This window comes from Streptococcus parasanguinis, assembly GCF_040908565.1.
Lineage (GTDB): Bacteria > Bacillota > Bacilli > Lactobacillales > Streptococcaceae > Streptococcus > Streptococcus parasanguinis_AC.
On record NZ_JBDGEA010000008.1, the window covers coordinates 1 to 90,963 of the forward strand.

General features: G+C 41.4%; 97 protein-coding genes, 10 tRNA genes, 1 rRNA gene and 1 other annotated feature. Of the genes, 94 read left to right on the forward strand and 14 right to left on the reverse strand.

The window, feature by feature from the left end; all coding sequences use genetic code 11:
- The 11 genes from rrf to AB5Y61_RS05130 all read left to right on the forward strand — a co-directional run.
- Positions 1-88: ribosomal RNA gene (gene rrf / locus AB5Y61_RS10615) — 5S ribosomal RNA — on the forward strand; the annotation flags it as partial.
- Positions 89-122: 34 nt separating this feature from the next.
- A tRNA-Val gene (locus tag AB5Y61_RS05085) sits at positions 123-195 on the forward strand.
- A gap of 2 nt (positions 196-197) precedes the next feature.
- Positions 198-270, forward strand: a tRNA-Asp gene (locus tag AB5Y61_RS05090).
- Between the two features lie 24 nt (positions 271-294).
- Positions 295-367: transfer RNA gene (locus AB5Y61_RS05095), tRNA-Lys, on the forward strand.
- A gap of 6 nt (positions 368-373) precedes the next feature.
- Positions 374-455, forward strand: a tRNA-Leu gene (locus tag AB5Y61_RS05100).
- Between the two features lie 17 nt (positions 456-472).
- A tRNA-Thr gene (locus AB5Y61_RS05105) sits at positions 473-545 on the forward strand.
- Positions 546-568: 23 nt separating this feature from the next.
- Positions 569-640: transfer RNA gene (locus AB5Y61_RS05110), tRNA-Gly, on the forward strand.
- Between the two features lie 7 nt (positions 641-647).
- Positions 648-733 (forward strand) — tRNA-Leu (locus AB5Y61_RS05115).
- 19 nt (positions 734-752) lie between these two features.
- Positions 753-826: transfer RNA gene (locus AB5Y61_RS05120), tRNA-Arg, on the forward strand.
- Positions 827-862: 36 nt separating this feature from the next.
- Positions 863-936: transfer RNA gene (locus tag AB5Y61_RS05125), tRNA-Arg, on the forward strand.
- A gap of 19 nt (positions 937-955) precedes the next feature.
- Positions 956-1,029, forward strand: a tRNA-Pro gene (locus AB5Y61_RS05130).
- A 98-nt stretch (positions 1,030-1,127) separates the two neighbouring features.
- On the opposite strand, the gene ntdP is transcribed toward AB5Y61_RS05130, so the two are convergent.
- The gene (ntdP, locus tag AB5Y61_RS05135) at positions 1,128-1,661 is read right to left on the reverse strand and encodes a nucleoside tri-diphosphate phosphatase (RefSeq protein WP_013903172.1); all 534 of its coding nucleotides are present in this window, start codon (positions 1,659-1,661) and stop codon (positions 1,128-1,130) included.
- A gap of 95 nt (positions 1,662-1,756) precedes the next feature.
- The gene (recX, locus tag AB5Y61_RS05140) at positions 1,757-2,539 is read right to left on the reverse strand and encodes a recombination regulator RecX (protein ID WP_368403389.1); all 783 of its coding nucleotides are present in this window, start codon (positions 2,537-2,539) and stop codon (positions 1,757-1,759) included.
- Positions 2,540-2,576: 37 nt separating this feature from the next.
- Between recX and rlmD the strand changes: the two genes are divergently transcribed.
- From rlmD to AB5Y61_RS05205, 13 genes are all read left to right on the forward strand, one after another.
- Positions 2,577-3,929 carry a 23S rRNA (uracil(1939)-C(5))-methyltransferase RlmD gene (gene rlmD, locus AB5Y61_RS05145; protein ID WP_368403390.1) on the forward strand — a complete coding sequence of 451 codons (1,353 nt, stop codon included), beginning with the start codon at positions 2,577-2,579 and terminating at the stop codon, positions 3,927-3,929.
- Between the two features lie 10 nt (positions 3,930-3,939).
- On the forward strand, positions 3,940-4,383 hold the full coding sequence (locus AB5Y61_RS05150; RefSeq protein WP_368403391.1) for a cytidine deaminase: 444 nt from the start codon (positions 3,940-3,942) through the stop codon (positions 4,381-4,383).
- Between the two features lie 13 nt (positions 4,384-4,396).
- Complete coding sequence (locus AB5Y61_RS05155) at positions 4,397-4,630, forward strand: DUF1858 domain-containing protein (protein ID WP_003005810.1); 234 nt, start codon at positions 4,397-4,399, stop codon at positions 4,628-4,630.
- On the forward strand, positions 4,630-5,979 hold the full coding sequence (locus AB5Y61_RS05160; RefSeq protein WP_368403392.1) for a DUF438 domain-containing protein: 1,350 nt from the start codon (positions 4,630-4,632) through the stop codon (positions 5,977-5,979). The genes AB5Y61_RS05155 and AB5Y61_RS05160 overlap by 1 nt, the downstream gene beginning before the upstream one ends.
- Positions 5,980-5,981: 2 nt before the next feature.
- Positions 5,982-6,236, forward strand: coding sequence for a DUF1912 family protein (locus tag AB5Y61_RS05165; RefSeq protein WP_368403393.1), 255 nt, complete (start codon positions 5,982-5,984; stop codon positions 6,234-6,236).
- 180 nt (positions 6,237-6,416) lie between these two features.
- A complete protein-coding gene (locus AB5Y61_RS05170; RefSeq protein WP_368403394.1) occupies positions 6,417-6,764 on the forward strand; it encodes a helix-hairpin-helix domain-containing protein in 348 nt (115 codons plus the stop codon).
- A 257-nt stretch (positions 6,765-7,021) separates the two neighbouring features.
- Entirely contained in the window at positions 7,022-7,606 is a 585-nt protein-coding gene (locus tag AB5Y61_RS05175) for a GNAT family N-acetyltransferase (protein ID WP_368403395.1), read from the forward strand.
- On the forward strand, positions 7,594-8,883 hold the full coding sequence (locus AB5Y61_RS05180; RefSeq protein ID WP_368403396.1) for a hypothetical protein: 1,290 nt from the start codon (positions 7,594-7,596) through the stop codon (positions 8,881-8,883). Before AB5Y61_RS05175 ends, AB5Y61_RS05180 begins: the two co-directional genes overlap by 13 nt.
- Positions 8,884-8,896: 13 nt before the next feature.
- Positions 8,897-11,548: a valine--tRNA ligase gene (locus tag AB5Y61_RS05185; RefSeq protein ID WP_368403397.1), complete on the forward strand. Its 2,652-nt coding sequence runs from the start codon at positions 8,897-8,899 to the stop codon at positions 11,546-11,548.
- Positions 11,549-11,638: 90 nt separating this feature from the next.
- Positions 11,639-13,432 carry a hypothetical protein gene (locus AB5Y61_RS05190; RefSeq protein ID WP_368403398.1) on the forward strand — a complete coding sequence of 598 codons (1,794 nt, stop codon included), beginning with the start codon at positions 11,639-11,641 and terminating at the stop codon, positions 13,430-13,432.
- 2 nt (positions 13,433-13,434) lie between these two features.
- Complete coding sequence (locus AB5Y61_RS05195; protein WP_368403399.1) at positions 13,435-14,499, forward strand: hypothetical protein; 1,065 nt, start codon at positions 13,435-13,437, stop codon at positions 14,497-14,499.
- A 201-nt stretch (positions 14,500-14,700) separates the two neighbouring features.
- Positions 14,701-15,921: a DNA cytosine methyltransferase gene (locus AB5Y61_RS05200; RefSeq protein WP_368403400.1), complete on the forward strand. Its 1,221-nt coding sequence runs from the start codon at positions 14,701-14,703 to the stop codon at positions 15,919-15,921.
- Between the two features lie 77 nt (positions 15,922-15,998).
- Positions 15,999-17,573 carry a hypothetical protein gene (locus AB5Y61_RS05205; RefSeq protein WP_368403401.1) on the forward strand — a complete coding sequence of 525 codons (1,575 nt, stop codon included), beginning with the start codon at positions 15,999-16,001 and terminating at the stop codon, positions 17,571-17,573.
- Between the two features lie 69 nt (positions 17,574-17,642).
- Here AB5Y61_RS05205 and AB5Y61_RS05210 read toward each other — a convergent pair whose 3' ends face one another.
- Positions 17,643-18,257, reverse strand: a complete 615-nt coding sequence (locus tag AB5Y61_RS05210) for a TVP38/TMEM64 family protein (RefSeq protein WP_368403402.1) — start codon at positions 18,255-18,257, stop codon at positions 17,643-17,645.
- Positions 18,258-18,439: 182 nt separating this feature from the next.
- Between AB5Y61_RS05210 and AB5Y61_RS05215 the strand changes: the two genes are divergently transcribed.
- From AB5Y61_RS05215 to AB5Y61_RS05260, 10 genes are all read left to right on the forward strand, one after another.
- Positions 18,440-18,967, forward strand: a complete 528-nt coding sequence (locus AB5Y61_RS05215; RefSeq protein ID WP_045759146.1) for a YqeG family HAD IIIA-type phosphatase — start codon at positions 18,440-18,442, stop codon at positions 18,965-18,967.
- A 2-nt stretch (positions 18,968-18,969) separates the two neighbouring features.
- Positions 18,970-20,076 carry a ribosome biogenesis GTPase YqeH gene (gene yqeH / locus AB5Y61_RS05220; RefSeq protein ID WP_003005850.1) on the forward strand — a complete coding sequence of 369 codons (1,107 nt, stop codon included), beginning with the start codon at positions 18,970-18,972 and terminating at the stop codon, positions 20,074-20,076.
- Between the two features lie 223 nt (positions 20,077-20,299).
- Positions 20,300-20,611, forward strand: coding sequence for a ribosome assembly RNA-binding protein YhbY (gene yhbY / locus AB5Y61_RS05225; RefSeq protein ID WP_006595720.1), 312 nt, complete (start codon positions 20,300-20,302; stop codon positions 20,609-20,611).
- 21 nt (positions 20,612-20,632) lie between these two features.
- Positions 20,633-21,265: a nicotinate-nucleotide adenylyltransferase gene (locus AB5Y61_RS05230; protein WP_368403403.1), complete on the forward strand. Its 633-nt coding sequence runs from the start codon at positions 20,633-20,635 to the stop codon at positions 21,263-21,265.
- Positions 21,262-21,858, forward strand: coding sequence for a bis(5'-nucleosyl)-tetraphosphatase (symmetrical) YqeK (gene yqeK, locus AB5Y61_RS05235; protein WP_368403404.1), 597 nt, complete (start codon positions 21,262-21,264; stop codon positions 21,856-21,858). Before AB5Y61_RS05230 ends, yqeK begins: the two co-directional genes overlap by 4 nt.
- Positions 21,859-22,359, forward strand: a complete 501-nt coding sequence (locus AB5Y61_RS05240; RefSeq protein ID WP_368403405.1) for a cysteine hydrolase family protein — start codon at positions 21,859-21,861, stop codon at positions 22,357-22,359.
- Positions 22,360-22,373: 14 nt separating this feature from the next.
- The gene (rsfS, locus tag AB5Y61_RS05245) at positions 22,374-22,727 is read left to right on the forward strand and encodes a ribosome silencing factor (RefSeq protein WP_368403406.1); all 354 of its coding nucleotides are present in this window, start codon (positions 22,374-22,376) and stop codon (positions 22,725-22,727) included.
- Between the two features lie 284 nt (positions 22,728-23,011).
- Positions 23,012-23,752 carry a class I SAM-dependent DNA methyltransferase gene (locus AB5Y61_RS05250; protein WP_277754530.1) on the forward strand — a complete coding sequence of 247 codons (741 nt, stop codon included), beginning with the start codon at positions 23,012-23,014 and terminating at the stop codon, positions 23,750-23,752.
- 6 nt (positions 23,753-23,758) lie between these two features.
- Positions 23,759-24,856, forward strand: a complete 1,098-nt coding sequence (locus tag AB5Y61_RS05255; protein WP_368403407.1) for a nucleotidyltransferase — start codon at positions 23,759-23,761, stop codon at positions 24,854-24,856.
- 119 nt (positions 24,857-24,975) lie between these two features.
- Positions 24,976-25,692, forward strand: coding sequence for a YebC/PmpR family DNA-binding transcriptional regulator (locus AB5Y61_RS05260; RefSeq protein WP_368403408.1), 717 nt, complete (start codon positions 24,976-24,978; stop codon positions 25,690-25,692).
- A gap of 52 nt (positions 25,693-25,744) precedes the next feature.
- Here the strand turns inward: AB5Y61_RS05260 and AB5Y61_RS05265 are convergent, their stop codons facing one another.
- Genes AB5Y61_RS05265 through AB5Y61_RS05280 form a run of 4 tightly spaced genes read right to left on the reverse strand, consistent with a single transcriptional unit; the run spans position 25,745 to position 28,512 of the window.
- The gene (locus AB5Y61_RS05265) at positions 25,745-26,071 is read right to left on the reverse strand and encodes a DUF5960 family protein (RefSeq protein ID WP_049472977.1); all 327 of its coding nucleotides are present in this window, start codon (positions 26,069-26,071) and stop codon (positions 25,745-25,747) included.
- On the reverse strand, positions 26,052-26,423 hold the full coding sequence (locus tag AB5Y61_RS05270) for a hypothetical protein (protein WP_368403409.1): 372 nt from the start codon (positions 26,421-26,423) through the stop codon (positions 26,052-26,054). The genes AB5Y61_RS05265 and AB5Y61_RS05270 overlap by 20 nt, the downstream gene beginning before the upstream one ends.
- Positions 26,420-27,832 carry a Y-family DNA polymerase gene (locus AB5Y61_RS05275; protein ID WP_368403410.1) on the reverse strand — a complete coding sequence of 471 codons (1,413 nt, stop codon included), beginning with the start codon at positions 27,830-27,832 and terminating at the stop codon, positions 26,420-26,422. Before AB5Y61_RS05275 ends, AB5Y61_RS05270 begins: the two co-directional genes overlap by 4 nt.
- A 2-nt stretch (positions 27,833-27,834) precedes the next feature.
- Positions 27,835-28,512 carry a helix-turn-helix domain-containing protein gene (locus AB5Y61_RS05280; protein ID WP_021152744.1) on the reverse strand — a complete coding sequence of 226 codons (678 nt, stop codon included), beginning with the start codon at positions 28,510-28,512 and terminating at the stop codon, positions 27,835-27,837.
- A 159-nt stretch (positions 28,513-28,671) separates the two neighbouring features.
- Between AB5Y61_RS05280 and asnA the strand changes: the two genes are divergently transcribed.
- From asnA to trpB, 14 genes are all read left to right on the forward strand, one after another.
- A complete protein-coding gene (gene asnA, locus AB5Y61_RS05285) occupies positions 28,672-29,664 on the forward strand; it encodes an aspartate--ammonia ligase (RefSeq protein WP_003014342.1) in 993 nt (330 codons plus the stop codon).
- Between the two features lie 248 nt (positions 29,665-29,912).
- A complete protein-coding gene (gene rsmD / locus AB5Y61_RS05290) occupies positions 29,913-30,452 on the forward strand; it encodes a 16S rRNA (guanine(966)-N(2))-methyltransferase RsmD (protein ID WP_302692889.1) in 540 nt (179 codons plus the stop codon).
- A complete protein-coding gene (coaD, locus tag AB5Y61_RS05295; protein WP_368403411.1) occupies positions 30,442-30,930 on the forward strand; it encodes a pantetheine-phosphate adenylyltransferase in 489 nt (162 codons plus the stop codon). The genes rsmD and coaD overlap by 11 nt, the downstream gene beginning before the upstream one ends.
- Positions 30,914-31,996 carry a SepM family pheromone-processing serine protease gene (locus AB5Y61_RS05300; protein WP_368403412.1) on the forward strand — a complete coding sequence of 361 codons (1,083 nt, stop codon included), beginning with the start codon at positions 30,914-30,916 and terminating at the stop codon, positions 31,994-31,996. Before coaD ends, AB5Y61_RS05300 begins: the two co-directional genes overlap by 17 nt.
- Positions 31,997-32,164: 168 nt before the next feature.
- Positions 32,165-32,875, forward strand: coding sequence for a thiol-disulfide oxidoreductase-associated membrane protein CcdA2 (gene ccdA2 / locus AB5Y61_RS05305; RefSeq protein ID WP_315377421.1), 711 nt, complete (start codon positions 32,165-32,167; stop codon positions 32,873-32,875).
- Positions 32,876-32,901: 26 nt separating this feature from the next.
- A complete protein-coding gene (locus AB5Y61_RS05310; protein WP_006596806.1) occupies positions 32,902-33,222 on the forward strand; it encodes a hypothetical protein in 321 nt (106 codons plus the stop codon).
- Positions 33,223-33,290: 68 nt separating this feature from the next.
- Entirely contained in the window at positions 33,291-33,851 is a 561-nt protein-coding gene (locus AB5Y61_RS05315; RefSeq protein ID WP_368403413.1) for a redoxin family protein, read from the forward strand.
- 11 nt (positions 33,852-33,862) lie between these two features.
- Positions 33,863-34,984: a peptide-methionine (R)-S-oxide reductase MsrB gene (gene msrB, locus AB5Y61_RS05320; protein WP_368403414.1), complete on the forward strand. Its 1,122-nt coding sequence runs from the start codon at positions 33,863-33,865 to the stop codon at positions 34,982-34,984.
- 58 nt (positions 34,985-35,042) lie between these two features.
- Positions 35,043-35,777 (forward strand): response regulator transcription factor, encoded by a 735-nt coding sequence (locus tag AB5Y61_RS05325; protein ID WP_368403415.1) that lies wholly within the window; start codon positions 35,043-35,045, stop codon positions 35,775-35,777.
- On the forward strand, positions 35,774-37,486 hold the full coding sequence (locus tag AB5Y61_RS05330) for a sensor histidine kinase (RefSeq protein WP_368403416.1): 1,713 nt from the start codon (positions 35,774-35,776) through the stop codon (positions 37,484-37,486). Before AB5Y61_RS05325 ends, AB5Y61_RS05330 begins: the two co-directional genes overlap by 4 nt.
- A 135-nt stretch (positions 37,487-37,621) precedes the next feature.
- Positions 37,622-38,197 carry a YutD family protein gene (locus tag AB5Y61_RS05335; protein ID WP_368403417.1) on the forward strand — a complete coding sequence of 192 codons (576 nt, stop codon included), beginning with the start codon at positions 37,622-37,624 and terminating at the stop codon, positions 38,195-38,197.
- Positions 38,198-38,203: 6 nt separating this feature from the next.
- The gene (gene rlmN / locus AB5Y61_RS05340) at positions 38,204-39,292 is read left to right on the forward strand and encodes a 23S rRNA (adenine(2503)-C(2))-methyltransferase RlmN (protein ID WP_003005918.1); all 1,089 of its coding nucleotides are present in this window, start codon (positions 38,204-38,206) and stop codon (positions 39,290-39,292) included.
- The gene (locus tag AB5Y61_RS05345) at positions 39,279-39,806 is read left to right on the forward strand and encodes a VanZ family protein (RefSeq protein WP_368403418.1); all 528 of its coding nucleotides are present in this window, start codon (positions 39,279-39,281) and stop codon (positions 39,804-39,806) included. The genes rlmN and AB5Y61_RS05345 overlap by 14 nt, the downstream gene beginning before the upstream one ends.
- Before the next feature lie 67 nt (positions 39,807-39,873).
- Positions 39,874-40,109 (forward strand) — a binding site (T-box leader).
- Positions 40,110-40,230: 121 nt separating this feature from the next.
- Positions 40,231-41,418 carry a tryptophan synthase subunit beta gene (trpB, locus tag AB5Y61_RS05350; RefSeq protein WP_368403419.1) on the forward strand — a complete coding sequence of 396 codons (1,188 nt, stop codon included), beginning with the start codon at positions 40,231-40,233 and terminating at the stop codon, positions 41,416-41,418.
- Positions 41,419-41,423: 5 nt separating this feature from the next.
- Here trpB and AB5Y61_RS05355 read toward each other — a convergent pair whose 3' ends face one another.
- On the reverse strand, positions 41,424-42,083 hold the full coding sequence (locus AB5Y61_RS05355; RefSeq protein ID WP_368403420.1) for an A24 family peptidase: 660 nt from the start codon (positions 42,081-42,083) through the stop codon (positions 41,424-41,426).
- Positions 42,084-42,170: 87 nt separating this feature from the next.
- Between AB5Y61_RS05355 and AB5Y61_RS05360 the strand changes: the two genes are divergently transcribed.
- On the forward strand, positions 42,171-42,389 hold the full coding sequence (locus tag AB5Y61_RS05360) for a YqgQ family protein (RefSeq protein ID WP_003017930.1): 219 nt from the start codon (positions 42,171-42,173) through the stop codon (positions 42,387-42,389).
- Positions 42,389-42,772 (forward strand): rhodanese-like domain-containing protein, encoded by a 384-nt coding sequence (locus AB5Y61_RS05365; protein ID WP_023917445.1) that lies wholly within the window; start codon positions 42,389-42,391, stop codon positions 42,770-42,772. The genes AB5Y61_RS05360 and AB5Y61_RS05365 overlap by 1 nt, the downstream gene beginning before the upstream one ends.
- Before the next feature lie 182 nt (positions 42,773-42,954).
- On the opposite strand, the gene AB5Y61_RS05370 is transcribed toward AB5Y61_RS05365, so the two are convergent.
- A complete protein-coding gene (locus tag AB5Y61_RS05370) occupies positions 42,955-43,680 on the reverse strand; it encodes a 16S rRNA pseudouridine(516) synthase (protein ID WP_368403421.1) in 726 nt (241 codons plus the stop codon).
- A 178-nt stretch (positions 43,681-43,858) separates the two neighbouring features.
- On the opposite strand from AB5Y61_RS05370, the gene typA reads away from it, so the two are divergent.
- The 14 genes from typA (at position 43,859) to AB5Y61_RS05440 (ending at position 59,262) form a co-directional block, all read left to right on the forward strand.
- Entirely contained in the window at positions 43,859-45,706 is a 1,848-nt protein-coding gene (gene typA / locus AB5Y61_RS05375) for a translational GTPase TypA (RefSeq protein ID WP_368403422.1), read from the forward strand.
- A gap of 23 nt (positions 45,707-45,729) precedes the next feature.
- Positions 45,730-45,978, forward strand: a complete 249-nt coding sequence (locus AB5Y61_RS05380) for a DUF3165 family protein (RefSeq protein ID WP_024055332.1) — start codon at positions 45,730-45,732, stop codon at positions 45,976-45,978.
- Positions 45,979-46,068: 90 nt separating this feature from the next.
- The gene (murD, locus tag AB5Y61_RS05385; RefSeq protein ID WP_368403423.1) at positions 46,069-47,418 is read left to right on the forward strand and encodes a UDP-N-acetylmuramoyl-L-alanine--D-glutamate ligase; all 1,350 of its coding nucleotides are present in this window, start codon (positions 46,069-46,071) and stop codon (positions 47,416-47,418) included.
- Between the two features lies 1 nt (position 47,419).
- Positions 47,420-48,502 carry a UDP-N-acetylglucosamine--N-acetylmuramyl-(pentapeptide) pyrophosphoryl-undecaprenol N-acetylglucosamine transferase gene (locus AB5Y61_RS05390; protein ID WP_368403424.1) on the forward strand — a complete coding sequence of 361 codons (1,083 nt, stop codon included), beginning with the start codon at positions 47,420-47,422 and terminating at the stop codon, positions 48,500-48,502.
- Complete coding sequence (locus tag AB5Y61_RS05395) at positions 48,486-49,706, forward strand: cell division protein FtsQ/DivIB (RefSeq protein ID WP_368403425.1); 1,221 nt, start codon at positions 48,486-48,488, stop codon at positions 49,704-49,706. Before AB5Y61_RS05390 ends, AB5Y61_RS05395 begins: the two co-directional genes overlap by 17 nt.
- Positions 49,707-49,839: 133 nt before the next feature.
- A complete protein-coding gene (ftsA, locus tag AB5Y61_RS05400; protein ID WP_368403426.1) occupies positions 49,840-51,228 on the forward strand; it encodes a cell division protein FtsA in 1,389 nt (462 codons plus the stop codon).
- Positions 51,229-51,243: 15 nt separating this feature from the next.
- Complete coding sequence (ftsZ, locus tag AB5Y61_RS05405) at positions 51,244-52,509, forward strand: cell division protein FtsZ (protein WP_049474213.1); 1,266 nt, start codon at positions 51,244-51,246, stop codon at positions 52,507-52,509.
- 2 nt (positions 52,510-52,511) lie between these two features.
- Positions 52,512-53,180: a YggS family pyridoxal phosphate-dependent enzyme gene (locus AB5Y61_RS05410; RefSeq protein ID WP_368403427.1), complete on the forward strand. Its 669-nt coding sequence runs from the start codon at positions 52,512-52,514 to the stop codon at positions 53,178-53,180.
- A gap of 9 nt (positions 53,181-53,189) precedes the next feature.
- Entirely contained in the window at positions 53,190-53,819 is a 630-nt protein-coding gene (locus tag AB5Y61_RS05415) for a cell division protein SepF (protein WP_195487003.1), read from the forward strand.
- Between the two features lies 1 nt (position 53,820).
- A complete protein-coding gene (locus AB5Y61_RS05420; protein WP_024055397.1) occupies positions 53,821-54,084 on the forward strand; it encodes a YggT family protein in 264 nt (87 codons plus the stop codon).
- A 6-nt stretch (positions 54,085-54,090) separates the two neighbouring features.
- Entirely contained in the window at positions 54,091-54,882 is a 792-nt protein-coding gene (locus AB5Y61_RS05425) for an RNA-binding protein (protein WP_368403428.1), read from the forward strand.
- A 9-nt stretch (positions 54,883-54,891) separates the two neighbouring features.
- A complete protein-coding gene (locus AB5Y61_RS05430; protein WP_368403429.1) occupies positions 54,892-55,719 on the forward strand; it encodes a DivIVA domain-containing protein in 828 nt (275 codons plus the stop codon).
- A gap of 255 nt (positions 55,720-55,974) precedes the next feature.
- A complete protein-coding gene (gene ileS, locus AB5Y61_RS05435; protein ID WP_368403430.1) occupies positions 55,975-58,767 on the forward strand; it encodes an isoleucine--tRNA ligase in 2,793 nt (930 codons plus the stop codon).
- Positions 58,768-58,827: 60 nt separating this feature from the next.
- Positions 58,828-59,262, forward strand: coding sequence for a GNAT family N-acetyltransferase (locus AB5Y61_RS05440; RefSeq protein WP_368403431.1), 435 nt, complete (start codon positions 58,828-58,830; stop codon positions 59,260-59,262).
- Between the two features lie 81 nt (positions 59,263-59,343).
- Here the strand turns inward: AB5Y61_RS05440 and AB5Y61_RS05445 are convergent, their stop codons facing one another.
- The 3 genes from AB5Y61_RS05445 to AB5Y61_RS05455 all read right to left on the reverse strand — a co-directional run bounded on the left by AB5Y61_RS05445 (position 59,344) and on the right by AB5Y61_RS05455 (position 62,686).
- Complete coding sequence (locus tag AB5Y61_RS05445) at positions 59,344-59,646, reverse strand: DUF1827 family protein (RefSeq protein ID WP_021152773.1); 303 nt, start codon at positions 59,644-59,646, stop codon at positions 59,344-59,346.
- 67 nt (positions 59,647-59,713) lie between these two features.
- Positions 59,714-60,163, reverse strand: coding sequence for an NUDIX hydrolase (locus tag AB5Y61_RS05450; protein ID WP_368403432.1), 450 nt, complete (start codon positions 60,161-60,163; stop codon positions 59,714-59,716).
- Positions 60,164-60,427: 264 nt separating this feature from the next.
- A complete protein-coding gene (locus AB5Y61_RS05455; RefSeq protein WP_368403433.1) occupies positions 60,428-62,686 on the reverse strand; it encodes an ATP-dependent Clp protease ATP-binding subunit in 2,259 nt (752 codons plus the stop codon).
- A gap of 249 nt (positions 62,687-62,935) precedes the next feature.
- Here AB5Y61_RS05455 and AB5Y61_RS05460 point away from each other — a divergent pair, with 249 nt between their 5' ends.
- The 29 genes from AB5Y61_RS05460 to metG all read left to right on the forward strand — a co-directional run bounded on the left by AB5Y61_RS05460 (position 62,936) and on the right by metG (position 88,381).
- Positions 62,936-63,166 (forward strand): DUF1797 family protein, encoded by a 231-nt coding sequence (locus AB5Y61_RS05460; protein ID WP_003005989.1) that lies wholly within the window; start codon positions 62,936-62,938, stop codon positions 63,164-63,166.
- A 165-nt stretch (positions 63,167-63,331) separates the two neighbouring features.
- A complete protein-coding gene (locus AB5Y61_RS05465) occupies positions 63,332-64,186 on the forward strand; it encodes a bifunctional methylenetetrahydrofolate dehydrogenase/methenyltetrahydrofolate cyclohydrolase (RefSeq protein ID WP_368403434.1) in 855 nt (284 codons plus the stop codon).
- A 13-nt stretch (positions 64,187-64,199) separates the two neighbouring features.
- Positions 64,200-64,973, forward strand: coding sequence for an HAD-IIB family hydrolase (locus AB5Y61_RS05470; RefSeq protein ID WP_368403435.1), 774 nt, complete (start codon positions 64,200-64,202; stop codon positions 64,971-64,973).
- Positions 64,974-65,025: 52 nt separating this feature from the next.
- Positions 65,026-65,904 (forward strand): NAD(P)H-hydrate dehydratase, encoded by an 879-nt coding sequence (locus tag AB5Y61_RS05475; protein WP_368403436.1) that lies wholly within the window; start codon positions 65,026-65,028, stop codon positions 65,902-65,904.
- Positions 65,905-65,934: 30 nt separating this feature from the next.
- A complete protein-coding gene (locus AB5Y61_RS05480; RefSeq protein ID WP_368403437.1) occupies positions 65,935-66,927 on the forward strand; it encodes a LacI family DNA-binding transcriptional regulator in 993 nt (330 codons plus the stop codon).
- A 130-nt stretch (positions 66,928-67,057) separates the two neighbouring features.
- On the forward strand, positions 67,058-68,371 hold the full coding sequence (locus AB5Y61_RS05485) for an ABC transporter substrate-binding protein (protein ID WP_118095804.1): 1,314 nt from the start codon (positions 67,058-67,060) through the stop codon (positions 68,369-68,371).
- A gap of 84 nt (positions 68,372-68,455) precedes the next feature.
- On the forward strand, positions 68,456-69,358 hold the full coding sequence (locus tag AB5Y61_RS05490) for a carbohydrate ABC transporter permease (protein ID WP_368403438.1): 903 nt from the start codon (positions 68,456-68,458) through the stop codon (positions 69,356-69,358).
- 1 nt (position 69,359) lies between these two features.
- A complete protein-coding gene (locus tag AB5Y61_RS05495; protein WP_023917473.1) occupies positions 69,360-70,205 on the forward strand; it encodes a carbohydrate ABC transporter permease in 846 nt (281 codons plus the stop codon).
- Positions 70,206-70,214: 9 nt separating this feature from the next.
- Positions 70,215-71,669 (forward strand): glycoside hydrolase family 32 protein, encoded by a 1,455-nt coding sequence (locus AB5Y61_RS05500; RefSeq protein WP_368403439.1) that lies wholly within the window; start codon positions 70,215-70,217, stop codon positions 71,667-71,669.
- Between the two features lie 108 nt (positions 71,670-71,777).
- Entirely contained in the window at positions 71,778-71,942 is a 165-nt protein-coding gene (locus AB5Y61_RS05505) for a hypothetical protein (RefSeq protein WP_368403440.1), read from the forward strand.
- 152 nt (positions 71,943-72,094) lie between these two features.
- Positions 72,095-73,435 carry an exodeoxyribonuclease VII large subunit gene (gene xseA, locus AB5Y61_RS05510; protein ID WP_368403441.1) on the forward strand — a complete coding sequence of 447 codons (1,341 nt, stop codon included), beginning with the start codon at positions 72,095-72,097 and terminating at the stop codon, positions 73,433-73,435.
- Positions 73,413-73,625: an exodeoxyribonuclease VII small subunit gene (locus tag AB5Y61_RS05515; RefSeq protein WP_003006013.1), complete on the forward strand. Its 213-nt coding sequence runs from the start codon at positions 73,413-73,415 to the stop codon at positions 73,623-73,625. Before xseA ends, AB5Y61_RS05515 begins: the two co-directional genes overlap by 23 nt.
- Positions 73,622-74,497: a polyprenyl synthetase family protein gene (locus tag AB5Y61_RS05520; RefSeq protein WP_368403442.1), complete on the forward strand. Its 876-nt coding sequence runs from the start codon at positions 73,622-73,624 to the stop codon at positions 74,495-74,497. The genes AB5Y61_RS05515 and AB5Y61_RS05520 overlap by 4 nt, the downstream gene beginning before the upstream one ends.
- Positions 74,490-75,308 carry a TlyA family RNA methyltransferase gene (locus AB5Y61_RS05525; RefSeq protein WP_368403443.1) on the forward strand — a complete coding sequence of 273 codons (819 nt, stop codon included), beginning with the start codon at positions 74,490-74,492 and terminating at the stop codon, positions 75,306-75,308. Before AB5Y61_RS05520 ends, AB5Y61_RS05525 begins: the two co-directional genes overlap by 8 nt.
- Positions 75,298-75,732, forward strand: coding sequence for an arginine repressor (locus tag AB5Y61_RS05530; protein ID WP_023917481.1), 435 nt, complete (start codon positions 75,298-75,300; stop codon positions 75,730-75,732). Before AB5Y61_RS05525 ends, AB5Y61_RS05530 begins: the two co-directional genes overlap by 11 nt.
- 6 nt (positions 75,733-75,738) lie before the next feature.
- Complete coding sequence (recN, locus tag AB5Y61_RS05535) at positions 75,739-77,397, forward strand: DNA repair protein RecN (protein WP_368403444.1); 1,659 nt, start codon at positions 75,739-75,741, stop codon at positions 77,395-77,397.
- 20 nt (positions 77,398-77,417) lie between these two features.
- Positions 77,418-78,146, forward strand: a complete 729-nt coding sequence (locus AB5Y61_RS05540) for a metallophosphoesterase (protein ID WP_368403445.1) — start codon at positions 77,418-77,420, stop codon at positions 78,144-78,146.
- 88 nt (positions 78,147-78,234) lie between these two features.
- Positions 78,235-79,068 carry a DegV family protein gene (locus AB5Y61_RS05545; RefSeq protein WP_368403446.1) on the forward strand — a complete coding sequence of 278 codons (834 nt, stop codon included), beginning with the start codon at positions 78,235-78,237 and terminating at the stop codon, positions 79,066-79,068.
- A 110-nt stretch (positions 79,069-79,178) separates the two neighbouring features.
- Positions 79,179-79,454 carry an HU family DNA-binding protein gene (locus AB5Y61_RS05550; RefSeq protein ID WP_003006038.1) on the forward strand — a complete coding sequence of 92 codons (276 nt, stop codon included), beginning with the start codon at positions 79,179-79,181 and terminating at the stop codon, positions 79,452-79,454.
- A 120-nt stretch (positions 79,455-79,574) separates the two neighbouring features.
- Positions 79,575-79,730, forward strand: coding sequence for a hypothetical protein (locus AB5Y61_RS05555; RefSeq protein ID WP_368403447.1), 156 nt, complete (start codon positions 79,575-79,577; stop codon positions 79,728-79,730).
- A gap of 277 nt (positions 79,731-80,007) precedes the next feature.
- Positions 80,008-80,466, forward strand: coding sequence for a Fur family transcriptional regulator (locus AB5Y61_RS05560; RefSeq protein ID WP_368403448.1), 459 nt, complete (start codon positions 80,008-80,010; stop codon positions 80,464-80,466).
- Between the two features lie 122 nt (positions 80,467-80,588).
- Complete coding sequence (locus AB5Y61_RS05565; RefSeq protein WP_368403449.1) at positions 80,589-81,572, forward strand: hypothetical protein; 984 nt, start codon at positions 80,589-80,591, stop codon at positions 81,570-81,572.
- Entirely contained in the window at positions 81,559-82,365 is an 807-nt protein-coding gene (locus AB5Y61_RS05570; RefSeq protein WP_368403450.1) for a hypothetical protein, read from the forward strand. The genes AB5Y61_RS05565 and AB5Y61_RS05570 overlap by 14 nt, the downstream gene beginning before the upstream one ends.
- A 2-nt stretch (positions 82,366-82,367) precedes the next feature.
- Complete coding sequence (locus AB5Y61_RS05575) at positions 82,368-82,880, forward strand: hypothetical protein (protein WP_368403451.1); 513 nt, start codon at positions 82,368-82,370, stop codon at positions 82,878-82,880.
- Positions 82,881-83,038: 158 nt separating this feature from the next.
- Positions 83,039-84,043 carry a hypothetical protein gene (locus tag AB5Y61_RS05580; RefSeq protein ID WP_368403452.1) on the forward strand — a complete coding sequence of 335 codons (1,005 nt, stop codon included), beginning with the start codon at positions 83,039-83,041 and terminating at the stop codon, positions 84,041-84,043.
- Positions 84,033-84,827 carry a hypothetical protein gene (locus AB5Y61_RS05585; protein ID WP_368403453.1) on the forward strand — a complete coding sequence of 265 codons (795 nt, stop codon included), beginning with the start codon at positions 84,033-84,035 and terminating at the stop codon, positions 84,825-84,827. Before AB5Y61_RS05580 ends, AB5Y61_RS05585 begins: the two co-directional genes overlap by 11 nt.
- Positions 84,828-84,829: 2 nt before the next feature.
- Complete coding sequence (locus AB5Y61_RS05590; RefSeq protein WP_368403454.1) at positions 84,830-85,354, forward strand: DUF6688 domain-containing protein; 525 nt, start codon at positions 84,830-84,832, stop codon at positions 85,352-85,354.
- Positions 85,355-85,540: 186 nt separating this feature from the next.
- Positions 85,541-86,233, forward strand: a complete 693-nt coding sequence (locus AB5Y61_RS05595) for a phosphoglycerate mutase (protein WP_003012031.1) — start codon at positions 85,541-85,543, stop codon at positions 86,231-86,233.
- A gap of 156 nt (positions 86,234-86,389) precedes the next feature.
- The gene (gene metG, locus AB5Y61_RS05600; protein WP_045759183.1) at positions 86,390-88,381 is read left to right on the forward strand and encodes a methionine--tRNA ligase; all 1,992 of its coding nucleotides are present in this window, start codon (positions 86,390-86,392) and stop codon (positions 88,379-88,381) included.
- Positions 88,382-88,641: 260 nt separating this feature from the next.
- Here the strand turns inward: metG and AB5Y61_RS05605 are convergent, their stop codons facing one another.
- Positions 88,642-88,848, reverse strand: coding sequence for a helix-turn-helix domain-containing protein (locus tag AB5Y61_RS05605; RefSeq protein WP_023022515.1), 207 nt, complete (start codon positions 88,846-88,848; stop codon positions 88,642-88,644).
- 10 nt (positions 88,849-88,858) lie between these two features.
- On the reverse strand, positions 88,859-89,380 hold the full coding sequence (locus tag AB5Y61_RS05610; RefSeq protein WP_342984079.1) for a DUF2975 domain-containing protein: 522 nt from the start codon (positions 89,378-89,380) through the stop codon (positions 88,859-88,861).
- Between the two features lie 248 nt (positions 89,381-89,628).
- On the opposite strand from AB5Y61_RS05610, the gene AB5Y61_RS05615 reads away from it, so the two are divergent.
- Positions 89,629-90,891 (forward strand): DUF6287 domain-containing protein, encoded by a 1,263-nt coding sequence (locus AB5Y61_RS05615; protein WP_368403455.1) that lies wholly within the window; start codon positions 89,629-89,631, stop codon positions 90,889-90,891.
- The last annotated feature ends 72 nt before the right edge of the window (positions 90,892-90,963 follow it).

A 90,963-nucleotide genomic window follows, 5' to 3' on the forward strand; every position in this document is an offset into this window, starting at 1 on the left:
CTGTACCCATGCCGAACACAGCAGTTAAGCCCTAGAACGCCGGAAGTAGTTGGGGGTTGCCCCCTGTGAGATAAGGTAGTCGCTTAGCAAGAGATTGAGCCTAGTAGATACTAGGCTCATTTGGGAGTTTAGCTCAGCTGGGAGAGCATCTGCCTTACAAGCAGAGGGTCAGCGGTTCGATCCCGTTAACTCCCATAGGTCCCGTAGTGTAGCGGTTATCACGTCGCCCTGTCACGGCGAAGATCGCGGGTTCGATTCCCGTCGGGACCGTTAAGATAATGAAAATTATTTTAAGACTCGTTAGCTCAGTTGGTAGAGCAATTGACTTTTAATCAATGGGTCACTGGTTCGAGCCCAGTACGGGTCATATTTTGCGGGTTTGGCGGAATTGGCAGACGCACCAGATTTAGGATCTGGCGCTTTACGGCGTGGGGGTTCAAGTCCCTTAACCCGCATAAGAGAATAATAATGAGCCGGCTTAGCTCAGTTGGTAGAGCATCTGATTTGTAATCAGAGGGTCGCGTGTTCAAGTCATGTAGCCGGCATTTTTTTATATAAAGAAAGCGATGCGAACGTAGTTCAGTGGTAGAACACCACCTTGCCAAGGTGGGGGTCGCGGGTTCGAATCCCGTCGTTCGCTTGAGGAGGCCGGGGTGGCGGAACTGGCAGACGCACAGGACTTAAAATCCTGCGATTGGTAACGATCGTACCGGTTCGATTCCGGTCCTCGGCATAGACGAAGGTTGAAAGAAGCACCCTTAGCTCAACTGGATAGAGTACCTGACTACGAATCAGGCGGTTAGAGGTTCGACTCCTCTAGGGTGCATGGTCGCAAGACTATGTAGTAATTGAATAGGAACGAGCACCCTTAGCTCAACTGGATAGAGTACCTGACTACGAATCAGGCGGTTAGAGGTTCGACTCCTCTAGGGTGCATAAAGCGTAAGCTTTAGTTCGGGAAGTAGCTCAGCTTGGTAGAGTACTTGGTTTGGGACCAAGGTGTCGCAGGTTCGAATCCTGTCTTCCCGATATTATATAGAAAGAGTCTAATGATTGTCATTAGGCTTTTTTTGTTGGTGATTTTCTTATTGCATTACAAGAAAAAAGAGCTTGCGCTCTTTCCAACTTTATTTATTTCGCAGTTCAACATAACGGTTATACCAAATTTTGATATACTCCTCAGAAAAAGGACCTTTGTTTTGGTTTATCCAATCTACTAGTACTTTTACATTTTCTTTTAAAATATAGTCAATGTCATCTGAATAGTGCATTTTTTCTTTATGTTGCTCATATTCTTCAACATCTAACAATTTCTTTTCACCATTTGTAAAGACCTTGACATCGAGGTCATAATCGATATATTTTAAGGCCTCTTGGTCGATGTGAAAAGGACTTGCTAGGTTACAGTAGTAAGACACACCATTGTCACGGATCATGGCGATGATGTTAAACCAATATTTTTTATGGAAATAAACGATTGCTGGTTCACGCGTGATCCAACGTCTGCCATCACTTTCTGTAACAAGTGTATGATCATTTACTCCAATAATTGCATTTTCGGTTATCTTTAATACCATGGTGTCACGCCATGTTCGGTGTAAACTGCCATCATGTTTATAACTTTGAATTGTAATAAAGTCGCCTTCTTTAGGTAGTTTCATAACTTACCAACTTTCTACAATCTAAGTATATCCTCTATATTGTACCATATTTTTTCAAATTTTTTCTTATTTTTCTATATAATTTTCAATTTGGTTTATAAATCTAAGAATTCTCTAATGGCTGACGTTATATCACTATAATCGTAACCTTTTCTGGCAAGTGCTTGAGTCAAGCGTTGTTTGAGGTCATAGCCTTCATATTTTTTACTGTATTTACGGTATTGTTTTTCTAACTCTTTTAGGATGAGCTCATTGGTTGTTTCTTCATCTGCTTCTAGTTCAAGATTTTGGAATGCAATCTTTGCTTGGTTGTATGCAAAACCTTTTGAAATGAGTCCTTGGATGACTTTCGTTTCTATGGCTTTTGATGGGTATTTTCCTTGGTATTTCTTTTGGAGTTTTATTGCGGTACGGCTGATAACTTCTGTAAAATCATAGTCCGCTAGTATTTCTTGGAGGATAGATTTTGGGACCCCTTTTTGTTGAATTTTTTGTTGTAATAAGACAGGGCCCTTATCGCCACTGAGAAGGTTGGCCTCTATCAAGTTTCTTGCATATTGACGATCATCTAACCACTTTTCTTCTTTTAGGTGTTGGACAACTTTATCAATAATCTCACTATCAATCTCATATTTTGTAAGGTAGTCTCGGACTTCTTTTATTGTTCGAGCTTTAAAAGAAAGATGGTAAAGGGCCAGGTTTTTACCATAAGAGTACTGTGCAAATTCTTGGATTTCTTTTAGCTCTTCTTCACTGATTTCTTTCTCTTTGGAAAGGAAATATTTGACGATAGTATCTTCTGTGATGTAAAGTTTTTGATCATTGTCTAATTCAAGAAGGTAGAGTCTTTTTTTCTTTTCTAGTTTTGTAATTTTCATGTTTTTATTATACCGAAAAATGTGTTAAGATAGGGATATGAACGTTAAAGTAAAACAAAAAATTCCTTTGAAAATTAAACGAATGGGAATTAACGGAGAAGGAATTGGCTTTTATAAAAAAACACTTGTCTTTGTACCTGGTGCTTTGAAGGGAGAAGATATCTTCTGCCAAATTACAAGTGTCAAGAAAAATTTTGCGGAAGCCAAACTCTTATCTGTGAATAAGGCGTCTAAGTATCGGGTGACACCCATGTGTGATATCTATGAGACCTGTGGGGGCTGTCAAATCATGCATTTGAAGTATGACAAGCAGTTGGAGTTTAAGACAGATTTATTGCAACAGGCCTTGAAAAAGTTCTCACCTGAAGGCTTTGAACAGTATGACATTCGGCCGACAATCGGAATGCAGGAGCCTCTTTACTATCGGGCCAAATTGCAATTTCAAACAAGGAAATTCAAGGGCCAGGTCAAGGCGGGGCTTTATGCTCAAAATTCACATTATTTGGTAGAATTAAAAGATTGTTTGGTCCAAGATCCGGTTATTCAAGCGATTGCCAATGATCTTGCGGATTTATTGACTTACTATCAGATTCCGATTGCTGATGAGCGTAAAGAACTGGGTGTTAGAACCATGATGGTTCGACGAGCTCGGAAGTCTGGTCAAGTTCAGATCATTGTAGTCACCAGTCGGCAGATTAATTTAAAGGATTTAGTGGAAGACTTGGTCACGAAACATCCTGAGATTGTCACCGTTGCTGTTAATAAAAATACGTCTCGTTCCAGTGAGATCTATGGGGAACAAACGCAGATTATTTGGGGAGAAGAGGCCATTTTGGAAGGTGTTTTGGATTATGAATTCTCCCTGTCTCCTCGAGCCTTTTACCAGTTGAATCCAGAACAAACCGAAGTATTGTATAGTGAAGCGGTTAAGGCTCTAGATGTTTCTTCAGAGGATCATTTGATAGATGCTTATTGTGGGGTTGGAACGATTGGGTTTGCTTTTGCGAATAGAGTGAACAGTGTTCGGGGGATGGATATTATTCCTGAAGCAATTGAAGATGCCAAATACAATGCTAAGCGGATGGGATTTGAGAATACCCACTATGAGGCTGGTACAGCAGAAGAGATCATTCCTCGCTGGTACCAAGAAGGCTATCGGGCTAATGCTGTGATCGTAGATCCACCTCGTACGGGCTTGGGGACTAAATTAATCGAGACCTTGTTGCACTATGCACCTGAAAAGATGGTCTATGTCTCTTGTAATGTCTCTACTTTGGCACGGGATCTAGTGGCTTTGACGAAGGTTTACCAGGTTGAATACATTCAATCAGTGGATATGTTCCCCCATACAGCACGGACAGAAGCAGTTGTGAAATTAGTGAAGAAGTGAAAGAAGAAGAATGGATATTTGGGAAAAACTTTATCATGAGGCGAAAGATCTCTATGCGCCTCAAGAAGTTTCAGATTTTGTCTATGCTCGGCATGTAGTCGCTGCTGTTGAGGCTGAAGATGGTCAGATTTTTACGGGTTTTTGTATGGAGGGAACCTGCGGCGTCTTTCATTTATGTGCTGAACGAGCGGCCCTCTTCAACATGTATCAACAATCAGGACAGACCAAGGTCAAGCGCATTATTGCTTTTCGAGGCAAGCCTCCTTATGGGGAAGGTTCTGGGATGCCTTGTGGGGCCTGTCGCGAATTTCTCCTTGAGCTAGATGCAGAGAATCGTCATCTAGAATTTATGGTAGATTATGAAAGTCGTAAGACCATTACTTTAGGTGAACTGATGCCTCTTTGGTGGGGCGAAGAACGCGCTCGTCAGAGAGAAAATAAAGGGAATAAGTAGAGGAAATAAATAAATGGACAATGTTATTGATGTATCAATTCCAGTTGCTCAAGTCATTGATCAACATCCGGAAGTATTGGATTTGTTAGTAGAATTGGGCTTTAAACCCTTAGCCAACCCCATCATGCGAAATACAGTTGGGCGCAAGGTTTCCTTGAAACAAGGATCAAAATTAGAAGGTACTCCTATGGAGAAGATTGTACGAACCCTAGAGGCTAATGGGTATGAAGTAGTGGGGCTAGACTAATGAGTGATGAACGAATTCATGTCTTAAGAGATATCTTATTAGAGCTTCATCATGGAGCCTCTCCTGAGTCGGTTCAGGAACGGTTTGATGCGACTTTTGCAGGGGTCTCTGCGATTGAGATTTCCCTCATGGAGCATGAACTGATGAATTCAGATGCAGGGGTTACTTTTGAAGATGTGATGGAGCTTTGTGATGTCCATGCCAATCTCTTTAAGAATGCGGTTCAAGGGGTCGAAGTAGCAGATACCGACCATCCAGGTCATCCCATTCAAATCTTTAAGCAGGAGAACTTGGCCCTTCGGGCTGCTATGATGCGGGTCCGTCGCTTGCTAGATAATTATGAGACAACCGATGATCCTGAGATGATTCAGGAGATTCACAAAGGACTCTTGCGTCAGCTGGGTTTGGTCGGGCAATTTGATCGGCATTATCGTCGCAAGGAAGAACTGATGTTTCCTATTATGGAAAAATATGGACATGATTCCCCACCAAAAGTGATGTGGGGAGTGGATGACCAGATTCGAGAACTCTTTGCGAAAGCTATGGACGCGGCCAAGGAACTGCCGGATTCTGGCATCTTAGAAGTCAAAGAACGCTTTGAAGCCTTTGCGCAAGAGTTTGAGGGCATGATCTTCAAGGAAGAATCGATCCTCTTGATGATTTTGCTGGAGGCCTTTACTCAGGATGATTGGCTCTCCATCGCGGAAGAAAGTGATGCTTATGGTTATGCCATTATCATTCCGAGTGAGAAATGGGTGCCGAAACGCGTGGACTTCAAGGAAGAAGGAGCAGCAGAGTCAGAAGGTTCAGGTGTGGCCCTTCCTTCTTCAGAAGGAGGCGAGGAGCAACGTCAGGTCATTGAGACTCCTGAGGGACAATTGACCATTACCTTCACGCCTAAGAAAAAAGAAGAGAGTTTCGACCGCAACCAACCTCAACCGTTTGGTAATGGCTATTTGTCAGTCGAGCAAGCGAATTTGATCTTGAATTATCTGCCGATGGAGATCACCTTTGTCAATAAGGATGATATTTTCCAATATTATAATGATGCTGCGCCTTTTGAGGAAATGATTTTTAAGAGGACGCCATCGCAGGTAGGACGCAATGTTGAGCTGTGTCACCCGCCAAAATACTTGGATAAGGTCAAAGCCATTATGCAGGGGCTTCGTGAAGGGAAAAAAGACAAGTATGAAATATGGTTCAAATCCGAATCACGTGGGAAATTTGTCCATGTCACCTATGCAGCCGTGCGTGATGAAGCTGGAGACTTTCAAGGTGTCTTGGAATATGTTCAAGATATCCAACCCTATCGGGAAATAGATACGGATTTTTATAGAGGAATGGAGTAAGAATGAGCTACGAAACAGATTTTATGAAGGAGTTTGAGGAGTGGATCAAGACCCAGGTCATGATCAATGAAATGGCTCTAGAAGAGAGTAAGAAGGTTTTTGATGAAGACCAGGATGAACGAGCTAAAATCGCGATGATTCGCTATGAAAGCCGTTTGGATGCCTATCAGTTCTTGCAAGGGAAGTTTGAAAATTTCCATGCTGGAAAAGGATTTCATGATTTGCCAGATGGCTTCTTTGGTGAAAGAAAATATTAATAACACCTTATTGAAGGCGTTTTACTAGTTAGATTTACCTGAAAATTGAGCAATGACTTGATTTTTTAGGGGATTGTGATACAATAAAAAAGTTGAAATGACATCAACGGATTTTTGAATGGAATGATGGTGATGAAACCTTGTTGCCTTAGGAATTGATCACTGAATTTAGGAGGAAAAATGGCAAAGAAGAACGTAAACCGTGTGAAACAATACAAACATCAAAATAGACATCTTTTGAAAAAAGCTGTCGCAACTGTAACTGCAGCTGTTAAAGAAGCACCTAAAAAAGTTGAGAAAGCTACAAAAGCAGTAGCGAAAGAAGTGAAACAAGCGGTTTCTTCAGTGGAAGAGTTTGCTTCAAGTTTGGAAGGTGTGGCACTTGATCGTGCGCAAACATTCTATGATGAAGGTATTCGCTCTGTTGCGGACTTCGCAAACTGGACAGAAAAAGAGTTGTTGGCCCTTAAAGGAATCGGCCCAGCTACAATCAAGAAATTGAAAGAACTAGGCGTTAAATTTAAATAATTGCTTTTGTGATTTCTTGCTATTTCCAGGAAAACTTGCTAAAATGAATCTATTAGAGGTGTTTTGAATCCCACATTTTACAGAAAGTGGCGGTGCTGAGAAGTCCACAAATGTGTCGAAACTGGTAGCTAATGGATGAAAATGAAATATACAAAGTTGCGGGCGTTGCCCGAAATTGGGTGGTACCGCGGATCAACATATTCGTCCCTGTCATGTAGATGGCAGGGGCGATTTTTTGTAGAAAGCGAGGGAGGAAGATGACAAGAGCAGAGTTACCTGAACGAATCGAAACGGAGCGTCTCGTTTTACGAGTCCGTACAGTGGCGGATGCTGAGGATATCTATGCCTACGCTAGTCTCCCAGAGGTCTCTTATCCAGCGGGCTTTCCGCCCGTTAAGACCTTGGAAGATGAGATTTATTACCTAGAACATATCCTTCCAGAGCGTAATCAAAAGGATAATCTCCCAGCTGGCTACGGCATTGTGGTCAAAATGACTGATAAAGTCATTGGCTCAGTTGATTTCAACCATCGCCACGAAGACGATGTGCTGGAGATTGGCTATACCTTGCACCCAGACTATTGGGGGCGAGACTATGTGCCTGAAGCGGCGCGTGCTTTGATTGACCTATCTTTTAAAGAACTGGGGCTTCACAAGATTGAGCTAACTTGTTTTAGCTACAATGTCCAAAGTCAACGAGTCGCAGAGAAGCTTGGCTTTACCCTCGAAGCTCGCATAAGAGACCGCAAAGATGCTCAAGGCAATCGCTGTGATGATTTGAGATATGGCTTGCTAAAGAGTGAGTGGGAAGATTCAATAGGTGATTTTGAATGGGAAAAATAATTGTAGATTGGATTATTACTTTAAGTTTTGGTTTTTTAGTTTATTATTTTTATAAAACTCGTAAAAAGAAAAAAGTCACTTCTGATATTTCTAAAGAATTGATCCCAGTGATAAATTCTGAAATATCAGAAAGTAATAGTAATTTTTTATCTCTAATGCCTAAATTTGAAATTTTACCAGAAGATGTAAGTGTTGAGCAGGATAAAGTACATGAGATTTCTGACAAAATTGTAATCAATAGACTTAATAAATTAGTTCCTCAAATAGTTAATGGATACAAACAGTTTGCTGATAAAAAAGTTGTTGAACATATAAAGCAAATAGAAAACAACAATGTCTTTCAGGTCATTATTCCAGAAGGAGCAAAGCTTTATAAGTCCAAAGATTTAGCTGGCGCTTTTAGGGGTGGTTACAGTGTGAATGGTCAGCTTGCTGGTCAAGCAAATCTAGTGCCAATTAAAAATGGGGATGCCAAAGATCTTAGTTTGATGGCTGATACAACTGCGACTGTAATGAATGTAGCTTCGATGGTTGTAGGACAATATTATATGTCTGAAATCAATGATAAAATGGGGCAAATGCTTGGTAGCTTGGATAAAATAGCTGATTTCCAACAAATGGAGTTTAAAGCTAGAATTTTATCTTTGATAAACAAAGTTGGAAAAATTTCTCAATTTAATGCGGAGATTATTGAGAATGAAGAAATAAGAAAACGAACATTAGACAATCTAAGTCGACATGAGGATGAAGCAACTGAGCTATTACAGCAGGTTAATTTGTCTATTGAAAATCTGGTTTCTAAGAATAAGAGTAATGACTTTGAACAATATAGAGATAACATTCACGAATTTGATAAATTAATAACTTATCAGCAATATTTACTTTCAATTTTAGAAGAAATTGGACGTTTAGTCTACTTACTGAATATGGGGATGACATCTTCCGAATATTGTTATTCATCTTTTAATAATTATATAAAACAATCTACTGGAGCAAGAAATGAACTAGTTAATTGGCATAAGAACAAGATCAAACAATTTGAAATTGATCTAAAGAAAAAGAGGTATGCTAAACAAGGGTTAGAAGCATTCTTTGTTGCACCAACTACGTGGATTAATAATGATTGGAAATACAATGAATTATCCAAATCAGTTGTTACTAAAATAGAAAAGCAGTCATCTAATTCACTCAATTTTAAAAATTTAACAAATGATTTATTGAATAAAGAGACAAAAATAATTTCTAAAAATGGTAAATATTATTATTTAACAGAATAAAAGGAGAACACACATGTCTAAAGAACTTTCACCTAAATACAATCCAGCCGAGGTTGAGGCTGGTCGTTACCAAAAATGGCTTGATGAGGATGTTTTCAAGCCTTCAGGCGATCAAAAGGCTAAGCCTTACTCAATCGTGATTCCACCACCAAACGTAACTGGGAAACTTCACCTTGGTCACGCTTGGGATACTACTTTGCAAGATATCATCATCCGTCAAAAACGGATGCAAGGCTTTGATACGCTTTGGCTTCCTGGGATGGACCACGCTGGGATTGCGACTCAAGCTAAAGTAGAAGCGCGTTTGGCTGAAGACGGCATCTCTCGTTATGACCTGGGTCGTGAAAAATTCCTCGATAAGGTTTGGGAATGGAAAGACGAGTATGCCACTACTATCAAGCAACAATGGGGCAAGATGGGGCTCTCTGTAGACTATTCTCGTGAGCGTTTCACCCTTGACGAAGGTCTATCAAAAGCTGTTCGTAAGGTCTTTGTAGAGCTTTACAAGAAGGGCTGGATTTACCGTGGTGAATTTATCATCAACTGGGATCCAAAAGCTCGTACAGCCCTTTCTGATATCGAGGTTATTCACAAGGATGTGGAAGGTGCCTTCTACCACATGAACTACATGTTGGAAGACGGTTCACGTGCCCTTGAAGTGGCAACAACACGTCCTGAAACTATGTTTGGGGATACAGCCGTAGCGGTTAACCCAAATGATGACCGTTACAAAGATTTGATTGGTCAAAATGTTATCTTGCCAATCTTGAACAAGCCAATCCCAATTGTTGGGGACGAACACGCAGACCCTGAATTCGGTACTGGTGTGGTGAAAATCACTCCTGCCCATGACCCGAATGACTTCTTGGTTGGTCAACGTCATAATCTTCCGCAAGTGAACGTTATGAACGATGATGGTACCATGAATGAATTGGCTGGTGAATTCAACGGCATGGACCGCTTTGAAGCTCGTAAGGCTGTTATCAAGAAGTTAGAAGAAATCGGTGCGCTTGTTAAGATTGAGAAGATGACCCACTCAGTTGGTCACTCAGAGCGTACTGGAGTTATGGTTGAGCCACGCTTGTCTACGCAATGGTTCGTGAAGATGGATCAATTGGCGAAAAATGCGATTGCTAACCAAGACACAGACGACAAGGTAGAATTCTACCCACCTCGTTTCAACGATACCTTCCTTCAATGGATGGAAAATGTTCACGACTGGGTAATCTCTCGTCAGCTCTGGTGGGGTCACCAAATCCCTGCTTGGTACAATGCTGAGGGTGAAATGTACGTTGGCGAAGAAGCTCCAGAAGGTGATGGCTGGAAACAAGACGAAGATGTCTTGGATACTTGGTTCAGTTCTGCCCTCTGGCCATTCTCAACCATGGGCTGGCCTGATGTCGACTCAGAAGACTTCAAACGTTACTTCCCAACTTCAACCCTAGTAACAGGTTACGACATCATCTTCTTCTGGGTGTCTCGTATGATCTTCCAATCATTGGAATTCACAGGACGCCAACCATTCCAAAATGTCCTTATCCACGGTCTCATTCGTGACGAGCAAGGACGTAAGATGTCTAAGTCACTCGGTAACGGGATTGACCCAATGGATGTGATCGAGAAATACGGTGCTGATGCCCTTCGTTGGTTCCTTTCAAACGGTTCTGCACCAGGGCAAGACGTGCGTTTCTCTTATGAGAAAATGGATGCGTCTTGGAACTTCATTAACAAGATTTGGAATATCTCTCGTTATATCCTCATGAACAATGAAGGATTGACCTTGGATGTAGCGAGTGAAAATGTGGCTAAAGTCGCTGCTGGTCAAGCAGGTAACGTGACAGACCGTTGGATTCTCCACAACCTCAATGAAACTATTGGAAAAGTCACTGAAAACTTTGACAAGTTTGAATTCGGTGTGGCTGGTCACATCCTCTACAACTTCATCTGGGATGAGTTTGCGGACTGGTATGTTGAGTTGACTAAGGAAGTGCTATACAGCGACAATGAGGACGAAAAAGTCATCACTCGTTCGGTTCTTCTTTACACCTTGGATCAAATCTTGCGTCTCCTTCACCCAATCATGCCATTTGTGACTGAGGAAATCTACGGTCAAATCTCTGAAGGAACAATCGTGACGGCGGAATACCCAGTGGTTCGTCCAGAGTTTGAAAACGAAGCAGCAGCAGCCGGCGTTGAAGCTCTTAAAGATGTGATTCGCTCCGTTCGTAACTCACGTGCAGAAGTGAACGTAGCGCCAAGTAAACCAATCACTATCTTGATCAAGACAAGCGACAGCAAGCTCGATGCTTTCTTTAATGATAATGTCAACTACATCAAACGCTTCACAAACCCAGAACACTTGGAAATTGCAGCAGATGTCGAAGTGCCTGACTTGGTTATGTCAAGCATCATCACAGGTGCAGAAATCTACTTGCCACTTGCTGACCTTCTTAATGTTGAAGAAGAATTGGCTCGTCTTGAAAAAGAATTAGCCAAATGGCAAAAAGAACTGGATATGGTCGGTAAGAAGCTCTCTAACGAACGCTTCGTAGCCAATGCCAAACCAGAAGTCGTCCAAAAAGAACGCGACAAACAAGCCGACTACCAAGCGAAGTACGATGCGACTGTTGCACGTATTGATGAGATGAAGAAGTTGGTGAAATAAACCTAGAAACACGGCAGTATGCCGTGTTTTTTGGTATAATAGCTGTAATTACAATTGACATGCTGTTTCAAAAATGAAAAGGGCTATCTTATGTTTTTTTATTTAATTCTATTACTATTTATTTCCATATTATGTTCATCTATAATATATTTTATTCCTTACCACATAATAAAATATTTTCAAAAAAGGAAAACTATTGTAATAAATAATATTAACAATCTTTTAAATGGCGGAATTGGACAGTTGCCTAGAACAAATTTTGAAAAAATATTATTGAAATATAATGGATTTTCTAATAAGTTAAATGATATATATAATTTATATTTTAAGAAAAATCTGCATCACATAATCAAACTGAGCGTTATTTTTTATTATATTTCATCTGTTTTGATTCAGAAAATATTTCATGTAAAATTTTTAAATTTATCCTTACTATCATTTCTTGACATCTCTTCTTTTGTTGTTGGTGTTTTGGGAATGTATGGCATCTACATTGGTTTTTTACAGTATACTACAGAGAATAATGAACGAGGGAAGTATCTTGGAAAAAATAAAACAAGCTATGTATTGAAAGATTTTTTCTGGTATCGTTTTAGTCAAAGTAAAGCGTTTATATTTTCATTGCTAGTTCTTACAATAGTTCCAAATATTATAAAGTTATCACTTCTAACTAATGAAGTAAATCAATATCTAGTTTATCTATGGCAAAGTTCACTACTTTTGTTATTAATTGCTTTTGTATTTCTTCTAAAAATGAGTTTATTTTTGATTAGTATTATATCGACAATAAATTCTGGAGTAGACTATAATTTACAGAGTATAATAAGAGAAAGAATACAAGAGGAATATACTCAAAAATTTTGGATAGAATTTCAAAAAGACTTATATATCAAAAAAATTGATAAAATAGATAGAGAACATACTTTAATTAAATGTTTAATTTATAAATTAAGTTTTTTTAAAAATCATCAATTTATGAGAAAACAATTGCTTTATGATGATTTAGAACCCAGATTCCTATATAATTGGTTAAAGTATGATACAAGGAATTTATCAGAATTTGAAAAGAAAGAATTTATAGAGTTAGTATTTGTAGGAATACAAAAAGATATTTATCAAAAAATAGGTGATAATAACAAGCAGATAACGAAAAATCTTGAGGAATTTCATAGATTTTATAAATTATTTGTTGAAATGAAATGGAGATTATTTGTATCAGATGATGAAATGTATAGAATTACGACAAAGGAACCATCTAATTTAGATATAATGCTTCCCTTTAAATCATGGTATATTTTATTGAATCATGATATCAAAATATTTAACGAATTGTTCAAAAACTTTGACAACGAACTGGTATATAATCACTATGTAAAACCAATTAAACGACAGCTTTTTGGATCTACTTTTGGAAGAAAAAATTCTTTGAAGTTTTCAGATGAAACTGTAGAGAATTTTCTATGGAAAATGATTTTTAGACATCCTCAGCTTGATGTGCAAAGGGTATATGATGGGTTAACTATATCGACCAAAAAAATAATGGATAATCATAATCTGTATGAAATGTCTGTTAAGAAAAATGGAAATTCTAGGATATTAAAATTATTAAATTTTCAATATGTCAGATTGAAAGAAAATCGAATTAAGGATAATATAAAAAGTTCTGAAAGATTCAGTAATTTTAAGCTTTATGAGAAAGAATTTGAATATTTTAAATGGTATCAGCTCTGGAAGCAAAAGAATTTATTTCAAAATAATGTTAATTATAATACAAACATTTTTAGGGGTTCAGAACGAGCGTTTAATGAGTATTCCAAAGTGTTATTTGAGTCTTTAGAATATTCTAATGAGCAGTTTAATCAATACAAAAAAACTGTATATTAAGTATGAATAATGAATACAGTCTTGCTTTTATGTTATATCAATTGTTATATACCGATTATACAGAATGGGATGATAATATTGAATTTTATGATGCTGAGATTAAAAAATTAATGAGTTGCGATGAAGAACAACAAAATTATCTTTTCTATCAAGCTAAAGATATAATCTTAAGAACAAATATCAGCGATCGTATTACAGATGAAATTTTAGATAAATTATGGACAAAACGAAATGAAAAAATCACAGATTTTTATTGGTTTAATCAGTTTGGTAGAAGGCATCAAATGTCAGAACTAAAAATTGTATATGTTCAATGGTTATTATCAGGTAAAAAATTTTCATTCTCAAGCAGACTTAACTTTATATACGATTCATTCAGCTTTGGTAATGTAGTAAAAAGTGCGAAGAACAGTGAAAAATGTATAAAAGCCTCTGCTGATAAATTACATTGGAAACGTGTTAGAAATAAAGAGAAAATTGATAACTTCTGTAGAGAATATTTGCTTCTTACTGATAAGTTAGATTCAATTTTCACAAATGATTTTTATTCGTACAAGCAAAATGATATACAATTATCAGTTGAATATCTTTTGAATACAAATAAAGTTAACCTATCAAATGTAATAGAAGATCTATCAGTATCAAGTTTATTACGTCTAGAGCGGATATTAAGCTATAGGGACTACCGTTATAATCGATATTTCAGCTATACTAGTAGAACAATTTTTGATGCTGTAACTTCTAATAGTCCATTTTATTGGTCCGGTGGAGAAGGAGTATTAGAATTTTATATTCTCAAAATTTTTGATAGTTCTTATGATGATTTATACAGATACCCCCAATTTTTAGATGAATTTAAACGTAGATTGATATCTACATTGAATTTACATAATGTTACAATCAATGAGTATGTTGAATTAATTTCTGAAAAAGTTTCAACCATAGATAGTATTTCTATATTCCAAAAAGAAGAAATAATTTGTAAATTGAATGATCTCTTATACAATACTGAAACAAAAAATAGTCAGAGTAGGCTAGATTATAAGAAACCGTACAGATATAGGTAGATATACTCAGTATCTTGTTTTAATATATGTAACATACAGATAAACGTTCCTCTCTGGAAAGAATATAATTTAAAAAACAACAATTAATTAAAAAATATTTCAATATTTGATGCTGTTATATCTTTTTGAATGAAAATTATGATTAAATAAATTATTCATGTTATACTAGAAAAGTCAATCTTTTAGAAAGCAGGTTACTACATGACAAATTCTGTAAGTTCGAACCGACCTGGGAAGTACAACATTGCAGCTTTCTTCTCAGGTGTTGGGGGAATTGAGTTGGGATTTGAACAGACCAACGAGTTCAGAGTGGTGTATGCCAATGAATTTGATAAGTATGCGCGTCAGACTTATCGTTTAAATTATCCAAATACACATTTGGATAGTCGTGATATTCATGCGGTACAGCCGGAAGACATTCCGGCTGAGCGCGTGGATGTGATTATGGGAGGTTTCCCTTGTCAGGCCTTTAGTATTGCGGGTTATCGCAAGGGCTTTGATGATGATCGTGGCGATCTATTTTTCGAATTGCTTCGCATGATTGAGGGGCGTAGACCTCGTGCCATTTTCATCGAAAACGTCAAGAACATGGTCGGCCATGACCATGGCAATACCTTCAAGGTTATTCGTGAGGCTTTGACTGAGAACAACTACTTCATCAAGTGGAAGGTACTCAATGGGAAAGACTATGGAAATATCCCACAAAACCGTGAGCGGATCTACATTGTTGGTTTTGATACCAAAGAAGCTTATGATTTGTTTGAGTTTCCAGAGGAAATCAAGCTGACAACGACCTTGGCTGATGTTATTGATTTTGGTGCCAAGCCAGATGAAGCCTACTATTATCGAGAAGGTAAGCAAAATTTCTATGCTGACCTCAAGGCCAATGTGACTAGTCAAGATACGGTCTACCAGTGGCGTCGTCAATATGTTCGTGAGAATAAAAGTGGCGTTGTTCCAACCTTAACGGCCAATATGGGAACTGGTGGGCATAATGTTCCATTGATTTTGACTGACAGTGGGGAGATTCGGAAGTTAACACCGAAGGAAACCTTCAATGTACAAGGTTATCCAAAGACCTTTAAGTTGCCTGAGGGGGTTTCCAATGGTCAACTCTATAAACAGGCTGGAAATAGTGTGGTCGTCCCTGTGATTAAACGCATCGCGGAGAATGTTGCCAAGGCCTTAAACGAGAGCCAAGGGCAGTCTCAACTGGATCGCTCCGGAAAATTCGCGATTATCTATACCAAGATGAATGGCCAGTTTGAAGGCCAGTCTTATGTGAAAGATTTTGTCTCCTCTTATGAGGAAGCAGAGAAGAAAATTGCTTCCTATGAGGATGGGCTTGCAATTTTATCTGATGAAGATTATTTCAGATTGGTAAAAAAACGTGGCAATTTAGAGTTTTACAGCATTATTTAACGAATTATATAAGTGAGAGGACTAGTGAAAATCTAGTCTTCTTTTGATATACTTAAATAAGAAGTGAGGAATGAATGATGTGGGAACACTTAAAACAAGAACAAAAAGAGAAATATAAGACTCTCATTACCAATTTTGCTAGTCTGAGTGAAGCATTTTCTCAAAAGGCAGAAGCCGAAGATTCTAATGATCGAGAAAACTATGTTGCTCCGATAGTCAATTCAAAATTCCAAGAGACTGTTTTCCAAAAAGCTTTTCATGCTGTTGGTGAGGATATTGCCAACACCTCCTATGATGCTTCGCTGGTCGTTGATAAGCAACATAAGTATTTGGTTGGGATTAAATCCTTTGGTTTGGATTCAGGGGATCAAAAGATTGCTCAGTTCAAGAAAGATTCACAGTCTTGGAATGAGTTATTGAGCGAAATTCGATTTCATGCTGATAGTTCACCGGACAAGGAAACAGCTGATAAAGAAAATGATGCCCGATATGAAAAACTGGCCCGTGAGATTGCGACCTTGCGAAATCAACGGATTGAATCATCCAAAGCACTCATAAAGGGGTTTCATTCTGATTCTAGTCATGTAGAAGCCGTCTATCATGTCTTGATGCCGACCTCGAAAGGTCACAAACCTCAGATCCATGTGGGAGAGACGACTTATTTGCCCGTTGATCTAGACCATCTCAAGATTTTAGGCTCGACAACCAAGAACAATCCGACAAATTTCCGTTTCACAGACGGTCATCATGACTACAAGTACACGGCCGCAGATAGTCAGCTCCATATGACCTTTAGGAATAAGGAGATTGTGGTTGATACTTGGGATGTGAATTATGTCGAAGATCCCTTTTATCTCTTTGAACACCTTCACTTATTGACCTCAGAAAAAAGTGATTCGGAGATTCTTGAGACGGTTTCTTGGGTGATCACAGATAAGCACGGAAATGTAGAAGAAAATTCGGGCTTTAACGCCTTTAATGGTGGATCAAAATTGGCCAAAAAAGATCGCTTGCCACGGATTTTAAAGATTCAGGACAAATTTAAAGACAGTCTCGCTCCAGAAGAACTAGCTTTTGTGACCTTTTCTTTAGAAGAAATCCTCTTGAAAAAATGGTCTACCAAGGAAGAAAAAGCCCAGATGAAATCTGTTCGCGAGGACTTGATTCGCTGTGTACACGAGACGGGGAATGAAAAACTAATCAAAGAAATTGAACAGCTGGTGTATCGTCCAGTCAGTGAAGTGTATATTCCTCTTCCAGACTCCAAACATTTTCATGAGGAGCGTCCAGACTTTTTTGGTAAAGATATTGGAAGGTTTGAGCCAGGTACAAGTAAACTTGTGCTCCCAAAAGAAGAACGGACCTTTAAGCTACGATTTTTATCATCAGGTGATGTGATTACTGCCTATATCAACCAAGAAGCTGGGAAGGCCATTCAATCAACTGATAAGCAAGAAATTCTTGGTAATTGGATTCTTCGTGGGGTCTTTCAGCTAAAAGATAGAGAGATCTTAACGGGTAAGAAACTTTCTCAGCTAGAAATCAATGGTATCCGTCTTTCCAAATTCAAAAACGGTGAAATTGGTATTGACTTTATCTGGATTGATGTGGACAATCCTCCTGCAGATGCGATTGGTTGGGTTGCGAAATAGAGAGTAATAAACTATTCATAGGACTACAAAAACACCACCTCCTAGTCAATTAGGAGGTGGTGTTATGCTTTAGACCATTTTCCAGAAATAATCGATGATATAGGTTAGGCCGTAGGTGTAGATGACGAGAGTGATGGGTTTGCAGAGGATGATGATGGTCATGTAGCGTTTGAAGGTCATATTGGTCAGACCTGCCAGCATACAGATAAAGTCGGCAGGACTAATTGGCCAAATCATCATGAAGATGAAGAAACGATCAAAACGCTTGTCTTCGTTGAGCCAGTTAATATACTTGTCGTAGGTTTTCTGACTGACCATGGATTGGACGAACTTGGGCCCGTACATTCTGGCGAGATGGAAGATGATGGCACAGCCAATGACGATGCCGATGTAGTTGTAGATGGTCCCAATGATGTGGCCATAGATAAAGACACCAGCGACAGATGTTAGAGCGCCAGGAATAATAGGCACCACTGTCTGGAGGATCTGAAGAAAGATAAAGAGAGGTGGTCCGAAGATTCCAGCTTGGAGAATAAAAGCTGACAAGGTTTCTTTGGATTGAAGGATTCCAGAAAAGTAGGCCCAGATACAAAAGGCCAAGGTCCCAAGAGCCCCAATGATGGATGACCAATTAATGATGCGCTGGAGAAGAGGTGAGACATCTTTTAAGTTTGTTTGTTTCATAAAAAATTCCGAGTTCTTTTTCTTCTACTATATCATGTTTTTGGAACTTTGTAAGGATTTTGTCTATTTTTTGAGCAGTGAAATTGACCTGATTGGAGTCTGTCGCTGTTTTAGTCGTGAAGCGGGTGCAAAATGGGCCTTTTTATGCTACAATGAAAGGAGTATAAAAAATGGAGAAAAACGTGTCAATCGAAAATTACAAACCAGATTTTGCGGTGGAAGCAGCCTATGATCTCACCGTTGCAGACTTGAAAAAACAGGGCATCAAGGCAGTCCTTGTGGATTTGGATAATACCTTGATTGCTTGGAACAATCCGGATGGTACTCCTGAGATGCGTCAGTGGTTGCATGACCTTCGTGATGGAGGGATCCGGGTTATCGTGGTGTCTAATAATAGTCCCAAACGGGTCAAGCGCGCTGTCGAGAAATTTGATATTGACTATGAAGCCTGGTCGCTCAAGCCCTTTACCTTTGGGATTGATCGGGCCCTCAAACGTTTCCACTATGAAAAAAATGAAGTGGTCATGGTAGGGGATCAATTGATGACCGACATTCGAGCAGCTCATCGGGCGGGCATTCGTTCGATTTTGGTCAAGCCTTTGGTCGAGCATGACTCCATCAAGACGCAGATCAACCGGGCGCGTGAACGCCGTGTCATGAAGCAAATGGCCGAAAAATATGGTCCGATTGTATACAAAAAAGGAATTTAAGAATGGAAGAATTATTCTGTATTGGCTGTGGAGCCCCCATTCAGACAGAAAACAAAGAGGGGCTAGGCTATACTCCCCAATCAGCTCTTGAAAAGGGCTTGGAAACAGGCGAAGTTTATTGCCAACGCTGTTTCCGTCTACGTCACTATAATGAAATCACAGATGTGCATCTGACAGATGATGATTTCCTAAAGCTCCTTCACGAAGTAGGGGATAGTGATGCACTCGTGGTTAATGTAGTCGATATTTTTGACTTTAATGGATCCGTCATCCCCGGCTTACCCCGTTTTGTAGCAGGAAATGATGTGCTGTTGGTCGGAAATAAAAAGGATATCTTGCCCAAGTCTGTCAAGGATAGCAAGGTGACCCATTGGTTGATGGAGCGAGCCCACGAAGAAGGCATGCGTCCTGTCGATGTGGTCCTCACCTCTGCCCAAAACAAGAGTGCTATCAAGGATTTGATGGAAAAAATTGAGCAGCACCGTAAGGGACGTGATGTCTATGTGGTAGGTGTGACCAACGTTGGGAAATCGACCCTCATTAATGCAATCATCCAAGAAATCACAGGGGACAAGGATATCATTACGACTTCTCGCTTCCCAGGGACAACACTGGACAAGATCGAAATCCCACTGGACGATGGATCCTACATCTACGATACACCTGGGATTATCCATCGCCACCAGATGGCCCACTACTTGACGGCGAAAAACCTCAAGTATGTCAGCCCTAAAAAGGAAATCAAGCCCAAGACCTACCAGCTCAATCCAGAACAAACCCTCTTCTTGGGCGGCTTGGGACGCTTTGACTTTATCAAGGGAGAAAAACAAGGTTTTACCGCCTTCTTTGACAACGAACTCAAGCTTCATCGGACCAAACTCGAAGGAGCGACGGCCTTTTATGACAAGCATGTAGGTAGCTTATTAACCCCCCCTAATAGCAAGGAAAAAGAAGAATTCCCACCCTTGGTTTCTCATGAGTTTACCATCAAGGACAAGACAGACCTGGTCATCTCAGGACTCGGCTGGATCCGCGTCAATGGGGAAGCAAAAGTAGCTGTGTGGGCACCAGAAGGCGTCGCCGTCGTCACCCGCAAAGCTATTATTTAAAAATATGAAATAGAATGAAAATGAAGAGTGAACGAAGTGAGCTCAAATAGGGATCGTTATTGCCGTGGTGTAGTTGCCAATCGATCGATTGGCAAGGGCAAAATGGAGACCAAGGCTCCATTTTGAGGTAAGGAAATCCATTTTTCAAAGATGAGATCTTTGAAAAATTAGTTCCGACCGTCCCCACCACTTAAAATAACGATCAAAAAAAAGGAAGTAAAGCATGACATTAACATCTAAACAACGGGCTTTTCTCAATAGCCAAGCCCACAGCCTCAAACCCATTATCCAAATTGGGAAAAATGGGCTCAATGACCAAATCAAAACTAGTGTTCGTCAAGCGCTAGACGCTCGCGAACTGATCAAGGTGACCCTCCTTCAAAATACGGACGAGAATATCCATGAAGTAGCGGAAATCTTGGAAGAAGAAATCGGTGTGGATACGGTTCAAAAAATTGGACGCATCCTCATCTTGTATAAACAATCAAGCAAAAAAGAAAACCGGAAGATTTCAGTCAAAGTAAAAGAAATCTAAGAGACACAGGAGAGCAAACCTATGGCAATTGAACTATTGACTCCCTTTACCAAGGTAGAGTTAGAGCCAGAGATCAAAGACAAGAAACGCAAACAAGTTGGTATTTTGGGTGGGAATTTCAATCCGGTCCATAATGCCCATTTGGTCGTTGCGGATCAAGTGCGCCAACAATTAGGGTTAGATAAGGTGCTCTTGATGCCTGAGTATGAGCCACCGCATGTCGATGCCAAGGGGACGATTTCAGAGCACCATCGCCTCAAGATGCTGGAATTAGCCATTGAAGGCATTGAAGGTCTTGAAATCGAGACGATTGAGCTTGAGCGCAAAGGGATTTCCTATACCTACGATACCATGCTCTTGCTCAATGAACGAGATCCAGACACAGACTATTACTTCATTATTGGTGCAGATATGGTGGATTATTTACCCAAATGGCATCGTATTGATGAATTGGTGGAGATTGTGCAATTTGTCGGAGTACAGCGACCACGCTATAAGGCAGGGACTTCTTATCCGGTGATCTGGGTGGATGTTCCCCTAATGGACATCTCCTCTAGTATGGTGCGCGATTTTCTTACCAAAGGTCGGACGCCGAATTTTATGTTGCCAAAACCAGTCTTGGATTACATCAAGAAAGAAGGATTGTATCAATGACCTATGAAAACTACCTAGGCTTTTCTCGTGAGGTCTTGCTTGAAAAAATGCGTCAAATCCTGCCAGAAAAACGTCTAACCCACTGTTTAGGGGTTGAGAAGGCCGCGCGTGACTTGGCCAAACGCTATGGAGCCGATGAAGAGCAGGCTGGCCTAGCAGGTTTGTTGCATGACTATGCCAAGAAATTATCGGATCAGGAATTTTTGGACTTGATTGATCGCTATGAGCTAGATCCATCATTAAAAAACTGGGGCAACAATGTCTGGCATGGGATGGTCGGGATTTATAAGATCCAAGAAGATCTCGGATTGACAGATCCAGCCATTCTTCGCAGTATTGAGATTCACACAGTGGGGAGTGGACAGATGTCAACCTTAGACAAGATTGTCTATGTAGCAGATTATATTGAGCATAACCGGGCCTTTCCAGGGGTGGATCAAGCGCGGGAAATCGCTCAAGTCTCCTTGGATCGTGCCGTGGCCTATGAAACGGCTCGCACAGTCGAACACCTGGCTCACCAAGGATTGCCGATTTATCCCCAAACCCTTGAAACCTACAATGCCTTTGTGAAGTATTTGAAAGAGGAGCAGTGAGTGAAAACAGCTTTAATCATTATTGATGTACAAAATATCCTCGTGGAGACAGGTTTTGAGACAGATAAGCTCTTAGAGAAGATTGCTTATTTGCAAGATCAGGCAAGAAAACAGCAGATTGAAATCATCTACATGCAGCATATTGAAACGCCAGAGGCTTTAACTTCAGAAGATTGGCAGTTATCGCCTCTGTTGAAGAGACAGGCGAATGAAAAGGTATTTCAGAAGCGATACAATAGTATGTTTAAAGAGACAGGATTAAAAGAATACTTGGATCAACAAGGGGTTGAACAACTGGTCCTGTGTGGCATGCAGACAGAATATTGTGTCGATACATCTATCAAAGTGGGATTTGAATACGGCTATAAGCTGGTCGTTCCAGAAGGAGCTGTTACAACCTTTGATGGAGAGGACATCCCAGCAGAAACGCTTAATGAATTTTATGAAAATATTTGGGCAGAACGTTTTGCGAATGTCTTAGACTACAAAACAATTTTTTAAAGAAAGAGAACTAAATGAAAGAAAAAGAATTACTTGAACTTGTTGTTAAAGCTGCTGATGAAAAACGTGCAGAAGATATTGTGGCTTTGGATGTTCAAAGTTTGACCAGCGTGACGGATTACTTTGTTATCGTAAGCTCTATGAACAGTCGTCAGTTGGAAGCGATCGCAGAAAATATTCGCGAGAAAGTCGTTGAAGCTGGTGGCAATGCCAGCCACATCGAAGGTAACTCAGCAGGAGGTTGGGTCCTTCTTGACTTAGGTGGTGTGGTGGTCCATGTCTTCTCAGAAGAAATGCGTGCTCACTATAACCTAGAAAAACTATGGCACGAAGCAAATGCTGTCGATCTTTCAGCAACCCTAGCATAAGCAGCTAAACTCAGTTGGTAGCAACTGAGTTTTGTTGGTTAAATTGAAATTCTATGGAAAGAAAGGATAGGGCCTCGTGTTAAGTTAGTTTGGTAACGGAACACGAGCCAAAAGCTGAGAGAAAGAGAAAAATTCTCTCTTTGCTTTTAAGGCTCTTTGTATCTTAGAAAGGATTTGAACCTGTCCTGTAATCCTCGGAAAATAGATAGCACTTCTTGGAGCTTAGCTCCATCGTCGTGCTCCTAATTTTCTATCGGATTACGGGCGGACTTGGTATCATGAATATGGCGACTTATGAAACGTTTGCGGCGGTCTATGATGCGGTCATGGATGACAGTCTGTATGATTTGTGGACGGATTTTTCCCTCCGGCATCTCCCAAAGACAAAAGATAAGAAAAAATTACTGGAATTGGCATGTGGAACAGGGATTCAGTCTGTCCGCTTTTCCCAAGCTGGCTTTGACGTAACAGGATTAGACCTGAGTGCTGATATGCTGAAGATTGCTGAAAAAAGAGCTGCTTCAGCTAAGCAGAAGATTGATTTTATCGAGGGCAATATGCTGGACCTGTCACAAGCAGGTACTTACGATTTCGTGACCTGCTATTCTGATTCTATCTGCTACATGCAGGACGAGGTAGAAGTAGGGGATGTCTTCAAAGAAGTCTACAATGCCCTCAATGAGGACGGGGTCTTTATCTTTGATGTCCATTCAACCTACCAGACGGATGAGGTTTTTCCAGGCTATTCTTATCACGAAAATGCCGAAGACTTTGCCATGCTCTGGGATACCTATGAGGATGCGGCCCCTCACTCGATCGTCCATGAGCTGACTTTCTTTGTTCAAGAAGAGGATGGTAGTTTTAGTCGGCACGATGAAGTCCATGAGGAGCGCACCTATGAAGTTTTAACCTATGACATTTTGCTGGAGCAGGCTGGCTTTAAATCTTTCAAATTGTACGCGGACTTTGAAGATAAGGAGCCAACAAAGACCAGCAAACGATGGTTTTTTGTAGCGCAGAAGTAGGCCAGCATGACAGTTACAGGTATTATTGCAGAATTTAATCCTTTTCATAATGGACACAAGTACCTGCTGGAACAGGCAGAAGGACTGAAAATCGTTGCCATGTCTGGGAATTTTGTCCAACGTGGTGAGCCTGCCATTGTAGACAAGTGGACACGGGCGCAGATGGCTTTGGAAAATGGAGCGGACCTGGTGGTCGAGCTTCCCTTTCTCGTAGCTGTTCAGTCGGCGGATCATTTTGCCAAGGGAGCGGTGGAGATCTTGTCCCGTCTGGGAATCGCCCAATTGACCTTTGGGACAGAAGAGGTCTTAGATTACCAAGCGATTGCAACTATTTACTCTGAGAAAGAAGTGGAAATGGAAGCTTTCTTGCGAAGCCTTCCTGACGATTTATCCTATCCACAGAAGACCCAAAAAATGTGGGAAACCTTTGCTGGAGTGGAGTTCACAGGGGATACTCCCAATCATATCCTGGGCTTGGCTTATGCCAAGGCTTGTGCTGGGAAGGAGATTGCGCTCAAGCCTATCCAACGTCAAGGTGCGGGCTACCATTCAGAAGAAAAAGAGGTGGCTTATGCTTCTGCGACTAGTCTACGCCTACACAAGGATGATCAAGACTTTGTCGACAAATTTATGCCTAATAGCCAACTCTTTCATTCGGCTCCACAGGTATCTTGGGAGGATTATGACCAACTGCTTCGTTATCAAATCCTAACCCATCCGGAGCTGACACAGATATTTCAGGTCAATGAAGAGCTGGCCAATCGGATAAAGGATGCCATTCGAAGTGCTAGCTCTGTGGAAGACCTGGTGGAGAAAGTCGCAACCAAGCGCTATACTAAGGCGCGTGTCCGTCGCATCTTGACCTACATCTTGGTAGGGGCGATGGATCAAGCTCTTCCTAATGCCATTCATGTCTTAGGGTTTTCTGCAAAGGGACAAGCTCACCTCAAAGGCTTGAAAAAATCAGTAGAGGTCGTGACCCGAATCGGTAAAGAACCTTGGGATGCCTTGGCCCAGCAAGCAGATCAGGTGTATCAACTAGGCCATCCCCAATTGCCAGAGCAGATCTGGGGGCGGGTGCCAGTGAGACTAAGAGATGAATAATGGATGATTGGAGAGTAGTTCCATCCGGGATGATGCACAAAAAACTCTTCCAAGTCTTATGATTTGTGATATAATATAAAAGATTGAAAATAATTTGAAAAAAATGAAGGAGAATCCTCATGGGACGTAAATGGGCCAATATTGTTGCCAAGAAAACTGCCAAAGATGGTGCCAACTCAAAAGTGTATGCTAAATTTGGTGTGGAGATCTATGTAGCTGCTAAAAAGGGTGAACCAGATCCAGAACTAAATACTGCTTTGAAATTCGTTATTGACCGTGCTAAACAAGCGCAAGTGCCAAAACACGTGATTGATAAAGCGATCGATAAGGCAAAAGGAAACACTGACGAAACCTTTACAGAAGGGCGTTACGAAGGATTTGGACCAAATGGTTCGATGTTGATCGTTGATACCTTGACGTCAAACGTTAACCGTACAGCTGCCAATGTTCGTGCTGCTTTTGGTAAAAACGGTGGTAACATGGGAGCTTCCGGTTCTGTATCTTACCTCTTTGACAACAAGGGTGTTATCGTCTTTGCAGGTGATGATGCGGATGCCATCTTTGAGCTTTTGCTTGAAGCAGATGTTGATGTAGATGATGTCGAAGCAGAAGAAGGAACGATCACAGTCTACACTGCTCCAACTGATCTTCACAAAGCGATCGTTGCTTTGCGTGAATCAGGTGTTGAAGAATTCCAAGTAACAGAATTGGAAATGATTCCTCAATCAGAAGTTGAGTTGTCAGGTGAAGATTTGGAAACATTTGAAAAACTTTACAGCGTTCTTGAAGACGATGAGGACGTACAAAAAATCTACACAAATGTAGATGGATTCTAATCACTCGTAAGGACTGTAGTGAATCCCATAAATTCAGAAAAAGGATAGCTTCTCAGATCAAGCTATCCTTTTTCTCTGTCTGATGAGGATCTATCTTTTGTAAGTGATGGCCTGTATAAGTGTAAATACGGGTCAGGGGTGATTGGGAGAGTGTGGAAACCTTAAAATAGAAATAATGGTCTCGATGATCTCGACTTTTGGTGTGGTGAAGACGAAAGTAGTTTCGCTGGCCTGCTGCCATAGAGTGGAGAATATCGTCTTCTAAAAAGACGAGCGGCGTAGAAGTAGCGGCCCACTTGTAAAAGTCCATCTCAAATTGGTGGTAATTCTCCGAAAAATAATCAAATTGTAATTCGTGTTTAGTCTGAATAGGTTTCATAGGGTGTTTCCTCAGATTCAATAAAAATGATAGAGTCTACGAGGAGACGGTGGTAGTGGCCATCGCTTTTGAGAAGAAGTTCAGAAGCAGATAAGGTGTGAATCGAACCTGTGTAGGTTGCAAAGTGATTTCCCTCTAGAGTTGTGATCGAGATCGTCGTTTGTTGTTGGAAGGCCTGCTCCAGGAGCTGAATCTGTTCAACAAATGGAAGAACCGTGAGCTGACTGCGGTTGATTTCTTTGGTATGCAGGGCAGTTGTGTGCTCAGATAAAAAGAAGCCGGCCCATTTGGCCATGCCACGGTCTTGAAATTCGCGTGCGGATTGATAAGGGAGATAAGAACGGTCGATCATGTTAATCCATCTAAGCCTCCTGCGGAATGTCCGCCTGTTAGTTTACTGCGTGCAATGGCGCGTGAGTTTTCTAGTAATGAGGAGCCTTTCTGAAGAGAGGTAAAGCCAAATTGGTCCCGAATGCGGTCAATCGTCTGCTGGAGTTTCTCCTCTTTTTCCAAGGCTACTGGATCATCGAAGAGAGAAAAGAGTTGAAGAGACTCCTCGACAAGTTCTCCATAAAAAATACCAATCTGGCGAATGGCGCCTCCTTCGTACTTGGAGCGAAAGAGCCGTAGAACCGTATCGGATAAAACCTTGGTGGATTGGGTGGGTTCAATCTTTTGCTGGCAGTGAATGGACGGAAGCCCCTCGATTTTGGAGTAGGAGGCATGAATGGAGACCAATTGGGTCTTCTTTTTTTTCCGTCGCAAGCGAATAGCTACCTGTTCAGCCATCTCTCGAAACACCAGTTCAATATCGGCTTGTAGATGGTAGTCATAGGGCAAGATTTGAGAGTTGCCAATGCCTCGTGATTTCGGACGATAAGGCTTGTGGACATTGCTTTCATCAATGCCATGAGCATGGAACCACAGTTGAAGGCCCATGACTCCGAATTCTTTCTTTAAGAGATCTGGGTGAGCCTGGGCCAGTTCAGCAATCGACGTGATCCCGATCCCTTGCAATCGTTTTTCAGTCCGACGTCCAATGCCCCAAAAATCAGTGAGCTGGGGCAGTTTCCAGACCTTCCTTTCTACATCTTCATAAGACCAATTGGAGCGCATATTTCGACAATGCTTGGCTTCATTGTCCAAGGCTAGCTTGGCAAGAAGGGGATTGGCGTTGCTGAGGCCGATAGTAGAGTAGATTCCAGTTTCCTGCCAGATCCTTTTTTGGATTCTGGCAGAAAGGAGATCCAGTTTTTCCTTTCGAGAGAGGGAGGAATCTGGAATAAAATAATTTAAGGAAGAAGTCAGATCGATAAAGCCTTCGTCAATCGAGTAAGGGAAAATATCATCTGGTGCCGCAAATTCCTGAAAGACCTTCTGAATCTCCATATTGACCTGAATGTAGGCATTCATCCGTGGAGGCACAATCAGAGTCCTCTTGGCCCAGGATTCAATGGATGCAATAAAGGCTGGATCTGTTGGCAATCCTTGTTTTTTAGCGACGTAGCTATTAAATTTTCTGGTTTTGAGATCAAAAGGTAGGTCGTAGCTCCGGCTGACATTTTTCTTGCCGAAGACTTGTTTGAAAACGGGAGAGCTGGCCAAAATCAGGCCGGCTGAATTGTCGCTCCGACTCATGACGCAAAGAGAAGTCGTCAAGGGATTGAGCCCTAGACGGACACATTCACAACTGGCATAAAAACTTTTCATATCCACAAAAGCAATATCAGAATGAGGCTCACGTGAATAATCAAATAGCATATTTACACCTCAAGCGGAAGAAAATGCCCGACCACAATGCCGACGATTTTGGGTTCGTCTTCATAGGGAGCAAATAAATCGTCATAATCAGGGTTGATAGATTCTAAGCGCAAACCTTCCGCTTCCCGATAGACTTTCTTGATATAGGTCTTTCCGTTCCAGATGAGGGCGTAGACCGCCCCATCGTAGTCAAATCCAGTTTGCTTCATGAGGGCAACAGAGCCATTGGGGTAGAGAGGTTCCATCGAATTTCCGGATACCCAAGAAGCAAAGTCATGCTGGATCTCTTGGTCAAAATAGACAGTTTCATAGTCCGTTTCGTTGTCATAAAAGGTGTGTCCTAAACCGGCTGCCAACTCAATCGAAAGAACCTTATAAGCAGTCAAGGAAACAACTTTTTGCTGCTGTTCCAATAACTGGCTGGCCAACTGGTCGACTTTCTTTTGATGAGGTGGGGTTAATAAAGGGTAGGTGTAGAGTGCGGAGTCTTTGTTAATAAAGTAGTCCTCTTTAACGGAGAGGCGCTTGGCCAACCTCCTGAGATTTTTTTCGTGTGGCTCCGCTAAGCCATTCTCCCAACTGGAGTAGGTCTTGCGAGAAATCTTGAGATCCTCGTAGACATCAGCTTGGGTCAAGCCTTTTTCCAGGCGTCTTTCTTTTAGTTTTTTTGCATCAAACATGTCAGTTCTCCTATGTAACGTTTTAAAGGTTACATATAGTTTATCAAAAATGAATCCTTTTTGCAAGAGAAAAATTCAGTTGAAAACGAATGAAAAGACTTGATTTTGATTGAAAAAAGAGTATAATCATTTCTAAAATGTCTATAAATGAGGAACTATATGAAAAAAAGTTTTATCCACCAACAAAAAGAAATTTCGTTTGTTAAAACGACTTTCACACAATATTTAAAAGATAAATTGGACATCATTGAAGTCCAAGGGCCAATTTTGAGCAAGGTCGGAGACGGGATGCAGGATAACCTTTCTGGGATTGAACATCCAGTATCTGTAAAGGTCCTTCAAATTCCTGATGAGACTTATGAAGTCGTGCATTCACTTGCAAAATGGAAACGCCATACCTTGGCACGTTTTGGTTTTGGCGAAGGAGAAGGTCTCTTTGTCCATATGAAGGCTCTTCGTCCAGATGAAGATTCGCTAGACGCTATCCACTCTGTTTATGTAGACCAATGGGACTGGGAAAAAGTCATCCCAAATGGTCAACGCAATATCGCCTACCTTAAAGAAACGGTTGAAAAGATCTACAAGGCAATTCGTTTGACAGAACTAGCAGTAGAAGCGCGCTATGATATTGAGTCAGTTCTTCCAAAACAAATTACCTTCGTTCACACGGAAGAGTTGGTGGAACGCTATCCAGATTTAACTCCAAAAGAGCGTGAAAATGCTATTGCCAAAGAATTCGGAGCCGTTTTCTTGATCGGGATTGGTGGAGAGCTGGCAGATGGCAAACCACACGATGGACGTGCACCTGACTATGATGACTGGACAACAGAATCTGAAAATGGCTACAAGGGATTGAATGGTGATATCCTAGTCTGGAATGATGTCCTAGGTTCAGCCTTTGAGTTGTCTTCAATGGGGATCCGTGTCGATGAAGATACGCTTCGTCGCCAAGTTGCGATTACAGGGGACCAAGATCGTCTCCAATTAGAGTGGCACAAGGCCTTGTTAAACGGTCTCTTCCCACTCACGATTGGTGGAGGGATCGGGCAATCTCGTTTGGCTATGTTCTTGCTTCGTAAGAAACATATCGGTGAAGTCCAAACCAGTGTCTGGCCGCAATCTGTCCGCGATGAATATGAAAATATCCTATAAGGAAAGAAAGAGAGTGGGACAGAAATCGGTCATTCGTTAGAATTCGATTTCGTCGTCCCGCCTCCGCACAGTTGAGTAGGGCTGTAAAAGCTGATGAAATCAGCGTAGTAGAGCCCACTCAACCACTGCGTCTTGCTCGAAAATCCAAAAACAATTGAGAGGCTAGGACTTTTGTCCCAGCCTCTTTTAAATGTCGCTTGACCATATCAAATCGCAATTTTCTGATTTTTTTTGGTATAATGGTCCCTATGAAAATAGTATCTGGAACCTATGGGGGACGTCCCCTCAAAACACTTGAAGGAAAAACAACCAGGCCGACTTCTGATAAGGTCAGAGGGGCTATGTTCAATATGATTGGTCCTTACTTTGACGGTGGAAGAGTGCTGGATCTCTATGCTGGAAGCGGTGGGCTTTCTATCGAAGCCGTTTCTCGAGGCATGTCAGAGGCCGTTCTAGTAGAAAGAGATCGTAGAGCGCAGGAGATTGTAGCAGCCAATATTGCCATGACCAAGGAAAAGGAACGGTTTCAACTACTAAAAATGGAGGCCAAGCAAGCCTTGGGGCTTCTAACGGGCACTTTTGATCTGGTTTTCTTAGACCCGCCTTATGCCAAGGAAGAGATTGTCCGCGATATCGAAACCTTGTGCGAGCGTCAACTCTTGTCAGAAAACATCATGATTGTGTGCGAAACCGATAAACATGTAGAACTTCCTGAGGAAATCGGACAAGTGGGAATCTGGAAAGAAAAAATCTATGGAATTAGTAAGGTAACAGTATATGTCAGATAGAAGTGGATTGTTCACAGGATCGTTTGATCCGATTACCATTGGGCATGTGCAATTGATCGAGCGTGCGAGTCGCTTGTTTGACCGTGTCTATGTCGGAATTTTTTATAATCCGGAAAAAGTCGGACTCTTTTCCATTGAGCAGCGCGTGCGCATGGTAGAAGGGGCCTTGGCTCATTTGGAAAATGTTGAAATTGTGACGTCGACCCAAGAGTTGGCTGTGACAGTGGCGCGCAATCTTGGTGTGGTGACCTTGATCCGGGGCTTGCGCAATGCACAGGATCTGGTTTACGAAGCCAATATGGATTATTTTAATCACCAGTTGGCACCTGAATTGGAGACTATTTATCTCTATGCCCAGCCTCCTTACCAGGCCATTAGTTCAACACGTATTCGAGAGTTGCTGGCTTTTCAGCAGGATATCTCACCGTATGTCCCAGAGAGTGTAATGGAGGAAATTAACGATGACACAAGCGAATAAACCAAGCTTGACCCCTAAAAAGAAAAAAGGACGGTTGAAAGAATACCGATGGCCGATTGCAGGAGTTCTTTTCTTGCTCCTCTTGCTAGCTGCTTTTGTGATTCGCCTTCCCTATTATATTGAGATGCCGGGAACGGCAGAAGATATTCGATCCGTCATGACAGTGGATGGAAAAATAGATACCAAGTCAGGATCATATGATTTTGTAACCGTGGCAGTGAAAGAGGCGACTCCGGCTGATTTGATCTATGCTTGGGCAACGCCTTTTACAGACATCTATTCTGCCAAGGATATGACCGGTGGTAGTTCGAGCCAAGAATTCACGCGGATCAACCAATTCTATATGGAAACCTCGCAAAATATGGCCATCTACCAAGGATTGAAGACAGCTGGCAAAGAAACCCAGATGGACTTTCTTGGTGTTTATGTCATGCAGGTAGCAGATGACTCGACCTTTAAGGGAATCTTGAACATTGCGGATACCGTCACTGGTGTGAATGGCAAGACCTTTAAGAGCTCCAAAGAATTGATTGACTATGTTGGGTCTCAAAAAATTGGTGATCCCATTTCGGTGACCTATATCGAGGATGGACAAACCAAGACCGCAGACGGAAAGATCATCAAATTGTCCAATGGGAAAAACGGAATCGGAATTAGCCTGATCGACCGGACTGAAGCAAAAGGCGATGTTCCTGTCCAGTTTGCGACCCAAGGGATTGGTGGACCAAGTGCTGGCATGATGTTTAGCCTAGCCATCTACACTCAAGTGGCTGATCCAGATCTTCGTCAGGGACGCCATATTGCAGGGACAGGAACCATTAACCAAGATGGAACGGTTGGCGATATCGGTGGGATTGACAAGAAAGTCGTCGCAGCCGATAAAGAAGGAGCAGAAATTTTCTTTGCCCCTAATAACCCTGTTTCCAAAGAAGAAAAGAAAGCTAATCCAAAGGCTAAATCAAACTATGAAACCGCTAAAGATGCAGCAAAACAAATTCATTCGAAGATGAAAATTGTGCCCGTCAAAACCCTTCAAGACGCCATTGATTATTTGAAAAAGAAGTAGAAGTAGAAGTATCTTGTTAGATCAGTCTCGTACTTGAAAGTACGAGGTAGAGTTGGCAGATAGGAAGATTCACCTTCTAATCAAATTCAAGTTTTTGCTTATCAATCTCTCTATTTTTAGAGGGATTTTTTCTTTATACTGGTATCAGAAAGAAAGGGAGGTAGTGAAATGATTCAAACCAGTTTGTTTTCCATTTCAGTATTCTTAGCGGGAGTTCTATCCTTTTTCTCCCCATGTATTTTGCCACTGATGCCAGTCTATGTAGGGATTCTATTGGATTCTGAACGTGTGAAGACAGTTCGGATTTTTGGAAGAGACATTTCTTGGTACGGCTTGGTGAAGACTCTTTGTTTTATCGCAGGTCTATCAACCGTATTTCTCATCCTAGGTTATGGTGCAGGGGCCCTTGGTCAGGTACTCTATGCTCCCTGGTTCCGTTACCTACTAGGAGGGATTGTCATCTTATTGGGAATCCATCAGATGGGCCTCATCAATCTTCAGCAACTCCAAAAACAAAAGAGTATCCAACTGAAGAAGGACGAAAAACGCAATGAATTCTTCAATGCTTTTCTGATAGGGGTCACCTTCAGTTTTGGTTGGACCCCTTGTGTCGGACCAGTTTTAAGTTCTGTTCTAGCCATTGCCGCTTCTGGAGGAGATGGTGCTTTACAAGGCGCTTTCCTTATGCTGGTCTATACATTGGGATTGGCGCTACCCTTCTTAGTCTTGGCTCTGGCTTCTAGCTGGGTTCTACAACATTTTGCTAAACTCAAGCCCCATATGGGAACCTTGAAAAAAATTGGTGGTGCCCTCATCATCTTGATGGGCATCTTGCTGATGCTAGGAAATCTTAATAGCCTCGCATCCCTGTTTCACTAATCTTGAATGATTAAAGGAGAAAAATCATGAAAAAAATTCTTGCACTTTCCATTGCTACACTTAGCATCGTCACTTTAGCAGCTTGTTCTGGACAGAAATCAGATTCAGACATGAAAAAAACGGACGATAGTAGTATGATGAAGAAGGACGATATGAAGAAGGATGACATGAAGGATTCATCTATGTCCGATGATAAAATGAAAAAAGAAGACATGAAAGATTCATCTATGATGTCTGACAGCAGTTCTGAAATGAAGGACGATATGAAAAAGGATGAGATGAAATCCAGTGATTCAGAAATGAAAGACGAAAAGAGTGAATCATCTGATATGAAATCAGACCAATAAAGGACAGTAGGAAGAGGAAGTCGTCTGCTTGGGCGACTTTCTCCCTATTTATTAAAGAGGAGGAAGACATGAAAAAAATAGCCTTAGTAGCGACAGGACTTTTGTGTGTAGGATTGTTAGGGGCCTGCTCTAACCAAGGAATGGAATCATCCAACAAAAGTGAGACTAAGCAGACATCCACAATGGGACCTTCAGAGCAAGCTGGAAAGAAGGTTCAAGAGTTTAACCTGCAAGGAGTAGACGGTAAGACCTACCGCTTATCAGATTACAAAGGGAAGAAAGTTTATCTCAAGTTTTGGGCTTCCTGGTGCTCAATCTGTCTTTCAACATTAGGCGACACAAATGATTTAGCAAAGGCAGAGGAGGGGAAGGATTATGTGGTCTTATCCGTTGTAGCTCCAACCTTTAATGGTGAAAAATCGGAAGCAGATTTCAAAAACTGGTACCAGTCTTTGGATTACAAGGATTTTCCAGTCTTGATGGACAGTAAGGGCGACTTGCTCAAAGAGTATGGGATTCGTTCTTATCCATCGGCACTCTTTATCAATAGCGATGGGACGTTATCGAAGAGTCATATTGGCTATATGAATAAAGAGGATATCCTCAAGACCCTAGAGAACATGCAGTAAGGAGATAGGCAATGGAAACAAAATGGAAACTCATTTCCGTTCTTTTAGTGGGCCTGCTTTGTTTTGGAATCTTTTTCCTTGTCAAAGGATCCATGGCCTTGGATACATCAGATGCGACGACTGAGCAGATAAAAAAAGCGTCCATGAGTCAGACACCAGTAGCAAACAAAAAGAAGGAAGAAAAAGTCAATCCAGAAGACCAACGAGAAATCTATCTAGCTGGTGGTTGCTTCTGGGGCGTAGAGGAATATTTCTCCCGTGTTCCAGGTGTGATCGATGCTGTATCAGGCTACGCCAATGGGAAGGGAGAAACGACCAAGTATGAATTGGTCCCTCAAACAGGCCATGCTGAAACAGTTCACATCACCTACAATGTCAAGCAGGTATCTCTGAAAGAATTGCTCCTGCACTATTTCCGGATTATCGACCCAACGTCGAAGAATCGTCAAGGAAACGATCAAGGGACTCAATACCGAACAGGTGTCTATTATGTCTCTCAAGAGGACCTTCCAACCATTAACCAAGTCTTTGATGAAGTAGCAAAGAAATACGACAAACCGTTAGCAGTGGAAAAAGAGCCACTGACCAATTTCATCCAGGCGGAAGATTACCATCAGGATTATCTAAAGAAACATCCAAATGGGTACTGCCATATTGATGTCAATCAAGCTTCTTATCCAGTGATTGATGCAAGCCGCTACTCCAAGCCAAGTGATGAGGAGATCAAAAAGAAATTGAGCCCAGAAGAGTATGCGGTGACACAAAAAAATGATACTGAACGGGCCTTCTCCAATCGTTACTGGGATCAGTTTGATGCCGGTATTTATGTAGATGTCGTGACCGGTGAGCCGCTCTTTTCCTCTAAGGATAAATTTGATTCTGGATGTGGTTGGCCAAGTTTTAGTCGGCCAATTAGTCCTGATGTGGCGATCTATAAAGAGGATAAGAGTTTCAATATGACTCGGATAGAAGTTCGGAGTCGTGTGGGAAATTCCCATCTGGGCCATGTTTTTACAGATGGACCCAAGGAAAAAGGAGGCCTTCGCTATTGTATCAATAGTTTGTCTATTACCTTCATACCCAAAGCAGAAATGAAAGAAAAGGGCTACGGTTATTTATTAGACTATGTCTGAGACAATTCAGTCTATAATTTGCTATAATAAGTATAGCAAAAACAAGTAGGTGAAAGACATGTACGAGATTATGATTGTGGAAGATGAAGAGTTGATTCGGCAGGGTCTGACTTCCTTAGTCGACTATGAACAGTTTGGAATGACCGTCATTAACCAGGCAGAAAATGGGCGTGAGGCTTGGGAGAAGTTTCAAGAGCAACCAGCCGATATTCTTCTAACCGATATCAATATGCCACAAATGAATGGCTTGGATCTGGCCCATCTCGTTAAAGAGCAATCTCCATCTTGTCATATCATTTTTTTGACAGGTTATGATGACTTTGAGTTTGCGAGAAAAGCCATCAAGTTAGGTGCGGATGATTATTTGCTGAAGCCTTTTTCAAAAGATGATATTGAAGAGATGTTAGCCAAGGTGAAAGGAAAGCTAGACAAAGAGCGAAAGAAAGCGCAAGTCGAAGATTTGGTCAGCCATGGTTATTCGACAGAGTTGGAAGAAGCCATTCATGCTCGTTTAGCAGATTCGCAGTTAACCCTGAAGGATTTGGCCTATCAACTTGGTTTCAGTTCCTCTTATCTAAGTGTATTGATCAAGAAAAAATTGGGACTCCCCTTCCAAGAATACCTCATCCAAGAGCGAATGAAGAAGGCTCAACTCTTGCTTCTCACGACAGATTTAAAGATTTATGAGATTGCAGATCAGGTTGGTTTTGAAGATATGAACTATTTTTCTCAACGCTTTAAGCAGGTTGTTGGGGTGACGCCAAGGCAGTACAAAAAAGGAGAGCATGAATGAAACGATATCCCTTGCTGATTCAGCTGGTCCTCTACTTTTTTCTCTTCATTCTCTTACTTTTTGGTCTCATCGGTAGCCTTTACTATCAAACGAGTTCAGGGACGATCCGCCAGCTAACGGAGCGGACGACAAGAAATAGTATCGACCAAAGTAGTCAGTTTATTACGTCTTATCTAAAAAAATTAAAGCAGACCACAACGGTGCTTAGCAAGGAACAGGCTGTTCAACAATTTGCCCAAGATAAGAGTGCGGATCAAGAAACGGTTCAGCACTTGATGCGAACGATGATTGAAACGGATCCGGACTTGGTCTCTGCGGTCTTGGTGACCAAGGATGGACGTCTGGTAGCGACAGATTCCAAAATCAGCATGCAGACTTCATCAGACATGATGAATGAAAGCTGGTATCAAGAGGCGATTAAGGAAAGGGCCATGCCAGTTTTGACGCCAGCTCGAAAGGAATCCTTGACCTCGGAAAAAGAAAAATGGGTGGTTTCTATTACCCAAGAAGTAGTCGATCAGACTGGTCAAAATCTCGGAGTAGTACGTTTGGATATTGGCTACGATAGCTTACAGGCTTATTTGGATCACCTTCAGCTAGGGAAACAAGGCTTTAGTTTTATCATTAATCAAAAGCACGAGTTTGTCTACCATCCTAAAAAAGCGGTCTATTCCTCCAGCCAAGAGATGCAGGCCATGCAGCCCTATATTGCTGTGACAGATGGCTATGCTAAAGGAGGACAGAATTTTATCTATCAGGTTCCGATTCCAGATAGTGATTGGACCTTGATTGGAGTAGCTTCACTTGAAGGACTTCAGATGCTTCAGTCGCAACTCCTATACTCTTTCATTGGTCTAGGATTACTGGCCTTGATCATGTGTTTAATAGGGCTTGGCTTTGTTCTGCGTTTGTGGATCAAACCCTTACGAGACCTTCAGACCATCATTTTGAGGATTGGATCAGGAGATGCTCACGTGAGGGCTGCAGCCAAAGGATCTCCAGAATTGGTCGACCTCGCTCAAGCTTTTAATGCCATGTTGGATCAAATCGATCATCTCATGCAACAGGTAAAGGAGGAGGAGCAGAACGCACGGCGTTACGAGCTGCGGGCACTTTCGGCTCAGATCAATCCGCATTTTCTCTACAATACCTTGGATACGATTGTCTGGATGGCGGAGTTTAATGATAGTCGGCGCGTGGTTGACATCACCAAATCTTTGGCTCAATATTTTCGACTGGCTCTCAACCAAGGCCAGGAACAAATCCTACTGAGAGACGAAATTGACCATGTCCGCCAGTATCTTTTTATTCAAAAACAACGTTATGGTGAAAAGCTCAATTATGAAATTCTAGAAGATGAACGGTTGGGCGATTATCAGCTCCCCAAATTAGTGCTTCAACCCTTAGTGGAGAATGCGATTTACCATGGCATTAAAGAGATCGATCGGCCAGGTCTCATTCGAGTGACAACTGAAGTCAGTGGAGACTCCGCCTGCGTATCGATTTTTGACAATGGACAAGGGTTTGATTTGTCAGGATCAACAGACCAAACCCTTCTTCGTTTAGGAGGTGTTGGCTTGAAAAATGTGGACCAACGATTGCATCTTCAATTTGGCGAAGCCTATCATATGGAGATTGATTCTAAAGCTAATAGCTATACGAAAATCACACTTTATTTGCCACTTTCATCTGGCGATGAATCTTCATAGAGACAAAGATTGCCTTCTTTGTCTCTTTTTGCTGTCAAAGGAATTTCAACTCTTTTCTAGTCAAATCTGACGCAAGTCATCAAATTTATGATAAAATAAAGTGTTACAGTAAATAGATTTTGATGAAGGAACACTATGCGAAAAGAGATTGACCCTGAATTATATAATTACAATAAATTTCCTGGACCTGTGTTTCGTCAGGTAGGAGACCAGATCCTTTCAGAAAACCTCTCCTTTGAGCTGTTGAAAAATGAGAAGGAAGCATTTGATGCGACCGTTTTTGGTCAGCGATTTTCTGAGATTTTAACCAAGTTTGATTACATTGTTGGTGATTGGAGCAATGAGCAGTTGCGCTTGCGTGGCTTCTATAAGGAAGAACGCGATGTTGCAACGATGGATAAACTAAGTCGCTTAGACGATTATTTGTTAGAATATTGTAGCTATGGTTGTGCTTATTTTGTCCTTGAAAATAAGGAGCCTCATCGTGCTTCCTTTGATAAGAAATCACCGGTCAAAAAAGCTCAATCAGAAGAAAGAGAGCCTAAGAAGCGTTCGCGCAATCGCAAACAAAAAGATCGTTTCCAAAAACGAGAACGCGACAAGGGACAGTCAACGAATAACTCAAAAAAAATAAGACCGTCTGCTGAAACTAAAAAAACAACGAAGACGAACAACAAACGTCATTTTGTGATTCGTCAAAAAGAGGAGTAAGAAAGAATGAAACCATCGATTTATAGTTTAACACGCCAAGATATGATTGATTGGGCGGAAGAAAATGGCGAAAAGAAATTCCGTGCAGCACAAATCTGGGAATGGCTCTATCGTAAACGTGTCCAATCTTTCGAAGAAATGACCAACCTTTCTAAGGACTTAATTGCGAAGTTAAATGATCAATTCGTTGTCAACCCACTCAAGCAACGGATCGTGCAAGAGTCAGCAGATGGAACGGTCAAATACCTCTTTGAATTGCCAGACGGCATGTTGATTGAGACGGTTTTGATGCGTCAGCACTATGGTTTATCTGTCTGTGTAACGACTCAGGTCGGATGCAATATCGGTTGTACCTTCTGTGCTTCAGGTTTGATCAAAAAACAACGCGATTTGAACAATGGGGAAATAGTGTCTCAAATCATGTTGGTCCAAAAATACTTTGACGAACGGGGTCAAGATGAACGGGTCAGCCATATCGTTGTCATGGGGATCGGAGAACCATTTGACAACTATAACAACGTCTTGAAATTTATCCGGACCGTCAACGATGATAAGGGGCTAGCGATTGGGGCTCGCCATATTACCGTATCAACTTCTGGTTTAGCCCATAAAATTCGCGACTTTGCAAATGAAGGAGTGCAGGTCAATTTGGCAGTGTCACTTCATGCTCCAAATAATGATTTGCGCTCTAGCATCATGAAAATCAACCGGGCTTTCCCGATTGAAAAATTGTTTGCGGCGATTGAATACTATATCGAGACCACGAACCGTCGGGTGACCTTTGAGTACATCATGTTGAACGAAGTCAATGATGGGGTTGAGCAAGCCTTAGAGTTGGCAGAATTGCTCAAAAATATCAAGAAATTGTCTTATGTTAACTTGATTCCTTACAATCCTGTCAGTGAGCATGACCAATATAGCCGGAGTCCAAAAGAACGGGTTATGGCCTTCTATGATACCTTGAAAAAACAAGGTGTCAACTGTGTGGTGCGTCAAGAGCACGGTACAGATATTGATGCTGCCTGTGGCCAATTGCGTTCAAATACGATGAAACGGGATCGGGAGAAAGCGATTGTTGAACATGCGCAACCTTAAACGAGGGCTGATGGATCAAACGGAACTAACAAAGAGAGGAAGATGGCTGTTACGAAGTGGCAGCTTCTTCTATTTTATCCTCTTGTGCCTGATGTGCTTTTTGCCTCAACATCCAGAGCCAGGTATGGAAACACCGGGTATTCAACATTTCGGTCGTATTGTCGTCCTGCTGGTTCCTCTTAACTCACTAATGAATCTTGGCCAGATCACCAGTGTCATCCAACTCATTAAGGTCATTCTCCAAAACGTAGCCAATGTCTTTTTGTTAAGTCCGCTGGTCTTTCAACTTCTCTGGCTATGGCCCTGGTTGAGGAGTCGCAAACGGGTCTTGTTCTTCGGCTTTGCCATGAGCTTGTGGATTGAATGCAGCCAAGTTTTGTTAGATCTCTTGTTTGATGCCAATCGTGTCTTTGAGCTAGATGATTTGTGGACCAATACCTTAGGGGCTTACTTGGCTTATCTAGTATTTCAGTATCTCCGAGCACGATTGCTAGCAGAAGATGGAAAAATATAAAATCCGAACATTTTAGCGCCTTTTTAAAATTTTTGTTGACAAAGTCAGAAGCGGGAGCTATAATAGCTTCAAGACATCAGAAAAGTAGAGATTTTTCTTACTTCCAGGGAGCTTGTGGTGATTGCGAACAAGCAGTGGTGAATCTTGAAATGGGCTGATGCGTTTATGATGATGAATTTGAAACAATAAAAATTCGGTGAGCACACCTTATCGTGCACCCTGTTGTTAGACAGGTCAGAGATGTAGGAGAAAAAATAGCTTCCTACAATTGAGGTGGCACCGCGGTATCGAATCGTCCTCACACAGATTTTTCTGTGTGAGGTTTTTTGTATCTCAAAGGAACCCAGTGAGACTGCAGCTCAAAGGGCCAGCGAGAGAAAAAGATCATAAACAGGATTGAAGATATAGAAAAGAGGACACAATCATGACAGAAACAAAAGGCTATTTCGGACAATTTGGTGGATCTTTCGTACCAGAACCCATTCAAAACTTGCTCAATCAATTAGAGGAAACCTTTGAACAGTATAAAAATGACCCAGAATTTATTGCAGAATACAAACATTATTTGAAAGACTATTCTGGACGCGAAACACCACTCTACTTTGCAGAAAGTTTAACAGAGCATTTAGGTGGGGCAAAAATTTATTTGAAGCGCGAAGACTTGAATCACCTAGGTTCGCACAAATTGAATAACGTCTTGGGGCAAATTCTCTTGGCTAAGCGCATGGGCAAAACACGCGTGATTGCTGAAACAGGAGCTGGTCAACACGGTGTCGCTACAGCAGCTGCGGCAGCTAAATTTGGTATGGCCTGTGATGTCTACATGGGGGCAGAAGACGTGGAGCGTCAACGTCTCAATGTCTTCCGCATGGAAATGATGGGGGCAACCGTTCATGCGGTTGAAACAGGAACCAAGACCTTGAAAGACGCCGTTGATGCTGCTTTTGGAGCATGGATGGCAGACCTCGATGCTTTTTATGTTTTGGGTTCTGCTGTTGGACCTCACCCTTACCCAACCATTGTGCATGAATTCCAAAAAGTGATCAGTGAAGAGTCTAAACGTCAAATCTTGGAAAAAGAAGGCCGTTTGCCAGACTATGTGATTGCCTGTGTCGGTGGTGGATCCAATGCCATCGGTGCCTTCTCCCAATATGTAGGCGATGAGGAAGTCAAATTGGTCGGTGTTGAAGCAGCTGGTCATGGCTTGGATACCGATCAGCACGCCGCTACCATGACCAAAGGGACTGTAGGAGTTGTCGATGGCATGAAGACTTATGCTGTCTTTGGCGAAGATGGAAAAGTAGCGCCAGTTTACTCGATTTCTGCTGGTTTGGACTACCCAGGGGTTGGTCCAGAGCATGCCTTCTTTAAAGATTCTGGTCGTGTCGAATATGTAGCAGCGACAGATGATGAAGCAGTAGAAGCTCTTCTTCTCCTCAGTAAGACAGAAGGGATCCTCCCAGCTATTGAAAGTTCACATGCGGTTGCAGAAGCGGTCAAACGTGCTCCACAATTGGATAAAGACAAGATCATTATCATCAATGTTTCTGGTCGTGGGGACAAGGACGTGGCTGCTATTGCCGATTATCTAGAAGCAAAAGCTGCAAAATAAGAATCTTATCTGTAAAGAATAGTATAAAGCAGTAAAGCATGATAACTGAGAAAGAGACAGGGAACAAAAGGAATCCGGTCTCTTTCTTTTTTGAGAGTAAAAACGAGGATCCCTAAGATGGATGCGATCTGAATGAGAAGGAGGATCTTGGTAGAAGAAAAGCTGAGTGAGAAGGTGGCGAGTAAGAGAAAATCCCCCGCCCCCATTCCAATAAAGAAAAAGTGAGATCCTATCGCAAGGAGTAAAAAGACCAGCATGAGGAGATTACTACCGGATAAAAAGAGGACTAAGGTATGGAGACAACACCAGATGACCAAGGGGTATTCCATGAAGCGTAGGTCATAGATGGCTAAAACAGCAGATCCGAGTAACGTCAGAAGTTGAGGCAGAGAAAGAAAACCATTAGCACAGGCTAAGAAGATCAGGCCACTCCAGATCTCAAAAAGGCAGTACCAAGATGGGTAGGTCTGATGACAATAGCGACAGCGAAAGCGATGCAGTAGTTGTGAGAGAATGGGGATGAGATCCCAAACTCCAAGGACGTGCTGGCAGTGATCGCAATGACTGCGAGGAGCGAGAATGGATTGGTTTGGGAAGCGATCGACCACTAGTCCCAAAAAAGAGGCGAAACAAGTACCGATGGTAAAAAAATAAAAGTTGATCATACTTATTTATTCGTAAACAAATCGAAAAATGTCATCATTTACTTGAAAATCTTGTAAAGCCTTTCTAAATTTGATACAATAATGAACATGAAAAACCTGTATGATGTTCAACAATTTTTAAAACGTTTTGGAATCATCATTTATGTGGGGAAGCGCCTCTATGACATCGAATTGATGAAAATTGAGCTTCAACGTCTTTATGATGCAGGCTTGATGGAGCGGCTCGATTATTTAGAAGCCGATACCGTTTTAAGAAGAGAGCACAAGCAAGAATTAGAATTTTTGAAAAAGAGTGAGGTAGAGTGATGGGAAATATCATTTTTTGGTTGGTTGTTTTAGGAGTAGTTGGATGGATGGCCTTTAATTATTTCCGCATCCGTAAAGCTGCTAAATTTGTGGATAATGCCGCTTTTGAAGAGTTGATTCGTAAAGGGCAGTTGATTGACTTGCGAGAGCCAGTTGAGTTTCATGCCAAGCATATTTTAGGAGCGCGCAACATTCCTTCTACTCAGTTGAAGTTGAGCCTTGCGGCCTTACGCAAAGACAAACCGATTTTGCTCTATGAGAATAGCCGTAGTTCGCGTGTGACCAATGCGGCCCTTTATCTCAAGAAACAGGGCTATACAGACATTTATGTCTTGTCTTATGGTCTTGATTCTTGGAATGGGAAAGTGAAAAAAGACGCCTAATAAAAGAGAGTGGGACAGAAATCGGTAATTCGTTAGAATTCGATTTCGTCGTCCCACCTCCGCACAGTTGAGTAGGGCTATAAAAGCTGATGAAATCAGCGTAGTAGAGCCCACTCAACCACTGCGTCTTACTCGACAATCCAAAAACAATTAAGAGGCTAGGACTTTTGTCCTAGCCTCTTTTATCTCGTTTTTTCAAGGGAATCTTTGACCCAAGTGAGCTCCGCTTCATTCAAAGGCCGGCTTTCGCCAGGGGCTAGCTGAGGATCCAAGGTGAAGGGACCAAAAGACAAGCGTTTTAAGGTCATGACTTTGACGCCAATGGCTAAGAACATCTTTTTCACTTGGTGGTATTTTCCTTCTGAGATTCGGACCTGGGCCTTGCTGTAGCTAGGTCTACTTTCTAGAATGGTTAAGGAAGCAGGCTTACAGATGGGGCCGTCTGTGAATGAAATCCCATTCTGAAATTGCTCGATGTGGGCTGCATAGAGTGAACCGTTGACTTCTACCTCATAGACCTTCTCCACATGGTATTGAGGATGGAGTAGTTGAAAGCCTAGGGGACCATTATCTGTGATGAGGAGTAAGCCACTCGTATCGCGATCGAGGCGACCAAGTGGATAGAGGTCTGGGTACTCTTTCTTGGGATCCACTAGCTCGATCACCGTTGGATGGTGTGCATCTCTTTTGGCAGTCACTGCCCCGATTGGTTTATGGAGCATGTAATAGTGGTGACGCGGTTCCTGAATGAGCCGTTCCCCTATTTGAATCTCTTGGAGTCCAGGGTCGATGTTTTGTGACAGTTTTTTAGCTGGTAGGTGATCGACCAAGATTTGTCTTTTTGCAAGCAATTGTTTGATGTTTTTTCGAGCATACTGGTGACTTGCCATCAATTGATCTAATCTCATGGGGGCCTCTTTTTCTGAAAGTTTTGTAACTAGTGTATCATGAAAAGAAAAGGAAATCGAGTCGGAGAAAAGAAATGAGGATGAAAACATTTACAACTAGCTGAACTGTGTTTTTTAAACGGGACTGTGGTATAATTGTTCAGTTAGAAATATTATTTAAAATTATATAGAGGAAATCATGACAAAATTAAGAGAAGATATTCGTAACGTTGCGATCATTGCCCACGTTGACCACGGTAAAACAACCTTGGTAGACGAATTGTTGAAACAATCGCACACCTTGGATGAACGTAAAGAATTGCAAGAACGTGCAATGGACTCAAACGATCTTGAAAAAGAACGTGGGATTACCATTCTTGCTAAAAATACAGCCGTTGCTTATAACGGAACTCGGATCAATATCATGGACACACCAGGACACGCGGACTTCGGTGGAGAAGTGGAACGGATCATGAAAATGGTTGACGGGGTTGTATTGGTCGTAGATGCCTACGAAGGAACTATGCCTCAGACTCGTTTCGTATTGAAAAAAGCCTTGGAACAAGACCTTGTGCCGATCGTTGTAGTTAATAAAATCGATAAGCCATCTGCTCGTCCAGCAGAAGTAGTAGACGAAGTCTTGGAACTCTTCATCGAGCTAGGTGCGGATGATGACCAGCTTGACTTCCCAGTTGTTTATGCATCAGCGATCAACGGAACATCTTCACTTTCAGATGATCCAGCTGATCAAGAGCACACAATGGCACCAATCTTTGATACCATTATTGATCACATCCCAGCTCCAGTTGATAACTCAGATGAGCCCCTTCAATTCCAAGTATCCCTGCTTGATTACAACGACTTCGTTGGACGGATCGGTATCGGACGTGTCTTCCGTGGTACTGTAAAAGTTGGGGACCAAGTTACCCTCTCTAAATTGGATGGAACGACTAAGAACTTCCGTGTAACGAAACTCTTTGGTTTCTTTGGTTTGGAACGTCGTGAGATTCAAGAAGCTAAAGCTGGTGACTTGATCGCTATCTCTGGTATGGAAGATATCTTCGTTGGAGAAACCATCACACCGACAGATGCAGTTGAAGCTCTTCCAATCCTTCACATCGATGAACCAACACTTCAAATGACCTTCTTGGTGAATAACTCACCATTTGCTGGTCGTGAAGGGAAATGGGTAACCTCTCGTAAAGTCGAAGAACGCTTGCAAGCGGAATTGCAAACAGACGTCTCTCTTCGTGTTGACCCGACTGACTCACCAGATAAATGGACAGTTTCAGGACGTGGGGAATTGCACTTGTCTATCTTGATCGAAACCATGCGTCGTGAAGGATACGAATTGCAAGTATCTCGTCCAGAAGTGATCATCAAGGAAATTGATGGTGTCAAATGTGAACCATTTGAGCGCGTACAAATCGACACACCAGAAGAATACCAAGGATCTGTTATCCAAAGCCTTTCTGAACGTAAAGGTGAAATGTTGGATATGATCGCAACTGGTAACGGTCAAACTCGTTTGGTCTTCCTTGTTCCAGCGCGTGGGTTGATTGGATACTCAACAGAGTTCTTGTCAATGACACGTGGTTACGGAATCATGAACCACACCTTTGACCAATACTTGCCAGTGATTCCAGGAGAAATTGGTGGACGTCACCGTGGTGCTCTTGTTTCCATCGATAACGGAAAAGCAACGACATACTCGATCATGTCTATTGAAGAACGTGGTACGATCTTTGTCAATCCAGGTACAGAAGTTTACGAAGGAATGATCATTGGGGAAAACTCTCGTGAGAACGACTTGACTGTCAACATTACGAAAGCAAAACAAATGACCAACGTTCGTTCAGCTACCAAGGACCAAACAGCGGTTATCAAGACTCCACGTATCTTGACCTTGGAAGAATCTCTTGAGTTCTTGAACGACGATGAGTACATGGAAGTAACACCTGAATCTATCCGTTTGCGTAAACAGATCTTGAACAAAGCAGAACGCGAAAAAGCAAATAAAAAGAAAAAATCAGCAGCTGCTGAATAATACGAAAAGAAAGGAGAAACAAAATGGTCTATTTTATCTTAGGGATTTTGATTCTCCTTTTTTACCTTTTTATGACCCCAAAGAGTATTCGTGGTACCTTAAACAGTGTCACAATGGTGGTCTTGATCGTCTCTTTTATCGTCCTTGCTTGTCTAGCCATTTTTCAGATATTCCAACTACCGTCCGAGTTTTTTGTCGGTGCCTTTCTGGCCTTTGTTGGCTACATGGCTTTGGTAGATATTTCCAAAATGACGACCAAACAGAAAAAATAAACGGTGACGTGATTTTTAAAGCCCTTTGGGCTTTTTAATTTTGCTAAAAAAAGGTAAAATAGAGAGTGATAAAAATGGAGCGAAGAAATCATGAAATTTGTGAAACAATTTGAAAATAAAAAGGTTCTTGTATTAGGTTTGGCTAAGTCAGGCGAGTCAGCTGCCCGTTTGTTGGATCGTTTAGGAGCGATTGTGACCGTCAATGATGGCAAACCTTTTGAAGAAAATCCAGCAGCACAAAGTTTACTGGAAGAAGGGATTAAAGTTGTGACAGGAGGCCACCCTCTGGAGTTGTTGGATGAAGACTTTGCGGTTATGGTCAAAAATCCTGGAATCCCTTATACGAATTCGATGGTCGAAAAAGCACTTGAAAAGGGTATTCCAGTCCTTACTGAAGTGGAATTGGCCTATCTGATTTCGGATGCGCCAATTATTGGGATTACAGGATCAAACGGAAAAACGACGACGACAACCATGATCGGGGAAGTTTTGACGGCTGCTGGTCAAGGTGGTCTATTGTCTGGAAATATCGGCTTTCCAGCCAGCCAAGTCGCACAAACAGCGACTGAAAAGGAAGTTCTGGTCATGGAATTGTCTTCTTTCCAATTGATGGGCATTGAAGCCTTCCATCCAGAGATTGCAGTGATTACCAACCTCATGCCAACTCATATCGACTACCATGGTTCTTTTGAAAATTATGTAGCTGCCAAATGGAATCTTCAAAAGAATATGACAGAAAAAGATGTCATTGTATTAAACTTCAACCAAGACCTGGCTAAGGAACTTGCTACAAAAACCAAGGCAAGGGTCCTTCCATTTTCTACAATCGAAAAAGTGGACGGTGCTTATTTGGAAGATGGACTTCTCAAGTTTAAGGGAGAAGCTGTCATGCGTGCGGATGAACTGGGTGTTCCAGGGAGCCACAATGTAGAAAATGCCTTGGCGACGATTGCTGTTGCAAAAGTCCGGGGAGTAGAGAATGAGGTCATTAAAGAAACCTTGTCAGCCTTCGGAGGTGTCAAACACCGTCTTCAATATGTGGATGAGATTCAAGGTGTCAAATTCTACAATGACAGTAAATCGACCAATATTTTAGCGACACAAAAAGCTCTTTCTGGTTTTGATAACAGCAAGGTTATCTTGATTGCAGGTGGGCTCGATCGTGGCAATGAATTTGATGAATTGGTACCTCATATTGCAGGTCTAAAGGAAATGGTGATTCTCGGGGAATCAGCTCCTCGAGTGAAACGCGCAGCCGATAAAGCAGGCGTCCCTTATGTCTATGCGGCAGATGTAGCAGATGCTACAAAGAAAGCCTTCGACTTGGCTAGCCCTGGAGATGTTGTGCTCTTAAGTCCTGCCAATGCCAGCTGGGATATGTATCCGAATTTTGAAGTGCGTGGGGATGAATTCCTTGCTACAGTAAAAGGGTTGAAATAAGATGAAAAAAATAATGTTTACTGGTGGGGGAACCGTGGGACATGTGACCCTTAATCTCCTCTTGATTCCAAAATTTATCGAAGATGGATGGGAAGTTCATTATATTGGGGACAAAAAAGGAATCGAATACCAAGAGATCAAAAAGTCTGGATTAAAGGTACGATTCCATTCGATTGCAACAGGGAAATTGCGTCGCTATTTCTCTTTCCAAAATATGATGGATGTTTTCAAGGTGGCTTGGGGAACGCTCCAGTCTATTGCAATCCTGCTTCGTGTGCGTCCACAAGTTCTCTTCTCAAAAGGAGGATTTGTCTCGGTTCCACCAGTGATCGCAGCCCGACTCACTCGTGTTCCTGTCTATATCCATGAGTCGGATCTCTCGATGGGATTGGCCAATAAAATTGCTTATAAATTCGCTACCAAGATGTACACGACTTTTGAGCAAGCCCATGGTTTGACAAAGAGTGCGCATATCGGTGCGGTAACCAAGGTCACAGATCATATTCCGACAACTTCTGAAGAATTAGAAGAAAAAACACAAGGATTTCAAAAAGACTCGCCGACCCTTCTCTTTGTCGGAGGATCAGCCGGTGCACGTGTCTTTAATGAATTTGTGACAGAACATCAAGCAGAGCTCTTGCAGCACTACAATATCATCAATTTGACAGGCGATTCAACATTGAATCAGGATGAGGGTGGCTTGTATCGAGTGGATTATGTAACGGATCAGTATCTGCCAATGCTCCAGAAGGCTGATTTAGTGGTCACTAGAGGTGGAGCCAATACCTTATTTGAACTCTTGGCTATGAACAAACTCCACCTGATCGTCCCCCTAGGAAAAGAAGCCAGCCGTGGCGATCAGATTGAAAATGCCCAATATTTTGTGGATAAAGGTTATGCAGAGCAATTGCAGGAAGATCAATTGACCCTCGAAACCTTTAATGAAACCATTCAAGAAATGTTGAAGCAAAGCCAAGTTTACCACCAAGCAATGGAAAAATCGACAGAGCTCCTTTCACTAGACGATTTTTATGGCCTGCTTCAAAAAGATATCAGTAAGGGAAAAGATGACGGACGACAATAAAAAAACGCCAACGGATGACAAAATTACAGAATTGTCAGCCTGGCAAAAAAGAAACAAAGAATATTTAGAAAAAAAGGCGCTTGAAAAAGCGGAAGAAGCTGAAACAGAGGAAACTGAAAGCAAAGAAGCACAAGAAGACGAAGACCTTTCAGAAATAGAAACAGCTTCTGTCTCAGAGGAAGAATCTGACGAACGAAAAGAGTCTGAAGAGGAAGATGAAGCTGAGGCCGAAGAGAATCCAGAAGCAGATGGAGAAAGTTCAGAAGGAGAAGAGGATGATCCGGCTGTAGAGGAGCTAGATCCTTCAGAGAAACAAGAGAAAAGACCTTCATTTTTTAAAGGCTTGAAGACGAACAAGCCAAAGAAGGAACCGGCGGTTGCAAAACGCCACATCTATCGTGCCCTTCCGGTTATCGGAATCAGCTCGATTGTCGCCCTTCTCTCAATCTATTTTTTAAGCCCCTTATCCACACAGAAAGTGATTGAATTTTCAGGGAATAAAGCGGTTGATCAGCAACTTTTGTATGAAAAAAGTCGCATCAAAGAAGAAGATTATACTCTGACGACTTTCCTTCATCAATCGGTCTATGAACAAAATATGAAAACGGCTAGTCCATGGATCAAAGAGGTTCACATGCATTATCAATTCCCGGTGACCTTTAAAGTCAATATCGTGGAACACAAAGTGGTTGCCTATTATGTGACCGGAGAAGACCACTATCCAGTGTTGGAAAATGGAGAAGTAGTGGAGACAGTAACGCCTGCTTCGGACTTACCATCCTCCTATATTAGCTTGAAATTCTCAGATAGGGAATTGGTCAGACAATTCGTCCAAGAAATGAAATCCATTTCGTCTTCCATTACGGATAAAATTGTTTCGGTTGATCTGACACCAAGCAAGGTTACGAAGGATCTGGTGACCATTACCATGAAAAATGATAATAAAATCTTGGTCCCTGTTTCCCAAATTACCCGTAAACTTCCTTATTATAAAGCCATTAGTAAGCAATTAGACGATGATTCCACCATCGATATGGAGGCTGGAGTCTTCAGCTATAGTGAACAATCCATCGCAGATGCCAAAGAGCAAGCTGAAAAAGAAAAGGCTGAAAGTACAGAAAAGCAAGAAGAACATTCTGAGGAAGCAAGTCAAGAACAGAATCCAGAAGGCGAAAATTCTTCTGGGAATGAGCAAAGCCCATAAATTATCTCAAATAATTGAAGAAAAAATGTCCATTTTAGGCTTCTTTGTGATATAATGAAGTTTGGATAGTTCCAACTAAAAGGGCTATAAATAGATGTAAAGTGAAAACAAATAAAGAGAGAGGACTGGTGTAATGGCTAGAGACGGCTTTTTTACAGGTTTAGATATCGGTACTAGTTCAATAAAAGTATTGGTGGCAGAACATGTCAATGGAGAAATGAATGTAATTGGAGTCAGCAATGCAAAAAGTGCTGGCGTCAAAGATGGAATTATAGTAGATATCGAAGCTGCTTCAAATGCAATTAAAACTGCAATCAGCCAAGCTGAAGAAAAAGCAGGGATTTCAATCAATCTAGTCAATGTTGGGTTGCCTGCAAACTTACTACAAATCGAAGCAACTCAAGGAATGATTCCAGTCACAAGTGATTCAAAAGAAATCACAGATGCAGATGTTGAAAATGTTGTCAAATCTGCACTCACAAAAAGTATGACACCGGATCGTGAAGTAATCACCTTCATTCCTGAAGAATTCACAGTAGATGGTTTCCAAGGAATCCGCGATCCACGCGGAATGATGGGAATTCGACTTGAAATGCGTGGTCTTCTTTATACAGGACCTCGTACCATCTTGCACAATTTGCGTAAAACAGTTGAACGTGCAGGCTTACAAGTTGAAAACATCATCATTTCACCGCTTGCGATGATCAAAACAGTCTTGAACGAAGGCGAACGTGAATTCGGAGCAACTGTGATTGATATGGGTGGTGGCCAAACAACAGTGGCATCTGTGCGTAGCCAAGAACTTCAATTTACAAATATCTACCAAGAAGGTGGCGATTACGTTACCAAAGATATTTCTAAAGTATTGAAGACTTCTCAAAAATTGGCAGAAGGCTTGAAGTTCAACTACGGTGAAGCCTATGTGCCATCTGCTGGAAACGAAGTCTTCCATGTAGAAGTCATCGGTGAAGTAGAGCCAGTTGAAGTGACTGAGAAATACTTGGCTGAAATCATTTCAGCACGTATCAAACACATCTTTGAGCAAATCAAGCAAGACCTTGAAAGAAGACATTTGTTGGATCTTCCTGGTGGTATTGTCATCATCGGTGGAGGTGCGATCCTTCCAGGTGTTGAAGAATTGGCTCAAGAAGTCTTTGGTGTAAATGTGAAATTGTTTGTTCCAAATCAAATTGGAATTCGCAATCCAGCTTTTGCCCATGTAATTAGCTTGTCTGAATATGCAGGCAATTTGACAGATGTGGATATTATTGCTCAAGCTGCGGTTCATGGAGACGAAGTCTTGCGTCAACAACCGATTCAATTTGATCGTCCTGTGCAACCACAAGTACAACCACAACCTGCTGCTCCAGCACAACCGGTAGTACCTGCGTACAATGCTGAGAAGATTGAATCTCCAGTAGATGCTCAAGAAATTCCAGTAGCAAGCAATGATAGCAAACAAGAACCAAAAACTACATTCACAGACCGAATGAAAAATTTGATCGGTAATATGTTTGATTAAGGAGTGTAAGTATTTATGACATTTTCATTTGACACAGCAGCGGCACAAGGTGCAGTAATTAAAGTAATCGGTGTCGGTGGCGGTGGCGGTAACGCCATCAATCGTATGATTGACGAAGGCGTTGCCGGCGTAGAATTCATCGCAGCTAATACAGATGTTCAAGCACTTTCAAGTGCTAAGGCTGAAACAGTTATCCAATTGGGTCCAAAATTGACTCGTGGATTGGGTGCTGGAGGTCAACCTGAAGTTGGTCGTAAGGCAGCTGAAGAAAGCGAAGAAGTATTGACAGAAGCGTTGCAAGGTGCAGACATGGTCTTCATCACTGCAGGGATGGGTGGAGGATCTGGTACAGGTGCTGCCCCAGTTATCGCTCGTATTGCTAAAGCAGTTGGTGCTTTGACAGTAGCAGTTGTCACTCGTCCATTCGGGTTTGAAGGTTCAAAACGTGGGAACTTCGCTATTGAAGGGATCAATGAACTTCGCGAACATGTAGATACATTGTTGATTATTTCTAATAACAACTTGCTTGAAATTGTGGACAAGAAGACACCGCTTCTTGAAGCGTTGAGTGAAGCTGATAACGTTCTTCGTCAAGGTGTTCAAGGGATCACTGACTTGATCACAAGTCCTGGATTGATCAACCTTGACTTTGCAGACGTGAAGACTGTTATGGAAAACAAAGGAAATGCCCTCATGGGTATTGGTGTTGGTAGCGGTGAAGAACGCGTTATCGAAGCAGCTCGTAAAGCTATCTACTCACCACTCCTTGAAACAACCATTGACGGTGCTGAAGACGTGATCGTCAACGTAACAGGTGGTTTGGATATGACTTTGATCGAAGCTGAAGAAGCTTCAGAAATTGTGAACCAAGCTGCAGGTCATGGAGTGAACATCTGGTTGGGTACATCTATTGATGAATCTCTTAAAGATGAAATCCGCGTGACGGTTGTTGCAACCGGTGTCCGTCAAGACAAGGTAGAACGCGTCAGCGGAATTGCTTCCTCACAACGTCCTTATAAAACAGGACCACGTGAACAACGCCCACAAACGGCACCATTTGACCGTGAATTTGATTTGAAACAAGATGTTGAATTGCCAACAACTCCAAGTCGTCCAGCGGTAGAACCAAACCGTGGCTCAGCTTTTGGTGATTGGGATATTCGCCGTGAGAATATCGTTCGCCAAACTGAACCAACATCAACACATCAAGTTGATCGTTATGTAGATTCATCTTCAGATGATGATGAATTGGAAACACCACCATTCTTCCGGAATCGTTAATCATGAATCTGGAACAGAATGCTGATCTAGTACGGCAACAAGTAGAAACAGCAAGAAACAAAGCTAACCGCCAAGATCAAGTTAATGTGATAGCTGTCACCAAGTATGTAGATGTTGCAACAACAGAAGCACTGGTGAAAACAGGTATCCAACATATCGGTGAAAATCGTGTTGATAAATTCCTAGAAAAGTATCAAGCTCTAAAAGAGTATGACCTCACTTGGCACTTGATTGGGAGCCTCCAACGGCGGAAAGTAAAAGACGTGATCAATCTCGTCGATTACTTTCATGCCTTGGATTCGGTGAAGCTAGCTCAAGAAATTCAAAAGCGAGCAGAACACCCGATCAAGTGTTTCCTCCAAGTGAACATTTCTGGTGAAGAAAGTAAACATGGATTTGCACCCGATGAACTGGATGATGTTTTAGCGGAAATCGCACAGCTGGACAAAATTGAAATTGTTGGTTTAATGACGATGGCTCCTTTTGAGGCTAATCAAGAAGAGTTGCAGGATATTTTTTCAAAAACTCACCAACTTCAGAAACAACTAGAAAAGAAACAATTAAAAAATATGCCTTTTTCAGAACTAAGTATGGGTATGAGTCGTGACTTTGAAGTAGCCGTTGCGAACGGAGCGACTTATGTTAGAATTGGGACATCATTTTTTAAATAGGAAAGAACTATGTCATTAAAAGATAAATTTAACAACTTTATTGACTACTTCACAGAAGACGGTGAAGAAGTAGAAGTTCGCGAGGCAAAAGCAGCTGGGGCGGAAACACAACCAGTTCCACAGCCACAGCCGACTCCTCAAGTGACTTCTCCACGTCCACAGATTAGTCAAAGAGAACCAGTAAAACCAAAACCGACTCCTGTCGCACCTGTTACGACTCCAGTGTCTACAGCGGCAGTGAAGGAACCTGTTTCAACAACGAAAAATACATCTGAAAATATTACTCGTTTGCATGAACGTCAACGTGAATTGGCTGCTAATCGTGCGAATACAGATGAAAAGATTACCATTGATGTACGCTATCCCCGCAAATACGAGGAAGCGACTGAAATTGTTGATCTATTACTATCTAATGAGAGTATCTTGATTGACTTCCAATATATGACAGAAGTACAAGCACGTCGTTGTTTAGATTATTTGGATGGGGCTCGTTATGTTTTAGCAGGAAATCTTCGTCGTGTTGCAAGTACCATGTACTTGTTGACTCCAATTAATGTAGTCGTTAATGTGGAAGATATCCGCCTTCCAAATGATGTGGAAGTGACAGAATTTGACTATGATATGAAACGTAATCGCTAAGATGATTATCTTTCAATATCTTTCAAATATCATTCAAATCTATTCCATCATTCTTGTTATCTATGCCTTACTTTCTTGGTTCCCTGGGGCACCTCAGAGTACTCTTGGACAAATGGTTCACCGCCTAGTTGAACCATTTTTGAGCCTTTTTAGAAAGTTACCTTTGCAGGTTGGAGGCTTGGATTTTACGGTTCTTGTAGCACTTTTGGTCTTGAACCTAATGAATCAGCTATTAGCTCGGTTGTTTCTATTTTTGATTGGTTAGAATACGATGGGACAGAAAGAGATTTATCAACATTTCAATCGCGAAGATCACGAATTTATTGATCGTTGTATTGAATTGTCAGAAAGAGTAATTGAACGCTATTCTGTTGAAGTGACGGGTTTTTTAAACCCTCATCAGGTCGCTATTTTACGAAATGTTGCGGCAAGCTATCAATTACAGGTCTTTGCTTCCAGTGATGAGCAGAAAATGGAGTATGCCAAGGTCATTGTGGCTCCGGATTATTATCAATTGAACCCAAGTGACTTTGATCTGGCCTTAATAGAGATGGTCTATGCTTCCAAATTTCATCACTTGACCCATTCCCAGGTTCTGGGGGCCATTGTTCACCAATTAGGAGTGGAGCGCAAGTCTTTTGGAGATATTCTAACGAATGAAGGAAAGATCCAAGTATTTGTTGAACAGCGTTTTGTTCCCTATTTCATGGATCACATCCAGAAAATTTCTCGTGTCCCTGTTAAGCTGAGGGAAGTTCCTCTATCTGAACAGATTGTTGTAGAGGAAGAAAGCCAGCAGCGAGATATTCTCGTGTCGAGTTTTCGGTTAGACAAGGTGATTGCTGGGACCTTCAGGCTTTCGCGCTCACAAGCCAGTCAGTTGATTAGTTCAGGCTTGGTGAAAGTCAATTATGCGACAACTTCCAATGTTAGCTATACTGTAGGTTTGAGTGATTTAGTCAGTGTTCGACGCTTTGGGCGTCTTAAAATTGTTTCTGAAAATGGTATTTCAAAGAGTGGAAAATATAAAGTAACTGTTGAAGTACTCTTAAGTAAAAAATGAGGAGGAGTTATGGCTCTTACTGCTTTAGAAATTAAAGATAAAACTTTTGGCGTTAAATTTAGAGGATATGATGCGAACGAAGTAGAAGAATTTTTAGATATCGTTGTTCGCGATTATGAAAATCTTGTTCGTTTAAATCATGATCAAGAAGCAAAAATTCAAGCTCTTGAAGAACGCTTAAACTATTTTGATGAAATGAAAGATTCATTGAGTCAATCTGTTTTGATTGCACAAGATACTGCTGAACGTGTAAAACAAGCAGCTAATGAACGTTCTGAAAATATTGTTCGTCAAGCTGAACAAGATGCACAACATTTAGTAGATGAAGCAAAACAAAAAGCAAATGAAATCCTTCGTCATGCAACGGATAACGCCAAGAAGGTTGCCGTTGAAACAGAGGAGTTGAAGAACAAGACACGCGTCTTCCATCAACGTTTGAAATCAACAATCGAAAGCCAATTGAGCATTATCGATACGCCTGAATGGGATGAAATTCTTCGCCCAACAGCTATGTATATTCAAACAAGTGATGAAGCTTTCCGTGAAATTGTTGAGAAAGCTTTGGGTGAATCTGTTCACCATCATCATGCAGAAGATGAGAACATTGATTTGACTCGTCAATTCTCTCCAGCTGAAATCGAAGAATTGCAAAAACGCATTGAAGCAGCTAACTTAGAATTGGGTGCGACACAAGCGTTTGAAGGTTTGAATGAAAAAGTTCAATCCGCTTTAGAAGAAGCAGAGCACGCTCGTCATGAAAATGAGGAAGTTGTTGCAGTTGAAGAAACTGTTCAACCTGAAGATGATGCAAATCGTGAATCTGTCAATATTTTATAATTTTGTAAAAACAGGTCCATTAATGATAGGTCTAGCGAGCAGATGATGGTGGAAGATCTGCACTCCCTCTTAATGGATGATCCTTTTACAGTATTCGTTCTGAACCATTGAGTAAGAACGGACGTTTCCCTCGTTACGGGATGAGAGGAGAAAGTCTCTTGCGACTTCTCGAACAAAGGTGGTACCACGAGCAATCGTCCTTTTTAGGATGCTCGTGTTTTTTTTTATAGCTTTTTAAATCAATAAGGAGACACAATGAAACTAAAAGAAACTTTAAATCTTGGAAAAACAGAATTTCCAATGCGTGCCGGTCTTCCGACCAAAGAGCCAGTTTGGCAAAAGGAATGGGATGAAGCTAAACTTTATCAACGTCGTCAAGAACTAAATGAAGGAAAACCGCATTTTGTCTTGCATGATGGCCCTCCATACGCAAACGGAAATATCCATCTTGGACATGCCATGAATCATATCTCAAAAGATATTATCATTCGTTCTAAGTCTATGTCAGGTTTTAACGCACCTTATATCCCAGGTTGGGATACTCATGGTCTGCCAATTGAGCAAGTCTTGGCTAAACAAGGTGTGAAACGCAAAGAAATGGACTTGGTTGAGTACTTAAAACTTTGTCGTGAGTACGCTCTTTCTCAAGTTTATAAACAACGTGATGATTTCAAGCGTTTGGGGATGTCAGGTGACTGGGAAAACTTATATGTAACTTTAACTCCAGACTATGAAGCAGCCCAAATCCGTGTCTTTGGTGAGATGGCTAATAAGGGTTATATCTACCGTGGTGCCAAGCCAGTTTACTGGTCATGGTCATCTGAATCAGCTCTTGCTGAAGCAGAGATTGAATACCATGATTTGGTATCAACTTCTCTTTACTATGCCAATAAGGTCAAAGATGGCAAAGGTATTCTAGATACAGATACTTACATCGTTGTCTGGACAACAACTCCATTTACTGTTACAGCTTCTCGTGGATTGACGGTAGGTGCAGAGTTTGATTATGTCGTAGTGAAACCTGCTGGATCTGATCGTAAATATGTCGTAGCATCTGAGCTTTTGCCAAGCCTTTCTGAAAAATTCGGTTGGGAAAATGTTGAAGTCCTTGCTACTTACCAAGGGAAAGAATTGAACCATATCGTTACCGAACACCCATGGGATACGGAAGTTGATGAATTGGTGATCCTTGGTGAACATGTAACCCTAGATTCAGGTACCGGTATCGTCCATACAGCTCCTGGTTTTGGTGAGGATGACTACAATGTAGGGATTGCAAATGGCCTCGAAGTAGCCGTTACGGTTAACGAACGAGGAATCATGATGGAGAATGCTGGACCTGACTTTGCTGGTCAGTTCTATGACAAGGTTGTTCCAACAGTTATCGAAAAACTTGGCGATTTGCTCCTTGCTCAAGAAGAAATCTCTCACTCCTACCCATTTGACTGGCGAACGAAAAAACCAATCATCTGGCGTGCCGTCCCACAATGGTTTGCTTCTGTTTCAAAATTCCGTCAAGAAATCCTGGATGCTATTGATAAAGTGAAATTCCATACAGAATGGGGTAAAGTCCGTCTTTACAACATGATCCGTGACCGTGGTGACTGGGTCATCTCTCGTCAACGTGCTTGGGGTGTGCCACTTCCAATCTTCTATGCAGAAGACGGAACACCAATCATGACTGCTGAGACCATCGAGCATGTAGCTCAACTCTTTGAAGTACATGGTTCAAGCATTTGGTGGGAACGTGATGCCAAAGACCTCTTGCCAGAAGGATTTACCCATCCAGGTTCACCAAATGGCGAGTTCAAGAAAGAAACAGATATCATGGACGTTTGGTTTGACTCAGGTTCATCATGGAATGGTGTTTTGGTGAATCGTCCAAATCTGACTTACCCAGCTGACCTTTACCTTGAAGGTTCTGACCAATACCGTGGTTGGTTCAACTCATCACTTATCACCTCTGTGGCGAACCATGGTGTAGCACCTTACAAGCAAATCTTGTCTCAAGGTTTCACATTAGATGGTAAAGGTGAGAAGATGTCTAAATCTCTTGGAAATACCATCGCCCCAAGCGACGTTGAAAAACAATTTGGTGCGGAAATTTTGCGTCTCTGGGTAACAAGTGTAGACTCAAGCAACGACGTACGGATCTCTATGGATATCTTTAGCCAAGTCTCAGAGACTTACCGTAAGATCCGTAATACCCTTCGTTTCTTGATTGCTAACACATCTGACTTTAACCCAGCTGAGGATGAAGTCGCTTACGAAGAACTTCGTTCTGTTGATAAGTACATGACCATCCGCTTTAACCAACTTGTTAAGACGATTCGTGACGCTTATGCAAACTTCGAATTCTTGACGATTTATAAGGCTTTGGTTAACTTTATCAATGTTGATCTGTCAGCCTTCTACCTTGATTTTGCAAAAGATGTTGTCTACATCGAAGGTGCGAAATCTCTTGAACGCCGTCAGATGCAAACAGTCTTCTATGACATCCTTGTGAAAATCACGAAACTCTTGACGCCAATTCTTCCTCACACTGCTGAAGAAATCTGGTCATACCTTGAGTTTGAAGCAGAGGATTTTGTTCAATTATCAGAATTGCCAGAAGCACAAACGTTTGCCAACCAAGAAGAAATCTTGGATACTTGGTCAGCCTTTATGGACTTCCGTGGTCAAGCTCAAAAAGCCTTGGAAGAAGCACGTAATGAAAAAGTGATTGGTAAATCACTAGAAGCTCACTTGACAGTTTATCCAAATGAAGTGGTGAAAACACTTCTTGGAGCTGTTGATAGCAATGTCGCTCAACTCTTGATTGTTTCTGAGTTGACCATTGCAGAAGGTTCAGCTCCAGAAGGTGCAGTGGCCTTCGAAGATGTTGCCTTCACTGTTGAACGTGCAGCTGGTGAAGTTTGTGACCGTTGCCGTCGTATCGATCCATCAACTGCAGAACGCCACTACCACGCAACCATCTGTGATCACTGTGCAAGCATTGTCGAAGAGAACTTTGCGGACGCAGTCGCAGAAGGATTTGAAGCAAAATAATAAGAAGTGAAAAATCGCAGGGAGAGAGTCTCCTTGCGACTTTTCAATAAAGAGGAAGTTATGTGGTACCAGAAAGAATTTCAGGAACTAGAACTGAAAGAGTTTTACGAGATCGTTCAGCTGCGATTAGAGACCTTTGTCGTGGAACAAACTAGGATCTACAATGATCTGGATGATGTTGATTATCGATCTATCCATCTTTTTCATCAAAATAGGGAAGGACGTGTGGATGCCTATGCTCGCATATTCGCAACGGGGCTGACGATTCATTTTGGCCGAGTGGCTGTAGCCAAAGACAGTCGTGGCCAAGGACTGGCAAAAGACATGGTAGAGCAAATTTTGGACCTGTGTGAACAGAGATTTCCTGGACGGACCATTGAAATTGAGGCTCAAGAACAGGTGGTCGGCTTGTATGAAAAATTAGGTTTTCAAACGGTGAGCGAGCCCTTTATCTTGGCTTCTTCCCCTCACGTAAAAATGATCTTTCAGAAATAAAGAATCCTTTCATCTCATAATCGAGGTGAAAGGATTTTTTTGGGAAAAAGATACCAAAGAAAAAGGTAAGGCAAATTGGCCTTACTTAGTAATTGGAAAGGAAATTTCAATTAGTTTATCGGAGTAGAGGGTTTTAATAGCGGATTGGTCAATGTTTTGAAGATCAATCTTACGTTTTAAAAAGAACTCACGAATTAATTCTACTTCAGTTTCACGAATAGCACGGTGTTTGTTACTGATCAATAATTCATAGTGGGTTGGGGCTTGTGTAAAAACAACATCAGTATTGCCCGCGGAATAAACCTCGACAAGCAAGGCGTCAGTGCTGGCAAGTTGGCTCTTGACCAGTGCAGCATGACTATTGGTGGTATTAATGAGCTTCATATGAGTTCCTCCTGACCTCTATCTTCATTTATTATAGCACTTTTTTTTATTTTGTGAAAGAAGTCCTTTAGTTTTTATGGGCAATTTTCCACTGTTCAATGCCCCATTTATGACTGCCACGTTTGAGTTTTTCAATCGCTTCCTCTACTGGAAACCAAGCAAGATTGTTAAAATCTTCCAGTGGTTTTTGAGTTTCTGTGTAGTCGACGACTTCATAAATATAGGCAGGATTGTAGTAGTAGGTATCCCGGTGGCTAGAATAAAAATACTCATCTGCTTGGCCATAGTATTGCCCTAAAATAGCGGTAAAGCCTAATTCTTCGATCAGTTCCCGTTTCAGAGCTTGCAAGTGATCTTCACCCGCCTCGATTTCCCCGCCAGGTAAGAACCAAGCCCCATTAGGAGCTTGAACGAGGATGATCTGATCCTGGTCCTTATTGGGAATAACAGCGTAGACACCATAGCGGTTCACATACGCAACATCTTGTTTCTTTTCACCAAAACTTGGAATGGTCATGGTTTTCTCTTTTCTTATTTTTTCATCATTATATCATATTTTTTAGCAAAAATCTGGAGGGAAAAAAGAAAGAGACTGGGACAAAAGTCCTAGCCTCTCAATTGTTTTTGGATTGTTGAGCAAGACGCAGTGGTTGAGTGGGCTCTACTACGCTGATTTCATCAGCTTTTACAGCCCTACTCAACTGTGCGGAGGTGGGACGACGAAATCGAATTCTAACGAATTACCGATTTCTGTCCCACTCTCTGAATGTACATTTACTGATTATGATTCTGTAATCTGTTCAACTGGTTTGTGAGCAGACTTGATAGAGATTTTCCCATTGCTGGTCATGACGGCTTTGAGTTGTTTTTCACTTGGATGTTCCAGGTAATAATCGGTAATAGCATCTTCGATATGGTCTTGGATGGTACGACGGAGTGGGCGGGCCCCCATTTTTGGATCGTATCCCAGATCAACCAATTTTTCTTTCACCTTCTCTGTCACGTCCAGATGAATCTCATTTTGTGTGAGACGTTGATTGACTTCATCGAGCATGAGGGTAACGATTTGAAGTAAGTTTTCTTTTGATAGAGGTTGGAATTCAATGATGCCATCAAAACGGTTCATGAATTCAGGGCTAAAGAAGTTACCGAGTTCTCCAAGTACAGAGTTGGTTCGACCTTCGCGAGCAGCTCCAAAACCAACATTGGCCTCAGCTTTGCCGGTTCCAGCATTAGAGGTCATGATGATAATGGTATCTTTAAAGCTGACAGTACGGCCTTGACCATCTGTCAGACGGCCATCATCCAAGACTTGCAGGAACATGTGCATGACGTCTGGATGGGCTTTTTCAACTTCATCCAACAAAACGAGAGAGTATGGATTGCGGCGGACCTTTTCAGTTAGTTGTCCAGCTTCATCGTAGCCCACATAGCCCGGAGGAGCTCCGACTAGTTTCGCTACGCTGTGTTTTTCCATGTATTCGCTCATATCAAAGCGGATCATATTGTCTGCAGAACCAAAGAGTTCAATCGCCAATTGTTTAGACAATTCGGTCTTCCCGACACCGGTTGGTCCGACAAAAAGGAAGCTTCCGATTGGACGATTTGGCGATCCGAGGCCGACACGGTTGCGTCGAATGGCTTTCGCAATTTTATCCACTGCATCATCTTGACCGATCACATGGGCTTTCAAATCAGAAGCCAGATTGATCAATTGAGACTGTTCTTTTTCTTTCAAATCACCAACAGGAATATTGGTTTTTTGTTCAACAATATGCTCGATGGTTTTTTCACTGATGACAGGGGTCTCCTGATCAGTGACATGTTGCCCTTGCATTTCCTTGTATTTCGCGATTTGGTCACGGAAGTAGGCTGCTTTTTCAAAGTCTTCTTCGCGTGTCGCTTGGGCTTTGAGGTTTTCAGCTTCAATCAAGCGCTGGTCGATCACTTTTGGATCCACAAAGTTTAGGGTCAGGTTCATTTTAGACCCAGCTTCATCTAACAAATCAATGGCCTTGTCTGGCAGGAAGCGATCCTGGATGTAGCGGTTTGAAAGAATAGCTGCTGCTTCGATGGCCCCGTCTGTATAGTGAACATGGTGGTAGTCTTCGTATTTTTTCTGGATGCCCTTGAGGATGGTGATGGTTTCTTCAACCGTTGGCTCATCGACCTTAACGGGTTGCATCCGACGTTCCAAGGCCGCATCTTTTTCAATGATGCGGTATTCATTGAGGGTAGTAGCACCGACCAATTGGAGTTCTCCGCGCGCCAAGGCTGGTTTGAGGATATTTCCAGCGTCCATATTGCCCTCACCAGCTGATCCTGCGCCAACAATTTCATGGATTTCGTCGATGAACAGAATCACATCTTCGCGTTGACGAATTTCATCCATTAATTTTTGCATGCGTTCTTCGAATTGACCACGGATGCCTGTACCCTGAACCAGGCTGACGACGTCTAGGCGGATGACTTCTTTTCCTTGCAATTTATGAGGAACGTCTCCATCGACGATTTTTTGGGCCAAGCCTTCCACAACGGCAGTTTTTCCTACCCCAGGTTCTCCGATCAGAACCGGATTGTTCTTGGTTCGACGGTTGAGAATTTCGATGACACGGATAATTTCTTCATCACGTCCGATGACAGGGTCAATATCCCCTTTGCGGGCAATTTCTGTGACATTGATACCGAATTCTTCTAATAGTCCTTTAGGCTTTTGAGGGCGAGCTTGACGTGGATCTTGACTGCCACTACGGTTATTGTTTTGGCCGTAACCGCCACCTCCATAACTGCCTCCAGATTGAGTTGGAGGTGTTTGAGGTTCTTGTGGACTTTGGAAGTTACCAAGGTTATTGAAGAAATCTTCGAAGGGATCTCCAGTCAGTTGGCTCCGTTGGGTCATGCCTTTCAAGAAGCTGTTATTTGGGTCTGTTTTCATAATTTTATAGCAATTTTGACAGAGGTCTACTTGCTGCTGACGTCCATTTACATTTGTATATAAATGGATGGTTGATTCATTTATTTTACAATTTTGACAAAGCATATACATACCTCACAGTAGGTTTTTGATGGTTTTCCATCAAGAGACGAGCCTATTTTAAAAAAGGTCAAAAATAGTCAAAGATTTATAGTTTCATTATATCAGTATTCTAGAAGTTTGCAAGAATTTGCTACGGAATGTCACTAAGGAGTGAAGAAGAGAGTAAATCAATGGAAAAATGTGAATTTTTATTGGAAGAGCTTTCTCTTTTATGATAAAATAGGAGAGTAGAAAGTAAAGAGGAGAAAAAAAATGGAATCACATTTAGTACGGATTATCAACCGTTTGGAGACGATGACAAAAGACGGTGGAAATTTGAAACGTAATTTTGAACGTGACGGTGTTGTTGTCGCTGAAGTAGCCTACAACCACAATGAAGAAGAAGGTTCAACCTTTACACTTCGTGATGTTGAAGCGCGTGAAACCTATACATTTGATAGCATTGATTTAATTGCAATGGAAATTTATGAATTGCTTTACTAAGCAGCTGTGTGGATGAGTTTGGGGTGGTCTCAAGCTCATTTTTTGTCCATCTGGCTATAGTTTTCGTCTATAGGAAATTCTAATTAGGAACAGTTAGGTTTGAGAGTTGAAATCTGCTATAATAGAGAGGACTATTTTCATTACTTGACTAGAAAGAGAATTGACATGACGACAATCATTGATGGGAAGGCGCTCGCTACAAAATTACAGGGTGAGATCGCGAAGAAAACAGCACGATTAAAAGAAGAAACAGGGGTTGTACCTGGCCTTGTTGTAATCGTGGTTGGAGACAATCCAGCCAGTAAGATCTATGTGAGAAATAAAGAGCGTTCTGCTATTGCGGCAGGATTTCGCAGTGAAGTGAGACAACTTCCTGAAAGTATTAGCCAAGCGGAATTATTAGAAGTGATCGAACACTACAATCAGGATCCACTTTGGCATGGGATTTTGGTGCAGTTGCCACTGCCTAAGCACATTGATGCGGAAGCAGTCCTCTTAGCCATTGATCCGACAAAAGATGTAGATGGCTTTCATCCATTGAATATGGGGCATCTATGGGCCGGCAATCCTATTATGGTGCCATCTACTCCCGCTGGGATCATGGAGATGTTTAAAGAGTACGGGATTGATCTAGAAGGGAAGCAAGCCGTCGTGATTGGTCGTTCCAATATCGTTGGAAAACCCATGGCGCAGTTGCTCCTCGCAAAAAATGCGACGGTAACCTTGACCCATTCTCGGACCCATCATCTAGCAAAAATTGCGAAGACAGCAGATATCTTGGTGGTTGCGATCGGTCGTGCAAAATTTGTAACAGCAGACTTCGTGAAAGAAGGTGCCGTCGTCATTGACGTCGGAATGAATCGCGATGAGAATGGCAAATTGTGTGGGGATGTCGATTTTGACTCCGTTGCCCCTTTGGCCAGTCATATTACTCCGGTACCAGGAGGGGTTGGTCCTATGACCGTTACCATGCTGATGGAGCAGACCTACGAAGCAGCTGTTCGTGCCTTAAAAAAATGAAAGTGTGAACAAGATGAAGTTTGTATTTGATTTAGATGGAACCCTGTCATTCGATGGTGTCACAATCGATGATGAAATCAAACAGGTCTTATTGAGAGCAGAAGAATTTGGCCATGAAGTTGCCTTTGCTTCTGCACGTTCTTACCGTGACTGCTTGGGCCTTTTAGGGGATCCATTGAGTCAGCGACTCGTGATTGGTTTAAATGGTGGATTGGCCTATCATCAGGGGCAGTTAGTGTATGAGGAACAATTGGACAAGGATGTGTATCGAGAAGTCCTTGGCTTTTGTCGCCATTACAATCTACCATTTTTTGTGGATGATACCTTTGATTATAGTGGACAGATTTTGGAAAAGATTCCTTTTATTGCGAATGTAGATCCCCTCAAGAAAGCCCAGTATCGTTCTTTAGAGGAGTTGACAGATCCGATTAAGGTTGTGATCTATATGGGTGGCCATGAAGAACTAGTGGATGAGATCATTGAGCGGATCGAAAAGACAGATAAGGCCCATATCCGCTATCATGCTCATGAAAAATCTATCTATCTCAATCCAGCAAACACTCATAAAGCGACTACAGTCGAAGAACTCTGTGGAGAAAATTTTGTAGCTTTTGGCAATGATCAAAATGATATTGAGCTCTTTGAAAAAGCTCTTTATGCAGTTCAGATTGGTGATTTTCCAGCCCTTCGGCCTTATGCGGATGATCAATTGGTAGCCAAACAAAATCAACCACAAGCTGTTGCTGCTAAGATCTTGCAAGTCTTCGCAGAATTTAGAGGAAAATAAAAGAAGGAGGGGGAGTCGTGGCTTCTCCTTTTTCGCTAGAAACGAGGATGGTATGAAAACAGTTCAAAAAGAAGAGATTCAGCGTGTCATTGTGAAGCGAGAGGCAAGATCTTATAAGGGAGATTTTGGCCGTCTGCTCTTGATTGGGGGAACTTATCCCTATGGTGGTGCTATCATTATGGCGGCGCTCGCTGCGGTTCACAGTGGAGCGGGGTTGGTCACTGTTGCAACTGATCCTGATAATCTGTCGGCCCTTCATAGCTATCTTCCTGAAGCCATGGGCTTTGATCTAGCGGATCATGAACTCCTTTGTGAGCAAGTGAAAAAAGCTAGCGTGATTTTAGTAGGGCCGGGCTTAAAGGAAACAAGAGAAAGCCAAGCAATCTTGCACATGGTTTTTGAGCGAGTCTCAAGCCAGCAGGTTTTGATTTTAGATGGAGGAGCTATTAGTCTTTTTGCTGCCTCTCAGTTTGACCTGCCAGAAGCTCAGTTGGTCTTTACCCCTCATCAAAAAGAATGGGAAAAACTATCGGGACTTGATCTAGCAAGCCAGACAGAAGAGAAGAGCCAAAGAGCTGTACAGAACTTTCCTGAAGGGACTGTCATAGTAGAAAAGGGGCCCCACACAAGAATTTGGACAAGTGGGCAAGATGAGGGCTATCAGCTAGATGTTGGTGGTCCCTACCAAGCAACAGGGGGTATGGGAGATACCTTGGCAGGGATGATCGCAGGATTTGCGGGTCAATTCCCACAGGTCAGTCTCTATGAGCGCGTGGTGGTTGCGACCTATCTCCATTCAGCCATTGCTGAGGACTTGAGCAAGGAGGCCTATGTGGTTCTACCCACGACCATTAGCCAAGAAATTCCCAAATGGATGAAAAAGTGGAGTGACAATTTAAACGAAAATGTTGAAAATGAAACGTTTTCATGATAGTATGGATGAAAGGAGGTGAAAAAATGAATGAGCAAAAAAAAATCGATTACCATGAAAGATGTTGCAGCAGAAGCTGGAGTTAGTGTTGGGACAGTCTCTCGTGTCATCAATAATGAAAAAGGCATTAAAGAGGTGACCTTAAAAAAAGTTCAACAAGCAATTGAAAAACTTTCTTATGTCCCAGATGAATATGCGAGAGGATTAAAAACGAATCGTAGTAATATTATTGCTTTACTCATTCCAACAATATGGCATCCTTTCTTTTCTGAATTTGCTTATCATGTTGAAAAAGCACTATTAAAAAATCAATATAAATTATTAATTTGTAATGCGGATAAAGATTCTAAAAATGAGATAGAATACATAAAATTACTTGAGAAAAATAAAGTAGATGGGATTATAGGGATCACCTATTCAGATATTGATAAGTATGTCTCATCAAATTTACCTTTTGTCAGTATTGACCGTCATTTTTCTGAAAATGTCTATTACGTAACCTCTGAAAATTTTCATGGTGGTCAACTAGCTTGTCGCGAATTAGTCAAACGCGATTGTCAAAATCTAGCTTACATTAGTGGTGTGAACAAACATTTGAATGAAACAACGGAACGGGGGAGAGGCTTCAAAGCGGAGGCCAAACAGAAAAATACGAACCTTTATTGTCTTGAAATGCCGGAACCACTGAATCAAGTAGAAGAGCAAATAAGAACCTTTTTTGAAAAGCATCCTCAGATTGATGGGATTTTCACAGTAAATGATTTTATGGCCCTTCGTGTGATAAAAGTTTTAGGGGAGATGGGAAAAATTCCTATAGAAGATTATCAGATTATTGGTTTTGATGGATTAAGACCAGCTTTTGATCAACCTTACTTACTTTCTACAATTGTTCAACAAATAGCTCAGATGGCTCAAGCAGCAGTTGAATTATTGCTTAAATTAATTCGTGAAGAAAAAATAGACCAGAATGTCATTAGTTTACCGGTACATTTTTTTGAAGGAAACACAACAAAAAAATTATAAAAGTGCTTGACAAATTATGAAAGCGCTGTTATAATTTAGTCATAAAATGAAACGTTTCAAAAAACTCAACTATTTTAGTTTGGGTTAAAAAATTAATAAAAAATGAAACGTTTCAAAAAAGGAGGACGCTATGCGTAAAGGTATTAAGTTATCTGTAGTTGCAGCACTATCATTAGGATTGCTTGCAGGATGTGGTGGGGGATCAAAATCCAAAACTGCAAGTTCTTCGGACGAAATAAAAGTCTGGGTTCAATTCTCAGATGAAACAGCTGAGGGAAAAGCTTGGCAACAAGTTGTTGATAATTTCAACAAGTCAAAGAAAACCAAATACAAGGTTGTGACAGAATATATTCCACGTAGTGGTAGCGGTGGAGGATATGAAGATAAGGTCAACGCTGCTATTACGACAAATAGTTTACCAGATGTTATTACGCTAGATGGACCAAATACTGCTGCCTATGCAAAATCAAAAGTGATTGCTCCCTTGGATGATTATCTAAAGGACAATGACATGGATGATGTACTGGACAGTATTAAACAACAGGGAACTTATGATGGTAAATTCTATGCGTTTGGTTTTTCTGAATCAAATGTAGGTGTATACTATAACAAGAAGATGTTTAAGGAAGCTGGGATTGATGAAGCGAGTTTGCCAACCCTTGAAAAGCCATGGACCTGGTCTGAGTTTAATGCCATTGCTAAGAAATTAAAAGATCATTTTAATAAACCAGCAATCGATTTCCGTTTGAATTCAAATGATGAGATGTTACCATATGCTTATATGCCTCTTATTTGGTCAAATGGTGGTTCTGTTGTAAATTCTAAAGGAACAAAAGCTGAAGGTTACTTCAATAGTAAGGAAAGTGTTGAAGCTGTTCAATTTATTCAAAATCTAGTAAAAGAGGATTACACTACAGTTAGTCCTGTTGAAAAAGGATTTGAAACAGGTGAGTATCCGATGGTTCTAAGCGGGTCTTGGACGATTGGGGATCTACAAACAAATTACAAAGATATTGATTTTGGTATTCTTCCTTATCCAGTTTCAGATAAAACGAAGAAATTGGTCTCACCTTCAGGTAGTTGGCAATTAGCTGTTACAACAAAATCTGATAAAAAAGAAGCTGCTGCTGAATTTGTTAAGTTTGCAACAAATACAGAATCTAGTGAAATTATAAGCTTGGGGAACAGTGTTCTTCCAATCAGAAAATCAACAATTAAAAATATTAAGGATAAAGTATCTGAACCATTGCGCTTCTTGATGGAACAAAATGCTGTATCAGCCCATCCTCGTCCTGTTGTAGTAGCTTATCCACAAGTTTCACGCGCTTTCCAACAAGCGATGCAAGATATCAGCTATTATAAAGATAATCCAGATGTACAAAAAGTATTAGATGCTCGTACGAAAGAAATGCAAACAGCAATCGACCAATCTTTAAATAAATAGTTGATATTCAAAAGGTGGAAGGAAAGTTATGAAATGTACCTTCCACCTTATTTTATTTAATGATTTCATCTTAGGAGACGAACAATGAGCGAAACAAAGAAAGTCGAAACAAAAAAGAAAGAACGTCTTAAAGAAAATATTATGGGCTATAGCTTTTTAGCTCCAGCCTTAGTATTACTTTTTATCTTTTTGGTGATACCTGTTGGTATGGTCATCTATTATGCCTTTACAGATTATTACCTATTGACCCCAGAGGACAGAAAATTTGTAGGGTTACAAAATTTCATGCGCTTAGCACAAGATCCGATCTTTATAAAAAGCTTCCTGAATACCTTGAAATTTGTAGTTTGGATTATTCCAGTGCAACTTGGTTCGGCTCTCGGGATGGCCTTAATTGTTAATAAGAAACGTAAAGGAAATATGTTCTTTAAGGTAGCATTTTTTGCTCCTGTTGTGATGTCTCTCGTGGTTATCTCTATTCTTTGGCTATACTTGTTAAATCCAAATAATGGTTTGCTCAATGCCCTACTGAATAAAATTGGTATTTCTTCACAACCATTCTTGACAAGTCCAAAACAGGCCATGTATGCAATTGTATTTGTTTCTGCATGGCAAGGTGCAGGCTATCAAATGTTGTTATTCCTTGGAGGAATGCAAAATATTCCACAAGATGTTTATGAGGCAGCAGAGTTGGATGGATTTTCAAAATGGGCTCAATTCAGATACATCACAATGCCTTTATTGAAACCAACTGCCTTATTTGTACTCTTGACGACATTGATTTCAGCATTTAAATTGATTGTACAACCAATGGTCATGACTCAAGGTGGACCACTAAACTCAACAATTACAATGGTATATTATATTTACCAACAAGGTTTCACAGACCGTCTCGTTGGTTATTCAAGTTCTATTGCCTTAGTATTTACAACATTGATTGGTATGATCAGTCTTGTACAACGGCGAGTTTTGAAGGAGGACGATTAGGATGAAACGTTTAAAACCGACTTCTATTTTAGAATATATTTTATTAATTCTATTAGCAGGCCTCTTTCTATTTCCTATGATCTGGATGGTGGTTTCAGCAATGAAGCCAGAAGCAGATGTGTATAAGAATTTAACAAGTTGGAAAGCTTTCTTACCTAGTTTTAATCCAGCTGATTGGTTTAAACCTTACCAAGAAGTTCTTTCACGTTTTAGTATTCTAACATACTTAGGGAACAGTATTTTTTATGCAGGAACATTTGCACTGGGGTCTATTATAGTAAATGCCTTAGCGGGATTTGCATTTGCAAAAATTAATTTTACAGGTAAAAAAATTCTATTTGGCTTTTTATTGGCATTGTTAATCATTCCGATTGAAACAGTGTTGATTCCTCAATTTACAATTATTAATTCACTTGGCTTAGTCAATAATCGTTTAGCGGTTATTATCCCTGGATTAGCTAGTGTCTTTAATATCTATCTTTTCCGAAACTTCTTTATTGCCATTCCAGAAGAAATTATCGAATCTGCAAAAATAGATGGTGCAAGTATCTTGCGAATCTTTTTCAAGATTATGTTGCCGATGTCGAAACCAGCAGTTGCCACAGTCGGTGTTCTTTCCTTTATTTCTAGTTGGAATGATTATATCTGGCCGTTGATGGTTTTAACAGATTCTTCAAAATTTTCAATGCAGGTAGCGATTACAACCATTAATACAACTCAACCAGTTTATATCAATCAAGTAATGGCTGTTTTGACAATTTCTACAATTCCACTTATTCTAGTATATATCGTAGCACAAAAATATATTATTCAAGGTTTAGGTGGATCTGGTACAGGTATTAAATAGGTGAAAAGTATGAAGGAAAGCATTCGGAAAGCAAATCAGTATATCGATGAAAACAGGGAGAAGGTTGATCAGCAATATAGAGGGGCATTTCATTTGCTACCTCCAATTGGCTGGATGAACGATCCTAATGGTTTTGTTTATTTCCGTGGAGAATACCATTTGTTTTACCAATTCTATCCCTATGATAGTGTTTGGGGGGCCATGCATTGGGGGCATGCCAAATCAAAAGATCTTCTCCATTGGGAAGAACTGCCAGTAGCATTAGCGCCAAGTGAAAGCTATGATAAGGATGGCTGCTTCTCGGGTAGTGCTATCGTGAAAGACGACAAGCTCTACTTGCTGTATACGGGTCATGTAGACGATGAGGAAAAGCGCGAAGAAACTCAGTGTCTTGCGGTATCGACGGATGGCATTACCTTTGAAAAAATCCCCACTAATCCAGTGATTCATGTGCAGCATATTGATGGTATCGCAGATATTGCTGATTTTCGTGATCCCAAAGTCTTTGAATACAAAGGAAGCTATTATACTGTAGTTGCTTCCAAAACAGTAGATGATCGAGGGCAAATTCTCTTGTTTGCGTCAAGTAATCTAGAGGACTGGAGCTTTAAATCAGTCTTACTGGAAGGTGAAAAAGGGCAAGGTATCATGTGGGAATGTCCGGATTTCTTCCCATTAGATGGTAAATGGGTCTTGATTCTGTCTCCCATTGAAATGGAAAGACAGCAAGAAAAATACTGGAATTTAAATTCGACGGTTGCCTTTATCGGTGACATGAATTGGGAAACAGGACGCTTTCATGTCGATTCCTATGATGAATTGGATGGTGGTTTGGATTTCTATGCCCCTCAAACTTGTCAAGGACCAAATGGCGAACGTTACATGGTTGCCTGGATGCAAATGTGGCACCGGTCTATCCCCAGTCATGATTTAGCTCATGGGTGGGCAGGTAGTATGACTCTTCCAAGAAAATTGTCCTTGAAAGACAGACGATTGGTTCAGGAGTTACCTGAGTCAGTGAAAGAACACTTTCTTGTAGAACATGCGTCAGAAACCATTGTTCAGGGCAATCAGATCACGATTCCAGCGAGAGGGAAACAAACCTTGTTTGAACTAGATGCCAAATCGGGTTGCTCCTTTATCCTAAGTTATAGCGATAAAACCAATCCTGATAGTGTCTTGCAATTGATTTACGACGCCTCTCAAAAACGCTTTAGCTTAAGTCGAGACCAATTTGGGCACCCCATTTCTGGAAAAGAAAATCCAGCATTTCAATCGAGATGGATTCAGTTGGATGCTGAAAAAGATCATCATTTTTCGATCATTCGCGATACCAACTCCATCGAAGTATTCGTGGATGGCAAAACTCTCTCGATGACTTTTTATGAAACGAGTCAAAATCCCGTCTATACTCTCACGGCAGATGAAGGGGTTGATTGGGTCGTGAAAACCTATCAAGAATAGGAAAGCAATAGCCTCCTAAAGAATAAAAGACAAGTCTTGTGACTTGTCTTTTTTGTGTATTCCAACTTGGTCTTGAGTTTCATCGAAGAAAATTTGGGAATTGGTCTCATGACCGATCTGACTCTCTTTCCAGAATATCCAAATCTTGTCAAAATTCCGCTTGTTGAAGAGGAAAAAACAGTCTTCTATATTAGTTATGCCTATCCAAATGAAGGGGGACCCCAAGCGCTTCTTAGCTCCTTTATTGAACGGTTAGAGAAGTGTGAAAAATAAGGAAGCTGGTGTCAAACAGACAAATAGAAAGTGTCTTGAATAAAATGAGGCTTGTAGAGAAAGGAAATTCATGATTTCGCTTTGTCTGCCAGCCTTTTTTGGTGTTTTTTGGTATAATTAAACTTGATCATATTCTGCAGAAAGGAGTTCCTATGTCCAACTATTTATCCGTATCAAGTTTGACCAAATATTTGAAATTAAAATTTGATAAGGATCCCTATTTGGAAAGGGTTTATCTGACAGGGCAGGTCTCCAACTTCCGAAAACGTCCCAACCACCAGTATTTTTCATTAAAGGATGAAAAAGCGGTCATTCAGGCAACGGTCTGGGCTGGGGTTTATCGAAGCTTTGGTTTTGAGCTAGAAGAAGGCATGAAGATCAATGTCATCGGTCGCATTCAGCTCTATGAGCCAAGTGGGAGTTATTCCATTGTCATCGAAAAGGCGGAGCCAGATGGGGTAGGGGCCTTAGCCATCCAATTTGAGCAACTCAAGAAAAAGCTGACCGAAGAAGGGCTTTTTCAGGATCGGTGGAAGCAAGCTCTACCACAATTCCCAAGAAAGATCGGGGTGGTCACTAGTCAAAGTGGGGCCGTGATTCGCGATATTATCACAACGGTGAGCCGTCGTTTTCCTGGTGTGGACATCGTGCTCTACCCGACCAAGGTCCAGGGAGAAGGCGCCGCAAGTGAGGTGGTTGCTAATATTCAAAGGGCTAACCAACGGGATGATTTGGATGTCTTGATTATCGGTCGTGGGGGTGGTTCGATTGAAGATCTCTGGGCCTTTAATGAAGAAGCAGTGGTGCGAGCTATTTTTGAATCGCGGATTCCGATTATCTCCAGTGTTGGACATGAGACAGATACGACTCTAGCCGATTTTGTAGCAGACCGACGAGCTGCTACTCCGACAGCCGCTGCTGAATTGGCCACTCCAGTAACGAAGTTGGATCTCTTGTCCCATTTGCAAAAGCAGGAAAATCGCATGGCAACAGCTATGTCCAATCGCTTGGCCTATAATCGTGAACGCTTGGCCAAATTAAGTCAATCGGTTATTTTTAGACAGCCTGAAAGACTCTATGATGGCTACATGCAAAAGATTGACCAGTTGCAATTGCGCTTGAAACAAGGGATGCGTGATGCTTATGGACAAGGGGACAATCAGCTGCAAGGTCTGCGTCATCGTCTAGAGGCTATGTCTCCTTTGCATCGTATCGAACGTTATCAAGATCGTGTCTTCCAAGATAAGAGACTCTTAACCAGCCGCATGGAACAAGTCCTAAAAGAGCAAAAGATCAAGGTTCAAGGCTTATCAGAAGCCCTCTTGATGCTGGATACGAGTCGGATTATTGCGCGTGGCTATGCCATGGTCAAGCAAGACGATCAAGTCTTGGATTCGGTTGCGAACGTAAAAGAAGGAGACCCGCTGTCCCTCATCATGAGAGATGGCCAGTTAGAAGTAGAGGTGAAACATGTCGAAAGAAAAGAAATTTGAAGAAAATTTAGCAGATTTGGAAGCCATCGTCCAAAAATTGGAGAGTGGGGATGTGGCTCTTGAAGAAGCGATTACAGAATTCCAAAAAGGAATGAAGTTGTCAAAAGAATTGCAAGACACCTTGGATCAAGCAGAGAAAACCTTGGTCAAGGTCATGCAAGCAGATGGTACTGAAGCGGATCTAGCATGAGACAAGAAGAAAAACGAAATAGAGTAGAGCAAGCGATTCGCTCTTTTTATGAGGAAAAATCCATCGCCCCCCATTTAGTGGGCTCGGTCCTTTATTCGATCCAAGCAGGTGGAAAACGCCTGCGCCCAATGCTTCTTCTAGAATTGTTAGAAGCCTTCGGACAGGAGTTGACAGAGGCTCATTTTCAAGTGGCAGGGGCTTTGGAGATGATTCACACAGGAAGCCTTATTCATGATGATCTACCGGCCATGGACAATGACGATTACCGTCGGGGGCAATTGACCAACCACAAGAAATTTGGAGAAGACTTGGCGATTTTAGCAGGAGATGCACTTTTTCTCGATCCCTTTGGCCTGATTGCTACAAGTGCCCTTTCAGATGCGGTCAAAGTCTCTTTGATCCTTGAGTTATCAGATGCTTCCGGTAGTCGCGGAATGGTAGCTGGCCAAGTCCTTGACATGGAAGGGGAGCACAAACAGCTCACTCTAGCAGAATTGCAAACCATCCATGCCAATAAGACAGGACGACTCCTTGCCTATCCATTCATCGCAGCAGCCTCGATTTTAGAGTTGCCAGCAGACATTGGTCAGCTTCTAGAAACAATTGGGAAAACATTAGGGCTGGCTTTTCAAGTACGGGATGATATTTTGGATTTGGTCGCTGATTTTGAAGCTCTGGGTAAGACTCCTCAAAAGGACTTAGTGGCAGAAAAATCGACTTATCCAGCCCTCTTGGGATTGGAAGAATCAAAAGCTTTGCTTACAAGTGAATTAGATGCTTGCGAGAACTTGTTGGATCAGATTACGGCTGCTTGCGACTTTTATCCGCAAGCAATCAAGAAATTAATAGAAGGATTACGAATAGATGGCTAAGGAAAGAGTAGATGTATTAGCCTATAAACAAGGCCTATTTGATACACGCGAACAAGCCAAAAGAGGGGTCATGGCCGGTCTTGTCGTTGCCGTTATCAATGGTGAGCGCTTTGATAAACCGGGTGAAAAAATTGATGAAGCGACCGAGTTGAAATTAAAGGGTGAAAAGCTCAAGTATGTCAGCCGCGGCGGACTCAAATTAGAAAAATCCTTGAACCAATTTGGCTTAACTGTAGAGGATAAAATTGCGATTGATATTGGAGCTTCTACAGGTGGCTTTACAGATGTCATGCTGCAAAATGGAGCCAGCCAGGTCTTTTCGGTGGATGTCGGGACCAATCAGTTGGCCTGGAAATTGCGCAACGATCCTCGGGTAGTCTCGATGGAACAGTTCAATTTCCGATATGCTGAGCCAGATGATTTTGAAGCGATACCGAGCTTTGCGAGTATCGATGTCAGCTTTATTTCCTTGGACTTGATTCTGCCAGCCCTTCACCGGATTTTAGCAGACAATGGACAAGTCGTGGCCTTGGTGAAACCTCAGTTTGAGGCAGGACGCGAACAGATCGGGAAAAATGGAATCATTAAGGATCCCAAGATTCATTTGGCCGTCCTTGAAAAGGTCGCTACATTTGCAGGGACACATGGCTTTTCCGTGATGGGAGTGGATTATTCCCCTATCCAAGGAGGCCATGGCAACATCGAATTTTTGATGTATCTAGAAAAAAAAGAAGAGAAAACAAAGCCTAGTACAGAGCAGCTGGAGACTGTTGTGGAAAAGGCGCACAAGGAATTTAAACATGAAGAGTAAGAATATTCGATTAGAAAAAATTCTCCGCTTTATACGTGATCATGAAGTGGGAACACAAGAAGAGATTGTTGAACACTTGAAAGAAGAGGGGATTTCAGCAACCCAGGCGACAGTGTCACGCGATATTAAAGAACTGGGAATTGTTAAACGACCTTTAAAAGATATGACTTATGTCTATGAATTGCCACGCAAGCACCACCAAGGAATCGGGATGATTGAAAGCAATATCTTGTCTCATCGTCGAATGGGTGAATATGTTAATTTCACCATGGTTCCAGGGACAGCTCCTTTAGTTAAACGTCGTTTGCGGGATATTTATCAGAATCATATATTTAGTATTGTCGCAGATGATGATACGATCTTGTTGATTGCTTATTCCGCACCAGAAGCAGAGAATATCCTCAAATCAATCTTTGGGTGGTAAGAGCCTATGCTATTAGAAATTTCGATTAAGAACTTTGCCATTATCGAGGAGATTTCCTTAAATTTTGAAAAGGGAATGACGGTACTGACAGGGGAAACAGGTGCAGGGAAATCCATCATAATCGATGCCATGAATATGATGCTGGGAAGCCGTGCAACGACGGATGTCATTCGACACGGAGCCCCAAAAGCGGAAATCGAAGGTCTCTTTGCTGTTGAGAGCAATCGCCATTTGACAGCGCTCTTTGAAGAGCAAGGATTAGAGTGGACCGATGAATTGATCATTCGCCGAGAGATCTTGCAAAATGGGCGAAGTGTCAGCCGAATCAATGGCCAAATGGTAAATTTATCAGTCTTAAAAGCGGTCGGTCAACATTTGGTAGACATCCATGGCCAGCACGATCAGGAAGAACTTATGCGGCCTCAATTGCATATCGCTATGCTGGATGAATTTGGAGATGCAGCCTTTTTCCAAACCAAAGATGCTTACCGTCAGACCTTTGAAGACTACAAACGCCTGCGTAAACAAGTGGTGGAACTCCAGCGCAACCAGCAGGAAAACAAGGCCCGTATCGAGATGTTGGAGTTTCAAATTGCAGAGATTGAGGCAACTGCCTTGGAAGTGGATGAGGACGTGCGTCTGGAGCAAGAACGCCAACGTCTGCTCAATCACAAGATGATTGCAGATACTCTAACCAATGCCTATACCATGCTGGATGCAGAAGAGTTTTCGAGCCTTTCCAATGTTCGCTCAGCCATGAATGATCTGGAAAGCATTGAAGAATATGATCCGAGCTACAAAGAACTCTCAAGCCAGTTATCGGAAACCTTCTATGCCCTTGAGGACATTACCAAACGCTTAGAAGATGTGGTCGATGGTCTGGAATTTGATGGTAATCGCCTCATGCAGGTGGAGTCGCGCTTGGATTTGATTCATTCCATCACGCGCAAGTATGGTGGCCAAGTCAAGGACGTCTTAGAATACCTGGCGCAAATCACCAAAGAATATAGCCTCCTCACCGGAAGTGACCTCTCATCTGAGGAATTAGAAAAAGAACTCAAACATTTGGAAAAGAATTTGGTCACCTTGGCTCAAGATTTGAGTGATCAGCGGCATGCCTTGGCCCAAGCTTTAGAAAATGAAATCCAGCAAGAATTAGCGGACCTTTACATGGACAAGGCGCGCTTCCAAGTGCGCTTTAGCAAAGCTAAGTTTAATCGGGAGGGAAATGAAGCTGTTGAATTTTACATTTCGACCAACCCAGGTGAGGACTTTAAACCGCTTGTCAAGGTAGCGTCCGGTGGAGAATTGTCACGCTTGATGTTGGCCATTAAATCGGCTTTTTCTCGAAAAGAAGGAAAAACCAGTATCGTCTTTGACGAGGTGGATACAGGAGTCTCTGGTCGCGTGGCCCAAGCGATCGCAGCGAAAATTCATAAGATTGGTCAAAATGGCCAAGTGCTTGCTATTTCACACCTACCTCAAGTCATCGCAGCAGCGGATTATCAATTCTATATTGAAAAGATCAGTGATGCACACTCTACCGTATCAACTGTGCGCTTGCTCAATAGAGAAGAACGAATCGAAGAAATTGCCAAGATGCTGGCAGGAGAGGATCTAACGGAAGCTGCCCGTCAACAGGCAGAGCAACTTCTCAAGCGTTAAGAGAAAGAAGGTTTATAACCATGTCAACATACTTTGTAGTCGGAGATATTCACGGGAAAGCACAAATGCTAGAAGAGCTTATGACAGAGTGGGACGGAAAAGCTCAATTGGTCTTTTTAGGGGATTTGATAGATCGAGGTGAAAACAGCAAACGATCGATTGAGATCGTAAAAGACTACGTAGACCATCACGGAGCTGTTTGCCTTTCCGGAAACCACGAGTACATGTTTTTAGCTTGGTTGGACAATCCAGAAGAACGTTATGACCACTACCGAAGAAATGGTGGCGATACGACCATTAATTCTCTATTGGGGCGCCCGCTCGATGCTCCTGTAGATGGGGTTGCAGATGCGCAAGCAGTAGAGAGCACTGTTCCTGAATTGGTGGCCTTCATCCGCAGTTTGCCCTTTGACTATGAGACAGAGAGCTATTATTTTGTCCATGCCGGTGTGGATTTAACCCTTGAAAATTGGCGGGAAACCAGTGACTACCAAAAGGTCTGGATCCGAAAACCATTCCATGAAGCGGAGAATCAGACAGGCAAATGGATCGTCTTTGGTCATACACCGGTCTATGGACTGCTCCATGAGCCAGTCGGTACCGAAAATCTTTGGATTTCAGATCAAAAAATGGGTGTCGATGGGGGCGCTGTTTATGGAGGGGTTCTCCATGGATTGCTCTTGGATGATCAAGGAATTGTCCAAGACCATGTCCTTCACAATACAGGTTTTTCTGCTGCAGATGATTAAGGGAGCCGAACTAGTTATCTTTCACTGCAAAACCCCGTATTTTTTGATATAATGAAAGCAGAACATTCTAGGAAGAGTATAGGAATATATGGCAAATATTAAAATAGTTACAGACTCATCTATTACAATTGAGCCTGAAGTGGTTGAAGAATATGGCATTACGATTGTGCCGCTTTCTGTTATGGTGGATGGAGTCCTTTATTCTGACAGTGAGTTGGGCCAAGGGGATTTCTTGCGCTTAATGCAGTCTAGCAAAAATCTTCCAAAAACCAGCCAACCACCCGTTGGAGTTTTTGCGGAAATTTATGAAAAGTTAGCAGCAGACGGAGCTCATATCGTTTCGATTCATATGTCTCATGCCTTGTCAGGAACAGTAGAGGCGGCACGTCAAGGAGCAACCTTGTCAGGAGCAGAAGTGACTGTGATTGATAGTGGCTTTACAGACCAAGCCATGAAGTTCCAAGTCGTTGAAGCAGCCAAGTTGGCCAAAGAAGGAGCTGATTTAGACACTGTCTTGGCCCGCATTGAAGAAGTTAAAGAAAAGACAGAGTTGTATATCGGCGTTTCTACCTTGGAAAATCTGGTTAAAGGTGGTCGCATTGGCCGTGTAACAGGCCTTTTGAGCTCTCTTCTCAATATCCGTGTCGTGATGGAAATGAAGGACCATCAGTTAGAACCGATCGTCAAAGGGCGTGGGAACAAGACCTTTAAGAAGTGGGTGGATGAATTGGTAGACAAACTTTCCCATAGTAAGGTGGCTGAGATCGGGATTTCTTATGCAGGAACAGCAGAATGGGCCAATGAAATGAAGGCTCAGTTGCAAGCTCTTGTCGAAACACCGATCCCTGTTTTGGAAACTGGATCCATTATCCAAACCCATACAGGTGAGAATGCATTTGCAGTTTTGGTGCGTTACGAATAGTCCTAATAAAAGTTTGAAAAAACAGGTTTAGTACTTGACCTAAAGGCTTTTTTTAGATATTATAGTACTGTTAAGGCATGAAGCCTAAAAAAAATTGGAGGATTTGTTAAATGGCTAACAAACAAGATTTGATCGCAAAAGTGGCAGAAGCTACAGAATTGACTAAAAAAGACTCAGCAGCAGCAGTTGACGCTGTATTTGCAGCTGTTTCAGAATACCTTTCAAAAGGTGAAAAAGTTCAATTGATCGGTTTCGGTAACTTCGAAGTTCGTGAACGTGCAGCTCGTAAAGGTCGCAACCCACAAACTGGTAAAGAAATCAAAATCGCAGCTTCTAAAGTTCCAGCATTCAAAGCTGGTAAAGCTCTTAAAGAAGCAGTTAAATAATTGTGATTTACAAAAGTTCCTTCTAGCTTGCTAGAAGGGATTTTTTGTTTTGTAGTACTTTCTAGACAGTCCCTATAAATAGGAGTATAATAGAAAAAAGTGAGAAATGGAGGGTGGACCATGAGATGGATTTTTGGAATTTTTGTTCTGCTCATGATAAAGCCAATTCTTTATCTGTTAAAAGGCCTCTGGTTTCTGGTGGAACTCTTCTTTATGTTCCTCTTTGTCAAAGTTCTACTAGGAACCATGAGATGGATCCTTAATTGGGGAAGTTAAGAATAGAAAATAAAAGAGAGTGGGACAGAAATCGGTCATTCGTTAGAATTCGATTTCGTCGTCCCACCTCCGCACAGTTGAATAGGGCTGTAAAAGCTGATGAAATCAGCGTAGTAGAGCCCACTCAACCACTGTGTCTTGCTCGACAATCCAAAGACAATTGAGAGGCTAGGACTTTTGTCCCAGCCTCTTTTCTTATTTACAAACATTCTAATTAGGCAAATTTGGGCATTCATGATATAATAGTCTAAAAGAAGAGATAGAAAGGGGAAAGACCATGCTAGCTTGTTTAACACTTGATGCTGTTCAACAACAAGAAGTGGAAGGTGTATTGCAACACTTGCGTGAAAAATCTGTACGGATTACAGAGACGCGTCAGGCTGTCCTTTCCTATCTTGTCAAAAGCCAGGAACATCCAAGTGCGGATGCCATCTATCAAGATTTAAGACCGGCCTTTCCCAATATGAGTCTGGCAACGGTTTATAATAATCTCAAGGTCCTCATTGAAGAAGGTTTTGTCTCTGAAATAAAAGTGCGCAATGACACCACGACCTACTTTGATTTTATGGGACATGATCATCTCAATCTGATTTGTGAACGATGTGGGAAGATTGATGATGTTGACATCGAAGTTCCAGATGTGAGAGCAGAAGCGAGAGAAAAGAGTGGTTACGTCATTACCAAGTGCCAAACCACTGTCTATGGTCTTTGTCCAGAATGCCAGAAAAAACAGTAGAAGAAATGAAAACAGAGCCGTTAGGCTCTTTTTGTGTGGCAAAACTATCCTCGGATAGCAAAAGAAAAATAGGAGAAATCATGATATAATATACTTTTGAAATCAAATAATAGGAGAAGAAGATGAAAAAGTTAGAGAATTTTTCTTGGAAAATGTGGCATATTTTTTCCTTAGTTGCCGTGACTGTTCTACTGGTTGGTGGTATCTGGTCTTTCTTTTACCTAAAAGAAGCAGCTTATGTCGTTAATGATAGAAATTATGATTATGTTGGTAGAGGACAACGGTTGACAGATTACGTCACCGTTGATGAAGAGGAAACTGGATTTCCAATTATAGCACTTTCCTTTAAGATGGATGATGAAGATTGGAACATCTCTGACTACGCAGTAGGTCGCCAATATTTAGCTTTTCAAGATTCAAAGCTAAGGAAGATTTCTCTTAATAAGAAAGATCCAGAAGAATATTTTAAGATCCGTTATTACCAACTCGGAAAAGAGGAGGGGGAGGGGAAGACCATTGATGTCTTAAAAATTGCCCAAGGAAAGGGGTACAAAACCATTAACGGTTCGATGGACTCTATTATGTACACTGATGGAAAAGATGACTATGTAGGAGTTAACCTATCAGATAATGACTATCTCTTTATTAATCTTCGAACACAAAAGGTCAGTCAAACTCGACCAAAAGAAGCCGTTCATTATGGTTATAGCGGAATTCGTCAAATTGCGTCTTCCTTGTACTACCGTACACCCACTTTCTACGAAGATGAAGAGAAAACTTCTATCAACTTGCCATGGATCCGTTATAAAAAAGAGAAAGTCAGTGAAACTAGTGATAGTAGTATAACCTCTTCTACTAGTGAAAAAAAAGATAGCGAACTACTTTCTCTATTAAAGAAATATGGCTTCCTAATCGTTTTGAAAGAAGACATGACATTTTCTGACGGTGAATCAATCATAAGACATTTATATGCGGATGCATCTGATTTTTTCTGGTCAGTAAAACCTGCATATACAAAAAGTGGCAAGATGGAATATGTTCACACAGATGATGATTTACAAAAAGTTGTAGATGAGAAAAAGGTAAAAAAACATGAAGATGAATAGTGATAAGGGGAAGTTTTGCCTAGTATTGGTAGTTTTTATAGTTATCCTAGGATTTTGTTTTTATAAAAATTTAGAGTATAATCTTAAAGGTTATTACAGTAGTCGAAATTTTCATGGGAGTATACAGATTAGAGGTTTTTCTTGGAAACAACAGAATGATGGTCCGGATATGGATTATTTGTATACTGAAAAAATTAACGGCAAGGTAATTTCAATTCCTTTGGAAAAAGCAGTTCGATTTAAGCATATGGTCATGCCTAATTTTGATCAACTAGATAATCCAAAAAATAAAGGTTTAATTAGTGGTTTATCATCATTTTACGATGAGGATTCTAGACCGTATTTACCAATTATCGAAAAAGCATTAGATATAAATCCAGAGAGAAAACCATTAGAAAAAGAACTGCAGGATAAAATACATCAAGCAAGTGAGTTAAAGGAGACAACGATCCAACTGAAAGAATCCCTTTCAGATGGTTATTTATCGGCTAAATCTATTTTTTGGTATACTGATTACGAAAAACAATCAATAGAAGAAAAGCGGACTAAATTGGCTGGCTGGTATGGTTTTCCTTTAAAGGATGCATTAAAAACTGGAGCTATCTATGTACAAATTGAACTCCCTAAACAGATCGATCGATTAGATAGCTTAGACATTAATTTACCAGAACAATTGAAACAACTTTTGCAAAAAACAGAATTACCAGATGGTTATTATTCTTTAGCGATCAAAGGTGAACGGGTTGGTAAGATTGTTCAAATTAGAAATGGTCAGGTAGAAAATTGGATATAAGAATGTTAAAAGATAAAATAAAATTTAATCATCAGTTATTGCATCAGCTTGGCTTATTTACGGCCTATGTTTTGATCCTATTAACGTCCCCATTTTTTATTTGGCCAGAAAAATTACCTGATGATTCGACACAGTTTACGATTTTCCTAGGTGAACATTCTCTCTACAATGCCAAAGAGTTTGAAGGCCTCATCCATTCTTATTTCACGACGTCACTTATTATTCTTTTTGTCCTACCAGTACTTGCTATTTTTGTAAAATATCTCCTAAATAAAATAGGTTATCCTTTACTGGCGCATCTTCAATCGCTGTTAATTTTTGTAGCCTGTAGCATCATTTTAATCTTTACCATGTTTTCTATGACTGTTCAAATAGACCTCCTACGGTTGGATTGGGGATTTTACTTGTGTCAGGTCTTCTATTGGATTTTTATCCTCAGAGAGTGGTGGAATATAAGTGGGATCGTTTATAAACGAAATCATCCTTCAGAAGAGAAGGAGCAATCAGTAGAATAAACCTATTTCAACGTAAGAAGTAACATTCCTCGTTTTCAAACAAGAGCCGTCAGGCTCTTGTTTTAATCCATGGCAATTTACCTGTATTTTATACCGAGAGAAAAATAGGGAAAATCATGATATAATATACTTTCACGATCAAACAAAAGGAGAAGAAGATGAAAAAGCTAGAAAATTTTTCTTGGAAAATGTGGCACGTTTATACTTTGATTGCTGTAGCTATATTTTTTATTGGCAGCCTCTGCTCATTCTTTTACATAAAAGAAGCAGCCTATATTGTTCATGAGAGAAATTATTTTTATATTGGAAAAGGACAACGGTTGACGAACTATGAAAAAGTAAAGGGGCTAGATACAGGTTTCCCGATTTTAGCTCTTTCATTAAAAAATACAGATGAAGATAGTTATGAAGATCATATTGCTGTCGGGCATAACTATATAGCCTTTCAAGATTCTAAGTTGAGTCATGTTAATCAAAATGAAAAAGATTCGGAAGAATATTTTAAAATTCGGTATTATCGACTCGGAAAAGAAGATGGCGAGGGACATCTGATTGATGTCTTAAAAATCGTTCAGAAACTGGGCTATAAAACGATTAATGGAGATATGATGCTGACCATGTACTCTGATGGGAAGGACGAGTATGTCGGAGTGGAAGTGACTGATAAAGAACCCATATATATCAATCTTAGGACGCAAAAGGAGAGTAAAAAACGTCCGAAGAAAACGATACAATTTGGTTATAAAGGCCTCTATAGAGTCCTGTCTAATCCAGAGTTCATTACGAAGAACTTCGATGAAGAAGAAAGCCACACACAAATTTCTTGGCCATGGGTTCACTATAAACAGCCAAAGAAGATAATGACTACCCCAATGGATAGTAGTTATTCAACTTCAAATAGCAGTGAAGAAAAATCTAAAGATAGCAAACTTCTTTCACTATTAAAAAAATATGGATTTCTCCTTGTTTTAGAAGAAGACAGAAATTTATCTAGTAGCCAGTCATTAGTGTTGGAGCTATTTCCGGATGCAACTCACTTTGTTTGGTCGATTGATGATGACTATACAAAGGATGGCCATAGAGAATATATCCACAATATTGAGGAATTAATCCAAGTAGTTGATGAAGAGAAAGTTGAGAAAGCATATGGGAATGAAGAATGAAAAATTAAAAAGCTGTCTTATTCTAGTTGGCTTTTTGGCTCTTATCAGTATTTGTTTTTATAGAAATTTAGAATCTAGAATAAAAGGGCTTTATAAAAGCAATCATTATCCAGGTGAGATAAAGATTACCAGCCTTTCCCTATCTACTCAAGATAGATTGGGAATAGATGTCAATTATGTTTATTCTGAAAAGGTCAATGGGAAAGTCATTTCTATTCCATTAAAGAGACATATGAAGGTTGAACAATTAGTTATTCCATATTATCCTGAATTTGGTAAAGAAGGACATTACGGAATGACTGGGGATTCGATTGGAATGTATGCCGAGGAGTATAGTGTATATGGTCCAATTCTTGAAAAATCACTCGAGCTCAATCCTGACAGTAAGAAATTGGAACAGGAAATTCAAAACAAAATTAATCAAAATTCTAGGTTAAAAGGCTCTAAAATTTCTTTGACATTTACAACTTCCAGTCAGTTATCAAATTATTATAGAATTAGATGGCTCAATTACTATGAGACAGAATCAAGGAAAAAGAACCGTACCGTACTTGGGGGCTGGTATCAATTTCCAGTAGAGGATGCTTTAGAAGGTAATGCTTTATATGTTCAAATTTCGCTACCAAAAGGTGTCGATAAAGAAAGCATACGTCTGAAGGATGAATTAACTACACTTTTACAAAAAACGAGTTTACCAAATGGGATTTATGCTCTTGATACCCCAACTGCACTATCCACAGCTAGAGCTACTATATTTAATGGAAAGGTTAAAGAAAGGAATTAAACATGTCAGAAATACAAAAGGATACTGGACTAAGTCTAGTTTGGGAACTTGGATTGTATCTTTTCCTAATTTTTTCATTCCTAGGTTTGCCATTTTATAATGATTTAGCTATTTCAAATCCAAACGATTCACAAATTTTTCTCTTTCTGAACAATAACCCTGTATTTGGGGGTGAAGAATTTAAGGAGCTTGTAAATTTTTATTTTATCATTTTGATTTTACTATTAGTAACCTTACCTGTCTTTACTTTTTTCATTTATAATTTCTTAGAAAAAAAGGGGTATCCATTTTTAGCTAGTTTACAGTCTTTGTTGATTTACGTATCTTGTGTGGTAATGTTCATCTATGCTATATTCTCTTTGTCAGTTGATAAAGATCACTATAGTTTCAACGCAGGTTTCTATATCTGCTTACTCATTTATTTGTTTCATATTTATAGCGACTTACGTGATATAAGAAAGGTGATTAAATATCGACATTCTTCTACCAAAACAGCTACTGAGGTAGAAACCTCATCTAAAGAATAGTTTTAGATTGTGTATGTCTTTTTGGAGACAAAAAGACGCAAGCTATTTTCAAACCAGAGCCGTTAGGCTCTTTTTTGTGAGAAATTGCACTTTTCTATGGTCGCCACTAGATTTTTTACTGAAAATCTAGTAGAATAAAATAGATAAACGGGGGAAACCTCGGAGAATAAAAAGGAGATCCATCTAATGGTAAAATTGGTTTTTGCTCGCCACGGTGAGTCTGAATGGAACAAAGCTAACCTTTTCACTGGTTGGGCTGATGTTGATTTGTCTGAAAAAGGTACACAACAAGCGATCGACGCTGGTAAATTGATCAAAGAAGCTGGTATCGAATTTGACCAAGCATACACTTCAGTATTGAAACGTGCGATCAAAACAACAAACCTTGCGCTTGAAGCTTCTGACCAATTGTGGGTTCCAGTTGAAAAATCATGGCGCTTGAACGAACGTCACTACGGTGGTTTGACTGGTAAAAACAAAGCAGAAGCTGCTGAACAATTTGGTGATGAACAAGTTCACATCTGGCGTCGTTCTTACGATGTATTGCCTCCTGCAATGGACCGTGATGATGAACACTCAGCACACACTGATCGTCGTTACGCTTCACTTGATGACTCAGTAATTCCAGATGCTGAAAACTTGAAAGTTACTTTGGAACGTGCCCTTCCATTCTGGGAAGATAAAATCGCTCCAGCTCTTAAAGATGGTAAAAACGTATTCGTAGGAGCACACGGTAACTCAATCCGTGCTCTTGTTAAACACATCAAACAATTGTCAGACGACGAAATCATGGATGTGGAAATCCCTAACTTCCCACCATTGGTATTCGAATTTGACGAAAAATTGAACGTTGTAAAAGAATACTATCTTGGTAAGTAAGATAGCGTGATTTGTTATCAATCATAGAAAGCTGACTTCGGTCAGCTTTTTTTGTTCATCGCAAACCTAGTCGGTTTTGGGTTTTCAGGGACTCCTAAAAATGTTATAATAGAGTGTTACTAAATTGGGTTCCATTAGCCCTGAAAGGAAAAGAAAATGACAAAATCATTCTACATCACAACCCCTATCTATTACCCATCTGGTAAATTGCATATTGGTTCAGCTTATACAACGATCGCCTGTGACGTCTTGGCGCGTTACAAACGCATGATGAACTACGATGTGTTCTACCTGACTGGTCTCGATGAGCACGGTCAAAAGATCCAGCAAAAAGCAGAAGAAGCTGGTATTACGCCGCAAGCTTATGTAGATGGGATGGCGGTTGGAGTGAAAGAACTCTGGCAATTACTCGATATCTCATATGATAAATTCATCCGTACGACAGACGACTACCATGAAAAAGTGGTGGCCCAAGTCTTTGAACGCTTGCTTGCGCAAGACGACATCTACCTTGGTGAGTATTCTGGTTGGTACTCAGTCTCTGATGAAGAGTTCTTTACAGAAAGCCAATTGGCTGAGGTATTCCGTGATGAGAATGGCAAGGTTATTGGTGGGGTAGCCCCATCAGGCCACGAAGTAGAATGGGTTTCTGAAGAATCTTATTTCCTTCGTCTCAGCAAATACCAAGACCGTTTGGTTGAATTTTTCAAATCCCAACCGGATTTCATCACCCCAGATGGTCGTCTCAATGAAATGTTGAAAAACTTCATCGAGCCAGGTTTAGAAGATTTGGCAGTATCTCGGACCACCTTTACTTGGGGAGTCCCAGTTCCATCTAATCCTAAACACGTGGTCTATGTATGGATCGATGCCCTTCTTAACTATGTGACAGCTCTTGGTTATGGCCAAGAAGATCATGAAAACTTTGATAAGTTCTGGAACGGAACCGTCTTCCACATGGTCGGAAAAGACATCCTTCGTTTCCACTCCATCTACTGGCCAATCCTTCTCATGATGTTGGATATCAAATTGCCAGAACGCTTGATTGCCCATGGTTGGTTTGTCATGAAAGACGGCAAGATGTCGAAGTCTAAAGGAAATGTCATCTACCCAGAAATGTTGGTGGAGCGCTTCGGCTTGGATCCACTTCGTTACTACCTCATGCGTAGCCTTCCAGTTGGTTCTGATGGTACCTTCACACCAGAAGACTACGTGGCTCGCATCAACTATGAATTGGCCAATGACCTTGGAAACCTCCTCAACCGGACGGTAGCCATGATCAATAAATACTTTGGTGGTCAAGTTCCAGCTTATGTGGAAAATGTCACTGCATTTGATGCAGATTTGGCTAAGGTAGTTGAAGAAAACATCGCTGAATACCACAAGCAAATGAACGCGGTTGATTACCCACGCGCTTTGGAAGCCGTATGGAACATCATCTCTCGGACCAATAAGTACATCGATGAGACTGCTCCTTGGGTCCTCGCTAAAGAAGATGGGGACAAGGAACAATTGGCAGCGGTCATGGCTCACTTAGCGGCTAGCCTTCGTGTTGTGGCTCACTTGATCCAACCATTCATGATGAACACCTCAAATGCCATCATGGAACAACTTGGCTTGGGCTTGGACTTCGATCTTGAAAACTTGACCCTAGCAGGTTTCCCTGAAAATGTCACAGTGGTTGCCAAAGGAACTCCAATCTTCCCACGTCTCGACATGGAAGAAGAAATTGCCTACATCCAATCTCAAATGACTGCTGGAAAACCACAAGAAAAAGAATGGATTCCAGAAGAAGTGGAACTCAAGTCTGAAAAAGACGAGATCAAATTTGAAGACTTTGACAAGGTTGAAATACGTGTAGCAGAAGTCAAAGAAGTGGAACGCGTCGAAGGATCAGACAAACTGCTTCGCTTCCGCCTAGACGCAGGAGATGGCGAAGACCGTCAAATCCTCTCTGGTATCGCGAAATTCTATCCAAATGAACAAGAATTGGTCGGCAAGAAACTTCAAATCGTGGCCAACCTCAAACCACGTAAGATGATGAAAAAATACGTCAGCCAAGGTATGATTCTTTCCGCAGAACACGGAGATCAATTAACGGTCCTAACCGTTGATCCATCTGTTCCAAATGGAAGCATTATTGGTTAAACATATGTAAAAAAGCACTCCCGCGGGAGTGCTTTTCTTGTGTCGATATAGTTCCCATCATTGAATTTTATAAGGATGGTATATGAGTCCTATTAGTAATGAATATTAATGGAGACTTCCGCAGTGAGAAAAGAGTCTGAAACGGTATCGTTTCAGACTCTCGGAAGATTTGAGACAGTGGGCTCAAATCTTAGGTATGGAATCCCAAAGGGATTCGCTACCGTCCGTCCTCACCCAAGGAAAGTCTCCGAATACAGTTTCTATTCATCTGGCTGGTATTCTAGGATATCTCCTGGCTGGCAGTCGAGTTCTTTGCAGATGGCTTCAAGGGTGGTGAAGCGGATGGCTTTGGCCTTGCCGGTTTTGAGGATGGAGAGGTTAGCAGTCGTGATGCCGATTTTGTCGGCTAGCTCATTGGATTTCATTTTCCGCTTGGCCAGCATGACATCTAGATTGACGATAATCATGGCACCCTCCTTAAATGGTTAGCTCATTTTCTTCAGCAATCTCAATCCCTCTCTCTAAAATCTTGCCAAGGACCCAGACAATTGGGACAGCAAGAAGAAGTCCCGTGTTAAAGGTCAATTGGAAGGTAAAGGGAAGGAGATAAGCATTGCCGCTGGTCTCAAGTGTGCCAGACATAAAGGATAAGACCAAGAGAATCTTCCAAGCTCGGTTGCAAAGATTAATGTTAGAGTGAGAAAAGATCTTTTCTTGGTAGAGATTTTGGAGGAAGCTGCGAATGGTGATGAGAAGGTAAATATAGATAGCGCTTGAAGCTAGTGGGAAGAGCAACTGCCAGAGAGGTTGCGGGTGTTTGGGGAAGAGCTGGATGCCATTCACATCAAAGGACAAGCGTCCAGTTTGAATGAGATCTTTAAACACTCCCATCCGTGAAAGCAGGTGGACGACCAGTGCAGCCACAGTCATAAAGCCACAGAAGTAAATGAAAGCCGTCAAGACTTCAATGACATTTTTTAAGGTTTTTGAGTTTTTCATCGCAAGCCTCCTTGAAGTTTATTTATTTTTCACTTATAGTATACTCCTTATAAAAAATTAGTCAATAAAAAAGTATCGAAAAACGATAAAAAAATAACGATAAACAAAATGTTGTTTTTGAAAAACAGGTATTCTCTGCTAAAACTAGTTGGTTTAAGCCGGGGAAACCACTACATAGAGGGGAATTTTACTATACTTTCGATTTAGGGTATACTAGTGTAAAGATCTTATTCCATGGAGGTAGTAAAATGAATCTTAAGTGGAAGAAAAAATACCTGGGGCCGATTTTGGGGCTGGTCGGAGCAGTTGTTCTGATCGGTGGAGTCTATCTCTACTCTAGCTCCAACATCCAACCAGACCATCAAAAGGAATTTAACCAGACTAGCAAGAAGGTCACTAAGCCAAAGGAAAAAGCCATTGACCTGAGTGGTGACTATGTCTCTAATGAACGGGATGAAGCCAAAATCGAGAAAAAGGGCAAGGCCTGGAAGATCGATTACCAAACGGCTGACGGCAAGGTATCTGCTGAATTTAGCACGGATTGGAAGGTCGAAGGGTCTAATAAAGTTTCGACAGGCAAGATGAAAAAGTCCGATGGCAATACAGACTTTACAGTTACTGTTCGTGTCTTTAAATACAAGACAGATAAGAAGCCTTTGATCACGGTCACCATGTCTGACAAAAATCCCGACCACGAGATGGTCTTTGCCAATCGGGAGGATTTTTTCAAATCGACAGATCCAAATGATGTCGTCCTTGATGGCAATCTCTCATCGTTTGAAGGTGCTTATTCCAATGATACCTATGAAAAGGAAATTGCAGATTCCGGTTTTAAACTTTATGGATATACTCCAGAAGAATATTACCAAAACAAGACCAATGCCTTTCCAAGTATTGTAAATGGGGAGACTGGCTGGACTTTCTGGAGTGGAGGCACTCGGGCAAGTTACTTGTTCAATAAAGAAAAAGAGCCCAAGAAGCGAAAAGGCTATTATGAAGTTTATTTCACTGGGGCCAATGCGACTGCGATCCAAGGGCAAGAGCAAACCTTGTACTTAATCCCAGCGGGTGTGACAGGTCCTGATGGAGTAGCTTCCCAAGAACGTCGGATTCTCTTTGGGGATGTGGCCTACCGTGATTACCATCTAGAGTGGTGGAAAGCTTACCCACAACCGAAAAAAGAGAAAGACTTGGATATTGCGGCCATTAACGGAGGCGACTTCTCAAGCTTAGCTGGAACCTGGCGCAATGGCAAGGGAGCTGAAATCGTCATCCAAGCAGACGGAAAAGTTAAGGGTCAAGGCAGCCTCAAGGCTGTTGCGGATTCGGATAAGAAGAGCAAGATCCCTTATGTTGAGATGAAGATGGGTGAGACCGGTGCGGCGATTGGACTGCTGAAAATCGGTTTCCAAAATCCAGATGGAGACCAGTCTGACACCAGTAAGGCCCGTCTGGTGGTGACTCAATCTGCAGGAAACTACCCAGCTGATCAATATTTCTACCGTCAATAAAAGAGAGTGGGACAGAAATCGGTCATTCGTTAGAATTCGATTTCGTCGTCCCACCTCCGCACAGTTGAGTAG

Excerpts from the sequence above, each read along its gene's own strand:
- ntdP (WP_013903172.1), bottom strand. The coding sequence starts at position 1,661 with ATGAAACTACCTAAAGAAGGCGACTTTATTACAATTCAAAGTTATAAA.
- recX (WP_368403389.1), bottom strand. The coding sequence starts at position 2,539 with ATGAAAATTACAAAACTAGAAAAGAAAAAAAGACTCTACCTTCTTGAA.
- rlmD (WP_368403390.1), top strand. The coding sequence starts at position 2,577 with ATGAACGTTAAAGTAAAACAAAAAATTCCTTTGAAAATTAAACGAATG.
- AB5Y61_RS05150 (WP_368403391.1), top strand. The coding sequence starts at position 3,940 with ATGGATATTTGGGAAAAACTTTATCATGAGGCGAAAGATCTCTATGCG.
- AB5Y61_RS05155 (WP_003005810.1), top strand. The coding sequence starts at position 4,397 with ATGGACAATGTTATTGATGTATCAATTCCAGTTGCTCAAGTCATTGAT.
- AB5Y61_RS05160 (WP_368403392.1), top strand. The coding sequence starts at position 4,630 with ATGAGTGATGAACGAATTCATGTCTTAAGAGATATCTTATTAGAGCTT.
- AB5Y61_RS05165 (WP_368403393.1), top strand. The coding sequence starts at position 5,982 with ATGAGCTACGAAACAGATTTTATGAAGGAGTTTGAGGAGTGGATCAAG.
- AB5Y61_RS05170 (WP_368403394.1), top strand. The coding sequence starts at position 6,417 with ATGGCAAAGAAGAACGTAAACCGTGTGAAACAATACAAACATCAAAAT.
- AB5Y61_RS05175 (WP_368403395.1), top strand. The coding sequence starts at position 7,022 with ATGACAAGAGCAGAGTTACCTGAACGAATCGAAACGGAGCGTCTCGTT.
- AB5Y61_RS05180 (WP_368403396.1), top strand. The coding sequence starts at position 7,594 with ATGGGAAAAATAATTGTAGATTGGATTATTACTTTAAGTTTTGGTTTT.
- AB5Y61_RS05185 (WP_368403397.1), top strand. The coding sequence starts at position 8,897 with ATGTCTAAAGAACTTTCACCTAAATACAATCCAGCCGAGGTTGAGGCT.
- AB5Y61_RS05190 (WP_368403398.1), top strand. The coding sequence starts at position 11,639 with ATGTTTTTTTATTTAATTCTATTACTATTTATTTCCATATTATGTTCA.
- AB5Y61_RS05195 (WP_368403399.1), top strand. The coding sequence starts at position 13,435 with ATGAATAATGAATACAGTCTTGCTTTTATGTTATATCAATTGTTATAT.
- AB5Y61_RS05200 (WP_368403400.1), top strand. The coding sequence starts at position 14,701 with ATGACAAATTCTGTAAGTTCGAACCGACCTGGGAAGTACAACATTGCA.
- AB5Y61_RS05205 (WP_368403401.1), top strand. The coding sequence starts at position 15,999 with ATGTGGGAACACTTAAAACAAGAACAAAAAGAGAAATATAAGACTCTC.
- AB5Y61_RS05210 (WP_368403402.1), bottom strand. The coding sequence starts at position 18,257 with ATGAAACAAACAAACTTAAAAGATGTCTCACCTCTTCTCCAGCGCATC.
- yqeH (WP_003005850.1), top strand. The coding sequence starts at position 18,970 with ATGGAAGAATTATTCTGTATTGGCTGTGGAGCCCCCATTCAGACAGAA.
- yhbY (WP_006595720.1), top strand. The coding sequence starts at position 20,300 with ATGACATTAACATCTAAACAACGGGCTTTTCTCAATAGCCAAGCCCAC.
- AB5Y61_RS05230 (WP_368403403.1), top strand. The coding sequence starts at position 20,633 with ATGGCAATTGAACTATTGACTCCCTTTACCAAGGTAGAGTTAGAGCCA.
- yqeK (WP_368403404.1), top strand. The coding sequence starts at position 21,262 with ATGACCTATGAAAACTACCTAGGCTTTTCTCGTGAGGTCTTGCTTGAA.
- rsfS (WP_368403406.1), top strand. The coding sequence starts at position 22,374 with ATGAAAGAAAAAGAATTACTTGAACTTGTTGTTAAAGCTGCTGATGAA.
- AB5Y61_RS05250 (WP_277754530.1), top strand. The coding sequence starts at position 23,012 with ATGGCGACTTATGAAACGTTTGCGGCGGTCTATGATGCGGTCATGGAT.
- AB5Y61_RS05255 (WP_368403407.1), top strand. The coding sequence starts at position 23,759 with ATGACAGTTACAGGTATTATTGCAGAATTTAATCCTTTTCATAATGGA.
- AB5Y61_RS05260 (WP_368403408.1), top strand. The coding sequence starts at position 24,976 with ATGGGACGTAAATGGGCCAATATTGTTGCCAAGAAAACTGCCAAAGAT.
- AB5Y61_RS05265 (WP_049472977.1), bottom strand. The coding sequence starts at position 26,071 with ATGAAACCTATTCAGACTAAACACGAATTACAATTTGATTATTTTTCG.
- AB5Y61_RS05270 (WP_368403409.1), bottom strand. The coding sequence starts at position 26,423 with ATGATCGACCGTTCTTATCTCCCTTATCAATCCGCACGCGAATTTCAA.
- AB5Y61_RS05275 (WP_368403410.1), bottom strand. The coding sequence starts at position 27,832 with ATGCTATTTGATTATTCACGTGAGCCTCATTCTGATATTGCTTTTGTG.
- AB5Y61_RS05280 (WP_021152744.1), bottom strand. The coding sequence starts at position 28,512 with ATGTTTGATGCAAAAAAACTAAAAGAAAGACGCCTGGAAAAAGGCTTG.
- asnA (WP_003014342.1), top strand. The coding sequence starts at position 28,672 with ATGAAAAAAAGTTTTATCCACCAACAAAAAGAAATTTCGTTTGTTAAA.
- rsmD (WP_302692889.1), top strand. The coding sequence starts at position 29,913 with ATGAAAATAGTATCTGGAACCTATGGGGGACGTCCCCTCAAAACACTT.
- coaD (WP_368403411.1), top strand. The coding sequence starts at position 30,442 with ATGTCAGATAGAAGTGGATTGTTCACAGGATCGTTTGATCCGATTACC.
- AB5Y61_RS05300 (WP_368403412.1), top strand. The coding sequence starts at position 30,914 with ATGACACAAGCGAATAAACCAAGCTTGACCCCTAAAAAGAAAAAAGGA.
- ccdA2 (WP_315377421.1), top strand. The coding sequence starts at position 32,165 with ATGATTCAAACCAGTTTGTTTTCCATTTCAGTATTCTTAGCGGGAGTT.
- AB5Y61_RS05310 (WP_006596806.1), top strand. The coding sequence starts at position 32,902 with ATGAAAAAAATTCTTGCACTTTCCATTGCTACACTTAGCATCGTCACT.
- AB5Y61_RS05315 (WP_368403413.1), top strand. The coding sequence starts at position 33,291 with ATGAAAAAAATAGCCTTAGTAGCGACAGGACTTTTGTGTGTAGGATTG.
- msrB (WP_368403414.1), top strand. The coding sequence starts at position 33,863 with ATGGAAACAAAATGGAAACTCATTTCCGTTCTTTTAGTGGGCCTGCTT.
- AB5Y61_RS05325 (WP_368403415.1), top strand. The coding sequence starts at position 35,043 with ATGTACGAGATTATGATTGTGGAAGATGAAGAGTTGATTCGGCAGGGT.
- AB5Y61_RS05330 (WP_368403416.1), top strand. The coding sequence starts at position 35,774 with ATGAAACGATATCCCTTGCTGATTCAGCTGGTCCTCTACTTTTTTCTC.
- AB5Y61_RS05335 (WP_368403417.1), top strand. The coding sequence starts at position 37,622 with ATGCGAAAAGAGATTGACCCTGAATTATATAATTACAATAAATTTCCT.
- rlmN (WP_003005918.1), top strand. The coding sequence starts at position 38,204 with ATGAAACCATCGATTTATAGTTTAACACGCCAAGATATGATTGATTGG.
- AB5Y61_RS05345 (WP_368403418.1), top strand. The coding sequence starts at position 39,279 with ATGCGCAACCTTAAACGAGGGCTGATGGATCAAACGGAACTAACAAAG.
- trpB (WP_368403419.1), top strand. The coding sequence starts at position 40,231 with ATGACAGAAACAAAAGGCTATTTCGGACAATTTGGTGGATCTTTCGTA.
- AB5Y61_RS05355 (WP_368403420.1), bottom strand. The coding sequence starts at position 42,083 with ATGATCAACTTTTATTTTTTTACCATCGGTACTTGTTTCGCCTCTTTT.
- AB5Y61_RS05360 (WP_003017930.1), top strand. The coding sequence starts at position 42,171 with ATGAAAAACCTGTATGATGTTCAACAATTTTTAAAACGTTTTGGAATC.
- AB5Y61_RS05365 (WP_023917445.1), top strand. The coding sequence starts at position 42,389 with ATGGGAAATATCATTTTTTGGTTGGTTGTTTTAGGAGTAGTTGGATGG.
- AB5Y61_RS05370 (WP_368403421.1), bottom strand. The coding sequence starts at position 43,680 with ATGAGATTAGATCAATTGATGGCAAGTCACCAGTATGCTCGAAAAAAC.
- typA (WP_368403422.1), top strand. The coding sequence starts at position 43,859 with ATGACAAAATTAAGAGAAGATATTCGTAACGTTGCGATCATTGCCCAC.
- AB5Y61_RS05380 (WP_024055332.1), top strand. The coding sequence starts at position 45,730 with ATGGTCTATTTTATCTTAGGGATTTTGATTCTCCTTTTTTACCTTTTT.
- murD (WP_368403423.1), top strand. The coding sequence starts at position 46,069 with ATGAAATTTGTGAAACAATTTGAAAATAAAAAGGTTCTTGTATTAGGT.
- AB5Y61_RS05390 (WP_368403424.1), top strand. The coding sequence starts at position 47,420 with ATGAAAAAAATAATGTTTACTGGTGGGGGAACCGTGGGACATGTGACC.
- AB5Y61_RS05395 (WP_368403425.1), top strand. The coding sequence starts at position 48,486 with ATGACGGACGACAATAAAAAAACGCCAACGGATGACAAAATTACAGAA.
- ftsA (WP_368403426.1), top strand. The coding sequence starts at position 49,840 with ATGGCTAGAGACGGCTTTTTTACAGGTTTAGATATCGGTACTAGTTCA.
- ftsZ (WP_049474213.1), top strand. The coding sequence starts at position 51,244 with ATGACATTTTCATTTGACACAGCAGCGGCACAAGGTGCAGTAATTAAA.
- AB5Y61_RS05410 (WP_368403427.1), top strand. The coding sequence starts at position 52,512 with ATGAATCTGGAACAGAATGCTGATCTAGTACGGCAACAAGTAGAAACA.
- AB5Y61_RS05415 (WP_195487003.1), top strand. The coding sequence starts at position 53,190 with ATGTCATTAAAAGATAAATTTAACAACTTTATTGACTACTTCACAGAA.
- AB5Y61_RS05420 (WP_024055397.1), top strand. The coding sequence starts at position 53,821 with ATGATTATCTTTCAATATCTTTCAAATATCATTCAAATCTATTCCATC.
- AB5Y61_RS05425 (WP_368403428.1), top strand. The coding sequence starts at position 54,091 with ATGGGACAGAAAGAGATTTATCAACATTTCAATCGCGAAGATCACGAA.
- AB5Y61_RS05430 (WP_368403429.1), top strand. The coding sequence starts at position 54,892 with ATGGCTCTTACTGCTTTAGAAATTAAAGATAAAACTTTTGGCGTTAAA.
- ileS (WP_368403430.1), top strand. The coding sequence starts at position 55,975 with ATGAAACTAAAAGAAACTTTAAATCTTGGAAAAACAGAATTTCCAATG.
- AB5Y61_RS05440 (WP_368403431.1), top strand. The coding sequence starts at position 58,828 with ATGTGGTACCAGAAAGAATTTCAGGAACTAGAACTGAAAGAGTTTTAC.
- AB5Y61_RS05445 (WP_021152773.1), bottom strand. The coding sequence starts at position 59,646 with ATGAAGCTCATTAATACCACCAATAGTCATGCTGCACTGGTCAAGAGC.
- AB5Y61_RS05450 (WP_368403432.1), bottom strand. The coding sequence starts at position 60,163 with ATGACCATTCCAAGTTTTGGTGAAAAGAAACAAGATGTTGCGTATGTG.
- AB5Y61_RS05455 (WP_368403433.1), bottom strand. The coding sequence starts at position 62,686 with ATGCTTTGTCAAAATTGTAAAATAAATGAATCAACCATCCATTTATAT.
- AB5Y61_RS05460 (WP_003005989.1), top strand. The coding sequence starts at position 62,936 with ATGGAATCACATTTAGTACGGATTATCAACCGTTTGGAGACGATGACA.
- AB5Y61_RS05465 (WP_368403434.1), top strand. The coding sequence starts at position 63,332 with ATGACGACAATCATTGATGGGAAGGCGCTCGCTACAAAATTACAGGGT.
- AB5Y61_RS05470 (WP_368403435.1), top strand. The coding sequence starts at position 64,200 with ATGAAGTTTGTATTTGATTTAGATGGAACCCTGTCATTCGATGGTGTC.
- AB5Y61_RS05475 (WP_368403436.1), top strand. The coding sequence starts at position 65,026 with ATGAAAACAGTTCAAAAAGAAGAGATTCAGCGTGTCATTGTGAAGCGA.
- AB5Y61_RS05480 (WP_368403437.1), top strand. The coding sequence starts at position 65,935 with ATGAGCAAAAAAAAATCGATTACCATGAAAGATGTTGCAGCAGAAGCT.
- AB5Y61_RS05485 (WP_118095804.1), top strand. The coding sequence starts at position 67,058 with ATGCGTAAAGGTATTAAGTTATCTGTAGTTGCAGCACTATCATTAGGA.
- AB5Y61_RS05490 (WP_368403438.1), top strand. The coding sequence starts at position 68,456 with ATGAGCGAAACAAAGAAAGTCGAAACAAAAAAGAAAGAACGTCTTAAA.
- AB5Y61_RS05495 (WP_023917473.1), top strand. The coding sequence starts at position 69,360 with ATGAAACGTTTAAAACCGACTTCTATTTTAGAATATATTTTATTAATT.
- AB5Y61_RS05500 (WP_368403439.1), top strand. The coding sequence starts at position 70,215 with ATGAAGGAAAGCATTCGGAAAGCAAATCAGTATATCGATGAAAACAGG.
- AB5Y61_RS05505 (WP_368403440.1), top strand. The coding sequence starts at position 71,778 with ATGACCGATCTGACTCTCTTTCCAGAATATCCAAATCTTGTCAAAATT.
- xseA (WP_368403441.1), top strand. The coding sequence starts at position 72,095 with ATGTCCAACTATTTATCCGTATCAAGTTTGACCAAATATTTGAAATTA.
- AB5Y61_RS05515 (WP_003006013.1), top strand. The coding sequence starts at position 73,413 with ATGTCGAAAGAAAAGAAATTTGAAGAAAATTTAGCAGATTTGGAAGCC.
- AB5Y61_RS05520 (WP_368403442.1), top strand. The coding sequence starts at position 73,622 with ATGAGACAAGAAGAAAAACGAAATAGAGTAGAGCAAGCGATTCGCTCT.
- AB5Y61_RS05525 (WP_368403443.1), top strand. The coding sequence starts at position 74,490 with ATGGCTAAGGAAAGAGTAGATGTATTAGCCTATAAACAAGGCCTATTT.
- AB5Y61_RS05530 (WP_023917481.1), top strand. The coding sequence starts at position 75,298 with ATGAAGAGTAAGAATATTCGATTAGAAAAAATTCTCCGCTTTATACGT.
- recN (WP_368403444.1), top strand. The coding sequence starts at position 75,739 with ATGCTATTAGAAATTTCGATTAAGAACTTTGCCATTATCGAGGAGATT.
- AB5Y61_RS05540 (WP_368403445.1), top strand. The coding sequence starts at position 77,418 with ATGTCAACATACTTTGTAGTCGGAGATATTCACGGGAAAGCACAAATG.
- AB5Y61_RS05545 (WP_368403446.1), top strand. The coding sequence starts at position 78,235 with ATGGCAAATATTAAAATAGTTACAGACTCATCTATTACAATTGAGCCT.
- AB5Y61_RS05550 (WP_003006038.1), top strand. The coding sequence starts at position 79,179 with ATGGCTAACAAACAAGATTTGATCGCAAAAGTGGCAGAAGCTACAGAA.
- AB5Y61_RS05555 (WP_368403447.1), top strand. The coding sequence starts at position 79,575 with ATGAGATGGATTTTTGGAATTTTTGTTCTGCTCATGATAAAGCCAATT.
- AB5Y61_RS05560 (WP_368403448.1), top strand. The coding sequence starts at position 80,008 with ATGCTAGCTTGTTTAACACTTGATGCTGTTCAACAACAAGAAGTGGAA.
- AB5Y61_RS05565 (WP_368403449.1), top strand. The coding sequence starts at position 80,589 with ATGAAAAAGTTAGAGAATTTTTCTTGGAAAATGTGGCATATTTTTTCC.
- AB5Y61_RS05570 (WP_368403450.1), top strand. The coding sequence starts at position 81,559 with ATGAAGATGAATAGTGATAAGGGGAAGTTTTGCCTAGTATTGGTAGTT.
- AB5Y61_RS05575 (WP_368403451.1), top strand. The coding sequence starts at position 82,368 with ATGTTAAAAGATAAAATAAAATTTAATCATCAGTTATTGCATCAGCTT.
- AB5Y61_RS05580 (WP_368403452.1), top strand. The coding sequence starts at position 83,039 with ATGAAAAAGCTAGAAAATTTTTCTTGGAAAATGTGGCACGTTTATACT.
- AB5Y61_RS05585 (WP_368403453.1), top strand. The coding sequence starts at position 84,033 with ATGAAGAATGAAAAATTAAAAAGCTGTCTTATTCTAGTTGGCTTTTTG.
- AB5Y61_RS05590 (WP_368403454.1), top strand. The coding sequence starts at position 84,830 with ATGTCAGAAATACAAAAGGATACTGGACTAAGTCTAGTTTGGGAACTT.
- AB5Y61_RS05595 (WP_003012031.1), top strand. The coding sequence starts at position 85,541 with ATGGTAAAATTGGTTTTTGCTCGCCACGGTGAGTCTGAATGGAACAAA.
- metG (WP_045759183.1), top strand. The coding sequence starts at position 86,390 with ATGACAAAATCATTCTACATCACAACCCCTATCTATTACCCATCTGGT.
- AB5Y61_RS05605 (WP_023022515.1), bottom strand. The coding sequence starts at position 88,848 with ATGATTATCGTCAATCTAGATGTCATGCTGGCCAAGCGGAAAATGAAA.
- AB5Y61_RS05610 (WP_342984079.1), bottom strand. The coding sequence starts at position 89,380 with ATGAAAAACTCAAAAACCTTAAAAAATGTCATTGAAGTCTTGACGGCT.
- AB5Y61_RS05615 (WP_368403455.1), top strand. The coding sequence starts at position 89,629 with ATGAATCTTAAGTGGAAGAAAAAATACCTGGGGCCGATTTTGGGGCTG.